This window comes from Pseudomonas sp. 2FE (genome assembly GCF_005503735.1).
Taxonomy (GTDB): Bacteria; Pseudomonadota; Gammaproteobacteria; order Pseudomonadales; family Pseudomonadaceae; genus Aquipseudomonas.
The window spans coordinates 168,413-283,755 of sequence record NZ_SCMO01000002.1 but is presented as its reverse complement, the minus strand read 5'-3'; the positions used below and the strand labels follow the sequence as shown (position 1 = coordinate 283,755).

Here is a 115,343-nt window from a genome sequence, read left to right as displayed (position 1 = left end):
GGCGCTGGGCGGTTTTCTGGTCCTGCACCTTGCCGAGCATGCGCTCGATGATGTCGCCGGCCTGTTGCAGGTTGATGCTCAGCTCGATGATCTCCGCCCAGCGGCGCCGATCATGCTCGCCCAGCACCTCGCCGGGCACCTGCGCGAGGTACAGTTTGACCGCGCTGTAGAGCGCATCGACATCCTCGTCCAGGCGCCGCAGCTCCTTGCTCAGCGCCGCTTGCTGGCCGCGCAGCACTTGCAGCAGGTTGCCCAACATGGTGTCGATCAGGTCGCCAATGCGCAGGGTCTCGCGTACCGCATTGGCCAGCGCCAGGCTTGGCGTGTCCAGCGCCGTCGGGTCGAGGTGGCGCGGCTTGGCCACGCCGTTGTCCAGCGCCTGCTCGGGCAACAGCCAGTTGCAGAAGCGCGCCATGTGCCCGACGCTGGGCAACAGCAGCAGGCAGCGCAGGCTGTTGTAGAGCAGGTGAAAGCCGATCACCAGGCCCTGCGGACTCAGCTTCAGGCTGGCCAGCCAATGCACCAGCGGGTCGAGCACGGGGATGATCAGCAGCAGGCCGATCGCCTTGTAGAGCAGGCTGCCGAGGGCGACCCGGCGGCCCGCCGGGGTCTGCATGCTGGTGCTGAGAAAGGCCAGGATGCCGCTGCCGATATTGGCGCCGATCACCAGGCCGATGGCCACCGGCAAACTGATCAACCCGGCGCCGGCCAGCGTCGCGGTGAGCAGCACCGCCGCCAGGCTGGAATAGGAAATCAGCGCGAACAGCGCGCCGACCAGCGCATCCAGCAGCAGGTCGCCGGTCAGCGAGGCGAACAGCACCTTGATGCCCTTGGCCTCGGTGATGGGCGTGGCGGCACTGACTATCAACTCCAGCGCCAGAATGATCAGCCCGAGCCCGATCGCTACCCGCCCCAACTGGCCGGCGCGGGTTTGTTTGCGCGACAGGAAGAAGATCACCCCGAGGAAAATCAGCAGCGGCGACAGCCACGACAGGTCGAAGGTCAGCACCCGCGCCATCAAGGCCGTGCCGACATCGGCACCGAGCATGATCGCCAGCGCCGGGGTCAGTGCCATCAAACCCTGGGCGACGAACGAGGTGACCAGCAAGGCCGTGGCGTTGCTGCTCTGCACCAGCGCGGTGACGCCGATGCCGGCGGCAAAGGCCAGCGGCCGCTGGTTCATGTTGTGGCTGAGCACCTTGCGCAGGTGCGAACCGTACACCCGCAGGATGCCGGTGCGGACGATATGGGTGCCCCAGATCAGTAAGGCGACGGCAGACAGCAGGTTGAGCAGGGTCAGCATCGGTGCGGCCTCCCTGGCAGCCTTCGGCATTGACGTAGGCGGCGCTCTGGCTCGGCAGCGATGGGTCGGGCGGGCGCCGCGTATAAGTAATGGACTGGCGAGAATGGGTACTTGTTCGGCTATTTCTCGCAGGCCTGTCTTTAGCTTTAGTTGGCGATTGCCACCGGCGCCAGAGATTGTAACGAATGAATTTGCGCTGGTGCCCTTGCCTGCCTCTTGGAATACTGTCGCAATTTGCGCGCCCCTCGCACTCATGAACCTCTAAGCAGAACCCGATGACCAAAGAGCAGTTGCAGAAACTCGAAGCCGACCTCTGGCGCGCCGCCGATAACCTGCGCGCCAACTCCGACCTCAAGGCCAGTGAATACTCCACCCCGGTGCTGGGGCTGATCTTCCTCAAGTTCGCCGACAACAAGTTCAAACAACACGAGAAGGCCATCCACCGCGACTTTCTTGCCTTCAAGGACACCCGCCTGGAGAAGTCGCTGGCGGATATCGCCATCGAAAAATGCGGCTTCTACTTGCCCGACCACGCCCGTTACGACTACCTGCTCAACCTGGAAGACAGCAAGGACATCGCCAAGGCAATCAAGGAGGCGATGAAGGCCATCGAGGAGTACAAACCCGAACTGCAGGGCGTACTGCCGCAGGACGAGTACTTCCGCCTAACCCGCTCGGCGCAGAACAAGGGCATCCCCAAGGAACTGCTGCGTACCTTCAACGACATTCCCCAGAATGCCACCGGCGATATTTTCGGCCAGATCTACGAATACTTTCTCGCCGAGTTCGCCCTTTCCGAAGGCCAGGGTGGCGGTGAGTTCTTCACCCCGCGCTCGGTGGTCAAGCTGATGGTGGAAATCATCGAACCCCACGGCGGCAAGGTCTACGACCCCGCCTGCGGCTCTGCGGGCATGTTCGTCCAGTCTGCGCAGTTCATCGAACAGCACCGTGCGGATGCCAATCACGCCAATGACGGCGATATCTACGTCTACGGCCAGGAAAAGACCCTGGAAACCGTCAAGCTGGCCAAGATGAACCTGGCGGTCAACGGCCTGCGTGGCACCATCATGCAGGCCAACAGTTATTACGAAGACCCACACAACAGCTTCGGCCAGTTCGACTACGTGATGGCCAATCCACCGTTCAACGTCGACGACGTATCCCTGGCCTCGGTGGAGAACGACCGCCGCTTCAACACCTACGGCATCCCGCGCAACAAATCCAAGGCGAAGAAGGGCGACGAGGGCAAGGAAACCGTGCCCAACGGCAACTACCTGTGGATCAACCTGTTCGCCACCTCGCTCAAGCCCAAGGGCCGCGCCGCGTTGGTAATGGCCAATTCGGCCTCCGACGCCCGCCATTCCGAGGCCGAGATTCGCCAGACGTTGATTGAGAACAACCTGATCTACGCCATGCTCAGCCTGCCGTCGAACCTGTTCTACACCGTCACCCTGCCGGCCACCTTGTGGTTCTTCGACAAGGCCAAGCAGGACCAGCGCATCCTGTTTATCGACGCGCGCAATATCTTCACTCAGCTCACCCGCTCTCTGCGCGAGCTGAATGACGAGCAAGTGCAGAACATCGCCATCATCAGCAAATTGCATCGCGGCCAGCGTGATGAGTTCGTCCACCTGATCGACCGTTACTTCGCCGCCGGCGTGGCGCGTCTGGTGGAAAACCAGCCGCATATCCAGCCGTTGTCCGAGCAGCTGCTGGATATGCTGCAAGAAGCCGAAGGCCGCGCGGCGGTGCAGGCCCTGCGCGAACAGTGGGTCGAGCTGAAACCGCTGCAGGATGCCTATGCCGCCTACCAGGCCAAGCACCTGCACGATGCCGAGGTGGATGCCAAGAACCAGGCCCAGCATGCCCTGCGCGAAACCTTCGACCCCTTCTTCGCCGCCCTGCATGCCAACCTCAAGCGCCTGGATAAGGCCGTGCGCCAGCATGAGAAACGCCTGGCCGACGCCGCCAAGGCCGAAGGTAAACGCGGCAGCACCGACCGAGAAACCAAGGCGCTGAAAACCGCCCTGGAAAAGCTGCATGGCGAAGTGAAAGGCGCGCAAAGCTACTTCCAGCACATCCACTGGCTGCAGGAGCGCTTCCCCACCGCCCAGTACGAGGACGTCACCGGCCTGTGCAAGCTGGCCACACCGGAAGAGGTGAAGGAGCAGGACTACTCGCTCAACCCCGGCCGCTATGTCGGCGTGGTGATCGAGGAAGACGGCAAGACCGAAGAAGAATTTATCGACGGCCTGCTGGCCATGAACGACGAGCTGACCCGCCTGAACGGCGAAGCCCGCGAGCTGGAGGCGGTGATCGCCCACAACATCCGCCAACTGACTGGCGAGGTCTGAGCGGTGCTGCCAGTCTTAGGTCGTAGCCACAAGGAGCGTTACTTATGAAAAAGGATTTGATCGTCAAACTGCATGCCGCCTTCGAAGACATCGTCCAGCGCCATGCGGAAACCGCCACCGAGTTCTGGCTGGCCCGCGAGCTACAAACAGTGCTCGGTTATGCCCGCTGGGAAAACTTCGCCAAGATCGTCGACAAGGCCAAGGCCTCCTGCACAGCGGCGGGCAACCTGGTCGACGACCATTTTCGTGATGTCACGAAAATGGTCAGCCTCGGTTCCGGCTCACAGCGCGCCGTCGACGATATCGCCCTGACCCGCTACGCCTGCTACCTGATCGCGCAGAACGGCGACCCGAGCAAGGAGCCCATCGCCTTTGCCCAGACCTACTTCGCCCTGCAAACCCGCAAGCAGGAGCTGATCGAACAGCGCCTGGCGGAAAGCGAACGCCTGGCCGCGCGCAAGAAGCTCACCGCCTCGGAAAAGCAGCTGTCCAGCGTGATCTACGAACGCTTGGGCGAGGAACAGAGCTTCGCCCGAATCCGCAGCCGGGGCGACCAGGCGCTGTTCGGCGGCGTCAGCACCCAGCAGATGAAGGAGCGCCTCGGCGTGCCGCAGAGCCGGCCGCTGGCCGACTTTCTGCCGACCATCACCATCAAGGCCAAGGACTTCGCCAACGAAATCACCAACTTCAATATCCGCAAGGACGATCTCGACAGCGAGCGGGCCATCACCAACGAGCATGTAAAGAACAACGCCGATGTCCGCGCCCTGCTCAGCGAGCGCGGCATAGTGCCCGAGCAGCTACCGCCCGCCGAAGACCTGAAAAAGATCGAGCGCCGACATACGGCCGAGGCCAAGAAACTACCGAAAACGGTGGAGCGGTTGGATGATGAGTCAAAGCATGAATAGTCAACCCGTCTCGAAAATAAAAGATTATGGATCTAGGCGTTAATGATGCAGAGCTACGAGCAGCAATTTAAATCGTTGGCAGACATCGGCTCCATTAATAGGGGGAAGTCTAAGCATCGTCCAAGGAATGATCCGACACTATATGACGGCGATTACCCATTCATCCAAACTGGTGATGTAAAAGCAGCGCATTTTTACTTGTCGAGCTTTAGTCAGACATACAATGAAAGGGGGCTCGCGCAGAGCAAGCTGTGGCAGCCGGGAACTCTTTGCATAACAATTGCGGCAAATATTGCAGACACTGCAATATTGAAAATCCCTGCATGCTTTCCTGATAGCATCATTGGATTCCTGCCAAAAAAAGATGTTGCGGATGTACGCTTTATAAAGTATTGCCTGGACACCTACAAGCTACAGATGCAAAGTATTTCTCAGGGCACAACCCAAGACAACTTGAGCCAAGAAAAATTACTGGGCATAAAGTTTAAAATCCCTTCATTTCAAGATCAGCAGAAAATCGCGGCAATTCTCTCAACCTATGACGATCTGATCGAAAACAATCGTCGCCGTATCGAACTGCTGGAGAAAATGGCCGAAGAGCTTTACCGCGAATGGTTTGTACGCTTCCGCTTTCCGGGGTATCAGCAGGCGGAGTTTTATAAAGGTGTGCCGGTAGGTTGGGTGCAGAAAAAGCTACCCGAAATTGCAGCAATAACTTACGGATTTCCTTTCGAAGGGGCGCGCTTTAATTCGGATGGAATTGGTCGTCCAATTATCCGAATTAGAAACATTAAAGACTCAGATACCCTGGACTTTACCGACCAAGTCGCAGACAGCAAATTCCTTGTTCATCACGGTGATTTGCTAATCGGTATGGATGGTGAGTTCCATATGAATCATTGGAGTGGAGAAGAGGCGTATCTTGTTCAGCGGGTGTGTAGAGTAAAGCCAAAACAAGCTCTGATCGATGCTTATCTCTCGCACGCACTGCGAGCACCAGTGAAACATTTTGAGTCCACGATTATGGGCGCCACCGTTGGGCACCTTGGGGCGAAGCATTTGAATTCGATAGACATTCTTATTCCTCCGGATTCTTTATCGACTGGACTGGAAATGCTTAATAGCATCAAGGCACAAGTCCTGAATCTGTCGATATCAGCTAGAAGATTGAGTCAATCCCGTGCTGCTTTATTAGGGCGTTTGATCTCCGGCAAACTCCCCGTCGACCAACTGGATATCCAGTTTCCCCCCAGCATGCGCGAGGCCGCCGCGGCCCGACAGGAAGTAGCCCATGCCTAATCTGTTTTCCGAGGATGATATCGAGCGCACCCTGCTGGGCCGGCTGCACGAGCAGTATGGCTATCAGCTGCTCAACTGCATGACCGCGCAGCCCGGCGATTTGCAGGACGGCTCCGGCCGCCACGACAAGCGCGACGTGATCCTCGGCGACAGATTGCAAGCCGCCGCTCAGCGGCTAAACCCACAGATACCGCAAGCGGAGCTGGAGCAGGCCCTGGCGCAGTTCGCCGAACGTCGCCAGGCCATGACCCTGGTGGCCGCCAACCGTGAGCTGGATGGCCTGCTGCGCGATGGCATCGCGGTGCGTTACCAGCGTGACAATGGCCAGTGGGAGCAGGAACAGCTGCGCCTGATCGACTTCAGTAATCCGGCCAACAACGAATTTCTCGCCTTGACCCAGCTGTGGATCAAGGGCGTGAACGACAAGTACCAGCGCCCGGATGTACTGCTCTATGTGAACGGCATTCCGCTGGTGTTTATCGAGCTGAAAAACTCCAATGTGCCGGTGCGCAATGCCTACGACGACAACCTGGTGCGTTACCGCCAGACCATCCCGCAGCTGTTCCTGACCAACGCCTTCTGCGTACTGAGCAACGCCCTGGAAACCCGCGTCGGCAGCCTGACCGCCGAATGGGAGCACTTCTTCAGTTGGCTGCGGGTGGACGACGAGAAGGAAAAGCTCGACCGCGCGCGGATCAAGGCGCAGGGCACCAGCATCGAGCGGGTGATCGACGGCCTGTTCGCCCCCGAGCGGCTGCTGGACTATGTGGAAAACTACCTGCTGTTCCACAAGCAGACGCAGAAGATCATCGCCCAGAACCATCAGTTTATCGGCGTCAATCGCGCCTTCGAACGTTTCAAACAGCGCAAGGACAAGCGCGGCAAGCTCGGCGTGTTTTGGCACACCCAGGGCTCGGGCAAGAGTTTTTCGATGATCTTCTATGCGCGGAAGATCCTGCGCAAACTGCCTGGGCATTTCACCTTTCTGGTGGTCACCGATCGTGACGACCTCGATGGGCAGATCTACCGCAACTTCCTCAATACCGACACGGTGCAGAAGCACGAGGCCGCGCAGCCGAAGAACAGTGAGGAGCTGCGTGCCTTCCTCGGCCAGAGCAAGCGCCTGGTGTTCACCCTGATCCAGAAATTTCGCTACGACAAAGGTAAGGCCTACCCGCTGCTGTCGGCGCGCGACGACATCGTGGTGATAGTCGACGAGGCGCATCGCACCCAGTACAAGAGCCTGGCGGAAAACATGCGCGCCGGCCTGCCCAACGCCAACTTCGTCGCCTTTACCGGCACGCCGCTGCTGGGCCGTGAGCGCAAGACCAACCAGTGGTTCGGCGATTACGTTTCCGAATACAACTTTCAGCAGTCGATGGACGATGGCGCCACCGTGCCGCTGTTCTACCAGAAGCGCGTGCCCGAGGTGCTGATCCAGAACGATGACCTCAGCGAGGAGTTCTATCAGATCCTCGAAGAGGAAAACCTCGACGAGGCGCAGCAGGAAAAGCTCGAACGCCAGTTCGCCCAGGAAGTGCAGGTGATCAAGCGCGACGACCGCCTGGAAACCATTGCCCGCGACATCGTCTACCACTTCCCCCGACGCGGCTATCTGGGCAAGGGCATCATCATCGCGGTGGACAAGTTCACCGCGGTGAAGATGTACGACAAGGTCCAGCGGCTATGGAAGGAAGAGCTGAAAGCCCTGCGCGGGCGGATCAAGGACACGCCCAACGAGGTGGAGAAGGCCAGGCTGAAGAATATTGTCGCCTATATGCACGAGGTGCAGATGGCGGTGGTGGTCAGTGAGGAAGCCGGCGAGGACGAGAAGTTCAAGCTGCAAGGCCTGGAAATCGCCCGCCACCGCCAGCGCATGAATGCGCTGGACGAGCACGGTCATGATGTCGAATACAACTTCAAGGACTCCGAGCACCCGCTGCAACTGGTGTTCGTCTGCGCCATGTGGCTGACCGGCTTCGATGCGCCGACCGTTTCCAGCCTCTATCTCGATAAACCGATGAAGGGCCACACCCTGATGCAGACCATCGCCCGCGCCAACCGGGTGACCTCGCACCAGATCAACGGCACGAATAAGACCAACGGCGAAATCGTCGATTACTACAACGTCTTCCGCAATATGAAGCAGGCCCTGAAGGATTACGCCCAGGGCGAAGAAGGTACGGACGAGCCGCCGGTGCAAGACAAGAGCGTATTGCGCGGGCTGTTGGACGATGCCATTGCCGAAGGCCTGGGTTACTGCCGCGAACGCGGCATTGCCCTGGAAGAGGTTCTGGGGCGTGAGGAGATTTTCAAGAACCTTAGCCGCTTCAACGAGTTCGCCGACGTCCTCCTTGGCAACGAGGAATGGCGTAAGACCTTCAACGTTTACCAGAACACCATTGCCGCCCTGTATGAGGCGTGCAAACCGGAAATCCTCGGCAACCGTCTGGTGCACGTGGTGGCGGCTTTCGACTACCTACGCGGGGTGATCGACAGCCTGGTTGAGCAGGTGGATATCGACCGGGTGACCCGGCGCATCGACGAACTGCTGGATGAAAGCGTGGTGGTGGATAACGCCGAAACCTTCCATCAGCAGGAGCCGCAGGGTGCCTATCAGATTGTGCGCAAGGGACGCACCTGGGACTTGAGCAAGATCGACTTCGACAAACTGCGCGAAGAGTTCAAGCAGACTGCCTACAAGAACATCGAGATCGCCGACCTGCGTGGCTTTCTGGAGCAAAAGGTGGCGCAGATGCTGGCCGTGAATAAAACCCGTAGCGACTTCGCCCAGCGCCTGCAGGAAATCATCGATCGCTATAACTCTGGTGGTTCGGCGACGGAGGACTACCACGAAGAACTACTGCGTTATCTCGAAGCGCTGAGCGCCGAAGATGACCGGCATATCCGCGAGGGCTTGAGCGAAGACGAGCTGGAGCTGTTCGACTTACTGAAAAAAGACAGCATGACCCAGGAGGAAACCCAGAAGGTGAAGCTGGCGGCTAAGTCGCTGTTGCAGCGCTTGCTGGACGGCCAGCCCAAGGTCTTGGTGCAGGACTGGTTCAAGGATGGCCAGACCAAGCGCAGTGTTCGCTCAGCCGTTGAGCAAGTGCTGGATAGCAACCTGCCGGATAGCTATGACCGGGTGTTGTTCAAGGAGAAGTGCGACAACGTCTTCGAACTGGTGCTGGATTACGCCAGTCAGGGAAGGAAGTGGGCGGCTTAAGCTTTTGTGGATAGCTCAAGTTTGCAGGGCATGACGAGCACGGGTAGACCGTATTTCGCCGAGTGCCGATAAAACCAACCCGCCCTGTTGTCGCCGTGTTGGCTGCTACCCCCGCCTGCTACCCTAGGCGCCACCCATTCCACCGGCCGTTGCCCATGCTCACGCTCTACCACGCCCCCGATCTGGAAACCCTCGGCGAGTTGGCCACGACCTTGCTGGCCCAGCCGCAGCGCGAGCCGTTTGCGCCGGCCCTGGTGGTGGTGCCGAGCCAGGGCATGGGCCGCTGGCTGACCCTGGAGCTGGCGCGCAAGCAGGGCATCGCCATGCAGCTGGACGTCCAGTTGCCGGCGAAATTCGTCTGGGAAGTGTCGCGCCTGGTGCTCGGCCAGTTGCCGGAACAGTCGGCGTTCTCGCCGACCACCCTGGGCTGGCGCCTGTACGACTGGCTCTGCGCGCCGAGCAACCTCGAGCGAGCGCCCCGGCTGGCGCAGTACCTCGCAGGTGGCGATGAGCGCCGGCGGCTGTCGCTGGCGGCGCGCATTGCCGACGTATTCGACCAATACCTGCTGTATCGCGACGACTGGCTGGCCGCCTGGGAGCGTAATGAGCGGGTCGATCTGGGCCCCGACGAAGACTGGCAAGCGCTGCTCTGGCGTGAGCTGACCGCCGATGGCCACCCGCACCGGGCGCGGCTGTTGGAGGATCTGCTACGGCGCCTGCACGATGATAAACCCATCGCCGGCCTGCCCGAACGCCTGCTGGTATTCGGCATCAGCAGCCTGCCGCCGCACCATATGCGCGTGCTCGAAGGCCTGGCGCGGCATATAGAGATAGTCGTGTGCGCGCTTAACCCGTGCCGCGAAGCCTGGGGGGATATCCGTGATATCCGCGAGTTGGCCCAGCAGCCCTCAAGCGTAGCGGGCGCTCAAGAGTTGAGTCCCGATGATTGGTATCTGGATGTCGGCCACCCGTTACTGGCCAGCCTCGGCAAACAGGGCCGCGACTTCTTCGACGCGTTGTTCGCCCTGACCGCCACCGAGGGCAGCCAGGAGCTCGGCCTCTATTCGGAAGACGCCGATTTGCATGACAGCTCGGTGTTGCGCGCCCTGCAAAACGACATTCTGCGCCTGCGTACCCGTAAGCCCGAGGAACGCCTGGCGTTGCGCGCGGACGACCGTTCGCTGGAGGTGCATATCGCCCACTCGCCGCTGCGCGAAGTGGAAATCCTCCATGACCAGCTGCTCGCGCGCTTCGCGGCCGAGCCGGGCCTGACGCCCGATCAGGTGGTGGTGCTGACCCCGGATATCGAACGCTACGCGCCCTATATCGAGGCGGTGTTCGCCTCGAAGACAGGCGCTCCGCGCATTCCCTTCAGCCTGGCCGACCGCAGCCTGCGTGCGGAAGTGCCGCTGATCGAAGCCTTCCTCAGCCTGCTGGCCCTGGAGCAGAGCCGTTTCACCGCCGAGGAAATTCTGACCTGGCTGGAACAGCCGGCGATTGCCGCCCGTGCCGGCATCGAAAATGAAGACCTGCCCTTGCTGCGCGACTGGCTGCGCGAAGCCGGCGTGCGCTGGGGCCGGGATGCCAACCATCGCCAGCAGCTCGGCTTGCCGGCGGATGCCGCCTTTACCTGGCGCCAGGGCCTGGATCGCCTGCTGCTCGGCTTTGCCGCGCCGCCGCAATTGGCGGGCAGCGCGGCGCCGCTGCTCGGTGACAGCTGGCCGCTGGATGCCCTGGAAGGTGGCCGCGCGCAACTGCTCGGGCGCCTGGCCGGCTTCGTCCAGCGCCTATCTAGTCTTGCTGAAGATCTGCAGCGCCCGCGACCGCTGGCGTCCTGGGCCGACACGCTGCAAGGGCTGATCGACGGACTGTTCGATGAGCGCGAAGCCGGCGACACGCTGCTCCTGCTCAGCCAGGCCTGCGCGGCGCTGCGCGATCAGGCGACGGCCGCCGGTATCGAACGGCCGCTGGAGCTGGCGCTGGTGCGGCAGCAACTCAGCGCGGCGCTGGAGCAAGGCAGCGGCGCCTCGGGCTTTCTCACCGGCGCGGTGACCTTCTGCACCATGGTGCCGATGCGTAGCCTGCCGTTCCGCCTGGTCTGCCTGCTCGGCCTGGATGACGGCGCCCTGCCGCGGCGCACGCCGGCCGCCGGCTTCGACCTGATCAGCCAGCGGCCGCGGCGTGGCGACCGTGCCCGGCGGCTGGACGACCGTTATCTGCTGCTGGAGATCCTGCTCTCGGCCCGCGCCGCGCTCTACCTCAGCTACGTGGGCCGCGACCCACGCAATAACGCCGAGCGGCCGCCCTCGGTGCTGGTCAGCGAGCTGCTGGAATGCGTCGACCTGACTGCGGTGGTGGCCGACGGCAAGGCCAGCGCTCGGCTGACCCTCGCGCACCCGCTGCAGCCCTTCGCCCCCGGTAACTTCGAGTCCGGCGCCCATAGCGGTTTCGCCGCCCCCTGGTTCCGCGCCGCCCAGCGCCTGGCCGCGCCGCCGCAACTCAGCCCGGCGCCCTTCGCCAGCCGGCTACCCGAGCCGGATGCGGCCTGGCTGAGCATAGAGCCGTCGCAGCTGTTGCAGTGCTTCCGCCACCCGGCGCGCTTCCTGCTGGAGCAGCGTTTGGGCTTGCGCCTGGCGGACCGCGAAGAGGCCCTGGCCAGCGATGAACCCTTCGCGCTGGAAGGCCCGGCCTGGCGCGGCCTGCGCCAACTGGCGCTGGATGCGGTCGAGCGTGACTGGTCAGAGAGCCAGGAGCGTAACGTCGCCCGCGCCGCCGGCTGGCTACCCACCGGCGAGCTCGGCCATGCCCTGTGGGGCAAGCTGCGCGGCCCGGTGCGCGCCTTCGCCCCGCGGCTGTTCGAGGCGCGCCCGGAGGAACAGCCGCAGCCCTTGCTGGTGGATATCCAGCTGGCGGGCGTGCATATCCACGGCTGGCTGGAGGGCGTGACCGCCAGCGGCCTGTTCGACTGGCGCCTGAATGCGCCGAGTGCCTGGGATCTGCCGGCGTTCTGGCTGCGTCACCTGTTGCTCAACCTCAGCGCCACAGCCGGCATCGCCCGCGAAAGCCTGCTGATTTCACCGTCGAAAGACTGGCAGCTCGGCCCCCAGGCCAACCCGGCCGAACTGCTGGAACCCTGGCTGCAAGCCTACCGCGAAGCGCTGTGCGAGCCCTTGCCGGTGCTGTTGAAAAGCAGCTACGCCTTTGCCGAAGGCTTGCTCAAGCCGGGCAAGAAACAACCCCTCGATGCGGCCCGCAGCAAGGCTCAGCTGGCTTGGGAGGGCGCGGATTTCAGCCCGCTCCCTGGCGAGTCCCAGGACCCCTGGTACGCCCTGGCTTTCCGTGACCGCGAGGTGCTGGGCGAACGCTTCGAGCAACTGGCCGAGGCGCTGTTCGTGCCGGCCCTGCAAGCCCTGGCGGCGGATGAAGGGGATGACGAATGAGCCTCGACCTGCAAACCTCCTCCTTCGCCGGCCGCTCACTGATCGAGGCCAGCGCCGGTACCGGCAAGACCTGGACGCTGACTGCGTTGTACGCGCGCTTGTTGCTGGAGCGGCAGCTGAGCGTCGGGCAGATCCTGGTGGTCACCTACACCACCGCCGCCACCGCCGAGTTGCGCGAGCGTATCCGTGCGCGGCTGGCGGAGCTGCTGGCGGTCTACGAAGGCACGCCGAGCCAGGACGACTTCCTCACCCGCCTGCACGCCCAGTACCCCGGCGACGCTGCCCGCCGGCGTTTGCTGCTGGCGGTGCACGGCTTCGATGAAGCGGCGATTTTCACCATTCACGGTTTCTGCCAGCGCGCCTTGCAGGATGCGGCTTTCGAGGCCGGCGGCGACTTCGACAGCGAGCTGTGCAACGATGATCGCGAAGTGCTCGACGCGCTGTTGACCGATGCCTGGCGCCACCAGTTGGCCGAAGCCGACCCGGCCTGGGCGCGCTTTCTGGCGCAGAAGAAAATCACCCCCGGCGTGCTGCGCCAGCGCTTGCGCCAGCACCTGGGTAAGCCTTACCTGCGGATCGAACCGAGGGATGCCGTCGGTGCTGTCGGCAGTGGCGATGAACTGGCCGGCGCCAGCCAGGCCTGGTCCCACGCGGCCGGGCTCTGGCAAGGCCGGGGCTACAACTGGATCGAGCAATTGCAGGAGCACGGCGGCCTCAGCCAGAGCACCCACAAGCTGGCTAAATTGCCGCTCTGGTCGAGCGAGCTGGACAGCTATTTCGCCGACCCCGCCGCGCTGTTCGAGGTGCCGACCGGGCTGGAAAAGCTCGCCAGCAGCGCCCTGCACAAAGCCACCAAGAAAGGCTTCGAGGCGCCCGGCAGTGCGATCGCCGAGGCCTTCGAAGCCCTGCTCGAGGCCCTGGCGGCCGCCGTGCCGGCCGGTGAGAAACGCCTGATCGCCTTGCAGGTGCGCCTGCTCGACCAGCTCAACCAGGAGCTGCCAGCACGCAAGGCGGCGCAGCGCATGCTCGCCTTCGACGACCTGCTCAACCGCCTGAATGAAGCATTGCACGGCCCGGCCGGCGACGCTCTGGCGCTGGCCCTGCGCAGCCGCTACCCGCTGGCGCTGATCGACGAATTCCAGGACACCGACCCGGTGCAGTACGAGATTTTCGACAGCATCTACCCAGTAAATTCGGGCGTAGCGAGCGACGTGCTGGCAAGGACAAATTCGCCGGGAGCGAATTTGGACAGCTCTGCTGGCCCGCAGGGTGAAGGTCAGGACGACCTTCACAAGGCTTCGAGCGAAGACCGAGACAGTACAAGTAGTACCGCGAGGTCTGAGCGAGAAACTGACGCAGGCAGCGCTTCGCGCAGTAGCCCGAGCCTGTGTTTCGTCGGCGACCCGAAGCAGGCCATCTATGCCTTTCGCGGTGCCGACCTGGCGACTTACCTCAAGGCCCGCGAGGCCGCCGAACGCTGCTACGACCTGCCCTTCAACTACCGCTCCACGCCGGAGCTGATCGCCGCCCTCAACCTGTTGTTCGCGCGCCCGCAGCCCTTTGCCGAAGAGGGGCTGAACTATCCGCCGGTCAGCGCCGGGGTCAAACCACGGGCGCAATTGGTGCTGCCGCCGCTCTCTACCCAAGAGCAGGACGCGCCACTGGCGTTGGTCTGGCTGGGTGACGAGGAGCTGAACAAGGGCCGCGCCGACAGCCTAGTGGCCGTCGACAGCGCCCAGCGCATCGCCGGCCTGCTGGCCGCCAGCGCCCAGGGTCAGGCCTACTTCCAGGACGGCGAGCAACGCACGCCGTTGAAAGGCGGCGACATCGCCGTGCTGGTGGCCAACCACCGACAGGCCGCGGAGATTGCCGCCGAACTGGTGGCCCGCGGCGTACCCAGCGTGCGCCGTGGCAACCAGAGCGTCTGGCACAGCGAGGAAGCCGCCGAGCTGTCCGCCGTGCTCGCCGCCTATGCCGAACCGGGTCGTGAAGGCGTGTTGCGCTATGCCTTGTCGACCCGCCTGCTGGGCCGTGACGCCCTGCAACTGGCGCGCTGCCAGGACGATGAGCGCGCCTGGGATCGCGAGCGCGAGGACGCCGAGCTCTATCACCAGCTTTGGCAGCAACAGGGTTTCATGCGCGCCTTCCGCGCCTGGCTGGATCAGGAACGGGTCGCCGAACGCCTGCTGGCTGCGGCGGACGGCGAGCGGCGCCTGACCAATCTGCTGCACCTGGCCGAGTTGCTCCAGGCCGAGAGCCAGCGGCGACCGGGCCTGGAGCCGCTGCTGGCGTGGCTGAACGCGCAGCGCGGCAGCGAAGGCGCCGGTGAAGACGCCCTGCTGCGGTTGGAAAGCGATGCCGAACGGGTGCAGATAGTCACCATCCACACCAGCAAGGGGCTCGAGTATCCCCTGGTGTTCTGCCCCTACCTGTGGAACGGCAAGCTGCTCGGCAAGCACAAGGACAGCGCCAGCTGCCACGACGAGCACGGCCAGCCGCTGCTCGACCTGGGCAGCGCCAACCTGGACGAACACCTGCAGCGCGCCCGGCGGGAAGTCTTCGCCGAGCAGCTGCGCCTCGCCTATGTGGCCCTGACCCGCGCCCGTGACCGCCTGTGGCTGCACTGGGGGCCAGTGGCCGTACCGGCTCCGGTGAAAAAGACCGGGCTGCTACCGGAAGAAGGCCTGCACAGCAGCGCCCTCGCCTGGCTGCTGCATGGCCGCGATCTCGGCGGTGCGGACGCCCTGACCGAGCTGGCCGCGCACCTCAGCGAGCGCAGCGGCGCCAGCCTGCGGGATGAGCTGGATCAGCTGGTTGCGACCAGCGCCGGCACCTTCGCCCGCCTGCCGTTGTTGCTCAGCGAGGCCAGCGCCGCAGGTGAGCAGCGGGCGCAGCCGCCGGCCCGGCTGGCGCATTTCGAGCGCAGTCTGCACAGCGCCTGGCGCATCGGCAGCTTCTCCGGCCTGGCCGCCGGCCTGCACATGGAGGCGCCGGATCGCGATGGCCTGGTGATGCCGGATGCCAGCGAACCGGGGGCCGGCTTCTTCGGCTTTCCCCGTGGTGCCCGTGCCGGTACCTGTCTGCACGCCGTGCTGGAGGACTGGGTACGGGGCAAGGGCGAGCTGCCGCAACTGGTGGAACACGCGCTGAAGGCCCACGGCCTCTCCACCGACTGGACCGAGCTGGCTGCCACGCACCTGCAGCGGGTGCTCGACAGCGATCTGGATGGCCAGGGCCTGACCCTGGCCGCCCTCGCCCCGGCCCGGCGCCTGCCGGAACTGGGCTTTACCTTCCCGGTCGCCAACCTGGATGTGCAGCGCCTGCGGGCGATCCTGGCGGACCCGCTGCATGGCCTAGCCGCCCCCATGCGGGAAGCGGCGGCGCGGCTGGAGTTCGACGGCCTCAAGGGCTTCCTCAAGGGCTTTATCGACCTGACTTTCGAGCACCGGGGGCGCTGGTATATCGCCGACTACAAATCCAACTGGCTCGGCCCGGACGCCAGCTATTACGGCGGCGAGCGGTTGATCCAGGCCCTGGCCGCCGAGCATTACTACCTGCAATACCTGATCTATCTGGTGGCGCTGCGGCGCTTCCTCCGCCAGCGCTTGGCGGACTTCAACGACGACCAGCTGGGCGGCGCCTATTACCTGTTCCTGCGCGGCATGCCGAGCGCCGGGGTGTATTTCTCGCGTCCGGCCGACTCGCTGCTGGATGCGCTGGATCGGCTGTTCGAGGAGGGTGTTTGATGTTCGCTGCCGCATGGCTGAAATCCGTAGGGCGGCCTCGCCGCGCAGCGGCAGCCCGCCAGATTGATGGCGTACTGCCTGCGGCGAGTACGCCCTACAGACGATGCCGGGAGTTCTGCCGATGAGCCTGTCCGCCCTGCCCCTCGGCCCGTTGGAGCGGGCCTTCGTCGACAGCCTGCAGCGCCTCGATCCCCAGGCCGGCGAAGCCGTGCTGGCGGCAGCTGCGCTGACCTGCGGCGCGCTGGGCGAGGGCGATGTCTGCCTGCCATTGCGCCGTTGGGCCGGGCAGTGGGCCTGGCCGGATGCGGGTGGCGGGCTGCTCCTGCCGGCCTTGGCCGACTGGCGCGGGCAGCTGGCGGCTTGCTCCCTGGTCGGCCTGCCCGGCGCCTTCGCACCGCTGATTCTGGATGGCGAACGCCTCTACCTGGCCCGCTATCACGCCTACGAGACCCAGTTGGCGGAGCAACTGCTCGCCCGTGGGGGCGCCAGCCCGGAGATCGACGAGACGCTATTGGCCGAGGGCCTGACCCGGTTGTTTGCCCGTAATAGCGCCCAGGTCGGGCCGGATTGGCAGCGCCTCGCCGCCGCCCAGGCGGTACGCCGCAACCTGGCGGTGATCTCCGGCGGCCCCGGCACCGGCAAGACCAGCACAGTGGTGCGCCTGCTCGCGGCGCTGCTCGAACAGCCGGGCGGTTCACGCTTGGCCATCGGCCTCGCCGCCCCCACCGGTAAAGCCGCCGCGCGCATGGCCGAGGCGATCCGCACTGCCAAGGCCGAGCTGCCGGTCAGTGACGCGATCAAGGCGGCGCTACCGGAAGAGGCGCGCACCCTGCACCGTCTGCTCGGTAGCCGCGGCGACAGCCCGCGGGTGCGGCATAACGCCGCCAGCCCGTTGCCGCTGGATGTGTTGGTGGTGGACGAAGCCTCGATGGTCGACCTGGCACTGATGGCCAAGCTGGTCGACGCCCTGCCCGCGAATGCGCGACTGATCCTGCTCGGCGACAAGGACCAGCTGTCCGCCGTCGAAGCCGGCGCGGTCTTCGCCGAGCTGTGCGAGGGCAGCGGTTTCGCTGCGCACACCGCAGCCGCCTTGCAACGCCTGACCGGGCAGTCGGTGGCGGTGCAGACCCCACGCTCCAGGCTCGGCGATGCCGTGGTGTTGCTGACCCACAGCCACCGCTTTGCCGGTGACAGCGGCATTGGCGAACTGGCGCGGCGCATCAACGGCGGCGATGCGGCCGGAACCTTGAATCTGCTCAAGGAGGGCCGCGCGGATCTGGCCTGGCAATCCCAGCCGGCCCCGGCCGCCCTGCTCGACCGCCTCGAGCAGGGGTATGCGCCCTATCTGGCGGCCGCCCGCACGGGCGATCCGACGGAAAGCTTCCAGGCCTTTAATGCCTTTCGCGCGCTGACCGCCCAGCGCGAAGGGCCCTGGGGCGTGGCGGGTATCAACGAGGCGCTGGAGGCGCGGATCAAACGTCGGTTCGGCCTGCCCAGCCGCGAGCGCTGGTATCCTGGCCGGGCGGTGATGGTGCGCCAGAACGATTACGCCCTCGGCCTGTTCAACGGTGACATTGGTATCTGCCTGGCCCGCGAACACGGCCTGCGGGTCTATTTCGAGAGCGCCGGCGAGGCCGAGCACAGCTTCCGGCCCTTCTCGCCCGCGCGCCTTCCCAGCCACGACAGTGCCTTCGCCATGACCGTGCACAAGAGCCAGGGCTCGGAATTTTCCGAGGTGCTGTTGGCCCTGCCGGAAACCCCGAGTCCACTGCTGACCCGCTCGCTGCTCTACACCGGCATCACCCGGGCCAAGCACAGGGTTGAACTCTGGGCCTTGCCGGCGCGTCTCGCCGAAGCCGTCAGCACCCGCGCCGAGCGCGCGGCGGGCTTGGCCGAGCGCTTGGCGCTGAGCCCGGCGCTAGCTGCGTCGCGCAGTGCTTCGGCCGCGGCGGTTGCGCCGGGGAGCGATCAGCTCAGTTTGTTCTGACCCCAACAGCTAGGTGCAGCGCAATCCGGGCCTTTGCGGCAGCGACGTGAGCAAAACAATGGGGCCACCAGGGCCCCATCGTTGTTCCAGCAGGTTCGGCTTACTCGCCCGGAATATCCTTGCGCAGCTTCACCGGCTCGCTTTGCTGTTGCTTCTTCGCCCGTGCTTCGCGCATGCGGATATTGATGGCTTCGACCGCCAGCGAGAAGGCCATGGCGAAGTACACGTAGCCTTTGGGTACATGGGAATCGAAGGCTTCGGCGATCAGCACGGTACCGACCATGATCAGGAACGACAGCGCGAGCATCTTCAGCGAGGGGTGCTTGTCGATAAAGGCGCTGATGGTGCCGGCGGCCATCATCATCACCAGCACTGCGACGACTATCGCGGCGACCATCACCGGCACGTTGGAGACCATGCCGACCGCGGTGATCACCGAGTCCAGCGAGAAGACGATGTCGATGATGGCGATCTGGATGATGGTGCCGAGAAAGCCGCCGGCCATGCCTTTGGGCTCATCGAGGGTTTCGTCCTCGCCTTCCAGGCCTTGGTAGATCTCGCTGCTGCTCTTCCACAGCAGAAACAGGCCGCCGAAGAACAGAATCAGATCGCGTCCGGAAAAGCCCTGTTCCAGTACCGTGAACAGGTCGGTGGTCAGGCGCATGACCCAGGTGATCGACAGCAACAGCAGGATCCGCGTGACCATCGCCAGCGCCAGACCGAAGAAGCGGGTCTTCGGCTGCATGGCCTTCGGCATGCGGCCGACCAGGATCGCGATCATGATGATGTTGTCGATGCCGAGGACGATCTCCAGGGCCGTCAGGGTGAAAAATGCGACCCAGATTTCCGGGCTGGTCAGCCATTCCATGTAAAACCTTCCTCTTGCGGTGGCGCAGTCAATTTAGTCAGTGGCTGCCGAACAGCGGGAAGATCCCCATCAGCAGCGCGGCGAACAGGATACACAGACAAACCAGCACTGCCCATTTCAGGGTGAAACGTTGGTGCTCGCCAAACTCGATGCCGGCCAGGCCAACCAGCAGGTAAGTCGAGGGTACCAGCGGGCTGAGCAGATGTACCGGTTGGCCGACGATCGAGGCGCGGGCCATTTCCACCGGGCTGATGCCGTAATGGCTGGCGGCCTCGGCGAGCACCGGCAGGACGCCGTAGTAGAAGGCGTCGTTGGACATGAAGAAGGTGAACGGCATGCTCGCCACGGCGGTGATCAGCGCCAGATACGGGCCCATGGCGTCTGGGATCACCGCCAGCAGGCTCTTCGACATGGCGTCGACCATGCCGGTGCCAGAGAGGATGCCGGTGAAGATCCCCGCGGCGAAGATCAGCCCGACCACCGCCAGGACGTTGCCGGCATGGGCGGCGACGCGCTCCTTCTGCTGCTGCAGGCAGGGGTAGTTGACGATCATGGCGATGCCGAAGGCGAGCATAAACAGCACCGGCAGCGGCAGCAGGCCGCTAATCAGCGCCAGCATCAGGGCGGCGGTGAGCGCGCCGTTGAACCAGATCAGCCGTGGGCGGCGCGCGTCCGGGTATTGCGACACGCTGATGGCGCCGTGCTCGATCTGATCGCCGGGCAGATGCAGTTCGCCGAGGCGCGCGCGCTCGCGTTTGCCATAGAGGTAGGCGATCAGCAGGATCGCCACGACGCCGGCGAGCATGGCCGGAATCATCGGCACGAAGATGGCCGACGGGTCGACGTGCAGGGCGCTGGCGGCGCGCGCGGTCGGGCCGCCCCAGGGCGTCATGTTCATCACCCCGCCGGCGAGGATGATCAGCCCGGCCATGATCCGCGGGCTCATGCCCAGGCGGCTGTAGAGCGGCAGCATGGCGGCCACGCAGATCATGTAGGTGGTCGCGCCGTCACCGTCCAGGGACACCACCAGCGCCAGCACCGCGGTGCCGACCGAGACCTTCAGCGGGTCGCCCTTGACCAGCCGGAGAATCTTGCGCACCGCCGGGTCGAACAGCCCGGAGTCAATCATCAGGGCGAAATAGAGGATGGCGAACATCAGCATCACGCCGGTCGGCGCGAGCTTGCTGATGCCCTCCAGCATCATCGGGCCGATCCCGGCGGCGAAGCCTCCGACCAGGGCGAAAACGATAGGAATGATGATCAGGGCGATCAACGCCGAGAGGCGCTTGCTCATGATCAGGTACATAAAGGTGACGACCATGGCGAAGCCGAGGAAGGTCAGCATGGGATTACTCCAGGCGAGTGGGTGACGTACGGGTCAACGGGCGCGGCAGCACGGCAGCGGTCGGGACGGGCGGCCTGGAGGATCGGAAAGGCGGGTGCAGCGCAGCAGGACAGAGCAGGAACTCGACATGACAAACCACCGATTGTTTTTTTTCTGGGGGCCCGCGGCTGGTAGCGGGAGGCTGGATGCTAAGCGGCGAAGCTTTCAGCAGGCTTTCGTTGGCGCAGGGGTGCGCCGGGAGAAAGAGCTTCCGACGGGCGGCTTTCAGCCGCTTACGCTTTTTATTGGATCCCCGCATTGCGAGGATGAGGGGTGGGGTTGTGTAGGGTGGAAAAACCGCAAAGCGGTTTTCCACCATAGGGGAGTCCAGGGTGCCTAGTGGGTGGATAAAAAGAGCGTTATCCACCCTACGTTTATTGATCCTCCGAGGCGGGAATCCAGTGAGCGACGCCTCCGCTACTTAGAGGGGCGATCAGCTCTTCAGCAAGCCGCCATCGACCGGGATCAGCGCTCCGGTCACATAGCCTGCCAGCGGGCTGGCGAGGAAGGCCGCGATAGCGCCGAATTCCTCGGCCGTGCCATAGCGCCCCAGTGGGATCGCCGCCTGCTCCTGGGCCACCAGGGTGGCCACCGGCGTTGCGGTTTTCTGCGCCGCGCTATGGATCAGGCTCTCGGTGCGCTCGGTCCAGAACATGCCGGGCATCAAGGTGTTCACGGTGACGCCGTCGGTTGCCACCTCGGCCGCGAGCGTCTTGCCCCAGTTGGCCAGTGCCGCGCGCAGGGCGCTGGATAGCACCAGGCCGGGGATGGGCTCGGTTACGCTGGTCGAGGAGATCATCAGGATGCGGCCAAAACGACGTTGGCGCATGGCCGGTAGAAACGCGCTGGTCAGCGTCATGGCGCAGAGCAGCAGGGCGTCGAGTTGCTCGTGCCAGAGGCGCGGGTTGAGGTCAGCCGCATCCGCGGGGGGCGGGCCGGCATTGTTGGCGACCAGAATATCGGGGTCGCCGATGGCCGCCCGCACCTGCTGGATCGCCGTATCGAGGGCGGCGACGTCGTTCAGGTCGGCCACTATGGCTTGGGCATCGCCACCGGCCTGCCGGATGCGCGCGACCGCCAGTTCCAGCTTGGCCGGGTTGCGCGCCAGCAGACAGACCCGCACCCCCTCCTTCGCTAAGGCCAGCGCCACGCCGAAGCCGAGTCCGGAGCTGCCGCCGCAGACCAGGGCGGTACGCTTTTCGAGAGCAAGCTTCATGGGGTCTCCATTGCCAGGGGTTGCCAGCAGAGTAGGTGTTTGCAGACAGCCTGTGGCCATCTGCAAACACCTGGGCTCAGGCGCTCAGTACCCGGCACGCCTGCGCCGGGAAGGTGACCGACACCGGGTTGCCGATGGCCAGGCCGATGCCCTGGCAGGGCGTGCTCAGCGCGGTCAGGGAGACCCCGGAACACTCGATGGTGGTTTCGATGGTCGCGCCGATGTCGCGCACGAAGGTCACGGTCCCCTGCAGACGGTTGTCGGCACTGGCCTGCGGCAGCGACAGTTGCAGGTCTTCCGGGCGCACCAGCATCTTGATGTTGGCGCCGGCCTGGATGCTCGCGCAGATCGGCACCTGGATCGCCGCGCCGCCTGGCAGGCCGACCCGGCCATTGCCCAGCGCGGTCGCCGGGAAGATATTGCCGGTGCCGATGAAGTCGGCGACGAAGGCGTTGGCGGGGTTGCGGTAGATCTCGATCGGCGTGCCGACCTGCTGCACCCGATGCTCGCCGAGCACCACCACTATATCGGCCATGGTCATGGCTTCACGCTGGTCGTGGGTGACCATGATGGTGGTGATATTCAGGCGCTGTTGCAGTTGGCGGATCTCCACCTGCATGGATTCGCGCAGCTTGGCATCGAGTGCCGACAAGGGTTCGTCCAACAGCAGCAGCTTGGGGTGCGCGGCGATCGCCCGGGCAATCGCCACCCGCTGGCGTTGCCCGCCAGACAGCTTGGCGACCGGGCGGTCGACCATCTGCTGCAACTGGATCAGTTGCAGCAACTCGGTGACCCGCGCCTGCTGATCCGCCTTGCTCACCCCGCGCAGGCGCAGCGGATAGGCGATGTTTTCCCCGACTGTCATGTGCGGGAACAGCGCCAGCGATTGGAACACCATGCCGAAGTTGCGCTGGTGCGCCGGGGTGTGGCCGATGTCTTGGCCATCCAGGCGGATTTCACCGCCGCTGAGGCTTTCCAGGCCGGCGATCATGCGCAACAGCGTGGTCTTGCCGCAACCCGAGGGGCCGAGGAAGCACACCAGTTTGCCCTCGGGCAGGTGCAGGTTGACGCCCTTCACGGCGCAGGCCGAGCCGTAGTGCTTCTCGACGTTTTGCAGAATTAGTCCAGTCATGCTTCACCTCAAAATTAGAACGACACGCCACCTTCACCAACCAGCTTCTCCAGCGCCCAGATCAGGGCGAAGTCGATCAGCACGATCAGCACGGCGAACGAGAAAACGGTCGGATCGAGGGAAGACACGGTGCGGCTGTACATCCAGATCGGCACGGTCATCACGTCGATGGTGTAAAGGAAATAGGTCACGGTGAACTCGTTGAACGAGACGATGAAGGCCAGCAGCATCCCCGCCAGGATGCCCGAGCGCATCAGCGGCACAACCACGTCGACTATGGCCCGCAGCGGCGCTGCGCCAAGCATTTGCGCGGCCTCCTCGACTTCGCTGCCGATCGACAGCATCGCCGCGGTGCAGTTCTTCACCACGAAAGGCAGGGCGAGGATGACGTGGGCAATCACCAGTCGCGAGGTGTTCATCTGAAACGGCAGGCTTTCGAACACCAGCAGCAGCGCGAGGCCCAGCACCACCATCGGGAACACCAACGGCAGCGCCATCAATTGCATCGCCACGGCCTTGCCGCGGAACTCGCAGCGCACCAGCGCATAGGCCGCCGGCACCGCGATCAGGGTGGCCAGGACCATCGTCAGGCAGGACACCAGCAGGCTGGTGGTCAGCGCCTGGCCGAGGCTGAGCACGTCGCTCGAGTCCGGCGAGACGAAGGTGTTCCAGGCCGCCCTGTACCACTGCAGGCTGTAGCTGCTGGGGGGGAAGTCGAGGTTCGAGGCGCCACTGAACGACATCACTATCATGCTCAGGATCGGCAGCACGGCCAGCAGCAGGATGAACCCGGACAGGCCCATGGCGAAACGGCCGCTGTCACCCGGCAAGGTGGGGGTGCTACGGAATAGACGACTCATTGCGAAGCCTCCAGGATGCGGCGGCGACGGCCGGTCACGAATTCGGAGAGGGTCATGATCGCCAGCGTGGTCACGATCAGCACGATCCCGGCGGCGGAGGCGGCGGGCCAGTTCATCAGCGGGGCGATCTGGTCATGCACCATCACCGCCAGCATCGGCACCCGCCGACCGCCGAGCAGCAAGGGCACCACGAAGCTACTGGCGTTGTAGGCGAAGACCAGCGTGGCGCCGGTGATGATGCCCGGCAGGCTCATCGGCAACACCACCTGGCGGAACACCTGGAGGCGGCTGGCACCCAGGGTGGCGGCGGCTTCCTCGTAGCTGCGCGAAACGCCGCGCATGGCGCTGGCGATAGGCAGTACCGCCAACGGAAAGGCGGTCTGCACCAGGCCCATCAGTACGCCGGTCTGGTTGTAGAGCAGCATCACCGGCCGATCGATCAGGCCCAGGCCCATCAGCGCCTGGTTGAGCATCCCGCCCGGGCCGAGGATCACCAGCCAGCCGTAGCTTTGCAGCAGCAGGTTGACCAGCAACGGCAACAGCACCGCGGCGAGGAACACCCGGCGCAACAGCGGCGACTGCAAGCGCGACATGCTGTAGCCGACCGGGATCGCCAGCAGCACCGCGATCAGCGCGCTGACGAGGGCCAACCGCAAGGTCAGCAGCAGCGATTTCAGGTAGTAGGGTTCGGCCAGCTGCGCGTAGCTGGCGAGACTGAAGCCAGTCCATTCGGCCCCTTTGACGCCGACACTCATGCGCAGTACCAGCAGGCTGGCAGCAATCAGTACGACGAGAAACAGCATCGACGGCGAGAGGAACAGCCAGGCCCGCGCCGTCGGGGAAATCGCCTTGGCCGGGCGCAGGGGCACCGCGCCGACCGGGCGGGTCAGAGTTGAGTGTTGCATTTCGGTGATCTCATCAGAACAGAAGATTGCCGCGCAGCGCGCAGGCGGTCAGGGGCCGTCTGCGCGCTGTGATTGCTTACATCAGGAAGAGAAGATTTCCGTATAGCGGCGAATCCACTGGTCGTGAACGGTGGCGAGGAAGGCGTTGTCGTGCATGATCGCCTTCTCTGCGATCTGCTCCGGCGTGAGGATGTACGGGCTCTTGCGCGCCTCTGCCGAGATGATCGCCTTGGCGTTGACCGGACCGTTGAAGATGTCCTCGGCCATCTTGCCCTGCACCAGCGGGTCGAGCGAATGGTCGATGAAGGCATAGGCCAGCTCGGTATCACCCGGGCGGTACTTGGGCATCACCGAGAGCATCAGGTCGGTGTAAAAGCCTTCCTGCATGCCGAAGGTGGCGCCCATGCCGTAGGCGGGATCGCGGATCTGTTTGGGGAAGAAGGCCGGTGCATAGAGGCCGCCCATGTCCAGCGAACCGGTGCGGAACAGCTCGGCGATCTGGTTGGGGTTTTCCCCCAGGGTCACCACGCGATCCTTGAGCTCTGCGAGCTTCTTGAAGCCCGGCTCGATGTTGTGCTCGTCACCACCGGCCAGCTTGGCGGCGATGATGATCAGGTCCATGGCCTCGGTCCAGTTCGGTGGCGGCAGGAAAATGTTCGGCGCCATGTCCTTGTCCCACAGGGCGGCGTAGCTGGTGGGCGCCTCTTTCACGGTGCGGGTGCTGTAGATCAGGCTGTTGCACCAGAGCAGGTAGCCGATGCCATGGCCGTTGGCGCCGGTTTGGTACTGGGCCGGCACGTCTTTGAGGTTGGGGATGCGGTTGAGGTCGGGCTTTTCCAGCAGGCCGGCGCTGGCCAGGCCTTCTGCGCCCACCCCGGCGAGGGTGATGATGTCGTACTGCGGGCGGTCGCCGCCGGCCTTGAGCTTGGCGACCATCTCCGAGGTGCTGCCGGTACGATCGGCGATCACCTTGGCGCCGGTCTTGGCTTCGAAGGTGGCGGCGATATTGCGCAGCGCGGCCAGACCGGTGTCGTCGGACCAGGTGAGCAGACGCAGGGTCTTGCCATGAAACTTCATGTCGCTGCCGCTGGCCCGGATAAAGGGCATGGACAGGGCGGCGGCGGCCACCGAGGCGACGCCCACCGTTTTAATGAACTTTCTTCTGTTCAGATCATACTCGCCCATCTCTGACTCCTTTTATTCTTGTAAGTCTTTGGGTGGTCGCACCTTTGCCTCAGGCTGAATGCGCACCCGGCACTCGATCGTTCAACTAGCGCTAGCAGCCCAACACGGCAAGGCGCGGCATAGTCGACGCGGTCATCCTGCGGCGCGTCCGACAGCGCAACAATCGAAAGTTTGTCATCGGAGCCATGTCTGGAACGCATGGCTGGAAGGCAGGCATGCCTGAGCCGCCAAAAGGCGGCCCAGTCTGCTGAAACGCGGGCGCGGCTTAGCGGCACTCCATTGCCGCAGACCCGACGAAGGGTGAGGCGCCCCGTAATAGCCTGTTTCTCGGGCCGATACGGGTGGCGTCCGTAGGGTGCGCCACGCGCACCAAATGTCCTCTGCAACTGGTGCGCACAGCGCACCCTACGAGCCCAGATCGTCGAATCAATATTTCTGCGTCAGCACACTAGAGCGCCCGGATCACGTGCTTGATTTCCTGGAAGGCGCTCAGCCCCCACGGCCCCAGCTCACGGCCGATGCTGCTCTGCTTGTAGCCGCCCCAGGCGGCCTGCGGGAAGATCACCTGCGGTGCGTTGATCCACACCAGCCCGGCCTGCATGGCATTGGCGACCCGCTCGGCAGCGGCGGGATCGCGGCTGACCACGCTGGCCACCAGGCCGAATTCGCTGTCGTTGGCCAGCTCGATGGCCTCGGCCTCACTGGCGAAGCTGCGCACGCACAGTACCGGGCCGAAAATCTCCTCGCGCCACAGCGCACTGTCTGCGGGCACGTCGGTGAATACGGTGGGCCGCAAAAAATAGCCGCGGGGCAGCTCAGCGGGACGCTCACCGCCGCAGACCAGCCGCGCGCCGGCGTGCAGGCCACGCTCGATATGCCCGAGTACCCGTTGGTACTGCGCCTGGTTGACCAGCGTGCCCATCTCGACGCCGGGTTCGAACGGGTCGCCGACCCGAATGGCTTCGGCCCGCGCCTTGAGCCGCGCGAGAAACGCCTCGGCCAGCTCGTCCGCCACCAGCACCCGGCTGGTCGCCGAACACATCTGCCCGGCGTTGAAGAAACCGCCACCGCAGGCCAGCTCGACCGCCAGCTCCAGATCGGCATCGGCGAGCACCAGCAACGACGATTTGCCGCCCAGTTCCAGGCTCACACCCTTGACCGTCTCGGCGGCGCGCTGCATGACCTGCACGCCCACCGCGTTGCTGCCGGTGAACGACAGCTTGGCCACCCGCGGGTGGGCCGCCAGCGGCGCACCGACCGCCAGCCCGGTACCGCAGACGAGGTTGAATACCCCCGCCGGCAGCCCGCTCTGGGCGATGATCTCGGCCAGCTCCAGCTCGGGCAGCGGCGTGACTTCGGAGGGCTTCAAGACCACGCTGCAACCGGCCGCCAGTGCGGGCGCCAGCTTCCAGGCGGTGGTGACCATGGGGAAGTTCCACGGCACGATCAGGCCGACCACGCCGCACGGCTCACGGCGCAGGCGCGCCGCGAAGTCCTCGCTCGGCAGCGCCACGGGGCCGTCCTGTTGCGCGTCCAGGGCCTCGGCCAGGCCGGCGTAATACTCGAAGGTGGCGATCACGTCGTCGACATCGATCGCCGCCTCGCTCAACGGCTTGCCGTTGTTGCTCGATTGCAGCTGGATCAGCCGCTCACGCCGTTCACTCACGCCGCTGGCGATCTTGCGCAGGCAGGCCGCCCGCGCCGCGCCGCTGCTGCGCGCCCAAGCCGGGAAGGCCGCGCTGGCGGCACGCACCGCCTGCTCGACGGTGTCGGCGTCACCGGCGCCAACGCTCGCCAGCGGTTCCTCGGTGGCCGGGTTGATCAGCGTCAGGCGCTCGCCACCGGCCAGCCATTGGCCGTCGATATAAACGCCCGCGCGCGGCTCGTTCAGATCTACTGGGTTCAGAGTCGGTGGAGTGTTCAGCATTGCGCCATCCCGTTCATCCAGGTGTGTTGATCGATCTCGATCAGGGTCGGTAGTTGACTGTCGCGGGCCTGGCGCAGCGCCGTGCGCAAGGCCTCGACCCCCTCGACCTGCTCCGCCGCGCAACCCAGCGCCCTGGCCACGCCGATGAAGTCAGGGGTGTAGATATCCACGCCCACCGGCTCAATGGCGCGGTTGACCATGTACTTCTTGATCTCCTCATAGCCCTGGTTATTCCACAGCAGGACGATGATCGGCGTACGCGCCTCCACCGCGCTGGCCAGTTCCGCCAGGGTGAATTGCAGGCCGCCATCGCCGATCAGGCACACCACCGGGCGCCGCGCCGACGCCTCGCGGTTGTCGCCCAGCAAGGCGCCAATCGCCGCCGGCAAGGCGTAACCCAGGGTTCCGTAACCCGTCGAGGAGTTGAACCAGCGCCGCGGCTGCTCCAGGTTGAGGGTCAGGTTGCCGGTGTAGACCGGCTGGGTCGAATCGCCGACCAGCACGGCGTCGGGCAGCACCTCCAGCACGGTCTGCAGGAAGCAGGTCTGCCCGCGCGTCGCTTCATCCCAGGTGGCTTCAAGAGTTTCGCGCAACGCGGCGGCGCGGGCGCTGCCCCAGCCGGTTAGACGCGGCGCCAGCGCCTGTGGCGTGAGGGCGGCGAGCAAGGCTTCCAGCGCCGCACCGGCGTCGGAAACCAGCGCCACGCGCGGCGGGTAGTTGCGCACCGTCTGGTCCGGGTCGATGTCGATGCGCAGCAGCGCGCCGGGGATCTCGAAGCCGCCGGCGAAGGTCACGTCATAGTCGGTCTCGCCCAGCTCGGTGCCGACCGCCAGTACCACGTCGGCCTCGCAGACCAGTTCGCGGGTCGCCAGGGTCGACTGGGTCGAGCCGATCAACAGCGGGTGGCGCGAAGGCAGCATGCCCTTGGCATTGATGGTCAGCGCCACCGGCGCCTGCAGCAGCTCGGCCAGTCGGGTCAGCGCCGGCGCCGCGTCGATGGCGCCGCCGCCGGCCAGGATCAGCGGGCGCTTGGCTGCGGCCAGCAGGCTGGTCATTTGCGCGATGGCGGCAGGGCCGGCGCCGGCTTTCGCCACGCTGACAGGCTGGCTGGCGAGCAGTGCGTCGGCCTCCTCCACCAGCACGTCGAGCGGAATCTCGATATGCACCGGGCGCGGTCGGCCGGCCTGGAACACGGCAAAGGCGCGGGCCAGCACGGCCGGTAGTTCGGCCGCCGACATCAGGGTGTGCGAGAAGGCGCAGAAGCCGGCGACCAGATTGCTTTGCGACGGCAGCTCGTGCAGCTTGCCGCGCCCACCGCCCAATTGGCTGCGCGCCTGCACGCTGGAGATCACCAGCATCGGGATCGAGTCGGCATAGGCCTGGGCCATGGCCGTGGCGATATTGGTCATGCCGGGGCCGGTGATGATGAAACACACCCCAGGTTTGCCGCTGGTACGCGCGTAACCATCGGCCATGAAGCCGGCACCCTGTTCGTGGCGCGGGGTGACATGCTCGATGCTCGAGCGGGCGAGGCCGCGATACAGCTCGACGGTGTGGACGCCTGGTATGCCGAAGACCTGCTCGACCCCATAGCGCTCGAGTAACTGCACCAATACTTCGCCACATGTTGCCATTGCATAGCTCCTGTTCTGATCCTGAGGTAGTGCGGCATCCCCGCGTATCTGCAGGCTGGTATCAACGTCCAGGGGGCTATTGGCAGGCGCGGGATGAAGCGCAGAGGAGGCGCAATTGGAACTGCCGGCGGGCCGCTGTGACAACGCAAAATTTGTCATACTAGGTATGTTTCCACCTCATGCCTGAGCACCGATGAAACGGCTTCCCCCTCTGCCAGCTCTGCATACCTTCCTGATCACTGCCCAGTGTTGCAACTTCACGCGGGCGGCCGATCTGCTGCACATCACCCAGGGCGCCGTGAGCCGGCAGATTGCGGGGTTGGAGAGTCATCTGGGTTATCCGCTGTTCCAGCGCCAGGCGCGCGGGCTGAGCCTGACGACCCAAGGGCGCGAGCTGTTCCCACGCATCCAGCAGGTGTTCGCCCTGATCGACGAGGCGGTCGAGCAGGTGGGGGCGAAACGCGAGGCGCTGCAACTCAAGGCCCCCACCTGCATGATGCGCTGGCTGCTGCCGCGCCTGTTGCAGTGGCAGGCAGAGCGGCCGGATGTGCCGGTCGAGTTGACCACTACCGTGCAGCATGAGGTCGATTTTCGCCGCGAGGAGTTCGATGCCGCCGTGGTCTATGGCGCGGGTCCCGGCAGCTCGGTGGTGGCCCACCACCTGTTCGATGAACAGCTCACGCCGGTCTGCTCGCAGCAACTGATGGCCGGCCCGGTACCGCTCAAGAGCTTGGCCGATCTGGAGCGGCACATGCTGTTGCACCCGACCCGTGATCAACGCGACTGGGAAACCTGGCTGAAGGTCGCCGGCGCCAAGGTCAACAACATCGGTAAAGGGCAGCATTTCGACACGCTGGACCTGGCCATGTCGGTCGCCTCGCAGGGAACCGGCGTCGCCATTGGCGATTGGGCGTTGATCGGCGAGGACCTCAGCGCTGGGCGGCTGGTCACCCCCTTCGAGCTCAAGGTCCGCACCGGCGCCGCCTATTACCTGGTCTACCCAGAGCGCCCCGACCCCTCGCCGCAGTTGCGTGAGCTGGTCGATTGGCTGCTCGGGCAGGCCGCCGAGCGCACGGATCCGCTAGCCACTTGAACCCCGCACGCTGCTGAGCGCCGGGGTTATCCCGCGCTGCCCAGCAAGCGCAGAACCAGGAGCAGGCTGCCGGCCGCCAGCAGCGTCTGCAGGGTGATGATGCCGGCCATCAGATGGCTGTCACCGCCGAGCTGGCGCGTCAGCACGTAGGCGGTGGGCGCGGTGGGCAGGGCGAAGAACAGCACCAGCACGCCGCTTTCCATGGGCGGCAGGCCGACTATGCGGGCTGCCGCGAAGGCCAGCAGCGGCATCGCCAACAACCGTAGCGCGCAGTTCCAGGCTAGCGTTTGGACTTCGCCCGTCAGCTCCTGCGGGCGCAGCGCGGCACCGACGCAGAGTAGACCGAGCGGCAGGCTGGCGGCGGCGAGCAGGCCGAGCAGGCGATCCGTGCCGCCGGGCAGGCCGAGGCCGCCGAGGTTGGCCAGCGCGCCCGCGATGCAGGCGAAGATCAGCGGGTTCTGCAGCACCGGCAGTAGCAGCGCGCGCAGGCTGACCCCGCGCTCGGCGCTCAGCGCCCAGACCGACAGCACATTCACCGTCGGCACCATCAGCGCCAGCAGCAAGGCGGCGAGGGTCAGCCCCTGTTTGCCGAACAGGCTGCCGATTGCCGCCAGGCCGAGGTAGGTGTTGAAGCGCAGGATGCCTTGAGTGAGGGCGCCGAAGCGCCCGGCCGACCAGCCGCACAGGCGTTTGCCGAGCAACAGCGCGAGCCAGGCCAGACCCAGGCCGAGCATGACGGCCAGGGCCAGGCGCGGCAGCGCCGGGTTATTCAGCGGCGCCGTGGCCAGGCTGCTGAACAGCAGGGCGGGAAACAGGATGAAGTAGTTGAGGCGTTCGGCCGCGGGCCAGAAGGCCTCGCCGGGGAAGTCCCAGCGGCGTAGGGCGTAACCGCCGACTATCAAGGCAAACAACGGCCACAAGGCCAGCAACAGATCGAGCACGGACACCCCCGGTGGCAGGCGCTCATCTTGGTGAGCTGAGGGCGGCGACGCAAGGTCGATATGAGTAGTAGTTTCACGCGTGTAGTAGGCTAAAGCGCTCTAGTGCGGAGGTGAGTCATGGGAGACCTGCATAGCGGCGGCTGCCACTGCGGCGCCTTGCGTTACCGGTTCCGTGGGCCGCTGAAAGATATCGCCCACTGCCATTGCTCGATCTGCCGGCGCACCACCGGCGGCATAGTCACCACCTGGATCACGGTGCCGCTGCCGGCCTTCGAGTGGACCGCCGGCACGCCCGCCGAATACGCCTCTTCGGCGACCTGCACGCGCAGCTTCTGTCCACACTGCGGCGCCCACCTGACGCTGTTCACCACACTGAGCGCGCAGACCCTGGATATCACCATCGCCACCCTCGACCACCCGGAACAGGCGCCGGCGGATCGGCACATCTGGGTGAAAAGCCGCCTGCCTTGGTTATCGCTGGACCCACAGTTGCCGGAGGAAGAGGAGGAACAGATGCCGTAGGGCCTAGGCTGGGTAGCGCCGTTCTTTGGCGAAACCCAGCCTACGGCAACACCAGCCCGCCCGAGGCCTTGTGCAGTGCGCGCAGGTGTTCGCTGAGTTGTTTCAGGTTGGCTTCGCCGGCCTCCAGTTCGGCCAGGCGTGTGGGCTCCAAGAGGGCGCGGATTTCTTGATCGAGGTCATCGCTCAGTTGCCGTAGCTGCTGCTGGCGACTGCTGCTTTCCTGCTCGAGGTGCCGCCATTCGGCGGCTTGCGGCAGACCGTAACCACCCTCCAGCAGCTCTGCCGGGCGGCTGAGGAAGCCGCTGCTGGCGAGGATCTTTTCCAGGGTGCCGCCGGCCTTGTCGACGCTGCCATCGCGCCGTTCGCGGCCGCTCAGGTAGCGGCGCTTCAGTTCATCCTGGGCCAGCAGCAACTGGCGCCGCTGGGCCGCCTGCTCCAGTAATAACAAGGCGGCGCTAGTGCGCAGGTCGGCCTGGGCAAACCAGGGCCGGCGTTCGCTGGCGGCCAGGGCCAGCCAGTCGTCGACCTTCTCCTCGGGGATGGGCAGGCGCTCCTTGAGTACCACGAACATGGCCTGATAACGGTCGCGGAAGGAGTCGAAGCGATAGCCCAGGCGCAACGCTTCCTTGGGGTCGTCCAGTACGCTGCGGTTGGCCAGGCCGCGGCCTTCCAGCAGGTCCAGCAAGCCGTTGGGCAGGATGCTGTCGAGGCTATTCAGCTCTGCCCGCGCGCTGCCACTGCGCAGCAGCTTGAGGGTTTCCACGGCGCAGTTGTTCGAGAGGAAATAGTAGTTGCCGTCGTAACTCCAGTGTTGCTCGGCGGCGTGTTCGACCAGTGCCTCCAGTTCTTGCCGCGAGAGTTTCAGCGGCACCGAGGCGAGGCCGCGCAGCTCGACTTTGGTGTACTCCTCGATGACCTGGCCGAGTGGCAGGACGAACAGCCGCGAAGGATAGGCGCCGGTCAGACCGTCCCAACTGGACAGTTGCAGGTCGCCGACGAAGGCGCGGTAGGACAATACCAGGTGCCGATCCAGATCCAGCCGACAGTCCGGCCCACGCGGGCGGCCCGGCGCGCAGATGACCAGGCGCAACATGCTGTGGCCCCAGCGGCTGGCCCACTGGTCATTGGCTTCGGCCAGCAGGTAGTCGACTGCGTAGACGCGCTCCGGGTCGAGCGTGCCGAGCGGCTGGCGGGCGAAATCACGGCCGGCGTTCAGGTAGGCATAGGCGGGGGCGCAGGGCGGTGGTGCGCTCGGTGTCCAGCCGAAGTGCGCGCGCAGATAGCGATACAGCGCCGGCCGCCGACAGGCGTAGGCGGGGTCGAGGAGGAAGTACTCCATATTCACCGCGACGAACTCGCGCGGGTTGCTCAGCTCGTAACTGTCCGGGCTGCGCGCGACTTGGCGATTGCTCTGCTCGCGCGCGCCGCGGTGGCCAACGTATTGCGCCCAGCCGGCCAGATCGAGCAGGCGCGGATCATCGCTGAGGGTGAAGCGGCGTTCCGTCTGGCCGCGACAGTTATCCGCCAGGCCGATTTTGCCGAGGCTGGAGGCTCGCTGCTGGCAGCGTCGTAACAGGGCTTTTTCGGCCGGCGGCCACAGCCGTGCGCGGTCATAGAGGTGAGTCAGTTCATGCAGCACGGTGGCCAGCAGTTCACGCCGCAGGGTGCCGTGGGGGCGCTTGGTTTTTTTGCTGGCGGCGGAGCCATCGACCAAGGCTGGTAGCAGCTTGGCGTTCAGCACCAGGGCGTCAGGGCGGATGGCGCGGCCATAGGCGTTGGCCGGCAAGTCGCTACTCCAACTGACTTCGACGCGCCGATCCAGTTGCTCGATTACGCGTGGCGGCAAGGCGCGGTGGGCCTCATCGAGCAGGGCCTGGCTGGCGTGTCGTGCGCTGTCGCTGAGCCCGGCGCCGTGCAGTACCAGGCGCAGGTCAGCCTGGGCGCTGGTGCCGCCCAGCAGTAACGCCGCAGCCAGCAGCCAGGCGCCGACCGGCCTCACAGCGCGAGAATGGCTTCGGCCAAGGCTTGATCGCTGGCGTCGCGGGCTTCGGGTACACGGGCGCGCAGGGTGTCGAAGGCCGCTTGCAGTTGCGCGCCGCGGATGGCGCCTTGGCTGGCGACAAAGCTGGCGGCATCGTCGCGGGCTTCGAGGACTAGTTTCGAGTCGCGGATCGAGGTGGTGGTGTCCGAGCTGAAGTCGAGGGTGCGCTCGACAGCGCGAATGATGACGTTGCTGGTCGCGACCAAGGTCTGCGCCTGGGCGGTCCCGGTGGCGATAAGCAGGGCGAGGGCTGCGATAGTCAGCGAGCTACGCATGGGGATCTCCGGTTTAGCAAAGGGCTCGTGGTGATTGGACGTGTATGGCCTGCGCCAGTTCCAGCGCTGCGCCGTACCCAGCAGCGCCAAGACCGTCGCCGGGCCGCCGTAAGCCGTGCTCTAACCGAGAGGGTTGGCGGAGTTGCCGGCCTGTACCCCGCTCGCCAGTAAGGGCGACCAAGGCCAGCAAGCGGTGACGCATGAGCATAGGCATCCGTGCTTATGGCCAAGAGGTCGTCAGGTTAGAGCGTGAGGATCGCCTGGGCCAGTTGCAGGTCGCTGCTGGCGCGCAGTTGCGGTGCCTGTTGACGGATATGCTGCAACGCGGCCTCCAGCTGGGGGCCACGGATTTCGCCGGAGCTGGCGACGAAGCTGGCGGCGTCATCCCGGGCGGCGCGGACAATCTTGTCGTCATTGAATGAAGAGGAGACGTCGGAGGTGGCATCCGAGGTGGCCTTCAGTGCGCCGACCACGGCGTCGGTGGTGGCCACAAAACTGGTGGCCGAGGCGCTGGTGGCAACGGCCAGTAGGGCAGCGGCGCTAAGTAGGCGCAGACGGGACATGGCGAAATTCCTCTGGGTAAGCGAAAGACGAGGCCACTCGGGCCTCGTCGGTATCGCTTAGCCTAGCCCAGCCTGCACCGCGCGCGCCAGACAGGCTCAACGCCAGAAGGGCTTGTCCAGCTCGGCCAGCCGTTCGCAGCGACTAATCCCGGCATCGGCCAGCAAGCGCTCATCCAGTTGGGCGAGTTGCCGGCGCGTGCGGGCGCGCTGGGCCCAGAGGCCGAGGCGGGCGAGCAGTCGCAGCGGCCAGGCGCTGCGGGATTTGGCTGAGCTGAGGGGGAGAGCTGCGTGGCTCAGTGTGCGTTCCATGGCACTGTCCTTCCCGCATCGTCGCGGGGTTGGGGTATGGGGAACCATAGTCCCGCTTGCCGAGCCATCCCGGCAGTCACAGTGCTGGAGAATTGTGTCGGGGCAGTTTCAGTTTTTGTTTAACTGTACTGGTCGCTAGTGGCTTGAGCTGTGCTGCCAGCCAATAAATGCTTGGACCCATAACGACAAAACCCGCCAGCAGTGATCTGCGGCGGGTTTGTTGGTGCTGTTCGGGTGGCTGACGCTGTGTAGCTAGCCCAGCCAGGTGCGGCTTAACGCCAGAACGGCTTGTTCAGCTCGGCGTAGCGTTGTGCTTCGCTGATCCCGGCATCGGCCAGCAGGCGCGAATCCAGGCGGGCCAACTGGTGGCGGCTGACGATCCGGCGCTGCCACAGCAGCAGGTTGGAGAGCGCGCGCAGCGGCAGAGCGGCTTGAGCTTGGGACGAGGTGTTAGCGAAGAACAGGTCGGAACTGAGGGTGCGTTCCATGGTGTACATCCTTCCGCTTGTGGCGGGATTGGTTATTTAACTGGTGGCTATGATCCTCCTGTAACACCTGGGCCTGTAGTCACAGTTGTTCTAAATTGTGCTGGTCGGCGTGCACTTTTTTGGTGACTGTTTTGTTACTTATCGAAGCAACTGTACTGGTTTGCACCAAATCATGGCATTTTTGTCCGGCTAGCTCTGACTTTTTAGCCGGATTTGTAACCGATGGGAACGCAGGACCAGTACAGTTTTGCAAAGTTGAAAGGTGTTTTACCTGTAGAGGCATGAGGGAAGCAGACTTTTTGCTGTCCAGCCTGCTCTGTACGGGTCGGACCGCCAGCATCAGGCCGCGCTGAAGTAGTGGTTCAGCGCGGCGCGGTAAGCCGGATGCACACAGTTGTCGATAAGCACACGGCTGCGTTCTTCTCTACCAAGGTCGAACAAATGGCTCTATTTCGAGCCTTTGGCCGGCGGAAATAAAAAACCCCGGCACTGGGCCGGGGTCTTGTGACGCAGGCAGAGCGGCCTTAGTCGACCGCTTTGACCATGTCTTCGATGACTTTCTTGGCGTCGCCGAAGACCATCATGGTCTTGTCCAGGTAGAACAGTTCGTTGTCCAGACCGGCATAGCCGCTGGCCATCGAGCGCTTGTTGACGATGACGGTCTTGGCTTTATAGGCCTCGAGAATCGGCATGCCGGCAATCGGCGAGTTGGGGTCGGTCTTCGCCGCCGGGTTGACCACGTCGTTGGCGCCGAGCACCAGCACCACGTCGGTCTGGCCGAAGTCGGAGTTGATGTCCTCCATCTCGAACACCTGCTCGTAAGGCACTTCGGCCTCGGCCAGCAGGACGTTCATGTGCCCCGGCATCCGCCCGGCGACCGGGTGGATCGCAAACTTCACGGTGACGCCGCGGTGCGTCAGCTTCTCCGCCAGTTCCATCAGCGAATGCTGGGCACGGGCCACCGCCAGGCCGTAGCCCGGCACTATGATCACGGTGTCGGCGTTGGTCAGCAGGAACGCGGCATCGTCGGACGAGCCAGACTTCACCGGCCGGGCTTCCTGGGCGCCCGCCGGGCCGGCGGCTACCGCGCCGCCGAAACCGCCGAGGAGGACGTTGAAGAACGAGCGGTTCATCGCCTTACACATGATGTACGAGAGGATCGCACCCGAGGAGCCGACCAAGGACCCGGCGATGATCAGCATCGAGTTGTTCAGCGAGAAGCCGATCCCCGCTGCGGCCCAGCCCGAGTAGGAGTTGAGCATCGACACCACCACCGGCATGTCGGCGCCGCCGATCGGGATGATGATCAGCACGCCCATCACGAAGGCCAGCGCCAGCATCAGGGCGAAGGCGCCGAGGTTGCCGGTGAAGGTGAACACCAGGCCGAGGCCGAGGGTGCTCAGGCCCAGCAGCAGGTTCAGCTTGTGCTGGCCGGCGAACTGTACCGGTGCGCCCTGGAACAGGCGGAACTTGTACTTGCCCGACAGCTTGCCGAAGGCGATCACCGAACCGGAGAAGGTGATGGCACCGATGGCCGCACCGAGGAACAGTTCCAGGCGGTTACCGGCCGGAATCGCGTCACCCAGTTGCTTGACGATACCCAGGGATTGCGGCTCGACCACGGCGGCGATGGCGATGAACACCGCGGCCAGACCGATCATGCTGTGCATGAAGGCCACCAGCTCGGGCATCTTGGTCATTTCGACGCGCTTGGCCATGATCGCACCGGCAGTGCCGCCGACCAGCAGGCCAACGAGCACATAACCGATGCCTTGGCTGGCAATGTCCGCGCCGAGCTTGAACACCAGGCCGACGGTGGTAATGGCGGCCAGCGCCATCCCGAGCATGCCGAACAGGTTGCCGCGCCGCGACGAGGTCGGGTGGGACAGGCCCTTGAGCGCCTGGATAAAGCAGATCGAGGCGATCAGGTACAGGGTAGTTACCAGATTCATGCTCATTACTTGTCCCCCTCCGCTTTCGCCTTGGGCGCTTTCTTCTTGAACATTTCCAGCATCCGGCGGGTCACCAGGAAGCCACCGAAGACGTTGACCGCGGCCAGCGCCACGGCCAGGGTGCCCATGGTCTTGCCCAGCGGGGTGACGGTCAGCGCCGCGGCCAGCATGGCGCCGACTATGACGATCGCGGAAATCGCGTTGGTCACCGCCATCAGCGGGGTGTGCAGTGCGGGGGTAACGTTCCAGACCACGTGGTAGCCGACATAAATGGCCAGCACGAAGATGATCAGGTTGTAGATACCGGGGGAGATCAACTCTTCCATCGTCCTAGCCCTTCTTATGCGTTCTTACGGATGACTTGGCCGCCTGTGCACATCAGGCACGCGGCGACTATGTCGTCTTCGAGGTTGAGGTGGAACTTGCCTTCGCCGTCGACCACCAGCTTGAGGAAGTCCAGCAGGTTACGCGCGTACAGCGCCGAAGCGTCTGCGGCGACCATGGAGGCCAGGTTGGTGTGACCGACCAGGGTCACGCCATGCTGGATCACTACCTGATCGGCGACCGTCAGCGGGCAGTTGCCGCCTTGGGCGGCCGCCAGGTCGATGACCACCGAGCCCGGCTTCATCTGCGCCACCGTTTCCGCGCTGAGCAGCACCGGTGCCTTGCGGCCCGGAATCAGTGCGGTGGTGATGACGATGTCGGCCTGCTTGGCACGCTCGTGCACGGCAACCGCCTGACGCTGCATCCACGAAGCCGGCATCGGCCGGGCATAGCCGCCCACGCCTTCGGCGCACTCACGTTCTTCGTCGGTTTCATACGGCACATCGACGAACTTGGCGCCGAGGGACTCGATCTGCTCCCTTACCGCCGGACGTACGTCCGAGGCCTCGATCACCGCGCCCATGCGCTTAGCCGTGGCGATGGCCTGCAGGCCAGCCACACCGGCGCCAAGAATCAGCACGCGGGCGGCCTTCACGGTGCCGGCGGCGGTCATCAGCATCGGCATGAAGCGCGGATAGTGGTGAGCGGCGAGCAACACGGCCTTGTAGCCGGCGATGTTGGCTTGCGAGGACAACACGTCGAGGCTCTGCGCCCGGGAAGTCCGCGGCGCGGCTTCGAGGGCGAAAGCGGTCACGCCGCGCTCCGCCATCTGGGCGATGTTCTCGTTGTTGAACGGGTTGAGCATGCCGACCAGCACGGCGCCGGGCTTGAGCTGAGCCAGCTCGGCGGCGTTTGGCGCAACCACCTTGAGTACCAGATCGGCACCCAGGGCCGCGGCGGCATCACCAATGGTCGCGCCAACGGCGGCATAGGCACTGTCCGGAACACTGGCATTGATGCCGGCGCCGCTTTGGACGGTGACCCGATGGCCCTGGCCGATCAGCTTTTTGAGGGTCTCGGGAGTTGCGGCAACCCGCGTCTCGCCGGTAAAGGTCTCGAGAGGAACACCAATGTGCACTTCAAATCTCCTGCGTGATCGTTTTTAAAAAAACCAGAGCACTTTTAAAAAACCAGAGCACTGCGGATGGCGCACTGGGGTGGCGGATCATCACAAACCCGCACGGATTGCCATGCAATTGGCGGGGCGCGGCATTTTGCAGGTGAACCGTGAGGCCTTCAAGAAGTTCTGAAGGCTGACCTACAGATAACTACAAGTCATTGGGTGACCGATAGTTTCTATCAGGGTGCGACAAGTAGCGTGACTGCGGGCTTACAGCCTAATTTCGAGGCCATTTGCCAGGAAATGACATCCCTGACGTGAATAACCGTCCATCAGGTCAAGGCTAAACCCGCAGAGACCTGGCGGCATCCTGCGTTATCAGGCTAAGTGCCTGTTAATTAATGTTTTTAATGACCCCTATTAGGATTGGTTGGGGAAGCGGGCTGTAGCTAAGTGTATTTCTGACTACGGGGTCAAGAATGGCAGCCAAAAATCGGCTCATCGGTCTCTCAGACCAGTAGCCCCAGGCTCTTGGCACGCATGAGCGCTTGCGTGCGGCGCTTCACGCCGAGCTTGCTGTTGATCTTTTTCGTATGGGTTTTCACCGTATTCACCGAAATAAACAGGTAAGTGCCGATTTCCTGGTTGGAAAAACCGTCCGCGAGGAGCTGCAGCACCGTCCGTTCGCGTTGGCTGAGCAGGGCGTTGTGCTCCGCTGCCGAGTCGTTGCCGGGGGCGCCGGTTTTTAGTGGGGTTGCGTTGACAATGCCGGCCTTAGGGTCGGGCCAATCCTGCAACATGCCGTGCAGGCCGAGGCTCTCCGCCTGCTGCCGCGCGCTGTGCTCCAGGCTCGCTGCATCGGCGCGGCCGAGGCTGCGCCTGGCTTGCGCCAGCGCTAGCTGAACCTCGCAGGCCAGAGGTTTGAATTGCAGCGTGTCGCACAGTTCGAGCAGCGCCTGCAACAGGCCCTCGGCCTGCTCCGGATGCCCGGCGGCGTGCAGGGCGCGGGCCTGCAGCAAGCGATTGCGCAGCGGCAGGGTAGGGTAGTCGAGCGGTGCCATCCACGCCGGTTCAGTGCTGAAGTGGTGCTGAATGCCTTCGGCGATCGGGGTGATGCGCTCCCAGCGCCCCTGGCGGCCGAGCACGCGCATGCTTTGCAGCAGCTGCACGCCGCGATAGCACAGGCGCCAGACCTGGCCGCACTGCATCTGTCGCTCGGCCTCGCGCAGGTACAGGAAGGCCTGGTCGAACTGACCTTGGCGCGAACTCAGCTCGGCCAGCCCGAGATAACCGTGCAGCACGAAGGGGTCGGCGCATTCCTGCGCCTGCGCCACGCCGACCTGCAAGGATTGCTCGGCTGGCCTGTGCTCACCGTGCAGCAGATGCAGTTCGGCTTGCAGCAGATGCAGCCGGCCGAGCAGCAGGCTGTCGACCGCTTTACGCGAACCGATCAGGGCGAAGCTTTGCTCGATCAGGCTCTGTGCCCGCGGCAGTTCGCCACGCATCAGCAGCAGGCGAATCCGGTCGAGGTTGATCAGCGCTTCGAACAGCAGGCTGCCCCGGCGTCGCGCCAGCTCCAGGGCCGAGCGCAGGTAACCCGGTGCCGCTTGTGGATCGCGGGTGGCCATGGCCACCCGGGCCAAGGTCGAATAGCACAGCAGCTTGGGCATCCAGTCGGCTTCCGGCAGGTGCTCCAGGGCCTGCTGACAATGGTGCCTGGCGTCATCGGCACCGTGGTTACCGCGCAAGGCGGCCAAGGCGCCGCTCAGTGCCTGCCAGTTGGCGGTCAGCCGCCGCCCGCGCTGCGCACTCGGCTGTGGCTGGAAGCGCGCGAGCTGGTCGATGCAGGCTTCGGCCTGATCCAGGCGCCAGCTCAGCAGCAGGGCCCAGGCGTTCAGCGTCAGCAGACGCGGCGTGCTCTCCAACAGCACCGCCGGCAGTCGCTCACGCCAGGCGAGCAGGTGGGCCAGGTGCTGCTCACCGGTCAGCCATTCCTGGCCGAGGCGTTCCAGGTAGTTGGCGGCGACTTCCGGCTGGCCGGCGCAGAGCGCCTGCTCGATGGCGTCCTCGACCTGCCCGGCGGCGATGAACATGCGGCAAGCGCGCAGGTGCAGCTGGGTCGCGGCGGTAGCGCTGATGCGGTTGCGCAGGACGCGGGCGACCACCGGCAGCACGCGATACCAGACGCCGTCCTCATCCAGCGGCATGAAGAACGCCTGACGCTGCAGCAGCCGTTGAAACAGCTGAGCGCCGTCGCTTTCTTCCCAGAGGTGCTGGCAGAGCTCGGCGGAAATTTTCGGCAAGTGCACCAGGGCGAGCAGGCAGCGGGTTTCTTCCGCATCGAGGCGGTTGAGCAACTCGTGGTCGAGGTACTCCTTCAGCCAGCAGTGGTTGATGTTCTGCCCGCAGGCCTTGGCCGGGTCGCTCTGCTGCATGGCTTTGCCCGACAGTTGCAGGCGCGTGCCGGCGCACCAGCCTTCGGTTTCCTGCCACAGTTCGGCACGCATGGCCTGGCCGCTTTGCGGGGCGAGCAGGTCGATCAACTCGTCCTGTTCGCTGCGGCTGAAGGCCAGTTGCTGGGCTGCCAGCTCCAGCAACTCGCCGGCTAGCAGTAGGCGTGGGAGGTTCCACTCCGGCCTTTGCCGGGCACTGACCAGCAGATAAAGGTTAGGCAGCGAGCGGGCCAGCAACTGATCGACGCAGGCGTCCAGCTCGGGGGATGGATTGCTCGGGTAGTCGTCCAAGACCAGCCACAGGGGCTGATTCTGCCCGCTGAGCCATTGCAGCAGCGCGCTCGTCGCGGCGCTAGCCGGGAGGCGGCTGTTGAGGGCGGTGGCGATCTGGCCGAGCAACTGCTCGGCACTCAGCGGCTGGCCGGCCAGGCTCAGCCAGATGACCCTGCTCTGCGCGGGCAGCTGGCGCAGGTATTCACTGAGCAGCACGCTCTTGCCGAAACCCGCGGGGGCGACCAGCAGGCGCAGGCGTTCTTCCTCGGCGTGCAGCAGTTCGAGCAGACGCGGGCGGGGCAGGTGCGAGGGCGGCAGGCGCGGCAGATTGGCAAGCGGCGCACCGGACAGAGCTAGACCAGAGCATTGGCGCGGCATGGGCGGCTCTCGCGAATTGTAGTTATGGATGAACCGGAGAATTCTAGCCTAGCGCCATCACCCTTAAGGGGGAAGCAGGATGATTGAGGTTGATACAGCGCCATAAAGCTATGCGTAGCGCAGATGCGACAACGCCCCGCAAGCGGGGCGTTGTGCGTGCTGGAACGCGGCGCCAGGCCGCGTTGTGGCGGGGTTAGCGCACGCCGGCGTTACGCAGCGCGGCCGGAGTGTAGTCGGCGCCGGTGGCCTTGAAGCCGAACTCGGTACCGTGCTTCTCCTCGTTGCGCATGCCCAGGGCGATGTAGCGCCCGGAGATGATGTCGTACAGCGCCTCCAGGGTGTAGACGGGGACCTGCCGCTGGTAGTGCTGCTCGGCATGGCCCTCGCCGACCCGCCAGAGCTGGCCGCGGCCGTCGTAGTGGTCGGCCAGGGCGACCTGCCAGCTATCCTCGTCGACGAACAGGTGGCGCTTGGCATAGATATGCCGTTCGCCCGGCTTGACCGTGGCCTCCACTTCCCAGACCCGGTGCAGCTCGTAACGGGTCAAGTCCTGGTTGATATGCCCGGGCTTGAGCACGTCGGCGTATTTCAGGCTGGGCGAATCGAGCTTGTAGCTGTTGTAGGGGATGTACATCTCCTTCTTGCCCACCAGTTTCCAGTCATAGCGATCCGGCGCGCCGGAAAACATGTCGAAGTTGTCGGTGGTGCGCAGGCCATCGGCGGCGGTGCCGGGGCCGTCATAGGCGACCTGCGGGGCACGCCGCACGCGGCGCTGGCCGGCGTTGTAGATCCAGGCCAGGCGCGGTTCCTTGACCTGGTCGATGGTCTCGTGGACCAGCAGCACGTTACCCGCCAGGCGCGAGGGTGCGGTCACCTTCTGCTTGAAGTAGAGCAGGACGTTGCTCGCCTTGGCCTGGTCCAGCTCGATCATGTCGGTCGGGAAGGCCACCTCGTCCTCGAAGTGCACCGTGCTGAAGGAGCCGTTGGTCTGCGGCGTGGCCTGGACGATCAGGCGCCGGGCGTTGCCGCCGCGGTAGCGAGTGATATGGTTCCACAGCACCTGGACGCCATCCTTGGGAATCGGGAAGGCGTAGTAGCGGCTGTCGGCGAAGTTGGACAGGCCGTTGCCGTTGTCCACCGGTTGGGTGCTCACCGCACTCTTCTTCGCCGCCGCGTAGATCGCCTGGGGGGCGGCCGCGGTGCGGTGGCTCGGGTAGACCGGGATCTTGTAGGTGGCGGCATAGCGCTTGAACATCGCCAGCTGGCCGGGCGACAGCTTGTCCTTGTACTGCTCGGCGTTGGCCGCGGTGATGGTGAACAGCGGCTGCTCGCTGGCGAAGGGGTCGGCGAGGAAACCGTTGGTCACCGCCGCTGCGTCGGTCGGCAGGCCGCCGGTCCACGCGGGGATGCTGCCGTCGGCGTTGCCGGCTTTCTCCGCGCCCAGCGGAGTCAGGGTGGTGCCGAGCTTGGCGGCCTCCTCGGGGGAGACCGCGGCCATCACGCTGCCGGCCAGGAGGGACAGGGCCATGGCGGCGCCAAATTGCATGAATCGTTTTGTGCTCATCGTTCGAGTCCTTATGCGGGCCGCGCTTAGAAGTTCACGCCGAAGCTGAGGGCGACGAAGTCGCGGTCGGTGATGACGCTGTAATCGCCACCGAAGAAGTCGGTGTAACTCAGGCTGGCGGTGTAGGTGTTCTGGTAGTCGGCATTCAGGCCGAGGCTGATGGCTTTGGAGCCTTCGATGAAGTTTGGCCCATAGCCGTCGACGTCGTGCGACCAGGCGACGCTCGGCGTCAGGTTGACCCCGGCGATGGCGTTGGGGTAATCGAGGCTGGCGCGTGCGCGGTAGCCCCAGGAGCCGCTGGTGAAGAAGCCCTTGTCATTGCATTCCTGCGGGTTGGCGGCGTTGAAGGCGCGGCAGGTCGGTTGCGAAGACAATTGTCCCGAACCGAAGATCGGGTCGCGGCCGAAGCGCAGCTCGCCGACATCGTCGCTGATGCCGTTGATGTGGTTGTAACCCACCTCGCCCACCAGGGTCAGGCGGCTGGCGCCCAGCACCCGATCGATAAACTGCACCGCGGTGACCTGCGCCTGGGTGACCCCGCGGCGGTCGTAGCCGTGGATATCGCTGCCGGCGGTGTTCTGCGCCTGGCCGGACTGGAACACCGGCGAGAGCGACAGGCCGAGAGCGGCGAAGGACAGGTCGGTGGAGTTGATCTGCAGCGGCATGTTCGGCCGGTAGCTGACCTCGCCGGACAGCGCCGTGCCGCCGACGTTGGTCTGGAAGCTCAGGCCGTAGAGGCGGATGTCCTCGGGGTACTCGATAAAGTAGCGGGCGTTCCGCGCGCCGGGGATAAAGGCCGCGCTGGGGGTGGTGGTGCGGATGGTGCTGAACACCGGGCCGCGGCTGTGGTAGTTCATCGCGTAGGCGCCGAACTCGGTGTCGTTCAGCTCCGGCACGAACCAGCGCAGGGCCAGGCCGTACTGGCCGCTGTCTTTCGCATCGCGGTCGCCGGCGCGCGGGATATAGACGTTTTCGCCAGGGGCGAAGCTGTTGTTCGACTCGCCGGGCGGTAGGTCCGGGCCGAACACCACCAGGCGATCCGCGCAGCCATCGGCGACCACATCGGAGGTGGAGAAGAAGGTGCCGCAGTTATCCACCACGGTCTGGTCCCACTCCAGTTGATAGAAGGCCTCCATGCTTACAGCGTCGGTCAGGCTCTGGGACAGGTAGAGCATATTGACCGGGATCAGGCCTTCCTTGATCTCCGCGCCGGGGCGGCGGAAGGCGGCCACGTCGATCGGGTTGATCGAGTTGATGCTGTTGCCGATAAAGGTGCTCTCGCCCCAGCTGACCACCTGCTTGCCGACCCGCACGCTGCCCGGCAGTTCGCCGAGGTTGTAGTTGTGATAGAGGAAGGCATCGAGCAGCTGCGCACCGGAGGACTGCGCGCCCTCCTTACGGTTGTGGTCGTCGATGTCGTAGAACAGCCGGTGCTCGTCCTTCAGCTCGAAGTCGTACCAGTACTTGCCGCGGATAAACACCCCGGTGTCGCCGTACTTCAGTTCCAGGTCGTGGATGCCCTTGAAGATCTTCGAGAAGGTCTCGCCCTTCTTGAAGTTCAGGCGGCCGTCGTCGGAGGTCCGCGAGGAGGCCTTGCCGCCGCTGGCTACGGAGATGAAATCCGGGTCGGCGCCGCGGGTCGACCAGCTGGCCCCCACCGATAGTTGTGAATCGAACTGTGCCTCGAGCTCCCCGATGTTGAAATTAATGGCGTGGGCCTGGGCGCTGCAACCCAGGGCAACGGCGGCGGCCAGCAGGTGCGGCCGGAAGATTCCGCGCATTGTTCTTGTTGTCATGCGGCTCTCCTGAGGAGGAATAAGTGAGCCGCCATCCTAATCAGCCGAAAGTCTGGCCATAACTGCCTAAAGGGGCGATTTCATCTATCACCCAGGTGGGTGATGGCCGCGCACAACTGCGCCCTGCGCGCGGCTTTTTAGCGGCCTATACCGCAGGGTTTCGCGCGGGCGCGGGCATTTGTTTCGCGGCTGATACCTAGGGTTACAACGGGTGTGTCGTGGGCGCGGGCCGCCCAGGTGATCCCCTCGATACTCAGCGGAACTCGGGTTGGCAGGCGTAGGGCGTACTCGCGAAGCAGTACGCCATCACGCGGCGGACTGTTCGCTTCGCTCCTGAGTCCGCCCTACGGGATTACCATGGCCGCGAAAGATTGCCTCAACCCCGTCCGGCCTCGGAGCGGTACTGCCGCGCCTCTTCCACCAGCCAGTCCCGGAAGGCGCGCAGGGCCGCCGACTCGACTTTGCGCTCGGGGATGATCAGGTAGTAGGCCTTGTCGCTCAGGCAGGCGTGGTCCAGTGCCACCACCAGCCGCCCTTCGGCCAACTCGCGCTGGATCAGGAAGGGTGGAATCAGCGCGATGCCCATCTCGTGCATCGCCGCCTGGGCCAGCATGGAGAACAGCTCGTAGCGCGGCCCGGTCATGTCGCGTGGCACGTTCAGGCCGAGCGAGCCGAACCACTGGCGCCAGGCATAGGGGCGAGTGCTCTGTTGCAGCAGCGGCAGGCCGGCGATGGCCTCGACGGTCAACTGGCTGCCGGCCGGGATCAGCTGCGGGCTGCACACCGGCAGCGAGTTTTCCGGCATGAGAAAGTGCGACTCGGTACCCGACCAATCGGCATCGCCGAAATACACCGCGGCATCGAACTCGGTGTCGGCGAACAGAAAGGGCCGGGTGCGGTTGGTCAGGTTGACCGTGACCTCCGGGTGCAGCGCCTGGAAGTGCTTGAGTCGCGGCAGCAGCCACTGGGTGCCGAAGGTCGGCACTATGGCCAGCTCCAGGCTGCCGGCGCCATGCTGGCCCATCACCGAGAGGGTGTCGCGCTCCACCGCATCCAACTGCGCGGCCACTCGCCGGCTATAGGAGAGCCCCGCCTCGGTCAGCTTGACCCCGCGCCGCGAACGCCGGAATAACGCGATGCCGAGGAATTCTTCGAGGCCGGCGATTTGCCGACAAATGGCGCTTTGCGTCAGCGAGAGTTCTTCGGCCGCCTTGGTAAAGCTCTGGTGGCGGGCGGCGGCCTCGAAGCTGACCAGGGCGGCGGTGCTGGGGATTTTACGACGCATGGGCTTCTCTTATGCGTTAGATGCACACGAAAGCCGGTTTGCATGGCTTTCTAATTCATTACGGAGTGATAAATTAGCACAACACTGTGCAAAATCCTCGTTTGCCCGATTCGGCCTAGGCTGACTAGGATTGACCTATTCGCCAGCCCAGCGCTGGGCATCAACAACCGCAACGAACGATTGAGGAATCCGCATATGGCCGGTAAAGCACGCTTCAACTGGGAAGACCCACTGTTGCTGGATCAGCAACTGACCGCCGAGGAACGCATGGTGCGCGATAGAGCCCAGCAATTCGCCCAGGACAAGTTGGCCCCGCGCGTGCTGGAAGCCTTCCGCCATGAGCAGACCGACCCGGCGATCTTCCGCGAGATGGGCGAAATCGGCCTGCTCGGCGCGACCATTCCGGAAGCCTACGGCGGCAGCGGCCTCAACTACGTCAGCTACGGCCTGATCGCCCGCGAAGTGGAGCGGGTCGATTCCGGCTACCGCTCGATGATGAGCGTGCAGTCCTCCCTGGTGATGGTGCCGATCAACGAATTCGGCTCCGAGGCGACCAAGCAGAAGTACCTGCCCAAGTTGGCCAGCGGCGAATGGATCGGCTGCTTCGGCCTGACCGAGCCGGATCACGGCTCCGACCCGGGCTCGATGATCACCCGGGCGAAGAAAGTCGACGGCGGCTACCGCCTCAGCGGCGCCAAGATGTGGATCACCAACAGCCCGATCGCCGATGTCTTCGTGGTCTGGGCCAAGGACGATGCCGGCGAGATTCGTGGCTTCGTCTTGGAAAAAGGCTGGGCCGGGCTCAGCGCCCCGGTGATTCACGGCAAGGTCGGTTTGCGCGCCTCGATCACCGGCGAGATCGTCATGGACAACGTGTTCGTCCCGGAAGAGAACGCCTTCCCCGACGTGCGCGGCCTGAAAGGTCCGTTCACCTGCCTCAACTCCGCGCGTTACGGCATCTCCTGGGGCGCACTGGGTGCCGCCGAGTTCTGCTGGCACACCGCCCGTCAGTACACTCTCGATCGCAAGCAGTTCGGTCGCCCACTGGCGGCCAATCAGCTGATCCAGAAGAAGCTGGCGGACATGCAGACCGAAATCACCCTGGCCCTGCAGGGTTGCCTGCGCCTCGGCCGGATGAAGGACGAAGGCACCGCGGCGGTGGAAATCACCTCGATCATGAAGCGCAACTCCTGCGGCAAATCGCTGGACATCGCCCGCATGGCCCGTGACATGCTCGGCGGTAACGGCATCTCCGACGAGTTCGGCGTCGCCCGTCACCTGGTCAACCTGGAAGTGGTGAATACCTACGAAGGGACCCACGACGTGCATGCGCTGATCCTCGGCCGTGCCCAGACCGGCATTCAGGCGTTCTACTAAGTCGATTGGGAATGGCTGCGTGGGTCTCCTACGCGGTCGACCCAAGCTCGTAGGGTGCGCCATGCGCACCGCTGCGCTATTTCCGGTGCGCATGGCGCACCCTACGGAGAATCCATGTCCGGCGCCCTGTCCCACCTCCGCGTACTCGACCTTTCCCGCGTCCTCGCCGGCCCCTGGGCCGGTCAGATCCTCGCCGACCTCGGCGCCGAGGTGATCAAGATCGAGCGCCCCGGCAATGGCGACGACACCCGCGCCTGGGGCCCGCCCTTCCTCAAGGATGCCAACGGCGAGAACACCAGCGAGGCGGCCTACTACCTCTCGGCCAACCGCAACAAACAGTCGGTCACCCTCGACTTCACCCAGCCGGAAGGCCAGCGCATCGTCCGCGAGCTGGCGGCCAAGTCGGACATCCTGCTGGAGAACTTCAAGGTCGGCGGCCTGGCCGCCTATGGCCTCGACTACGCCTCGCTGAAAGCCATCAACCCGCGGCTGATCTATTGCTCGATCACCGGCTTCGGCCAGTACGGGCCCTATGCCAAACGCGCCGGTTACGACTTCATGATCCAGGGTCTCGGCGGCCTGATGAGCCTGACCGGTCGCCCGGACGGTGAAGCGGGCGGCGGCCCGGTCAAGGTCGGCGTGGCGCTGACCGATATTCTCACCGGCCTCTATTCGACCGTCGCCGTGCTCGCCGCGCTGGCGCACCGTGAGCAAGGCGGCAGCGGCCAGCATATCGACATGGCCCTGCTCGACGTGCAGGTCGCCTGCCTGGCCAACCAGGCGATGAACTACCTGACCACCGGCACGCCGCCGCGGCGCCTCGGCAACGCGCACCCGAACATAGTGCCGTACCAGGACTTCCCCACGGCGGATGGCGACTTCATTCTCACCGTGGGTAACGACGGCCAATTCCGCAAATTCTGCGAAGTCGCCGAGCACCCGGAATGGGCGGACGATCCGCGTTTCGCCACCAACAAGCTGCGGGTGGCGAATCGTGCGGTGCTGATTCCGCTGATCCGGCAGGCCACGGTGTTCAAGACCACCGGCGAATGGGTGACGGCGCTGGAGCAGGCGGGTGTGCCGTGCGGGCCGATCAATGACCTGGCGCAGATGTTCGCCGACCCGCAAGTACAGGCGCGCGGTCTGCGCGTCGAGCTGCCCCACGCGTTGGGCGGCACGGTGCCGCAGGTGGCCAGCCCGATCCGCCTTTCGGAGACCCCGGTGCAATACCGCAACGCGCCGCCGCTCTTGGGCGAGCATACCGTCGAGGTGTTGCAGAAGGTCTTGGGGCTCGACGCCGGGCAGATCGAAGCCTTGCGTCAGGCGGGCGTGGTTTAACCCGGCGGCAACAAAAAGGGCCTAGGTTTTCACCTAAGCCCTTGTCGTAGTTGGTGCACCAGGCGGGATTCGAACCCACGACCCCTGCCTTCGGAGGGCAGTACTCTATCCAGCTGAGCTACTGGTGCGATGCGGGCGCCATGATACGCATCTCGGTGGCAGGCGTCCATGCCAGGGAGACTTGTTCGTGATATTGAACGAAAGTACTAGGCTAGCCAGTCAATGATCAGAAAAGCGTCACTTATAATGAGGTTTCGTTAATTTTTTCGAACAGGCTATTGCCCTTTGCCCGGCGCGACCCTAGGATTCGTTTGAGATTTCAAACGCCTTCGACGCGAACAGGGGCTTACCGTACTCGGCGGCCTGCGCCTTGTTCCAATTGCCGCCGTCAGGGCTCAGTCGGTACGACGTGTCATCCATTATTTCTGACTGCAGCTGTCTAAGCTGGGTCGAGTCACAACCATTCTGCCCGGTGCCTGTGTGTCGGGGTAAAGGAGACGGCCATGCAACTCAAAGACGCTCAACTGTTCCGCCAGCAAGCCTATATCGACGGCGCCTGGGTAGACGCGGACAACGGCCAGACCATCAAGGTCAACAACCCGGCCACTAACGAGATCATCGGCAGCGTGCCGAAAATGGGCGCCGCCGAAACCCGGCGTGCCATCGAAGCCGCTGACAAGGCCCTGCCGGCCTGGCGCGCGCTGACCGCCAAGGACCGCGCCAACAAGCTGCGCCGCTGGTTCGAACTGTTGATCGAAAACCAGGACGACCTCGGCCGCCTGATGACCCAGGAACAGGGCAAGCCGCTGGCCGAAGCCAAGGGCGAGATCGTCTACGCCGCCTCTTTCATCGAGTGGTTTGCCGAAGAAGCCAAGCGCGTCTATGGCGACGTGATTCCCGGCCACCAGCCGGACAAGCGTCTGCTGGTGCTCAAGCAACCGATCGGCGTAACTGCGGCGATCACCCCGTGGAACTTCCCGGCGGCGATGATCACCCGCAAAGCCGGCCCGGCCTTGGCCGCCGGCTGCACCATGGTGATCAAGCCGGCCAGCCAGACGCCGTTCTCGGCCCTGGCGCTGGTCGAACTGGCGCACCGTGCCGGTATCCCGAAAGGCGTGCTCAGCGTGGTCACAGGCTCGGCTGGCGACATCGGCGGCGAGCTGACCAGCAACCCGATAGTGCGCAAGCTGTCCTTCACCGGCTCGACCGAGATCGGTCGCCAGCTGATGGCCGAATGCGCCAAGGACATCAAGAAAATCTCGCTGGAACTGGGCGGCAACGCGCCGTTCATCGTGTTCGACGATGCCGATCTGGATGCGGCGGTGGACGGTGCCCTCGCCTCCAAGTACCGCAACGCCGGCCAGACCTGCGTGTGCGCCAACCGTCTGTACATTCAGGACGGTGTCTACGACGCCTTCGCCGAGAAGCTGAAAGCCGCGGTGGCCAAGCTGAAGATCGGCAACGGTCTGGACGACGGCATCACCACCGGTCCGCTGATCGACGAGAAGGCCGTGGCCAAGGTCCAGGAACATATCGCCGACGCCGTGAGCAAGGGCGCCACGGTGGTCGCCGGCGGCAACAGCCTGGGCGGCAACTTCTTCGAGCCGACCATCCTGGTCAACGTGCCGAACAACGCCGCGGTCGCCAAGGAAGAGACCTTCGGCCCGCTGGCGCCGCTGTTCCGCTTCAAGGACGAGGCCGAGGTGATCGCCATGTCCAACGACACCGAATTCGGCCTGGCGTCCTACTTCTATGCCCGCGACCTGGGCCGGGTGTTCCGCGTCGCCGAGGCGCTGGAGTACGGCATAGTCGGCATCAACACCGGGATCATCTCCACCGAGGTGGCGCCGTTCGGCGGCATCAAGGCCTCGGGCCTGGGCCGTGAGGGCTCCAAGTACGGGATCGAAGACTACCTGGAAATCAAATACCTCTGCCTCGGCATCTAGTAGCTACTGCGCATCGGTGATGCTGCGTTGGCGGGCTCGGGAAAAATGCTCATTGGCTACAGCCAACTCCGCTTTTTCCTGAACCCACCGCCTAGCCTGACCTTCGCTCGCTACGCTACTAGTGGCCTGTACGGTTGGTTCGTTAACTTAAATTCGGATGCCGGGAGTCGCGAGGCAAGGCGCAAAGACGAGTCGTAGCACGGCTACGGCGAGGAATTGCAACGCTGGATCGCGGCTTCAGGCGCCGAAGTTAACTAATGGAACTAGCCACACAGGCCACTAGACCGCTGGTAAAAAGCAACAAAGAACCCCTGAGCAGCCGGCAGGGCCGTGGCAGTCGATCATCGTATGCTGCCCGCGCCTTTCCCCGGCTGCGTTACTCCTTGAACTGCGCCGACCGATGAGCGGCGAATGAGGACTCTATGAACAAAACTAACGAATCCCTGATGCTGCGCCGCCAGGCCGCCGTTCCGCGCGGTGTCGGCCAGATCCACCCGATCTTCGCCGAGTCGGCGAAGAACGCCAGCGTGATCGACGTCGAAGGGCGTGAATTCATCGACTTCGCCGGCGGCATCGCGGTGCTCAACACCGGTCACCTGCATCCGAAGGTCGTTGCCGCCGTGCAGCAGCAACTGACCAAGCTGACCCACACCTGCTTCCAGGTACTGGCCTACGAGCCCTACGTGGAGGTCTGCGAGAAGATCAACGCCAAGGTCCCGGGCGATTTCGCCAAGAAGACCCTGCTGGTCACCACCGGCTCGGAAGCGGTGGAAAACGCCGTGAAGATCGCCCGTGCCGCCACCGGTCGCGCCGGCATTATCGCCTTCACCGGCGGCTACCACGGCCGCACCATGATGACCCTCGGCCTGACCGGCAAGGTCGTTCCCTACTCGGCCGGCATGGGCCTGATGCCCGGCGGTATCTTCCGTGCCCAGTACCCCTGCGAACTGCATGGCGTCAGCACCGATGACGCAATCGCCAGTATCGAGCGGATCTTCAAGAACGACGCCGAGCCGAAAGACATCGCCGCGATCATCATCGAGCCGGTGCAGGGCGAAGGTGGTTTCTACGTCGCGCCGAAAGATTTCATGCAGCGCCTACGCGCCCTCTGCGACCAGCACGGCATCCTGCTGATCGCCGACGAAGTACAGACCGGCGCCGGCCGTACCGGCACCTTCTTCGCCATGGAGCAGATGGGCGTGACTGCCGATCTGACCACCTTCGCCAAATCCATCGCCGGCGGCTTCCCGTTGGCCGGTGTGTGCGGCAAGGCGGAATATATGGACGCCATCGCGCCGGGCGGTCTGGGCGGCACCTATGCCGGCAACCCGCTGGCGTGCGTGGCCGCGTTGGCGGTGATGGAAGTGTTCGAGGAAGAACAGCTGCTGGATCGCTGCAAAGCGGTCGGCGAGCGTCTGGTGACTGGTCTCAAAGCCATTCAGGCCAAGCACAAGAGCATCGGTGACGTGCGCGCCCTCGGCGCCATGATCGCCGTCGAGCTGTTCGAAGACGGCGACCACCACAAGCCGGCGGCCGCACTGGTCAATGCCGTGGTGGCCAAGGCCCGCGACAAGGGGCTGATCCTGCTGTCCTGCGGTACTTACGGCAACGTCCTGCGCGTGCTGGTGCCGATCACCGCGCAAGACGCTCTGCTGGACAAAGGCTTGGCGATCATCGCCGAGTGCTTCAACGAACTCGCCTAGGGCTCACCAGCCAGGCAGTCCTGAGACCCGCTTCGGCGGGTCTTTTTTTGTCTGTAGGCCAGGCGCAACCGCGCAGCAAAGATGCTGCCGGAAGGTGCGGGCGGGACTGCCAAACAGGACGATTGCGTCTATAGATAGAAGATTGCGCCGTGCGCGCCAGCGGCAGCCTATTGGGCCTGTAAACGCACTAGGCTTGTAACAGGGGCGCGCCGTTATCCTCTATAGCGCATATCCCCTGAAGGAGTTAGCCGTGCACGCCATGCTACCTCTGCTCGATCGGCTGAGCTTCCCCGCATTGCGCCGCGGGCCGCTGCAAGCCTTGCAGGTCAATCTGACCTACCGCTGCAACCAGCGTTGCCTGCACTGCCACGTCAACGCCGGGCCGACCCGCACCGAGAGCATGAGCGACGAAACCCTGGCGATACTGCATCGGGTGATCGACGCCCATCCGGTGCACACCCTCGACCTGACCGGTGGGGCGCCGGAGCTGCATCCGCGCTTTCGCGAGCTGGTCAGCCACGCCCGGCGCGAAGGTTTGCGGGTGATCGATCGCTGCAACCTGACCATCCTCGGTGAGCCGGGCCAGGAGGATCTGGGCGCGTTCCTCGCCGCGCAGGGTGTCGAGATCACCGCCTCGCTGCCCTGCTACTCGCGGGAGAACGTCGACCGCCAGCGTGGCAAAGGGGTGTTCGACGTCAGCATTCAGGGGCTGCACCAGCTCAATGCGCTGGGCTACGGGCAAGCCGGCAGCGGGCTGGTCCTCAATCTGGTCTATAACCCGCAAGGCCCCAGCTTGCCGCCGCCGCAGGCGCAGCTGGAGGCCGACTACAAGCAGCATCTCGATGATGAGTTCGGCATCCGCTTCGATCATTTGCTGTGCATCACCAACCAGCCGATTGCCCGCTTCGGCAGCACCCTGGTCAGCAAGGGCCAGTTCGCCGCCTACATGCAGCTGCTGCGCGACAGCTACCGGGCGGAAAACCTCGACGGGCTGATGTGCCGTTCGCTGGTCAGCGTCGACTGGCAGGGCTACCTCTACGACTGCGATTTCAATCAGATGCTCGACCTGCCCCTGGAGCAGCCGGATCGACTGATCGCCCGTGCGCGTACCCATCTGCGCGATCTGCTGGCGCTTGAGCTGGACGGCAACCCGATCGTCGGCCGCGACCATTGCTTCGCCTGCACCGCCGGCCAAGGTTCCAGTTGCAGTGGGGCGCTAAGCGGATGAATGCACGCAAGCTGGCGCTGCTCAGCCTGATCCTGCTGCTGGTGGGCGGCTTCTTTGCCTTCGACCTCGACCGCTACGTGGGCCTGGAATACCTCAAGACTCAGCAGGCGACGCTACTCGCCCAGGTGGCGGCGCACCCTGGGCAAGCGGCGTTGCTGTACTTTCTGGCCTATGTGGCGGTGACTGCGCTGTCGTTGCCCGGCGCGGCGCTGATGACCCTGCTCGGCGGCGCGCTGTTTGGCCTGTGGCAAGGCGTGCTGTTGGTGTCCTTCGCCTCGACCCTGGGCGCGGCCTTGGCCATGCTCAGCAGCCGCTTCTTGCTGCGCGACTGGGTACAGCGGCGCTTTGCCCGGCAACTGGCCGGGGTTGAGCAGGGGATGCAGAGCGAGGGCGCCTTCTACCTGTTCGCCCTGCGCCTGGTGCCGTTGTTTCCGTTCTTCATGATCAACCTGTTGATGGGCCTGACCCGCCTGCCGCTGCTGACCTATTGGTGGGTCAGCCAGCTCGGCATGTTGCCGGGCACCCTGGTCTATGTGAACGCCGGGCGCGAGCTCGGGCAGCTGGAGTCGTTGGCCGGGATTCTTTCGCCTGGCCTGCTCGGCGCCTTCGTCCTGCTCGGCCTGTTCCCGCTGCTGGCGCGCCGGCTGCTCGGCTGGCTCCAGGCGCGGCGGGCGTACGCCGGCTGGGTCAAGCCGAAGACCTTTCAGCGCAACCTGCTGGTGATAGGTGCCGGTGCCGGCGGGTTGGTCAGCGCCTATATCGCCGCGGCGCTGAAGGCCAAGGTCAGCCTGATCGAGAAGCAGCAGATGGGCGGCGACTGCCTGAACACCGGTTGCGTGCCGTCGAAGGCGCTGCTGCGTTCGGCCAAGCTCGCGGCCGAGCTGAAAAAGGCCGCGGCCTTGGGGTTTACCCAGGTCAGCGCCGAGGTGGATTTCCCGGCAGTGATGCAGCGCATCCAGCGGGTGATCGCCACCATCGAGCCGCACGACTCGCCGCAGCGTTATCGCGGGCTGGGCGTCGAGGTGCTTGCCGGCGAGGCGACCATCCGCTCGCCGTGGACGGTGGAGGTCAACGGCCAGCTCCTGAGCAGCCGCACCATCATCATCGCCACCGGCGGCCGGCCGTTGTGGCCGGATATTCCCGGCTTGGCCGACATGCCGGCGTTCACCTCGGACAGCATCTGGAGCCTGCGTGAGCAGCCCCGGCGCCTGCTGGTGCTCGGTGGCGGGCCGATTGGCTGTGAACTGGCGCAGGCCTTCCAGCGCCTCGGCAGCCAGGTGATTCAGGTGGAACTGGATACGCGCCTGCTACCGCGCGAGGACGAAGATGCCAGCGCGCTGGTGCTGGCCAGCCTGCGCGGTGAAGGGGTCGATGTGCGCCTGCGGCACAAGGCCGAACGTTTCGAGCGGGTGGAGGGCGAACGGCGGTTGCTCGCCCGTCAGCTGGAGAGCGGTGAAGAGATCGTGATTGCCTTCGACTGTCTGTTGCTGGCCCTCGGCCGGGTGGCCAACGTCAAGGGTTACGGGGTCGAAGCGTTGGGTCTGGTGGTGCGGCCGAACGGTACCCTGGAGACCGATGAGTACCTGGCCACCCGCTTGCCGAATATCTACGCGGTGGGCGATGTCACCGGGCCTTACCAGTTCACCCATGTCTGCGCCCATCAAGCCTGGTACGCCACGGTGAATGCGCTATTTGGAAGTTTTAAACGCTTCAAGGTCGATTACCGGGTGATTCCCCATTGCACCTTCACCGACCCGGAAGTGGCGCGGGTCGGCCTCTCGGAAGTCGAGGCCCAGGCGCAGGGAGTTGCCTATGAGGTCACGCGTTTCGATCTCGCGGAGCTGGACCGGGCGATTGCCGACGAAGTGGCGCACGGCTTTGTGAAGGTGCTCAGCGAGCCGGGCCAGGACCGCATCCTCGGCGTCAGCATAGTCGGGGCACAGGCCGGTGAACTGCTCGCCGAGTATGTGCTGGCGATGAAGCACGGCCTCGGCTTGAACAAGATTCTCGGCACCCTCCACAGTTACCCGACCCTGGCCGAAGCCAACCAATACGCCGCCGGCGAGTGGAAGCGCGGCCATGCGCCGCAAGGCGTGCTGCGCTGGGTCGAACGCTTTCATCGGTGGCGCCGCGGTTGAGCCGCAGCCTGCTGTTTGGCCTGTTGCTGGCGGCCCTCTCGGCACCGGCCGATAATCGCCTGACGCCCTGGCGCGAAGGCCCGCCGGGCGCTCAGTGGTCGGCGCCCTGGCGCGAGGCGAATATTCCCAAACTGAAGGCGCCCGCGCGCAGCCTGGTCGAGCAGGACGGTCGCACGGTGCTGAATATCGAGGCCGATGCGGCGGCCGGGGGCCTGCTGCACCCCCTCGACTTGGCGGGCGACCAGCCCTGGCGGCTGTCCTGGCAGTGGCGCACGGAGCGGCGGCTGGAAAGCGCCCGCTTCGCCACCCGCGCCGGCGACGACTATGCGGCGCGGGTCTACGTGCTGCTGGATTACCCGCTGGCCAGCCTGGCCTTTCTCGCCCGGCAGAAACTGCGTCTGGCCCGCACCTTCTACGACCCCCAGCTACCGGCGGCGACCCTCAGCTACGTCTGGGACAACCGCGTCGCGCCCGGCACGCGTGCCCGCAGTGCCTACAGCGAGCAGGTGGAGATGCTCGTCCTGCGCGGCCCGGAGGCACCGCTTGGGCAGTGGCTGGCGGAAAGCCGCGACCTGCGCGCCGACGCCATCGCCGCCTTCGGCACGGCGCCGCGGCGGATCCTCGGCGTAGTCTTCGCCGCCGACAGCGACAACACCGGGGAACGCGCCGAGAGCCGGTTCGCCGAACCCCGTCTGCAGGCTGGGGAAGCGCCGCAGGAATCGGCGCCTCCCTAGTAGCCTGTGTGGCTAGTTCAGTTAGTCAATTTCGGCGCCTGAAGCCATCAGCGTTTCACGAATGTGCGCGGCCCGCTGTTGCGCATTCTGGCTCGCGGGGCTTGCAGGAGAGTGGGACATGCTTACATCCTCTAATTAGCCTGAGGCTACTGTGCCGTGCTGCCGTGCTGCCGTGCTGCCGTGCGCGCGGCCCGGCGGCGAACGCCAACCTGTTGACCGGATGCGCCAATCTGCATGACTGCCGAACCCACCACCCTCGCCAGTTGGACCCGCGCCCCGAGCCAATACCGCGAAGGCCTGGCGCGCGGATGAAGCCCTTCGACGTGCTGCTGGTCGGCGCCGGCCACGCGCACCTCGGCGTCCTCCGCCGCTGGGCCGGTGGTGCACGGCCGCCGGGGCGGCTTGGCCTGCTCAGTGCCGGGCCTGCAGCCTGGTACTCGGGGATGTTGCCGGGGCTGCTGGCGGGGCGGTATCGCGCGCAGGATTGCCAGATCGAGCTGGCGCCGCTGTGTCGCGCCGCCGGGGTCGAGTTGTTGATTGGCGAGGTGCGGGCGCTGGCGGCGCGGCAGCGGCAGTTGACGCTGACCGATGGCCGCCAACTGAGCGCGGCCTGGCTCGCGCTAAATGTCGGTGGCCAGGTGGTCGGCCCGCCACAGCGGGGCCGCGCGCTGCAGCTGCTGGCGGTCAAACCCTTTGCCGGCTTTGTCGCCGGCTGGCAAGCCTGGCAGGCCGCACCACAACGGCTGGCGATCCTCGGCGGCGGCGCGGCCGGGGTCGAGCTGGCGTTGGCCCTGGCCGGGCAGGTGCCGGAGCTGGCGCTGTTCAGCGCCGGGCCGCTACTCGCCGAGCATGCGCCGGGTTTGCGCCTGCGTGCCCTCGGCCATCTGCGCCTGCGTAAGGTGCAGGTGCACGAGCATTGTCCGATCAGCGCTATCGATGAGGACTGCTTGTTGAGCGGCGGCGAGCCGGTTTGGCACGGCTCGCGGTTGCTGCTGGCGACTGGCAGCACGGCCCTGCCCTGGTTGGCACAGAGCGGGCTGGCCTGCGATCCGGCGGGCTTCGTGCAAATCGGCGCGAGTTTGCAGAGCCAGTCCCACCCGCAGATCTTCGCCGTGGGTGACTGCGCCAGCTTGGCTGGCGCGCACAAGAGCGGGGTCTACGCGGTACGCCAGGGCCCGGTGCTGGCGGCGAATCTACTGGCCGTTTTACGCACTGCGCCGCTGCGCCACTACCGTCCGCAACGCCAGAGCCTGGCCCTGCTCGCCACCGGCGACGGCGGGGCGCTGCTGAGTTGGCGCGAGTGGAGCGCCGGTGGGCGTTTATGCGGCTGCTGGAAGGATTACCTCGACCGCGGCTTTATCCAGCGCCATCGCCTGCCGGGTTAGGTCATCCGGCCTCAGTGTCGGCAGGGGTCGCTCGCTCCGGGTCAGCGCGGCGCATTTAATGGTGCTGCGCGGCTTGGCGCAGGCGTTGGAGGTCGAGGATTTCGATCTCGCCATAGGTCAAGCGCAGGATGCCCTGGGCTTGCAGTTCCTTGAGGATCTGGTTGGTGGTCTGCCGCGAGATCGCCAGCATCAGCGCCAGTTGTTCCTGGGCCAGCTGGATCACCCGCCGCGGCCCTCCCTCGCCGTAATTCTCCGCGATCATCAGCAGGCGCCGGGCCAGGCGCGGCGCGGCGGGTAGCAGGCTGATCTGTTCCAGGGCGATAAAGGCCAGGCGCAACTTCTGGCTCATCAGCAGGGCGAAGTCGCGCCAGTGTTGCGGTTCGCGTTCGAGCAGGCTGAGCAGCGCCGTTTGCGGTACCTGCAGCAGGGTCGCCGGGCCTTCGGCAAAGGCGTCATGGGTGCGCGGTTGAGCGTCGAACAGGGAAATCTCGCCGAACCAGTAAGGCGGCTCGACCAGGGTCAGCAAGGCTTCCTTACCGCTCGCGCTGACCGCGCCAATGCGGATCGCACCTTCCACCACCGCATACAGGCCACAGGGTTGGTCGCCGCGGCTGAACAAGCGCTGCCCGGCCTCCAGGCGGCGCACCTGGGCGCTACTCAGCAGCGTCTCCCGCAGACCGGCGGGCAGGGCGTTGAACCACTGGCCGCTGAGCAGGCGTTGGCGATATCGCAGGGCATCATTCATGGTTTTTCCAAGGCTTTGTCGGCTAGCTGACAGAGCTACAGCTTAGCTACGCGGCATTATCCGCTCAGCCCAACTGGAGGAATAGCAGCATGAAAACCCTGGTCGATCACCTTGGCCAATACGCGGCCTATCATCGCGACCGCCGGAATATTTTCAGCCACTTCATCGGCGTGCCGCTGATCGCCTTTGCCGTCACCGCCCTGCTGTCTCGTCCCGGGCTGTCTGCGCTGGGCCTGTGGTGGTCGCCGGCAACGCTCGCCGCGCTGGCGGCGGCGGGGTTTTACCTGCGTCTGGATCGGCGTTTTGGTCTGCTGATGACGGCGCTGCTCGGGCTCAGTCTGTGGGGTGGCCAGGTGTTGGCCGTGCAATCGACGCTGGTCTGGCTGAGTGGCGGTCTGGGTCTGTTCGTGGTCGGCTGGATCATCCAGTTCATCGGCCATTACTACGAGGGCCGTAAGCCCGCTTTTGTCGATGATGTGATGGGGCTGATGGTCGGCCCGCTGTTTGTGGTCGCCGAGCTGGCGTTTCTACTCGGCCTGCGTGACGAGGTTCGTCAGGCCGTGGAAGAGCGCGCCGGGCCCACCTGCATCCGCGCCAAGAAAGCCCCCGTCTGAGCCCACGCCAACAAAAAAGCCGGCGCGGGGCCGGCTTGTTGCTGCCTGACTTTTTGTTGCGGGGCCGGCTTAGTTCAAGCTCATCAACTGCTCGGTCAGGGTGCGCGTGTGGCGATCCACGGTGGTCGGTGCGAAGGGCCGGCCAGAAGCGCTGGCCAGCGCCGAGCTCTGGCTGTTCATGTCGTTGAGGGCGACTTTCAGGTAGCTCCAGCGGGTTTTGATTTTGCCGATCGCCGGATTGTCTTGGTCATTCAATGCGACCAGTCGAGTATCGATGTCAGGCACTAGCACCCGCTCATCCTGGCCGAGGTACTGCTCACTGTTCTCGCGGGCGAGTTCGAAGCTGCCGATGTAGGAGCGGAACAGGTACTGCACGGACAGGTATTCGACCTTGACCGGCAGTTCGTCCTGCGCGCTGTTGCTGGCCAGGCCATGGGTGGTCAGCAGGAAGTCGCGCAGCGCCTTGCTCAGCTCTTTCTGGTAGGACCATGGCACATCCTCCTCATTGGGGCCGAAGGAAACACCGCGGCGAATCTGGGTAACAAGTTCCTGGTGGGTTTTGCGTAACTCCTCACTCACCGGCTGGCTGCTCTGCAGCGCCGCCGCCAATGCGGCGAGGTCGTTGTCCACGCGCTGGGCATAACTGGCCTGGAAGCCTTCGCCGCGATACAGCAGCAAACTGCTGGTGGCACGGCAGGAATAGACCTGCATCTGTTCCTGGGGCGTCAGGGGGGTGGCGAAGGCTGCTGGGGTGAAGCCTGCCAATAGCCCGATGGTCAGGGCAAACAGCAGGCGGAACAACGAGTTACGAGGCATACCGAGGTGCTCCTTATTGTTGTTGTAAGCAGTCGGGCCGGGGGGCAAGCGCAAGCCTAACTGCAGTACAAGCCTACCCTGCCTGCGGCCGACGAGAATAGTCCGAAAGGTTGATTTGCGCAGTGAATGACCGGCGGTCAGGGGGTTGGCTTGGCGTTAAGGGCTTCTGTCGCGATGCGTGGGGCGACGACTTCTTGCAGGTGCATGGCTTGGCGCCAGCTCTGCAGCTCGCCGCTGTCTTTGAGTTGCTGGTAGGCGCCCTCCAGGCGTTGGCGCAGCAGTTCGTTGCGCATGGAATGGCGCGAGAAGATCAGCCCCAGCGGTAGGCTGTGCAGGGTCAGCGCGGGCAAGGCCGGGCGCTGGCTTTGTCGCAGGGCGTCTTCGACCGGCATCTGGTAGTCGAGGAGGTAATCGGCGCGCCGCTTGTCGAGCAGTTCGAGGGCCGCCAGGTGGCTATTGGCGGTCTGCAGCCTTAGCCCCAGATTCCGATCCTCGAGGAGCTGGCGCGCCTCCGGAGCCCAGTAGGTGAAGCCGTGGATCAGCAGCAGGCGTTTGCCGACGAGGTCCTGAGGCAGCCGCGGGGGCGGCCGGCCGGCGGGGTAGTAGAGGTTGAGATTGAGCGAGCCGATCACCTCGCCGCCGTTCAGGGTGTGTTCGCGCAGCAGGGGGTTGCCCAGGGCGCCGAGCGTGACCTCGGTCGAGCCATCCAGCAGGTTTTTGTACAGGCGCGCCGGCGGATAGGGGGTCAGCTCCACCGGCAGCCCGGCCAGTTCGAACAGGCGTTCGGCAAAGTCGATCATCGAGCCGGCGGGCCGCTCGAGGGCATCCCGATAGGAATAAGGCGGAAATTCCAGGAAGCCGACCCGTACCGGAGCGGCGGCCTGATCGTCTGCCTGGCCTTGCGCCATGAGCAGCGGCAGGACCAGCAGGACCAGCAGGGAGCGGCGAAAAAAGCTCATGTCAGTGAACTTCCTTGCTCAAGGAGGACTGCCCCGGCCGTGGCGAGGGCGGGCGGCGCTCTGCAGCGCCTCGAGCTGAGCATAGTTGGTCGTGGCCGGCGTTCAAGGCCGGCCAGGTTCTCAGAGACCGGCCAGCGGCTGCCAGACCTTGGGTTTGAAGTACAGGGTTTCACCGCGAACCAGGCCGGTCAGGCTGTCATGATCCTTGACCACTTCCGCTTCGATCGGCTCATCTTGCCCAACGACCTTGAGGGTCACCCGGGTGATCGCACCCAGCGGGCGGATATCGCGGACTTCGGCGGGCTGATGGCCTGCCTCGGCGCTGCGCGACAGCGAGACCTCATGGGGGCGGAACAGCACATGATGGTCGTCGCCCATATGCAGGCGGTTGGAGTCGCCGAGGAAGTGATAGACGAAATCGCTGGCCGGGTTCTCGTAGACCTCGCCCGGCGAGCCGATTTGCTCTATCGAGCCCTTGTTCATCACCACGATGCGGTCGGCGACTTCCATCGCCTCTTCCTGGTCATGGGTCACGAACACCGAGGTCAGGTTGATGTCTTCATGCAGGCGCGCCAGCCAGCGGCGCAGCTCCTTGCGCACCTTGGCATCCAGCGCACCGAAGGGTTCGTCGAGCAGCAGCACCTTGGGCTCCACCGCCAGGGCACGGGCCAGGGCGATACGCTGGCGTTGGCCGCCGGAGAGCTGCTCCGGGTAGCGGTCGGCGAGCCAGTCGAGCTGGACCATGTTCAGCAGTTCGTGGACCTTTTCGGCGATCTGCGTTTCGCTCGGGCGCTCATGCTTGGCCTTCATGCGCAGGCCGAAGGCGACGTTGTCGAACACGGTCATGTGGCGGAACAGTGCGTAGTGCTGGAACACGAAGCCGACGTTGCGATCGCGCACGTCGTGCCCGGACACGTCCTCGCCGTGAAAGACGATATTGCCCTGGTCGGGGGTTTCCAGGCCGGCGATGATCCGCAGCAGCGTGGTCTTGCCGCAGCCGGACGGGCCGAGCAGGGCGACCAGTTCGCCACTGTGGATATCCAGGTTGATCTGGTTCAAGGCCTGGAAGGCATTGAAGCGTTTGCTGACGTTACGGACTTCGATGGACATGAATTACTCCTCCGCGTCGCTGTGGCGTAGGCGGGCTAGACGGGCTTCGCTCCACTGCTTGAGCAGCAGGATAAACAGCGCCAGGATCAACAGCAGGCTGGCGACGCTGAAGGCAGCGACGTGGTTGTATTCGTTGTAGAGGATCTCGACGTGCAGCGGCAGCGTGTTGGTGACGCCGCGGATGTGTCCGGAGACCACCGACACGGCGCCGAACTCACCCATGGCACGGGCGGTACAGAGCACTACGCCGTAGATCAGGCCCCATTTGATGTTCGGCACTGTCACATGCCAGAACATCTGCCAGCCATTGGCGCCGAGCAGGCGCGCGGCTTCTTCTTCCTGGGTGCCTTGTTCCTGCATCAGCGGGATCAGCTCGCGGGCCACGAACGGCACGGTGACGAAGATGGTTGCGAGGACGATGCCCGGTACGGCGAAGACGATCTGGATGTCATGATCCTGCAGCCAGGCGCCGAAGTAGCCCTGAGCGCCGAATAGCAGTACATAGATCAGGCCGGCGATCACTGGCGATACCGAAAACGGTAAGTCGATCAGGGTCACCAGTAGGCTTTTGCCGCGGAACTCGTACTTGCTCACGCACCAGGCGGCACTGACCCCAAACAGCACGTTGAGCGGTAGCGAGATGGCCACGGCGATCAGCGTCAGCTTGAGCGCGGACAGCGCGTCGGGCTCGAAGATCGCCGTGAAGAAGGGCCCCAGGCCCATCTTCAAGCCTTCCGAGACCACCACGAACAGCGGCAGCAGCAGAAACAGGCCGAACACCAGCCGGGCTAAGGTGATCAGCACTCGGCGGGCGATGGCATTGCCGCGTCGGGCGGCGTTGGCTGCGGAGGCGGCAGTTAGCGTTGCAGTAGACATGTCGCGCTCCTTTTATGGGGTTTCGATGCGGCGCTGCAGCAAGTTGATCAGCAGCAGCAAAATGAAGGACACCACCAGCATCAGCACGCCGATGGAGGTGGCGCCGGTGTAATCGTACTGGTCGAGTTTGACCATGATCAGCAGCGGCAGAATCTCGGTTTTCATCGGCATGTTGCCAGCGATGAAGATCACCGAGCCGTACTCACCGACCCCACGGGCAAAGGCCAGCGCGAAGCCGGTCAGCCAGGCTGGCAGCAAAGCCGGGACGAGGACATGACGGAACACCTGCAAGGGCTTGGCGCCGAGGCAGGCGGCGGCCTCTTCGACTTCCCGCGGGATATCGGCCAGCACCGGCTGCACCGTACGCACCACGAATGGCAGGGTGACGAAGGTCAGCGCCAGGGTGATGCCCAGGGGGGTGAAGGCGATTTTGAAACCGAGGTCGGTGGCGAACTGGCCGACCAGGCCGGCCGGGGCATACAGCGCGGTCAGCGCGATACCGGCCACGGCGGTCGGCAGGGCGAATGGCAGGTCGATCATCGCGTCGATGATTTTGCGCCCGCGGAACTCATAGCGCACCAGCACCCAGGCCAGCAGGGTGCCGATGATGCCGTTGAGGATGGCGGCGGCCAGCGCCGTACCGAAGCTGAGCTTCAGGGCGGCGAGTACCCGCGGTGCGGAAATGATGGCCCAGAATTGATCCCAGCTGAGCTGGCTGGTTTTCAAGAACAGGGCGGCTAGCGGAATCAGCACAATCAGACTGAGGTACACCAGGGTGTAACCCAGCGTCAGCCCGAAGCCGGGTATGACCGGGGAGATACGGCGTGACATAGAAGTCCTTGTTGTGACGGTTGCAGCCCGATGCCAATCCGCGGCTACTGATGTTTCTGGGGCCCTGAGCCAAACCCGCATTCCCGCCTGCGCAGGGCTGAAGGGGTGTTCAGTGCTTTCTACAGCACAGAGCCCGGCTCTTATGCGCAAGAGCCGGGGCTTTGGTATCTGGCGCTTACTGCACTTGGTAGATCTGGTCGAAGATGCCGCCGTCGTTAAAGAACTTCGGCTGCGCGACTTTCCAGCCACCGAAGTCCTTGTCGATAGTGACCAGCTTCAGCGTCGGGAATTGCTTGGCGAACTCTGCGGCCACCTTCTCATCCCGTGGGCGGTAGAAGTTCTTCGCGGCGATGCGCTGGGCTTCCGGGCTGTACAGGTGCTTGAGGTAGGCCTCGGCGATTTCGCGGGTGCCCTTCTTGTCGACGTTCTTGTCGACCACGGCAACCGGCGGCTCGGCCAGGATCGACAGCGATGGCGCAACGATTTCGAAGTTCTCGCCACCCTGCTCCTTAAGCGCCAGGAAGGCTTCGTTTTCCCAGGCCAGCAGCACGTCGCCAAGGTTGTTGTTGACGAAGGTGATGGTCGAGCCACGAGCGCCGGTGTCGAGTACCGGGACGTTTTTGTAGAGCTTCTGTACGTAGTCCTGGGCCTTGGCTTCGCTGCCGTATTGCTGCAGGCCATAGGCCCAGGCGGCGAGGAAGTTCCAGCGTGCGCCGCCGGAGGTTTTCGGGTTCGGGGTGATCACTTCGACGCCAGCCTTGGCCAGGTCATCCCAATCCTTGATGCCTTTCGGGTTGCCCTTGCGCACCAGGAACACGATGGTCGAGGTGTACGGGGTGCTGGCGTTCGGCAGACGCGCTTGCCAATCGGCCGGAATCAGTTTGCCGAGCTTGTTCAACTCGTCGATATCACCGGCCAGCGCCAGGGTCACGACGTCGGCACGCAGGCCGTCGATCACCGCCCGCGCCTGTTTGCCCGAGCCACCGTGGGACTGTTGCACTTTGACGGCTTCGTGGCCCTGGGCTTGCCAGTATTGGTTGAATTCGGCGTTGTACTCTTGGTACAGCTCACGTGTCGGGTCATAGGACACGTTGAGGATTTCGCTGGCCGCGACGGTTGGTCCGGCGATCAGGGCGCTGGCCAGTGCAGCCAGGGCAAAACGGCGAATGGACATGGGGTAACTCCTAAAGATTCGAATTCTTTCGAATGTGGGCGTTCGAGTGTTGGCGCTGAGTTTCTTATGGGGTTGCGATCCGCATTCGCGGGCTACAACGGCAATACCGGTGGCTGTTCATGGGCGTGCTGCTCGTTATGTTCGCGTTCATTTCCATGCCCTCCGGTAGTCCAGTCGAGCCTGCCCTGGTTGGTTCAAATCAAGCTTGCTTGCCGGCGGGCGGCTGCAGGCGGAATTTTTCCTTACGTTCGATCTGCACGACCTGGCCGTTATGTACGGTGATCTCTACCGCGCCAAACCGCAGGCCCTGCAGGGCACTTTGGACCTCGCGCAGGATGCCGGCTTCGTCCTGGCCTTCAATGCTTCGAAGGGATGCGCTCATCAATCTGCTCCTTGGGAAAGCGCCCCTGACGAGTCGGGGTCAGTGGGCGTGGAGCGGATACTAGGGCGAGGCGTTATATTCTTAAAAATACTGTTTAATAATTTTAATATAACTATATTGATGGTTCTGCTTGTACGGCGTTTAGCTCGCAGCTGTCCAACGCCGTGCGCCGCGAAGAGTCGCAGTAGCGAAGTGTCGGCCGTCGGCCTGAATGGCTGGCGCAGGGCTGCTGGTGCGCCCGCTAAGTCGCTACGGCGGTCTGGGGTAGCGCGACTTATGAACTGGCTGGGGAGGTTTGGCTGCTGTGCGAAAGGGGCCAGTTTTGGATTTTATGGAATAAATAAATAATTTCTTATTCCTTAACGAGTGTATGGGGCGTCCCTATACTGGCCGCCGAAACAGCCACTTTGCAGGAGGCATACCCCATGCGCAGCGAGTCGATCCGCTATCTGATTGTGCCGGGCTGGCAAGGCTCGGCCGACGAGCATTGGCAAAGTTACTGGCAGCGCAGCCTGCCCAACAGCCAGCGGGTGGAGCAGGCCGATTGGCTCGCGCCGCAACGGGCGGAGTGGGTCGCCGAGTTGCAGCGCAGCATCGCGGCCGATAGCACGCCGGTAATCCTGATCGCCCACAGCCTGGGCTGCGTGACGGTCGCCCACTGGGCGGCCAGCGCCCCGCCGGAGTTGTTGCGCCGCGTTCGCGGGGCGCTGCTGGTGGCGCCGGCGGATGTCGAGCGGCCGGGTTGCCCAGCGGCGTTGCAAGGGTTTGCGCCGATTCCGCGTGAGCCGCTGCCGTTTCCCAGTCAGTTGGTCGGTTCCGATAACGACTCGGCGGCGAGCGCCGCCCGAGCCATCGAATTGGCGCGCCACTGGGGCGCCGAAGCAGCGATTTTGAGCGGTGCCGGGCATATCAATGTGAAGTCTGGACATCAACGTTGGGAGCAGGGTTTCGCTTACCTGTTTCGCCTGCAGAGCCAGGTCGAACAACAAGCCAGGCGCCGTGCTTGAAGAGGCTGTTGGGCTTCTGGAAAAACGCCAAACCCGTAGGAAAAGCTGCGGCCTTTATTCGCCTGAATTCACCCCTGCAGGAGCGCCGCCCGTCGCGTCCTGCTGCGATCACTTGTTTACACGCCTAAGTCGCTGAGTGGTCAGGTCGGCTTAGGTGGGAGTCCGCCATGAGCCGAACTGAACACCTGGGTCTGCCGCTGCTGACCTTCCCGGAGGCGGATAAGAGTCCGCTGAGCATCCGCGCTAAAGCGCTGGTGTTTGTCGATGCGCGCTCGCGGCGATTGCGCGAAGAAGTTGCGCAGCTCGCCCCCAGCCATTTGCCGGTACTGATCCACGGTGAGATGGGTACCGGCAAGGAATTGCTGGCCCGGCATATCCACCGCGAGAGCGATCGCCCAGGGCTGTTCGTCGCGCTGAGTTGCAGCACCCTCAGCCCGACCTACGCGCAAGCCGAATTGTTCGGTTACGCCGCCGGCGCACATCGCGGTTCGGCCAGCAGCCGCGCCGGCTGGTTCGGTTCGGCGAATGGCGGCACCTTGTATCTGGACGAGATCGGCGACTTGCCGCTGGCGTTGCAGAGCAAGTTGCTGGCGGCGCTGGAGACCCGTGAGGTGACCCGCGTCGGGGCCCCGCAACCGAGCCCGGTGGACGTGCGTTTAGTCGCGGCGACCAGCATCGACCTGGCCCAGGCCGTGGCCGCCGGCAAGTTCCATGAGCGTCTTTACCTCTACCTGAATGAGGGTCGTCTGCTGCTGCCGCCGTTGCGCGAGCGGATCGGCGACATCCTGCCCTTGGTGGAGTACTTCCTCGGCATCTACAGCCAGCGTTTGGGTTTGCCGGTACCGCTGATCAGCCGCGCGGCGCAGCAGGTGCTGGAGTGGCACAGCTGGCCGGGCAACACCCGCGAGCTGGAGAACGTCATGCACTTCGCCCTGCTGGTCAGCAGTGGCGCGGAGATCCTTCCCGAGCACCTCAATCTGGTCGGTGCGCTAGAGCCGTTGACGGTGATCGAGCAGCAACTGGAACGCCTGCTCAAGCAGCCTGGGGAGGCCGCGTTGGCGCAGTTGGGCGTGCTGTTGCAGCGCGTCAGTCAGCGCCTGCAATAGGCCTATAGCTTGCGCCACACGCTGGCCAGCCACGGCTGTTGCGCGCGCGGCAAACCCGCCGGCCGGTAATAGTGTTCGAGTTCGTGGAAGCCCGCTGCCGTCAGGTAGCGGCGCCAGCTCGGCAGGTCGTGGTAAGCGCCATAACGCTCAGCATTCCAGCCTTCCCGATTGTCCCCGCGTGGGTTGGAGCTGAACAGCACGCCGCCAGGCTTTAGCGTGGCATGCAGTTGCCGCAACACCCGTGGCAACTCCTGGCTCGGCACATGAAACAGCGCGGCATTGGCGAACACGCCATCGAAGCGCTCCGCCGGTAGCTCGAGCCTGAGGAAGTCCTGCTGCCAGACCTCGCAGCCGCTGTCGGCCCGCGCCATCTCGGCGAAGCGCGGACAGCCATCCAGCCCGACAGCCAGGTGGCCCAAGCCCGTGAAGACCTTGAGATCGCGCCCCGGCCCACAGCCAAAATCGAGGAGGGTAAAGGGCGGCTCGGCCTCGATATGGCGCAACAACGCGGCGATGTTCTGGCTCACATCGTGATCGCGGGTACCGGCGCGGAAGTCCTCGGCGCACTGGTTGTAGTGCTCGAGGGTGAGGGCGGCGATGTGGGCGAGGTCGTCGGCAGAGAGTTTCATGGGGATGCGCGGTGAGCGTGCAGGGTTTCAGCGAATTGAGCTCGCTATCCTAGCCGGTTGCAACTCCTCGTGTTGCAGCTACGTGGTGACGCTGAATAACGCTGGGCGTTGTTCGACCTGACATCTTAGGCGCTCGGCCGGCTGTGGGTGGCCGAACAGGTAGCCTTGGCCAAGGTCGCAGCCCAGGTGCTGAAGAAACTCCGCCTGGGCCGGCTGCTCGATGCCTTCGGCCAGCACCTTCAGCCCCAGGCTTTGGCCCAGGGTAATCACGGCGCGGGCAATCGCCACGTCATCCTGATCGGCGGGTAAGCCGCGAACAAAACTCTGATCCAGCTTGAGCTTGTGCACCGGCATGCGTTTGAGTCGCGCCAGTGAGGAATAGCCGGTGCCGAAATCGTCGATGGCCAGGCGCACGCCCAGTGCGCACAAGCGCTGCATCAGCGCCAACGCGGTATCCGGGTTATCCATCACCGCGCTTTCGGTAATTTCCAGCTCCAGGCAGCCTGGATCCAGGCCTGTTTCCGCCAGTACCCGCATTACCTGCGTATCCAGTTCGCCGCGGCTGAACAGGCGGCTGGAGACGTTCACCGCGACAAACTCCAGGTTCAGCCCCTGTTGCTGCCACAGACGCATCTGCCGACAGGCTTGCTGCAGCACCCAGGCGTCGATGGCACCGATCAAGCCGCTTTCCTCGGCAATCGGGATGAACTCGCCCGGTGGCACCAGGCCGCGTTGCGGATGCTGCCAACGCACCAGTGACTCGACCCCCAGCAACTGGCCGCCGTCCAGGGCATAGATCGGCTGGTAATACACCCGCAGTTGTTGCTGCTCCAAGGCCTGATGCAGCAGGGCGCCGAGTTCGACGCGCTGCTGGGCAAGGGTGGTCAGCTCCTGGCTGTAGAAGGCGTAGGTTTCGCGCCCGTTGTTCTTCGCCTTGAACAGGGCCGAGTCGGCATTGCGCAGCACCTGCTCGACGTTCTGCGCATCGCCGGGGAACAGGCTGAGGCCGAGGCTGGCGCCGATAAACAGCTCCTGGCCCTCGAGCTTGAACGGCTGGCGCAGCGCAGCCAGCAGGCGTTCGGCGATGGCGGCGGCCTGTTCGGGCTGGTGGCAGCCCTCGCACAGCAGGCCGAACTCATCGCCGCCCAGGCGTGCCAGGGTCATGCCCTCGTGCAACTGCGCCTGCAGGCGCTCGCCGACCTGCTTCAACAGCTGGTCGCCGGCGCTGTGGCCGAGGCTTTCGTTGATGTGCTTGAAGTGATCGAGGTCGATCAGCAGCACCGCACCACCCGGTTTATCGCGCCGCCCGTGCCCCAGCGCCTGCTCGACGCGCTCGGTGAATAGCAGGCGGTTGGGCAGGTCGCTCAGCGGATCATGATGGGCCAGGTAATCCAACTCATACTGCGAGCGTTTGAGCGCGCTGAGGTCGGAAAACACCGCGACATAGTGGCTGATGCGGCCTTGTTCATCGTGAATGACCCGGATGCACTGCCACTGTGGGTAAACCTCGCCATTCTTGCGCCGGTTCCACACCTCGCCGCTCCAGCTGCCGTGCTGGTGCAGGCTCTGCCACAGTTGTTGATAGAAGCTCGGGTCATGCCGCCCGGATTTCAGCAGTTTCGGCGTAGCGCCGAGGATCTCGCTTTGCTGATAGCCGGTGATGCGGGAAAACGCCGGATTGATATGGCTGATGCGCGTCTGCGCATCGGTCACCAGCACCCCTTCCTGGGTGGCCTCGAACACCGCCGCCGCCTGGCGCAGGCGCTCCATGTTCATTTGCAGGTCGCGCATGGCCCGCCCTTGCTGGCGTTCATGGTTGCGCAGCACCTGGTGCAGGAGCAGTCCGGTGAGCAGGACAAAGCCCAGGCCCTTGGCCAGTTGCAGGCGTTCTAGTTGCGCCATGTGCAGGCCCAGTTCGGTTAACAGGTAGTCGCTGCAGAACACCCAGAGACCGGCGCTGAACAGGTAGATCAAGCTGAGGTGCAGGGCGCTACGGTAACTAGTCATCCAGGAGGGCGCCTCGAGTCGAGCACGGGCAGCATGGATAGAGGGGTGAGGAGCATATTTTGATCTAAAAGACCGACTGGTTTTCTGACAAGGCTCAGGGATAATGCCCTCAGATTTGTCTGACAAGCTATGAGTTCATTACCTCCGAGGCAAGGTTTTCTATGTGGTACAACGGTTTTCTCGACCTGTCGGCCTGGCAAGTGCTGGCGGTCACCCTGCTGATGACGCATGTGACCATCGTCGCGGTCACCGTCTACCTCCACCGCTACTCGGCGCACCGCGCGCTGGAGCTGCACCCGGCCCTCAAGCACTTCTTCCGCTTCTGGCTATGGCTGACCACCGGCCAGAACACCCGTGAGTGGACGGCGATCCACCGCAAACACCACGCCAAATGCGAGACCGTCGATGACCCACACAGCCCGGTGATCAAAGGGCTGTCCACCGTCCTGCGCACCGGCGCCGAACTGTATCGCGCGGAAGCGCAAAACCCCGAGACCCTGCGCATCTACGGCAAGAACTGCCCGGAAGACTGGATCGAGCGTAACCTTTATTCGCGCTTCCCGATGGGCGGCATCGTGCTGATGGCCATCACCGACCTGGCCTTGTTCGGCGTGATTGGCATCACCGTGTGGGCCGTGCAGATGCTGTGGATTCCGGTGTGGGCCGCCGGGGTGATCAATGGCCTTGGCCACGCGGTCGGCTATCGCAACTTCGAATGCCGCGACGCCGCCACCAACCTGTTGCCCTGGGGCATCCTGATCGGCGGCGAAGAGCTGCACAACAACCACCACACCTACCCGAATTCGGCCAAGTTGTCGGTGAAGACGTGGGAGTTCGACCTCGGTTGGGCCTGGATCCAAGTGTTCAGCTTCCTGCGTCTGGCCAAGGTGCAGCGGGTCGCGCCGATTGCCCACCGGGTGGCCGGCAAGCGCAACCTGGACATGGATACCGCCATGGCGATCCTCAACAACCGCTTCCAGATCATGGCGCAGTACCGCAAGTTGGTGATCGGGCCGCTGGTCAAGCAAGAGCTGGCCAAGGCCGACGCCTCGGTCCGCCACCAGTTCCACCGCGCCAAGCGGCTGCTGTCGCGTGAGACCAGCCTGCTGGAGGACCAGCACCACGCGTGCATCCAGGTCATGCTGGAGCAGAGCCAAGCGCTCAAGGTGATTTACGAGAAGCGCCTGGCGCTGCAGCAGATCTGGGTGAAAACCAGTGCCAACGGCCACGACATGCTCGAAGCGATGAAGGTCTGGGTCCACGAGGCCGAGGCCAGTGGCATCCAATCGCTGCGCGATTTCGCCGAACAGCTGAAAACCTACTCGCTGCGTCCGGCAGCCCTGGCTTAAGAGCCGGTTCACTATCTGCTGCGGGCTACGCGCGCCATGCTGCGTTGCGCCTTGTGACCCACATGGATGTGGGGAATGCCGTTACCCGTAGGGAACGGGTGCGGCCCTGACCTGCGCTCGCGACGATCTTGAACAGGCTCTAAGCGTCGCCTGTTAGGCCCAAGCCCGCCGTTCGGCGGGCTTTTTGTTGCGCGCGGGCCGGGCGCAGTATGCTGCAGAGGTCACCCATGTATTCACCCGGGAGGGATTCTGGTGGACGAGCAGACCCCTCTACCGTCGGAGCTCGAGGCGCTGACCCTGGCTTTGCTACACAGCCGTGGGGAAGTCGAGCGCTTGCGTGAGCGCGAGCAGTTGTTCAGTTCCCTGCTCGACAGCGTCAACGCGGTGCTCTGGGCCTTCGACTGGCAAACGCAGCGCATCATCTACGTCAGCCCGGCTTACGAACGGATCTTCGGCCGCTCCGCCGGGCTGCTGTTGGCCGATTATGGCGAGTGGCTCAATAGCATCTACCCGGACGACGTCGAGTATGCCGCGGCGAGCTTGACCGAGGTGCTGGTCAAGGGCGCGGTCGAGGCCCGTGAATACCGCATCCTGCGCGCCGACGGGCAGCTGCGCTGGCTCAGCGACAAATGCTTTATCAGCCGCCAATGCGCCGCCGGCAAGCCGCTGATCGTGGTCGGCATCGCCGAAGACATCACCGCGCAGAAGCAGCTGGAGGGCGAGCTGCAACGCCTGGCGAGCACCGACGTGCTGACCCAGAGCAGCAACCGCCGGCATTTCTTCGAATGCGCTCAGCAGGAGTTCGGACAAGCGCGCAGCACCGGTACGCCACTGGCCTTCCTGCTGCTGGATGTGGATGACTTCAAGTCGATCAACGATAGCCATGGTCATCAGATGGGCGACGTGGTGCTGCAGCGCATCGCCCAATGCGGCGCCGGGGCACTGCGCCGCGGCGATCTGTTCGGGCGCATCGGCGGCGAGGAATTCGCCGCGCTGTTTCCCCACTGTGCGCCAGAGTTGGCCGAGCAAATCGCCGAACGCCTGCAGCGGGAAATCCAGCGGCTGACGTTCAGCTGTGGTGAGCAAGTCTTCGGCGTCACCGCCAGCCAGGGACTGACCAGCCTGCGGAGCAATGACGCCACCCTCGATGCGTTGTTCGCCCGTGCCGATGCCGCCATGTACCAGGCCAAGCGCCAGGGCAAGAACCAGATCGTCTCGGCCTGAACCGGCGCTGGGGGCTGTTGCTCTTTATCTGCAGTCGCAGCGCCAGCCGCCCCGCCCCCATGCCTGGCGCCGCTGTCGAGCGCCAGGCATGGGTGATACCTCAGCGCCGTTGCGGTGCGGGTTGTTGCTGGGTGATGCAGTGGATATTGCCGCCGCCGAGGAGGATTTCCCGGCCTGGCACCAGCACCACTTCATGGGCCGGGAACAGGCGTTGGAGGATGGCGCGGGCCTCGGCATCTTTCGGGTCGTCGAAGCTCGGCGCGATGATGCCGCCGTTGACGATCAGGAAGTTGACGTAGGAGCCGGCCAGGCGGATCGATGGGTCACGCTCCTGAGTGCCGGCGACCAGATCGACGCCGGCGCATTCCGCATCCGTGGCGTAGAGCGGCCCGGGGATCGGCATCTTGTGCACGATCAGGCCGCGGCCCTTGGCATCTTTCGCGCTCTCCAGCACGCGCATGGCCGCTTGGCAGCGCGGGTAGTTGGGGTTCTGCACATCGTCGGTCCAGGCCAGCAGCACCTCGCCCGGGCGCACGTAGCAACAGAAGTTGTCGACGTGGCCGTCGGTCTCATCGTTGAACAGGCCATCCGGCAGCCAGATCACCGTCTCCACCGCCAGGTGCTCGCGCAAGAGCGCTTCGATCTCTTCGCGACCGAGGTGCGGGTTGCGGTTGCGATTGAGCAGGCATTCTTCGGTGGTGATCAGCGTGCCTTCGCCATCCACGTGGATGGAGCCGCCTTCCAGTACGAAGCCTTCGGTGCGATAGCGCCGGCTGCGTTCGATCTCGAGGATCTTGCTGGCCACCTGATCGTCGCGCAGCCACGGCGCATACAGGCCGCCGTCGAAGCCGCCCCAGGCGTTGAAGGTCCAGTCCACACCGCGCACTTCGCCGCGATCGTCGGTCACGAAGGTCGGCCCGGTGTCGCGCACCCAGGCGTCGTCGGTAGTGATTTCGACGAGGCGGATAGTGGCCTCATCGAGCCGTGCGCGGGCGTTTTCGTATTGCCCGGCGCTGACGCACACGGTCACCGGCTCGAAGCGCGCGATGGCCGTGGCCACCGCGCTGAACGCGGCTTGCGCCGGCTTGCCGCCGAGGCGCCAGTTGTCCGGGCGCTCCGGCCAGACCATCCAGGTCTGGCTATGCGCTTCCCATTCGGCCGGCATGCGGAAGCCATCGGTGCGTGGGGTGGTGGTCAGGGTGGTCATGGGGTTTACCTGTGCGTAGTGATCTGGCGGACTGCCGCTGTGCGGCGAGTCCGCCCTCCGGTCGTCGGGCAGTCGTTGGTCGTCGGCTAGTCGTAGGGCGTACTCGCCGGAGGCAGTACGCCGCTAAACGCCGGCGCTTATTCGGACTGCAGTTCGCCGTCCAGGGTCTTGATCGGGCCGTAGAGGTTCGGCCGGCGGTCGCGGAACACGCCCCAGGCGCTGCGGGTGTGTTCCAGCGCGTCCAGGTCGAAGCTGTGCACCAGCACGCCTTCCTCGGTCTGGTTGAGTTCTTCGACCTTCTCGCCGAACTGGTTGGCGATAAAGGACGAGCCGTAGAAGTTGATGTGGTAGTCGCCCTGGTCTTCGCGGCCGATGCGGTTGCTGGCGATCAGCGGCATCAGGTTGGCCCCGGCGTGGCCCTGTTGCACGCGCTGCCAGTGCTCGCGCGAGGTGATGCTCGGGTCATGCGGCTCGCTGCCGATGGCGGTCGGGTAGAACAGCAACTCGGCGCCGAGCAGCGCCATGCTGCGCGCGCTTTCCGGGAACCACTGGTCCCAGCAGATGGCCACGCCGATCTTGGCGTAACGGGTCTGCCAGACCTTGAAGCCGGTGTCGCCCGGGTTGAAGTAGTACTTCTCGTGGTAGCCGGGGCCGTCCGGGATATGGCTCTTGCGGTAGATGCCGAGGTTGCGGCCGTCGGCGTCGATGATCGCGATGCTGTTGTAGCGTGCGCGCCCGGCATGCTCGAAGAAGCTGATCGGCAGCACCACGGAAAGCTCCTTGGCGAGCGTCTGGAAATGCGCGATGGCGGCGTTGGTTTCCGTCGGGGTGGCCAACTGCAGGTAGTCCGGATTCGGCTTCTGGCAGAAGTAGGGGGTCTCGAACAGTTCCTGGATCAGGATGATCTGCGCGCCTTGGGCGGCGGCTTGGCGCACCAGCTTCTCGGCGTTGGCGATATTCGCCGTGCGATCCCAGGAGCAGGCCATCTGCGTGGCGGCGACGGTGACGATACGGGACATGGAACACCTCGTAAGAGTTGGATCATCTGCAGGGGTCATCAGACGTTAGCAGACAGCTGTGGCGATGCCGTGTCGGCAGACGAAGGCCTGCCGTGCGGTTGCTGACTTTATAGTCGATAAAAATCTGCTTTAGAAGCTTATTTTTTCTATCGAGAGATCTTTCACGATAAAAATACCGATAAATATCTGTTTTTAGCGGATTGGTCGGGTGCAATAAGCCCAGCGCCATGCATTGGCGCAATGTGCTCGTTGGCCTTATTGCACGCTGCGGATGGTCTAGGTCTGCGGGTCGCGCTTGGGCAGGTAAGGCGGCAGGTAGAGACCAAGATACACATCGAAGACGCGCATGCCTTCCTCGGCCAGGCGCGGCGTGATCTGCCCGTGCAGTTGCACCGAGCGTGCATACACCCGATCGCTAAGCTCCAGAGCCAGGGCGAACACGTCGATTTCTGCTGGCAACAGTGGCAGCGGAAAGTGGCGGTCGAACAACGCGTGCATCAGCTGGCCGAGTTCGATGTCGTGCTGGCGGTCGGCCTGGGTGACTTCACTCAGGCCGTGCTGCGCGAGGATCAGTTGGCGGGCGGCGGCGTCGGCGGCATAGATCGCCAGCATGCGTTGCTCGACCAGCCGCGAGAGATCGCGCCAGTCGCGCAGGGCGCCGTGCTCGATCGGCTGTTGCAGGCAGGCGCGGAAGGCCGCATGCACATCGGCGGTGAGGGCTTCGAGGATGGCCGGCACGCTGGCGAAGAAGTGATAGACCGAGGAGGGCGGCATCTCCGCGCGCTCGGCCACGCTGTAGATCGACAGCCCGGCGACCCCCTCTTCGGCCAGCAAGGCGCGGGCGGCGGCGAGTATTCCGGCGATCCGTGCCTGGCTGCTGGCGCGTGGTTTGCGGGCGGTAGCGGGGCGCTGCATGGGGCTCTCCTCGGCATGGGAGGCGCTATTGGACGTTACCCCGCGCCGTTCGGCAAGTCAGCTGCCGTCGCGAAAGCGCACCCAGACCTCGTCGCGTACCGGGCCGAGCTTCTCCGGCAGGGTTTCCAGGGCGAACAGGCGGCGCTTAGTGTCGCGGTCCGGATAGAGACCGGGCTGCTCGCGCAGCGCCGGCTCGAGGAACTGCTTGGCGTCGGCATTGCCGCTCGGGTAGAGGGTTTGCGCGGTGGTCAGCGCCGCCACTTTGGGCTGCATCAGGTAATCGATAAAGCGGTGGGCGAGGTCGGCACGCTTGGCCGAGCGGGGAATCACCAGGTTGTCGATAAACACCACCGAGCCTTCCTGCGGTATCACGAAGCGCACCGGCTGGCCGGTATCGGCGGCGGCCAGGGCATCGCCGGCCCAGGCCACGGCCACGCACAGCCGACCTTGCTGCAAGTCGTCGAGATAGCGTGCGCTGTCGACGTATTTGAGCTGCGGGCGCAGCTCATTGAGCACCTCGCCGGCCCGTTTGATCTGCCTCGGCGGGCTGTGGGCGAGGCTGTGTCCCTGGTAGTTCAGCAGCACGGAGAGGACTTCGTCCTGGGCATCCAAGACGCCGATCCCGCAGCTGGCCAGGCGCTTGCTCTGCTCGGGGTCGAACAACAGGCTCCAGCTATCGGGGAGCGGGCCACCGAAGGCCTGTTCCGCCAGTTGGGTATTCACCGCCAGGCCGACGGCGCCCCACAGGTAGGGAATCGCATAGCGGTTCTGCGGATCGACCGCCGCGAGCTTGCTCAGCAGTTGTTTATCCAGGTGCTGGCGATTGGGCAGTTTGGCCATCTCCAGCGGCTGCAGGCGCCCGGCTTTGATCAGGGCCGGCAGATCGCTGTGGGTGGGCACCGCGATGTCGATCGCCTCGCCGCTGGCGAGGGCTTTCTGCAATTCTTCGGCGGTGTCGAAGGTGTGGTACTCGACGCGGATGCCGGTCTCCTTTTCGAAGTCCGTGAGCACCTGCGGCGCTATGTAGTCGTCCCAGTTGTAGACGCGGATCAGCTCCTCGGCATTGGCCGGCAGCGGGGTGGCCAGTAGAGGAGTCAAAGCGAGCAGCAGCGGAGCGAGAAAGCGGGGCATGACGACCTTCCTTAAGTGTCGGTTCACAGCATGTGCAGCACCAGCATTAGGTGCCGCGGATGAGTTCCATCTATCCAAGCTGAACGGCGCCGAGCGGGCCTGGGGGCTTGTTCTGCTGGCTGAGGTTGCGCCCCTGGCTGGTATGAGCGCGCAGCACTAGGCCGCGGGGCGGAGCCACGGGCGTGGCGAATGATTCGCTGGCGGTTGGCCGATAAAACGACGCCGGCTCAGGGCCGGCGTCGGGTCGTGCTTACACGGTGTGCAGATACCAGTTGTACTCGAGGTCGGAGATCGAGTATTCGAACTCGGCCAGCTCGCTTTCCTTGCAGGCGACGAACACATCGATGTATTTCGGGTCGATATAGCGCCCCATGATTTCGTTGTCGTCCAGCTCGCGCAGGGCATCGCGCAGGTTATTCGGCAGGCTGGCCTCGGTTTGTTCGTAGGCGTTGCCTTCGACCGGCGCACCGGGTTCGACCTGGTTGGTCAAACCGTGGTGGATGCCCGCCAGCACCGAAGCCATCACCAGGTAGGGGTTGGCGTCGGCGCCGGCAACCCGGTGTTCGATACGCACGGCATCGGCCGAATCGTTCGGCACGCGCAGTGCTACGGTGCGGTTGTCCACGCCCCAAGTCGGCGAAGTCGGCACGAAGAACTTCTCGCCGAAACGCCGGTAGGAGTTGACGTTCGGGCAGAGGAAGGCCATCGACGCCGGCATGGTTTCGATGATGCCGCCGATGGCATGACGCAGCGCGTCGTTCTCTACCGGCTCTTCGCTCTTGAAGATGTTGTTGCCATCCTTGTCGAGAATCGAGATGTGCACATGCAGCCCGTTGCCAGCCTGGTTCGGGTAAGGCTTGGCCATGAAGGTGGTATCCATTTCATGGTCGTAGGCGATGTTCTTCACCAGACGCTTGAGCAGCAGCGCGTAATCGCAGGCCTTCATCGGGTCGGCGACGTGGTGCAGGTTGATCTCGAACTGCGCCGGGGCGCTTTCCTTGACCACGGCATCGGCCGGGATGCCCTGCTCTTTGGCCCCTTCGAGGATGTCCTGCAGGCATTCGGCATATTCATCCAGGTCGTCGATCATATAAACCTGGGTGGATTGCGGGCGCTTGCCCGAGAGCGGCGACAGCGGTGGTTGCGGGCGGCCGTTCACGTTGGCCTGGTCGATCAGGTAGAACTCCAGCTCGAACGCGGCGCAGATGGTCAGGCCCAGGGCATCGAACTTGTTCACGACCTGTTGCAGCACGGCGCGTGGGTCGGCAAAGAAGGCTTCGCCTTCCATCTCGTGCATGGTCATCAGCAGCTGAGCGGTCGGACGCTTCTGCCAGGGCTCGTTGCACAGGGTGTTGGGGATGGGGTAACAAACCCGATCGGAATCACCAATATCCAGGCCGAGACCGGTGCTCTCTACCGTGGAGCCATTGATGTCGAGTGCAAACAGGGAGGCGGGCAGATTGATGCCGCGCTGATAGACCTTGTGCAGGCTGGCGCGCTCGATGCGCTTGCCGCGCACCACTCCGTTCATATCTGCAATCAGGAGGTCGATGAACTGAATCTCGGGATGTTTCTTAAGAAAATCATTCGCTTCATTAAGCTGAACGGCACACTGAGGAACCGACATGATGCAACACCTTTATTGTTAAAAATATCAATCATTCGACTGATGGGGTGTGAGTCAATCTTAAAGCCCTCACCCTGTCAATAGTGCCACATTTCGCCCTGAAAAGGGGCGTGATGGCCGTTTTTAGGGCGCTGCAGGGCATTGCCAACCCTCGCTCGGCCTTGGCTGGCGCGGTGCCCAGCGAGCCGTGTTAAATTTTTTACATGGCTATTGTGTAAAAAAATGAACAAGGCTAAGCTCGGTTTAAACCCATAACAGCAATAAAACGGGTATCTCATGTCGCGCCTGCCGTTAATCGGCGTTATCGCCTGCTTCAAGCAGATTGGCCTCCATCCCCACCATATAGCGGGCGACAAATACGTTCGTGCGGTGGCCGTCGGCGCCGGTGGCTTGCCGCTGATCATTCCGTCACTGGCTGAGCTGATCGACCAACCGACCTTATTGGAGAGTCTAGACGGCTTGCTGTTTACCGGCTCGCCGTCGAATGTCGAACCTCACCACTACAGTGGCCCGGCCAGTGCGCCAGGTACTCATCACGACCCCGAGCGTGACCGCACCACCTTGCCGCTGATTCGTGCGGCAGTGGCCGCCGGTGTTCCGCTGCTCGGTATCTGCCGCGGCTTCCAAGAAATGAATGTGGCCTTCGGTGGCAGCCTGTATCAGAAGGTGGATGAGGTCGGCCCCTTTATGGACCACCGCGAGCCGGAGAATGAGCCGCTGGAAGTCCAATACGCACCCCGCCATCCGCTGCACGTGCAGCCGGGCGGTGTACTCGCCGGCCTCGGCTTGCCGGACGAGATTCACGTCAATTCGATTCATGGCCAGGGCGTTGAACGTCTGGCGCCGGGCCTGCGTGTTGAGGCTTTGGCTCCTGACGGGCTGATCGAGTCCATCTCGGTCGAGGGAGCTAAGAGCTTTGCCCTTGGGGTGCAGTGGCACCCGGAGTGGCAAGTACGCTCGAATCCCGAATACCTCGCCATCTTCCAGGCATTTGGAGATGCCTGTCGCAAGCGGGCGAGTCAACGCTGAGCTTAACTATGCCGTTAGGCTCTCAATCCCCCCTGAGGTCTTTATGAGTCCCAAACTCGACCAACTCACTAGTTGGCTGAAAGAGCGCAAGATCACTGAAGTTGAATGCTTTATCAGTGATCTTAGTGGAATCTCCCGTGGCAAGATCGCGCCGACCAATAAGTTCATCGACGAGAAGGGCATGCGCTTACCTGAAAGCGTACTGCTGCAGACGGTCACCGGTGACTACGTGGAAGACGACATTTATTACGACCTGCTCGACCCGGCCGATATCGATATGGTCTGTCGTCCGGACGAGAATGCCGTGTTCCTCGTGCCCTGGGCCATCGAGCCCACCGCCCAGGTGATCCATGACACCTACGACAAGCTGGGCAACCCCATCGAGTTGTCGCCGCGTAACATCCTCAAGAAAGTGCTGAAGCTCTACGCCGATAAGGGCTGGCAGCCGATCGTGGCGCCGGAGATGGAGTTCTACCTGACCAAGCGCAGTGATGACCCGGACTACCCGTTGCAACCGCCGATCGGTCGTTCCGGCCGCCCGGAAACCGGCCGGCAGTCGTTCTCCATCGATGCTGCGAACGAATTCGACCCGCTGTTCGAAGACGTCTACGACTGGTGCGAAGCCCAGGAGTTGGATCTCGATACGCTGATTCACGAAGACGGCACCGCGCAGATGGAGATCAACTTCCGTCACGGCGAAGCCCTGCACCTGGCTGACCAGATCATCATCTTCAAACGCACCATGCGTGAAGCGGCGCTGAAACATAACGTCGCCGCCACCTTTATGGCCAAGCCCATGACCGGCGAGCCAGGCAGCGCGATGCACCTGCACCAGAGCGTCGTCGACACGAAGACCGGCAAGAACATCTTCTCCAACGACGATGGTTCGATGAGCGAGCTGTTCCTCCACCACATCGGTGGCCTACAGAAGTTCATCCCCGAGCTGTTGCCGCTGTTCGCCCCGAACGTCAACTCGTTCCGCCGCTTCCTGCCGGATACCTCGGCACCGGTGAACGTCGAGTGGGGCGAAGAGAACCGTACCGTCGGCCTGCGCGTGCCGGATGCCAGCCCGCAAAACCGCCGGGTGGAAAACCGCCTGCCGGGCGCCGACGCCAACCCCTATATCGCCATCGCCGCCAGCTTGTTGTGCGGCTACATCGGGATGGTCGAGCAGCTGGCGCCGAGCGCCCAGGTCAAGGGTCGCGGCTATGAGCGGCGCAACCTGCGTCTGCCGCTGACCATCGAGGACGCCCTGGAGCGCATGGAAAACTGCAAGACGCTGGAAGATTACCTCGGCAGCAAGTTCATCAGCGGCTATGTCGCGGTGAAGCGGGCCGAGCACGAGAACTTCAAGCGAGTGATCAGCTCCTGGGAACGTGAGTTCCTGCTGTTCGCGGTGTAATCAAACGGGAGTCGGTGAGGAGCGAATTCATTCCCCCTCACTGACGCCCCAGGGCGAATGAGTTCGCTCCTACGCAGAATGTCAGGTTCGGCTCCGCCGAACCTGTTTGAACGAGGTATAAATATGAACAGCCCAGTGACTAACCCGCAGACACTCGAGTGGCAAACACTGAGCAATGATCACCACCTGGCGCCCTTCAGCGACTACAAACAGCTGAAGGAGAAGGGTCCGCGGATCATTACCAAGGCCGAAGGCGTCTACATCTGGGACAGCGAGGGCAACAAGATCCTCGACGGCATGGCCGGGCTCTGGTGCGTGGCGCTGGGTTATGGCCGCGAGGAACTGGTGCAGGCCGCCAGCCAGCAGATGCGCGAACTGCCCTTCTACAACACCTTCTTCATGACCGCGCACCCGCCGGTGCTGGAACTCGCCAAGGCGCTTGCCGAGATCGCGCCGGCCGGCATGAACCATGTGTTCTTCACCGGCTCCGGCTCGGAAGGCAACGACACCATGCTGCGCATGGTGCGCCATTACTGGGCGATCAAGGGCCAGCCGCAGAAGAAGGTCATCATCAGCCGCGTCAACGGCTACCACGGCTCCACCGTGGCCGGTGCCAGCCTCGGCGGCATGAAGTACATGCACGAGCAGGGCGACCTGCCGATTCCGGGCATCGTGCACATCCCGCAACCCTACTGGTTCGGCGAAGGCGGCGACATGACGCCGGACGAGTTCGGCATCTGGGCCGCCGAGCAGTTGGAAAAGAAGATTCTCGAAGTCGGCGAAGAGAACGTCGCGGCCTTTATCGCCGAGCCGATCCAGGGCGCCGGCGGCGTGATCATTCCGCCAGACACCTACTGGCCGAAGATCCGCGAGATCCTCGCCAAGTACGACATCCTGTTCGTCGCCGACGAAGTGATCTGTGGTTTCGGCCGCACCGGCGAATGGTTCGGCAGCGACTACTACGGCAACGCCCCGGACCTGATGACCATCGCCAAGGGCCTGACCTCCGGCTACATCCCCATGGGCGGGCTGATCGTCAGCGACAAGGTCGTGGCGGTACTCAACGAGGGCGGCGATTTCAACCACGGCTTCACCTACTCCGGGCACCCGGTGGCGGCGGCGGTGGCGCTGGAAAACATCCGCATCCTGCGCGAAGAGCAGATTCTCGAGCGCGTGCGCGAAGAAACGGCACCCTATTTGCAAAAGCGTCTGCGTGAGCTGGCGGATCATCCGCTGGTGGGTGAAGTGCGCGGCGTCGGCCTGCTCGGCGCGATCGAGCTGGTGAAGAACAAGCAGACCCGCGAGCGTTTCGAGGGCCAGGGCGTCGGCATGATCTGTCGCGGTCACTGCTTCGACAACGGCCTGATCATGCGCGCGGTCGGCGACACCATGATCATTGCGCCGCCGCTGGTGATCAGCAAAGCCGAAATCGACGAGCTGGTGGCCAAGGCGCGCAAGTGCCTGGATCTCACCGCCAGTGCAGTGCTGGGTTGAGCCGTAGAGCGGGTCTATAAAGTATTAGCCAGTTCGCTTGGCAGTTGTACACCCGCGCTAGACCTTGCCAGACTGCACTTGTGCGTTGGCCAGGCTCACCGAAGGGTGATAGCCAAGGGTAGTTTGTGGTTTCGAACTTCCCAGGGCAGACGTCACCGTTCGGATACTTAAACAACAACAGGAGCTGTACGCATGAAAACATTCGGCAAGTCCTTTCTCGCGTTGTCCTTAGTGGGAGTCATGGCCGGCGCGGTTCAGGCCGATGACAAAGTGCTGCACGTTTACAACTGGTCGGACTACATCGCCGCGGATACCGTCGAGAAGTTCACTAAAGAAACCGGCATCAAGGTGGTCTACGACGTCTTCGACAGCAACGAAACCCTGGAAGCCAAACTGCTGGCTGGCAAGTCCGGGTATGACATCGTCGTGCCGTCGAACAACTTCCTCGCCAAGCAGATCAAAGCCAAGGTCTATCAGCCGCTGGACAAGTCCAAGCTGCCGAACTGGAAGAATCTCGACAGCAACCTGCTGAAGACCGTGGAAGTCAGCGATCCGGGCAACCAGTACGCGTTCCCCTACATGTGGGGCTCGATCGGCATCGGTTACAACCCGGACAAGGTCAAGGCCGTGCTGGGTGATAACGCGCCGGTGAATTCCTGGGATCTGCTGTTCAAGCCGGAGAACATCGAGAAACTGAAATCCTGCGGCGTCAGCTTCCTCGATTCGCCGACCGAGATCCTACCGGCTGCGCTGCATTACCTGGGCTACAAGACCGACAGCCAGGATCCGAAAGAGCTGAAGGCGGCCGAAGCACTGTTCCTCAAGATTCGTCCGTCTGTTACCTACTTCCACTCGTCCAAATACATTTCCGATCTGGCTAACGGCAATATCTGCGTGGCGGTCGGTTACTCGGGCGACATCTACCAGGCCAAGTCGCGCGCCGAGGAAGCCAAAGCCGGTGTGAATGTCCTGTACAACATCCCGACTCAAGGTGCCGGTACCTTCTTTGACATGGTGGCGATCCCTGCGGATGCCGCCAACGTCGAGGGTGCCCATGCCTTCATGAACTTCCTGCTGAAGCCGGAAATCATGGCCGAGATCACCAACGAGGTGCAGTTCCCCAACGGCAACGCCGCCGCCACGCCGCTGGTGGATGAGGCGATCCGCAACGACCCGGGTATCTACCCGAGCGCGGAGACGATGAAGAAGCTCTACGCCTTCTCGGATCTGCCGGCCAATGTGCAACGCTTGATGACCCGCAGCTGGACCAAGATCAAGTCCGGCAAATAAGCCCATGACACCCTCCGGCGGGTGCTCCCGCTGGAGGCCTGTCAGGAGCGTGTTGGATGAAGCGCTTAAACCACCACGCCGTACCCCTAGTTGAAGTACTAGCCCCAAGCAGTTGGCGTTTGCGGTTTGCTGCGCCCTGGATATGAGGTTCTGCCAGCTTGGCTGAGCAGAGGCGTAAAACTGGCCGCGATCAACGGCCATACCGACTAACAAGAATGAGGACCGATATGTGCGAATGCCCCTCCGCAAAACCCTGATCAGCACGCTGGCCCTGTTGAGCCTGAGCGCGGTTGCCCAGGCCGAGTCGACCCTACATGTCTATAACTGGTCCGACTACATCGGCGAGACCACCCTGGCAGACTACCAGAAAGAAACTGGAATCAAGGTGGTGTACGACGTTTTCGACTCCAACGAAACCCTCGAAGGCAAGCTCCTCGCCGGGCGTTCCGGCTACGACCTCGTGGTGCCGTCCAACCACTTCCTCGGTCGGCAGATCAAGACCGGCGCCTTCCAGAAGCTCGATCGCAGCAAGCTGCCGAACTGGAGCAACCTCGACCCGGCGCTGCTCAAGCAGCTCGAGCTCAACGATCCCGGCAACCTCTACGCCGTCCCCTACCTGTGGGGCACCAACGGCATCGGCTTCAACGAAGAGAAGGTCAAGGCCGTGCTCGGCGTCGACCAGATCGATTCCTGGGCCACCCTATTCGAACCCGAGAACATCAAGAAGCTCAGCCAGTGTGGCGTCTCCTTCCTCGACTCGGCCGACGAGATGGTTCCGCTGATGCTCAACTACCTGGGCCTCAGTCCGAACAGCGAGAACCCGGAAGACTACCAGAAGGCCGAGGCCAAGCTGTTGGCCGTGCGCCCCTACGTGACCTACTTCCACTCGTCCAAGTACATCTCTGACCTGGCCAACGGCGAGATCTGTGTGGCGGTCGGTTTCTCCGGTGACATCTTCCAGGCCGCCGCTCGCGCCGAAGAGGCCGGCAAGGGTGTGAAAATTGAATACGTGATCCCGCAAGAAGGCGGCAACCTCTGGTTCGACATGATGGCCATTCCGGCCGATGCCGCTAACCCCGAGCAGGCGTATGCGTTCATCAATTATGTGTTGCGCCCGGACGTGATCACCAAGGTCAGTGACTACGTTGGCTATGCCAACCCGAACACCCAGTCGCTGGAATTGATGGACGAGTCCGTCCGTACTAATCCGGCCGTGTACCCCTCCAAAGAGGTGCTGGCCAAGCTGTTCGTTTCGGCGGAATTGCCGCCGAAAGTGCAGCGCTTGATGACCCGTAGCTGGACCAAGGTCAAGTCGGGTAAGTAAGTGAAAAAGGCCAGACCGCAGGGGCCTGGCCCTCTAAATAAGTTGGGAGTTTTGTAATGGCAGTTGCCTCCGGCGCCTACAAGAAAGCCCTCGAGGGCAACCAGCAACCTAAAGAGGTGCTGGTTAAAATCGACCGGGTGACCAAGAAGTTCGACGAGACGATAGCGGTGGACGATGTGTCCCTGACTATCAACAAGGGCGAGATTTTCGCCCTGCTCGGCGGCTCGGGTTCGGGTAAATCCACCTTGCTGCGGATGCTGGCAGGTTTCGAACGTCCAACCGAGGGCCGGATCTTCCTCGATGGCCAGGACATCACCGATATGCCGCCCTACGAGCGGCCGATCAACATGATGTTCCAGTCCTACGCCCTGTTCCCGCACATGACCGTGGCGCAAAATATCGCCTTCGGCCTGAAGCAGGACAAGATGTCTGCCGCCGACATCGATGCGCGAGTGGCCGAGATGCTCAAGCTGGTGCAGATGAGCCAGTACGCCAAGCGCAAGCCGCATCAGCTCTCCGGTGGTCAGCGTCAGCGGGTGGCCCTGGCCCGTTCGCTGGCCAAGAGCCCGAAACTGCTGCTGCTCGACGAGCCGATGGGCGCGCTGGACAAGAAGCTGCGCTCGCAGATGCAGCTGGAACTGGTGGAAATCATCGAGCGGGTCGGCGTGACCTGCGTGATGGTGACCCACGACCAGGAAGAGGCCATGACCATGGCCGAGCGCATCGCCATCATGCACCTCGGCTGGATCGCGCAGATCGGAAGCCCGATCGACATCTATGAAACGCCGACCAGCCGCATGGTCTGCGAATTCATCGGCAACGTGAACCTGTTCGACGGCCAGGTGGTGGAGGACGCCGAGGGCCACGCGGTGATCGACAGCCCGGCGCTGGAGCGCAACATCTACGTCGGCCACGGCGTCAGCACCTCGGTGCAGGACAAGAACATCACCTACGCCATTCGCCCGGAAAAGCTGCTGGTCACCACCGAGCAACCGACCGGCGAGTACAACTGGTCACGCGGCAAGGTGCAGGACATCGCCTACCTGGGCGGCCACTCGGTGTTCCACGTCGAGCTGCCGAGCGGCAAGGTCGTCCAGTCCTTCGCGGCCAACGCCGAACGCCGCGGCACTCGGCCGACTTGGGGCGACGAAGTGTTCGTCTGGTGGGAAGACGATAGCGGGGTAGCATTGCGCTCATGAACACTCGAAAACTAAAGCGGCTCCTGCCCAGGGGCCGGCACTTCGTCATCGGCGTGCCGTTCATTTGGCTGTTCCTGTTCTTCATGCTGCCGTTCTTCATCGTCCTGAAGATCAGCTTCGCCGAAGCCGACGTCGCCATTCCGCCCTATACCGAGATCTACAGCTTCGTTGAGCAGAAGTTGCAGGTGCTCCTCAACCTCGGCAACTACCTGCTGCTCGGCGAGGACGAGTTGTATCTCGCGGCCTATCTGGGCTCGCTGAAAATCGCCTTCTTCAGCACCTTGCTCTGCCTGCTGCTCGGCTTCCCGATGGCCTACGGCATCGCTCGCGCCAGCAAGGAAATGCAGACGGTACTGCTGCTCTTGATCATGATGCCGACCTGGACGGCGATCCTGATCCGCGTGTATGCCTGGATGGGCATCCTCAGCAACAACGGTTTGCTGAATGCCTTCCTGCTCTGGCTAGGGGTGATCAACGAACCGCTGCAGATCCTCAACACCAACCTCGCGGTCTACATAGGCGTGGTGTACTCCTATCTGCCGTTTATGGTGCTGCCGCTCTACGCGAACCTGGTCAAACACGACCTGTCGCTGCTGGAAGCCGCCGCCGACCTCGGTTCGAGCAACTTCAACAGCTTCTGGAAGATCACCGTGCCGCTGTCGAAGAACGGCATCATCGCCGGCTGCATGCTGGTGTTTATCCCGGTGGTCGGCGAGTTCGTGATTCCGGAACTGCTCGGCGGGCCGGAGACCTTGATGATCGGTAAGGTGCTCTGGCAAGAGTTCTTCAATAACCGTGACTGGCCGGTGGCCTCGGCTCTGGCGGTGGTGATGCTGGCGATCCTGATAGTGCCAATCATCCTGTTCAACCGTAGTCAGGCGAAGGAAATGGAGGGTCGGGCATGAACAACTTTCTAAGGCTCGTGTCCGTCGCGTTGCGGTTCAACCCTAGCCAAGCCAAAGAGCTGGAGGGCAAAGCATGAAGCGCTTCAGTTTCTCGAATCTGATGCTCTGGGTAGGGCTGCTGTTCATCTACCTGCCGATGCTGATCCTGGTGATCTACTCGTTCAACGCCTCCAAGCTGGTGACGGTCTGGGGCGGCTGGTCGGTGAAGTGGTATGTCGGCCTGCTCGACAACAGCCAACTGATGAACTCGGTGCTGCGCTCGCTGGAAATCGCCTGCTACACGGCGATTGCCGCAGTCGCGCTGGGCACCCTGGCGGCCTTCGTGCTGACCCGGGTCACCCGCTTCAAGGGCCGCACGCTGTTCGGTGGCCTGGTCACCGCGCCGCTGGTGATGCCGGAAGTGATCACCGGTCTGTCCTTGCTACTGTTGTTCGTGGCCATGGCGCAGTTGATCGGCTGGCCGGCTGAGCGTGGCATCCTCACCATCTGGATCGCCCACACCACCTTCTGCGCCGCCTATGTGGCGGTGGTGGTGTCGGCGCGCTTGCGTGAGCTGGATCTGTCGATCGAGGAAGCGGCGATGGACCTCGGCGCCAAGCCGTGGAAGGTGTTCTTGCTGATCACCATCCCGATGATCGCACCCTCGCTGGCGGCGGGCGGCATGATGTCCTTCGCCCTGTCGTTGGATGACTTGGTGCTGGCCAGCTTCGTCTCCGGGCCGGGCTCCACCACCTTGCCGATGGAAGTGTTCTCCGCCGTGCGTCTGGGGGTGAAACCAGAGATCAACGCCGTGGCCAGCTTGATTTTGCTGGTGGTGTCGATGATCACCTTCCTGATCTGGTACTTCGGCCGTCAGGCCGAAGCGCGCCGCAAGCGCCACCTCCAGCAAGCCATGGATGAAACCACCGGGGCGGCCTTGCTGAAGGGGCCGGACAGCCGTCGCGATCCGTCGCAACAGCAAATCGCCGCCTAAGCGGTCTGGCAGTTAGCACAACAAAGGGTCACTTCGGTGGCCCTTTTTTATCGCTTGGTTGAGCGTGCCGGCCCGGCACTTGCGCCAAACCGCCGCCCGCCAGGTCGGCTGACCCGGGCTGGGAGTTGACTATGCAATGGCATGGGCTGCTACGCCTGGCTGCACCCAGCCGGAGCAGGCAATGGCGTCCGACTTGAGCGGCGAGAGCCGCCCCTTTGTCATCGGCCAAGAGCTGGCGATTCAGTGCCCCCGCAAGGCGTCACCGTTAGCGCCCAGCGCTATAGCTGGGTGGAAAGTGTCAAGCCTAACGGCCGCGAGCCCTATGCCTACCTGCGCCCCATTCTCGAACGCCTGCCGTTGGCTACCTCCACCGCCGCCGAAGCCCTGCCGCCTTGGAACTGCTCCGCCGCGCTTTAAACCAAGCGCCTTGCCGTGGATAGGCTGGGGTTTATGGGGCGGATACGAGATCCAAGTGCGAAGCGGCGATTGCAACCAGCAACTTTTCCGCGGGTTGCTGCTGGACGAGCTCAAGCTGCTGCCTACACTGGCTAAGGAGTGCACAGCGGCGTCCTGGCGGCGAAAGACCTCTGCGGTTCGTTCCACACCTAAAACTCAAGCCCGCGCGAGGGTACCAGCTTTGCACCAACTACCATGCCAGCCGGAAGGGAAACCAGCATGCACCTACCGCCCGAGGAAGAAAACAGCCAGCAAGAATCGCCGTCTGCCGCGGCTGACCTGAAAGAAACGCTCCAAGCACCGAAAAACATGACCAGCTCGGAAACCGGCACAGGAACTCCGTTTCCGCTCCGATGGCTGGCCGTCGGCTTGCTGCTCACGGTCCTGGTATTGCTCGCCATGCTGGGGTTCGCGTTCGATTCGCTGCGCAATGTCACAGCGGTGCAACTGCGCGATTTGCGCCTCCAGGAACTGAGCGGACGCATCGTCCACCTGGACGAGGTGCTAACCATGTCCGCCCGCATGGCGGCAACTACAGGCGATTTGCAGTGGGAGCGGCGCTACCGCCAGTTCGAGCCCCAACTGGATGCCGTCATCAAGGAAACGCTGCAGCTCACGACCCAGTCCAAGAGCGCCGAGGCGACCCAACAGACGGACGCAGCCAATCTCAAGTTAGTCGACATGGAGAATCAGGCCTTCGCGCTGGTCCGGGCCGGGCAGCCCGGCCAAGCGCAGCCGATTTTGTTTGGCAAAGCCTATGAGGCGCAGAAAAAAATCTATGCCGAGGGGATAGTCCGGTTCGTGCAGCATATTCAGGAAGACCTCGCCGCGAGCCAGCACGACAAGCGCAACCAGGTGGTTTTTTCCGTCACCGCGGCAATGCTCTCCATCGTCTTTTTATTCGTGACCTGGTTATTGGTCTGGAGCAAGTTGCACCGCTGGCGCGCGGACCAAGCGGCCAACTTCGCCGCGCTCGCAAAGGCGGAAGGGGCGCTGCAGATTGCCCACGACAATTTGGAGAAGCGCGTAAAAGAGCGCACCGAACAACTGGAGCTAGTGCACAAGCAGTTGCTCGAGGCTTCGCGCAAGGCGGGCATGGCGGAAGTGGTCACCGGGGTGCTGCATAACGTCGGCAACGTGCTCAACAGCGTCAACGTCTCCGCCACGCTGGTGGCGGAAAGTATCAGCAAGTCCAAGGTTTCGGGTTTGGCCAAGGCCGTCGCCTTATTGCAAGAACACGAACTCGACCTAGGGACTTACCTCAGTAGCGATCCCCGCGGCAAGCTTCTGCCGGCCTATCTGAGCCAACTCTCCGAACACCTGCAGGTCGATCAGGAGGCGAGCGTCAAGGAACTGAATTTCCTGCGCCAGAATATCGACCACATCAAGGAGGTCGTGGCGATGCAACAAACCTTCGCCACCGCGTCCGGCGTCGAGGAACGCGTCGATGTCCGGGAGTTGCTGGAAGACAGCCTGCGCATGAATCTGAGCTCTTTGAGCCGTCACGGCGTGGAGGTCATCCGCGAAATCGACGAGGTGCCCCCGATCATGCTCGACAAGCACAAGGTCCTGCAGATCCTGGTGAACTTGGTGAGCAACGCCAGACACGCCTGCGACGACTCCGGGCGCACCGACAAGCGTTTGAGGTTGCGCCTGACCAGCGGTGATGGCCGAGTCAGGCTTTCGGTCACCGACAACGGCGCCGGGATTCCAGCGGAGAACCTGACGCGGATCTTCAATCATGGTTTCACCACCCGCAAGGGCGGACACGGCTTCGGTCTGCACAGCGGCGCACTGGCGGCCAAGGAACTGGGCGGATCGCTGCTGGCGCAGAGTGACGGCATTGGCCTTGGTGCGACCTTCACCCTCGAACTGCCGCTTACCCCCCTGGAGGTTCTCGCATGAACTGGCCGTCCAACACCGGCAACCGCCGCATCCTGGTGATCGACGACACCCCAGCAATTCACCAGGATTTCCAGAAGATTCTCGGCTCGGGTCTCGACCGCGCAGCCGCACTGGCCTCATCCGAGGCGGCCCTGTTCGGCGATGCCCCGACAGTGCGGCAAACCTTCGAGTTCGATTCCGCCTATCAGGGGCAGGAAGGCCTGGCCATGGTCATGTCCGCGCAGGCGGAGAACAGACCCTATGCCATGGCGTTCATCGACATGCGCATGCCGCCCGGATGGGATGGTCTCGAGACCATCGAGCGCCTCTGGCAGGTCGATCCGCGGCTGCAGGTCGCCCTCTGCACCGCCCATTCCGATTATTCCTGGGAGGAGATGACGGAGCGCCTAGACCTGGGTGACCGGCTGCTCATCCTGAAGAAGCCGTTCGACGCTATCGAGATCCGCCAAATGGCCAGCGCGCTGACCGTGAAGTGGCAGATGACGCAAGACGCGGCGTTGAAAATGAGCTGCCTGGAGCAAGCGGTCGAGGACCGGACCAAGGAGCTGTCCGACGCCAACATAATCGTCCAGAACAGTCCGACTATCCTCTATCGTCTGCGCGGCGAGCCGTCGTTCCCGCTGATGTACATCTCGCACAACATCACTAAATTCGGCCACGACGCTACCCAACTGGTGGCATCACCGAACTGGGCGAAAGAGCTGATCAATCCCGACGACCAGGCCAAGGTCGACGCGGCGATGGCGCGCGTATTGGAGAAGGACGCCCAAGGCGCCTCGATCGAGTTTCGCCTGCGCACCGGCGATGGCTCTTACCGCTGGGTCGAGAATCGCTACATCCCGGTTCGCAATAAAGAGGGCCGGCTGATCGAGGTCGAAGGAATCATCCTCGACATCACCGAGCGCAAGGTGGCGGAGGAGAAAATCGCCCTGCTCGCCCGCACCGACGGACTCACCGGCTTGGCGAACCGAGCGACCTTCATCGAACGCCTGCGCCAAGCCTTCGCGGCAAGCACACGCGGGGCTACCTCGTTCGCGATCTTTTACCTGGATCTCGACCACTTCAAGGACGTCAACGATACGCTGGGGCACCCAGTGGGCGACCTGCTCCTCCAGGAAGTGTCCGAACGCATCAAGAACTGCACGCGCGAGAGCGATGTGATCGCCCGCTTGGGCGGCGATGAGTTCGCGGTACTGCAACTGGACATGGGCGAGCCGGCGAACGCGGGAGCGCTGGCGGCAAAAATCCAAACCACGCTGGCTCTACCCTATTCGCTCGACGGCAACGAGGTGCGCATCTCGGTCAGCATCGGCATCTGCCCCTATGTTCCTGGTAGCACGGGAGCGGACGCCATGCTGGCGCAGGCCGATATGGCGCTCTACCGCTCCAAGGACGAGGGGCGCAACCAGTACCACTTCCATTCTGAGGATCTCGACCAGGAGGTGCTCGATCGGGTAACGCTGGCCAACGATTTGAGAAGAGCGATCGATCAGCACGAGTTGGAGCTGTATTACCTGCCCGAGGTCGAGCTGTCTTCCGGAAAAATCTTAGGCATGGAGGCGCTCATTCGCTGGAACCATCCCGTACACGGCCTTCTCACGGCAGGTTCTTTCATCCCGGTCGCGGAAAAAACCGGCATCATCGTGACGCTTGGACATTGGGTGCTCGATCAAGCGTGCCGGCAAATGCGCCTCTGGCGTGACGATGGGATGGCCCCACCGGTGATCGCAGTCAATCTCTCACTCGCTCAGATCAAAAGCGGTCACGAACTCGTCCGTGATGTCGCCGAGACCATCGCGAAGTGGGGGCTGGTCCCGTCCGACCTGGAGTTTGACGTGACCGAGGCCACACTGGCCCAGACGAAATGGACACGCAACGATGTGCTGCCACAGCTGCGTGAGCTCGGAGTGAAGATCGCCATCGACGATTTCGGCACCGAATACTCGTCGTTCGATTATCTCAAGACCTTTCGCGTGAACCACCTCAAGATCGCCCAGTCCTTCATCAATGCGGCCACCGAGGACCCCGATAGCGCAACGACGATCCGCGCCATCATCAACTTCGCCCGCGAGCTCGGCATTGGGATCATCGCCGAAGGCGTGGAAACCCAGGAGCAGCGAGCCCTCCTGATCTCGACGGGTTCCACAACGCAGGCACAAGGCTTCTATTTCAGCGAAGCGGTGGACAACACTCGCGCCAGCGAGCTCCTGCGGCTGGGCAGCATTGCCCCGAATGCGCGGAGTAACGCTGTGACCTTGCCCCGCGGCATGCCGCAGGATCCTCCGGAGGTTCTCGCATGAACTGGCCGCCCAACACCGGCAACCGCCGCATCCTGGTGATCGACGACACCCCAGCGATTCACCAGGACTTCCAGAAGATTCTCGGTGCGGATCTCGACGGCGACGCCGCCCTGGCCTCGTCCGAGGCGGCCCTGTTCGGCGATGCCCCGACGGTGTGCCAGGCCTTCGAGCTCGATTCCGCCTACCAGGGGCAGGAAGGCCTGGCCATGGTCAGGTCCGCGCAGGCGGAGAACAGACCCTATGCCCTGGCGTTCGTCGACATGCGCATGCCGCCCGGATGGGACGGTGTCGAGACCATCGAGCGCCTCTGGCAGGTCGATCCGCAGCTGCAGATCGCCTTCTGCAGCGCCTATTCTGATTATTCCTGGGAGGCGATGTCGGAGCGCCTCGAGCTGGGTGACCGGCTGCTCATCCTGAAGAAGCCGTTCGACAACATCGAGATCCGCCAAATGGCCAACGCGCTGACCGTGAAATGGCAGATGGCGCAAGACGCGGCGTTGAAAATGAGCAACCTGGAGCAAACCGTTGAGGACAGAGCGCTTGAACTGCTGAAAATCTCCCATTTGCTCCAGTACGACGTTCTCACCGAGTTACCCAATGGCACCCTGCTTCAGGATCGGCTGACTCAGGCGATAGCCATCGCCTGCCGTCAGCGCAAACAGCTAGCGGTGATATTCCTCGGGCTGGATCGTTTCAAACGCATCAACAATGCCCTGGGGCATCCGATCGGCGATGCATTGCTCAAATCGGTTGCAGGATGTCTGGTGGCGACTGTGCGCAAATCGGACTCCGTTTTCCGCCACGGCGCGGATAAATTCGTGCTGCTGCTGGCGGATGTGACGCACTCGCAACAAAGCGTCGGCATTGCGCAAAAGCTGCTCGCCGCACTCAGGATGCCGCAATGCATCGCGGGGCACGATCTCAGCATCACCGCGAGTCTGGGGATCAGCATCTATCCGGATGACGGCGAGGATGCGGAGACCTTGATCAAGAAAGCGGAAGCCGCGATGCAGCATGCCAAAGAAAATGGGCGCGATGATTTCCGCTTTTTCATCCCGGACATGAACCTGCGCGCCCGCGAGCAGCAATCAATCGAAGAGGGACTGCGCCATGCCCTGGAGCGGCACGAGTTTGTCCTGCATTACCAGCCGAAGCTGAATCTTGAGAGCGGGGCGATTACCGGCGCCGAGGCGCTCATCCGCTGGCAGCACCCGGATCGGGGATTTGTCTCCCCGGCGCAGTTCATACCCATTGCCGAGGACAGTGGCCTGATCGTGCCGATCAGCCAATGGGTGCTGCGCGAAGCGTGCCGGCAGGCCCGGGCTTGGCGGGATGCCGATCTGCCGCCGCTGTCCATGGCGGTCAACATCTCCGCCCTGGAGTTCCGGAGCAAGGATTTCCTCGAAGGCATTCGCGCCGTGTTGCTCGAGACTCGGCTGGAGCCGCGCTACCTCGAACTCGAAATCACCGAAGGCGTCCTCATGCAGGATATCGAGTCCACCGGCTCCGTGCTCCGCGCACTCAAGGACATGGGGGTGCGGCTTGCCATCGATGACTTTGGCACCGGTTATTCCAGCCTGAGCTATCTCAGGCGGTTTCCGGTCGATGTACTGAAAATCGACCAGTCGTTCGTGCGTGACATCAGCACGGATGCTAACGACGCCGCCATCGTCAGCGCCATCATCGGCATGGGCACAAGCCTCAAGCTGCAGGTCATTGCCGAGGGCGTGGAAACCCAGGAACAGCTCGCCTTCCTTCAGGCCCATCGGTGTGAGGAAGGCCAAGGCTATTACTTTAGTCGGCCGGTTGCCGCCGATGCGTTCGCCACGCTACTGGCCGGCGGCATGGCTGAGCGTGTGCAGACGTCCATGAGCCAAATATGCCTCTGATTCCCGCCGATACGAAGCGCCATCCACGTGGTCGTGCGCGGGGCGGAGGCTAGGGCTAGAGAGGTGGGCGGCACCCTGAGGGCCCATAGCGATGAGCCAGGCAAGTGCGGTTTTTGCGGTTGATTGATAGCAAGGAAGAATCCAGATGCCTACCCGCGAACTGACGCTTACCCTCGACGAGCCGATCAAACCGATTTCCACACTGCTGACACAAGATCCGGCGCGGGCCGAGATTGGTCGCCAGTTGTTTCACGACGTGCGCCTCTCCGCCAATAACACGGTGTCTTGCGTCAGCTGTCACGATCTCGAGAAAACGGGTTATGCGCGTTCAAGCAATACGGCTGCGTCGCCTGCTATCCGGGGCTGACTGACCCGCTCTTGTTATGACCCGCCGACCTGTTTCAAGGAGCCGGCGTCGACCCGCTCGCCAGACGAGCCCGCATTCGGAGATACCCGCGTATGACAAGCGCTGTTCTGGAACGGCTATCGAAGTTACTCGGCGAATGGCACATCCTCATCTACCTGGTGCTGGGTTTCTCCTGCGCCATCGCTGGGGTGTTGTGGTACACCTCCAGCCTGCAGGAAGAACTCGTCCAAAGCTCCACGCGAAAAAACGCACAACTGTATTCGCTGGCGTTGGCGGATTTCCGCACCCTGTACACCTCGGAGGTGGTGGAGGTGGCGAGGAGTAGCGGGCTGGAAGTCACCCACGACTACAAGGGCAAGCCGCACGCCATACCGTTGCCGGCGACCTTGAGCATGCTACTGGGCAAGCGCCTGGGCGAGCACATCTCCGGCGCCCAGACGCGCCTCTACAGCCCCTACCCGTTCCCGTGGCGGGCCGCCGGAGGCGGGTTGCGCGACAACTTCGACCAGGCGGCCTGGGTGGAGCTGAACCGGCAACCCGACCGGGCCTATTCCAGCATCGACAGTAGCGACGGACGGCTGACGCTGCGTTATGCCACCGCCGACCGCATGCGCCAGGCCTGCGTCAGTTGTCACAACAGCCACCCAGCCAGCCCCAAGCGCGACTGGAAGGTGGGCGACGTGCGCGGGGTGCTGGAAGTCGACCTGCCGCTCGACAACGCCATCGCCCAGGTTCGGGACAACATGCGCGGCACCTTCTGGCTGTTGTCGAGCCTGGCATTGCTGGGCACGATCAGCATCGGCTGGGTCATCGCCAGCCTCAAGCGGCTGTCGCATGAGCTGCAGGTCCGGGTCGACGAGCGCACCCGCGAACTGCGGGAGACGCAAAGCAAATTGGTGGCCACGGCTCGTCAGGCAGGCATGGCCGAAATAGCCACCAACGTGCTGCATAACATCGGCAATGTGCTCAATAGCGTCAACGTCTCGGCCGATCTGGTGGCGGACAGCATCAGCAAGTCCAAGGTTTCGGGTTTGGCCAAGGCCGTCGCCCTGGTGCAAGAACACGAACTCGACCTAGGGGCTTACCTCAGTAGCGATCCCCGCGGCCGGCTTCTGCCGGCCTATCTGGGCCAACTCTCCGAACACCTGCAGGCCGACCAGGAGGCGAGCGTCAAGGAACTGAATTTCCTGCGCCAGAATATCGACCACATCAAGGAGGTAGTGGCGATGCAACAAACCTTCGCCACCGCGTCCGGCGTCGAGGAACGCGTCGATGTCCGGGAATTGCTGGAAGACAGCCTGCGCATGAATCTGAGCTCTTTGAGCCGTCACGGCGTGGAGGTCATCCGCGAAATCGGCGAGGTGCCCCCGATCATGCTCGACAAGCACAAGGTCCTGCAGATCCTGGTGAACTTGGTGAGCAACGCCAGGCACGCCTGCGACGACTCTGGGCGCACCGACAAGCGCTTGACGTTGCGCCTGACCAGCGGTGATGGCCGAGTCAGGCTTACGGTCACCGACAACGGCGCCGGGATTCCAGCGGAGAACCTGACGCGGATCTTCAATCACGGTTTCACCACCCGCAAGGGCGGACACGGCTTCGGCCTACACAGCGGCGCACTGGCAGCCAAGGAACTGGGCGGATCGCTGCTGGCGCAGAGTGACGGCATTGGCCTTGGTGCGACCTTCACCCTCGAACTGCCGCTTACCCCCCTGGAGGTTCTCGCATGAACTGGCCGCCCACTACCGGCAACCGACGCATCCTGGTGATCGACGACACCCCCAGCGACTCACCAGGATTTCCAGAAGATTCGAGGAAGCCCCAGGCTTTTACTTTAGTCGGGCGGTTGCCGCCGAGTTGCGCTGGGCTACAAGCCTTTGTAGGAGCGAACTCTGCTCGCGAAAGCCTGCCACTCAAAAGCTTCGCTCGCGATGCTCGCTCTTACAAGTTTTGCGCTTTTCAAAGGAAGTTTCTGCAACCGCTGACTAAGACAGAGCGGTTTTTACGGTTGATTGATAGCAAGGAAGAATCCAGATGCCTACCCGCGAACTGACGCTTACCCTCGCCATCCTGCTCGGGCTGCCATGCCAGATAAGCGCAGCCCCCCTCGACGAGCCGATCAAACCGATTTCCACACTGCTGACACAAGATCCGGCGCGGGCCGAGATTGGTCGCCAGTTGTTTCACGATGTGCGCCTCTCCGCCAATAACACGGTGTCTTGCGTGAGCTGCCACGATCTAGGCAAAGGCGGCGCCGACAGTCGAGACCATTCGGTCGGGTTCAGCGGCAAACTGACCGGGGTCAACGCGCCGACCATACTCAATGCCGCGCTCAATTTTAAGCAGTTCTGGAACGGTCGCGCGGACTCACTGGAGGCGCAGATCGACGCCGTAATCCAGAACCCCGTCGAGATGGGCTCGGAGTGGGAGGACGTCGTTGCCAAAGTGTCGCGGGACGCCACATACAAGACGGCCTTTGCGAGTGCATACCCCGATGGGGTCACGCAGGCGAATATCCAGAACGCGATCGCGACTTTCGAGCGCACGCTGATCACACCAAATTCTCGCTTCGACCAGTATCTTGGCGGCGACTCGAACGCCATCTCCGACGCCGAGAAAGCAGGTTATGCGAGGTTCAAGCAGTACGGCTGCGTCGCCTGCCACCAGGGCGTGAACGTCGGCGGCAACATGTTCCAGAAGTTTGGCGTCATGGGCGACTACTTCGAGACGCGCGGCAACCCAACCGAGGCCGATTTGGGGCGCTACCTGGTCACCCAGGAGGAAAACGACAAACACGTCTTCAAGGTGCCGAGCCTGCGCAACGTCGCACTCACCGCGCCCTACTTCCACGACGCTACGGCCAAGACGCTCGAGGACGCTGTCGATGTCATGTTCAAGTATCAGCTCGGTCGTGTTGCATCGAAGGAAGACAAGGTATCGATCATCACATTTCTCAACACCTTAACTGGCGAGCTTGAGGGGAAACCGCAATGAAAATGCCCAGACAACTACGCTGGCTCCCCATGACCGTGCTGAGCCTGGTATTCGCCTCGCTCCTGGTGTTCCTGTACATCAAGACGCAGGCCTACGACGCGTCAAATTACTTCGAGAACGTCGCGCTGCTACGGCAGATCAAGCAACTGGATGCGCAGTGGGAGCTGGACGCGCTGAAGTCAAAAATCGGCCTTAACATGAGCTACGACCCGCTGGTGAACCCGCTGAGCGATCTGAACAAGCTGCGCGAGCAAGTGGGCGAGGTCGGAACCAGTCAGGCCCGCGATGACGCCAGTGTCCGGGTCGCTAGCCTCGCGGCGTATCAAAAGGCCATCCAGGAAAAAACCAGGTTGATCGAGCACTTCAAGTCGCATAACGCGGTGCTGCGCAACTCTCTGGCTTTTCTTCCCACTGCGGCAGATGACATCCAGAAGTTAGTAAGCCAGGCCAAGGGTGGCGATCAGAGCGAGTTAAAACGAGTCTCGGCGCAGGTGAACAACGTGCTGCTGGCCAGCCTGGTGTACAACCAGGCAGCGTCCGACGACCAGGCGACTGAGATCGCGGTCGAGCTGGATCGTCTGGCTGCGAGCACGGGGCAGCTACCGACCGATCTCGCCGACGGGGTGGGCATCTTTAGTGCGCATGTCCGCACAGTCTTGCGCGAGCAGACAGTGGTTAACGGGCTCCTGAACAGTATCGCCGCAGTGCCGGTGGCAGCGCGTATCGACGACCTCAACGACATCCTGAGTCGAGAACAGCTACAGGCTGCTGCGCAGGCTCAGCAATATCGCCAGTACCTGCTGATCTTCTCGGCAGTGTTGGCCGGCTTGCTCTTGTCCGTGGCCAGCCGCCTGATCCGCAGCTACGCCGTGATTAACCGCGTGAACAAGGAGCTCCAGGGAGCCAACGAAGGGTTGGAACAGCGAGTGCAAGAGCGCACCCGCGAACTGCAAGAGGCGCAAAGTAAATTGGTGACCACGGCTCGTCAGGCGGGCATGGCCGAAATAGCCACCAACGTGCTGCATAACGTCGGCAATGTCCTCAATAGCGTGAACATCTCGGCTGATGTGGTCAGCCGCAAGGTGCGCGCCTCCAAAGCCCAGGGGCTCGCCAAGGCGGTCCAACTAATAAACGAACACGCCGCGGACCTGGGCGATTTTATGACCCGTGACGAGAAGGGCAAACTGCTGCCGGGCTACCTGAACCAGCTGGTAGAGGCATTGGCGGCCGAACAACAGAGCATCGGCGAAGAGCTTGGGCAGCTGACCAAGAGTGTTGACCACATCAAGGAGATCGTCGCCAACCAGCAGTCTTATGCGGGCACGGCCAGCATCGTCGAACCGTTGCAAATAAGCGATTTGCTCGAGGAAGCCCTGCGTCTGCATACCGGGGAGCTCACGCGCCATCGGGTCACTGTGGTGAAGGAGTTTGCCGAAGTGCCTGTGCTTTTGCTGGATAAGCATAGGCTGTTGCTGATCCTGATCAATCTGATCAGTAATGCCAAGCAGGCGATGGCTCACCTGGTCGACCGGTCCCGCAGGATGACACTCTGTGTGGATGTCGTGGACAAGAGCAACATACGGATCTGTGTGAAGGACGAGGGCGAAGGCATTGCGCCGGAGAACCTGACCCGCATCTTTGCCCATGGCTTCACGACCCGCAAAGATGGCCACGGCTTCGGCCTGCACAGTTGCGCGTTGGCGGCGATGGAGATAGGAGGCACATTGACGGCCCACAGCGATGGGCCGGGCAAAGGCGCAGCCTTTACGCTCGAATTACCCTGTAAAGCACTGGAGGGCAGCCTCTGAGCATGCTGCACCTCCTGCCTAGGTCGATAGGCGCTGGGTGGGCTGGCCGGCGCTGTGCCAGCCAGCAAAACCGTCAATCAGGTAGCGTGTGTCGAGCCCCATGGCATACAGCGTGGCGGCAATCCCCTGGCTGATCTCGTGCCCCTTGGCGCAATACAGAATCACCGGCCTATCCCGTGGGATCCGATCCTTCCAGCTGAACAGCGCCTCCGGGTCGAGCCACTGCGCCCCGGGAATTTCCGCCGCGTCGGCGAGCCGCACACTAGCGCGGCGCACATCCAGCAGGGTGAATTGCCGGCCTGCGGTTTGCCATTCCGCCAGTTCGCACATCGAGATACGGCCCATCGCACACCTCTCAGTTCTGCACCAGATGCACCATCAACCCAACCAGGGCGCAGGCGAACAGCACCTGGATCACGCCGCGCTTGAAGCGAAACAAGGCAATCGCAGCCGCCAGCGCGATCAGCGCCGAGGGCCAATCGAAGCTGCCGCCGAAGCCTTGCGGCCAGAGCACGTGATAACCGAAGAACAGCGCCAGGTTGAGGATCACGCCGACCACGGCGGCGGTAATAGCGGTCAGTGGCGCGGTGAATTTCAGTTCGTTGTGGGTCGACTCCACCAGCGGGCCACCGGCCAGGATGAACAGGAACGACGGCAGGAAGGTGAACCAGGTGACCAGGCTGGCTGCAACCGCGCCAGCGAGGAACGCCTGGTCGGCGCCAAACACCTGCTGCACATAGGCGCCGATGAAGCCGACGAAGGCCACCACCATGATCAGCGGCCCCGGCGTGGTTTCACCGAGGGCCAGGCCATCGATCATCTGCGTCGGCGTCAGCCAGCCGTAGTGGCCGACCGCGCCCTGGTAGACATAGGGCAGCACCGCATAGGCGCCACCAAAAGTCAGCAGGGCCGCCTTGGTGAAGAACCAGCTCATCTGCGTCAAGGTGCCTCCCCAGCCGAACAGCGCGGTCAGCAGGCCCATCGGCAAAATCCACAGGGCGGTGCCGATCACTAGCAGTAGCGCCAGTCGTGGCCAACGGAAGCGCGCATGTTCGGGCGTCGGTGTGTCGTCATCGATCAGCGCCGGGCCGAAAGACTGCTTCGCCGCGCCATGGCCGCCGCCGACACTGAATTTCCCCGGTGCCAGACGCCCCCCCAGATACCCGATCAAGGCTGCGCCCAGCACTATCAGCGGGAAGGGTGCGTTGAGCGCAAAGATGGCGACGAAGGAGGCCGCGGCAATCGCCCGCAGCCAGTTGTTCTTCAATGCCCGCGAACCAATCCGATGGGCTGCCTGCACCACGATGGCGGTCACCGCGGGTTTGATGCCGTAGAACAACCCGGCCACCACCGGCATCTCGCCGAAGGCGATGTAGATCCACGACAGGGCAATCAGGATGAACAGGGACGGCAGCACGAAGAGTACGCCGGCAAGCACGCCGCCCCAGGTGCGATGCAGCAGCCAACCGATATAGGTGGCCAGTTGCTGGGCTTCCGGCCCCGGCAACAACATGCAGTAGTTGAGGGCATGGAGAAAGCGCCGCTCCGAGATCCAGCGACGGCGTTCCACCAGCTCCTGGTGCATGAGCGAGATCTGCCCGGCTGGGCCGCCGAAACTGATGAAGCCCAGCTTCAGCCAGAACCAGAATGCCTGAAGCAGGCTGACGGGCTCGGCGCGTGGGCGATCCGGTTCCACTGACGGCATGGTGGTTTCACTCATCGGGATTCTCTTCTTTCACGAACGCCGCCAGCAGCCCATCGAAGATGGCGCTCGCGGCAGTCAGCAGGTGGTCGTCATGGCTGATGGTGTCGCGCAGCCCAGCCAGTACCCGCTCGATGCCGGCGGCTTCCACCGGCTGGAGACCGCCGACATCCAGGTAATGCACCAGAGCCGCGATGCGGCCGAGGCCAGGGGCATTCAGGGCAAAGCTCGCCTGCAGGGTTTCGAAGGTCACGCGGCTGCCGACATGGCTGAAAGTCGCGCCATCGAAATCGAAACCCAGCGCCTCGGCGGGGCAATCTTGGGGCGTGTCCAGCCAGAGGATGCGCGCTTGCGGATCGACGAAGCGCTGGATCAGCCAGGCACTGGCGAGGCGGTCGACCCATGGGCGCTTGCGGGTGGCCCAGACACGCCCTCGATAGTCGCTGCGACTCAGCACGGCTATCGGCAGGTCTCGGCTGCTCGGCTCATCCGCCGACAAGGCACGGCCGACCGCTGTTTCGAGTTCCAGCAGTGCGGCATCGAGCTGCCGCCTGGCTTCGCCCGGAAAGAAATCGATGCTCGCCAACTGGGCGAAGGCTTTACGCAGTTTGCGGATCTGCTTGGTGGAGGCCAGTGCGTTCTCGGCGTTCAGTTGCCCACGGCACTCCTCGATCTCGCCACGCAGCCTGGCGTAATCCTCGCGCCGGTCGAACAGTTCGATGAAGCGTTCACCGTCAGGGTCATGGATCGGCAGTAGATAGGCCGTGCCATTGATCGAGAGGATGTCGCGCTCGACGGCAACCAATGCCTCGCGGCACGCCTCGCTGTCCGGCAGCAGGTAGGCGCCATCGCGCAGCACGGCGGCACCACTGGCTTTCAACGCCCGCCAGGCGCGCATGCGGGCGGTGGCGTTCGCAGTCGGTAAGCCGATGATCAGGGTCAGCCAATTTTTCATATAGAGATCACAACATAAATAGTAGCTGTCTCTACATTACTCCTGGATGGCGCTATAAAAAAGCCTCGCAAGGGGCTTTTTTATGCGGCGAGCCGGCCTACTGGGCCGGCAGCAGTGTCAGCCTGCCTTGGGTAGTGGCCGCCACTTCCGACTCTTCGAAGTGCTGCGGCAGGTAGCCGCCCTGGATATAGGTTGGCGCCTGATCCGCATAGTGCCGATCGAAGCGCACGCCGCTCTGGCCGACCGGGTTGATGCCGAGGCTGTGGGCCGGGTCGGCGAAGTCGATCAGGCGGCGGGTCGACGGGCCGTAGACCACTTGCCAGGGCGCCGGGCCGACACGGGCAGAGAGGTTGTTCGGCGTCTCGTGACCGCCCGGGGCGGCAAAGGGGCCGACGTTGAACAGCTTATCCAGCGGCTTTTGCTGACCGAGCGGATGGCCGTGGCTGAGGCTATGGGCCTTGCCCCAGTCCCAGCCGGCGGGATCGTCGCCGAGGGTTTGCTTGAGGTGGGCGAGGCTGGCCTGCCAGGCCGCTTTGACGGTATCGGCGCGGCTTTCGGGTGTCGGCGTGTTGCGGTTGTCCCACCAGGGCGAGTCGGCGTCAGCCGCCAGCCGTGGCAAGGCGAGGTCGAGCACGCGGGTCGACAGCAGGTTGTCGAAGAAGGCATCGCCAAGTTCGTCGTGCAGGGCGCTATCGGCCAGTTGGAACAACAGCTGGTTGAACAACGTGGCGCTGCTCGAATCGAGCGGGTGGTCGCCTGGCCAGGTCGCCAGCTGTTCGAGCAGCGCGCGCTCTTCCGGCGCCGTCACCACTTCGCGCAGCGCCGGCAGCAACGGCGCGAGCAGACGCGGGCCGTAGCCGGTGGCGGTGTCGAGCTGCAGCGCCTGGCTGTTGTCCAGGTTCCACTTCACCGAGTCGTCGGCCAGCTGTCGGTCGAGGCGCTGGCCGCGGTCCGGCAGGTTGTAGTAACCGGGAATCTCGATGGCCGTCGGCGAAACTGGCTGGAAGTTGGCGGAGACGATATAGCCGCGGGCCGGGTTCTCTTCCTGGGGGTTGTCGCCGAACGGATAGAAGCCGTGCTTATCCGCCTCGGCGGTGCTGCCGTCGAGGATGAAGTTCGGGTTCACCCCGGCCGGGCGTTTTGGCAACTGCGCGGCCGCCCACCAGCCGATATCGCCCTTGGCGTTGGCCCAGACCAGGTTGAGGCCGGGGGCCTGGATTTTCGCCGCGGCGCTGCGCATCTTCGCCAGGCTGTCGGCGCGGTTGAGCCGGTAGAAACCGTCGAGCAGCGGGTTCTCGGTTTCGAGAAAGGCCCACCACATGGCGATCGGGGTGTTGCCGCCGCTGACGCCGAGGGCGTCGTTGATGATCGGGCCGTGGGGCGACTGACGCAGGCTCAGCTTGACCGGGGCCTCGCCCTTGACGCGGATTTCCTGCTCGCTGGTTTTCAGCTCGACCCACTGACCGTTGAACCAGACCTGATTGGCGTTGGTCGGGTTGAGCTTCTCGGCGATCAGGTCGAGGTCATCGTTCTGGAACATGGTCAGGCTCCAGCCGAAATCCAGGTTATGGCCGAGCGAGGCGAAGGGATTGAGCGCCTGGTGGTGTCCGTACAGCTCGAAGCCCGGCGCCGACAGTTGCGCCTCGTACCACACCGCCGGCACGGCGAAGCGGATATGCGGGTCGCCGGCCAGCAATGGCTTGCCACTTTCGGTGCGGCTGCCGGCGATGGCCCAGGCGTTGCTGCCCTCGAACTGCGGCAGGCCGGCTTCGACCAGCGCCTGCTGGCTGATCCGGGCGATGGCGTTGAGATCTTGCCAGTCGCCGGCGGCCAGGCTGGCCTGACCGACCACGCCTCGTGGGTGCCAGTCGAGGTCGAACAGCTTCAGGTAGTCGGCGCCCAGCTCATCGCGCACATAGGTCAGGACCGGCTCGGTGCGCAAGGCCGCGGCAAAGCTGTAGGCCATATAGCCGGCGACGCTGACGGTATCTGCCGCGGTGAAGGGCCGCGGCTCGATCCCCAGCAGGTCGAACTCGATAGGTTTGGCGTGGCTGGCCTGGTATTGGTTGATGCCGTCCAGATAGGCCGCCAGCGCCTGCCAGGATGGTGACTGCTGGTCGAGCTTGGCCACGTACTCGTCGGCATGCTCGCGGATGCGCAGGGTGCGGAACAGGCGGTCGGTGTCGAGCAGCTTGGCGCCGAGCACTTCCGCCAGCTCGCCACGCGCCAGGCGGCGGAGCATCTCCATCTGGAACAGGCGGTCCTGAGCCTGCACATAGCCCAGCGCGCGGTACATATCCGTTTCGTTCTGGGCCTTGATATGCGGCACACCGCGCTCGTCGTAACGCACACTCACCGCCGCCTGCAGATGCGCGATCTGCACTTGGCCGTCGCGGACCGGCTGTTTGCTCTGGACATACCAGGTCGCGCCGGCAGCTACGGCGGCAACCACCATCGCGAGGGCAGTCAGGGTGCGCTTCATCGAGTTCTCCTTGTTCTTATCGGGCGCGGGCAGGCGCGGCAATCGCAGAGCGCCCTGCATTCTGCGCCGCTTATCGTACGAGGCGCTGGCCAGGCGATCCGCGAAGTGGCCCGCGCCTGTGGCTTTGCCGAGCTGTCGCCCTTCTCTTGTGGGGCAACAGCTGCATGGATGCAGGCGGCAGGGCGGCGCGGGATGCCAATGCAGAGGGAGTGAAGCAAAGAACAAGGCGTAGGCCGGGTAGAGCCGTTTTTTGGCGAAACCCAGCCAACAGACCGTGATAGGTAAGTGAATTAATCAGGCGGGCCACTAGATTTATGGCGCTTTACTGGCGGTTTCCGGCCACGGGCAGTAACAGCCGACGGCCAGGGTATGGGTGGCGTTGACCGGCCGGCCCTGCGCCAGCGCTTCGAGAATCGGCTCGATAAAGCTGTTGCTGGAGCTGCAGGTCGCGCCTTCGCTGTAGGGGCCGAAGTAGGCCAGGCGCCCGTCTTTATCCCAGATGCCGACGGCGGGGCTAGCGGGCAGTTGCTCGGCGCCGGGCAAGTGGCTCAGCGGCTGCAACGCCCTCAGGCTGTCCGGCAATTGCCCATGGCTGCCGGGTTTCTGCACGGCATAGAAGGCCACGCCTTGCGGCGCGAAGTGTTCGAGGAGTTCCGCCAGGTGCTGCTGGTTGCCGACATTGCACGGGCAGGCGGGGTCCCAGAAGTGCACCACGCGGACCGGCCCCGGCCCCGCCAACTCGTCCGGCAGGCGCAGGTCATCGCCGGCGAACAGCGCGGTCTGTTCGCTGAAGGGGCGGATATAGCGCGCTTCGAACCAGCGGAAGGCGACGAACATGGCGCCCAGCCAAACCACGGCGAGCAGGCCGGCGAGCAGAGTTTTACGGCGAGGCGGGCGCATAACAGGTCTCGACTAGGGGCGCGTAGCTTGCCATGTCGCGCCCGGCAGCTGAATATCGGCAGCCGCCGCCGGGCGGACAAATCCTCGAGGGATGTCCGCCGCTTATCTTAAGAAGTCCGTGGAAAGTCTTATGCCAGAGCGTTTTCAGCCCGATACCCTGCGTCTGCGTCTGCGTCTGCGCCTGCGACCCTTGGCCGCAGCGGCGGCCGAGCTGCCGGAGGTACAGGCCTATCGGCGCTTCTACGGTCTCGACCTGGCTCAGCGCTATCCGCGCGTGCACAGCCGTCTCGGCTGCTTTCAGGCGGCGGGCTACGAGATAGTCGCCCAGCTCTGGTTGCCCAAACAGCCGGTTGCGACCTTGCTGCTGCAGCATGGCTACTACGACCATATGGGGTTGTATCGGCACGTGATCGACTGGGCGCTGGGCCTGGGCTTCGCCGTGCTTGCCTGTGATCTACCCGGGCATGGCCTGTCCAGCGGGGCGCGCGCCAGTATCGGCGACTTCGCCGACTATCAGGCGGTGCTCCAGGGCCTGTTCGTCGAAGCCGCCGCGCTCGAGTTGCCGCAGCCCTGGCACCTGTGCGGGCAGAGTACCGGCGGGGCGATTCTGATCGACTTCTTGCTGAACGATGGCCTGTTGCACGCTGGCGGGCGTCCCGAACTGGGCGAGACCATCCTGCTCGCGCCGCTGGTGCGGCCCCGCGCCTGGGGCTGGTCGAAGTTCAGCTATCGCCTGCTCAAACCCTTCGTCAGGGGGATTGAGCGGCGCTTCAACGCCAACTCCAACGACGCCGACTTTCTCGCGTTCGTCCAGCGCGACCCCTTGCAGCCGCTGAGTCTGCCGACCGCTTGGGTGGGTGCGCTGGCGCGCTGGGTGCCCTACATCGAGGCGGCGCCACGGAGTGCGCGGAGTCCGTTGATCGTGCAGGGCGCTGCCGACCTGACGGTGGACTGGCGCCATAACCTGGCGGTGCTGCGGGACAAATTCGCCAGCCCGACGGTGCTGATGCTGCCAGAGGCGCGCCATCATCTGGCGAATGAGTCCGCCGCGTTGCGGGCGCGCTACTTCGATTTTCTCACCGAGCGTTTGAGCTAAACCGCGAGCCCGGCCATTCAGATACCTGGCTGCGCCGGCGCCAGGTTGGCGCTGCTCTGGCCGACCGCCAAACCGGCGCGCATCGCCGCCAGAGCGGCTTGGTAGTAGGCCTTGCCGGCGGCGGACTCGGCGAAGGTGGCGAATTCTTCGAGTTCCGGGTCGGACAGGTCGCGGTAGACATAGAGCAACGTGTTGTCCAGATCGGCGCCGATCTGCTCCATCAAGCGCTGCCGCTGGCTGTTCAGCAAGCCTTGGGCCTGATCGGCGCCGAGCAGTCCGGGCATCATCTGGCTGAGACTGTCCGCGGCGACTCCGGCCAGCGCCAGGCTGACTTCGGCGCCGGCCTCTTTCGCCGGCAAGGCTTGGGCCAGGTGGCGGATCAGCAGGCGGCGGGTGGCGCTGGCTTCGGTTCTCGGCAGGCCGTTGGCGTGTCGGGCGAGTTGCTCGCGGTGGGTCGCGTTGACCTCGGCCGCGGTGATCTTGCGGCCCAGCGGCGATTGGAAAAACGCCAGCGCCGGGGCTGGGTCGGGCAGATTCTGCCGCAGCCCGGCCTGGGCGCGTTGATCCATGGCCTGGGGTGCGAAGCGCTGATTGCTGTTGTTGACCAGCGCCTGATAGACCGCTGGCGGCAAGCTGTTGCGGTAACGCTGCTGGGCGGCGCCGAGGGCATCACTGAAATGCGCGCGTTGCTGCGGCCAACCGGCCACCTGATAGAGCTGGGCGTGGTCGTCGGCCAGGGTTGGCAGACTGCAGAGCAACAACACAAAAGCAAAAAGGGCGCGCATAAGGACTCCTGTCGAGCAGGCGGCTATTTTCAGCGGCTTGACCCAGGCTTGTCGAGGCGCGTGAGCCGCGCTGGTAGAATCCTGGGCATGCCTACTACTACCGAACACTCACTGCTGTTAGCTATCGTCGACGACCTGGCCGAATCGGGCTGGTCGCAGCAGAACCACTTGGTTGCGCAAGATCTGACCCGCGAACTGGCGGCGGAGTGCCGTAAACGTGCGGCGCAAGGCGGCTTAAGCCCGGCCAGCATCGGCCGTGGTGCGACTCAGGTGGTGCGCGAGGGGGTTCGGGGCGACCAGATCCAGTGGCTGGAAAGGGGCCAGTCGGCGGCCTCCGATCGCTACTTGGAGCTGATGGAAGGCTTGCGCCAGGCGCTGAATCAAGGGCTCTACCTGGGGCTGGAGGATTACGAAAGCCACTTCGCCCTGTATCCGCCGGGGGCCTTCTACCAGAAGCATCTGGATCGCTTTCGCGACGATGATCGGCGGGCGGTCTCGGTCCTGCTCTACCTCAATCAGGACTGGCTGCCGGAGCACGGCGGCGCCTTGCGCCTGTATCTCAAGGGCGAGCCTGAGGCTGGCGAGGACCAGCAGGGCGAGCGGCTGCATGACATTGCCCCGCTGGGCGGCAGCCTGGTGGTGTTCATGTCGGCCGAGGTACCCCACGAGGTGCTGCCGGCGACGCGCGAACGCTTGTCACTGGCCGGTTGGTTCCGTCGCCGCGGCGCTAGGCCGTTGTAGGTTGGAGAGGGAGGACAGGATGCAGAAGATCTTGGTCAGCCGCTGTCTGCTCGGGCAGCGGGTGCGTTATGACGGCGGCGCCCACGGCCCGTTTGCGCTGCTGGCGCTTTGGCAGGCGCAAGGTCGCGTGGTGGCACTCTGTCCGGAAGTCGCCGGTGGTCTGCCGACGCCGCGGCCGCCGGCGGAGATTCCCGGCGGTCAGGGTGCCCAGGTGCTCGACGGCCAGCGCGCGGTACTGACGATTGAGGGCGAGGATGTCAGCGCGGCGTTTCTCGCCGGCGCGCAGCAGGCCCTGGAGCTGGTGCAGGCACAGGGCATTCGTCTGGCTGTGCTCAAGGCGCGCAGCCCGTCGTGCGGCAATAGTGAGAACTACGATGGCAGCTTTTCCGGTACGCGGGTCGTGGGCGAGGGCGTCACCGCCGCATTGCTCCGGCGCGCCGGGGTGCAGGTCTTTAGCGAGGAGGAGCTGCCGGCGGCGGCAGCGGCCTTGCTGGCCCTGGAAGCTGAAGCTGGCGCCTGAGCGAGGTGCCAGGCAAGCCTTCGGTGGAAAACCGCGTCGCGGAGTTTCCACCCTACGCAGACTTTCGCCTTGCGTAGGGTGGATGACGCTCTTCTCATCCACCAATTCAGGATGCCCACAAAAACCCATCGGAGCGCACACAAAAAAGGGAGGCCGAAGCCTCCCTTTTCGTTGCCCGAGGGCGCTTAGAACAGCACGCGGCTACGGATGGTGCCGTTGACGTGTTGCAGCTTCTCCAGCGCCAGGTCGGAGTAGTCGGCGTCGACGTCGATCACCACGTAGCCGACCTTCTCGTTGGTCTGCAGGTACTGACCGGAGATGTTGATGCCGTTGTCGGCGAACACCTTGTTGATCTCGCTCATCACGCCCGGCACGTTCGCATGGATGTGCAGCAGGCGGTGCTTGCCGGGGTGGGCGGGGAGCGCCACTTCCGGGAAGTTGACCGAGGACACCGAGGTGCCGTTGTCGCTGTACTTGACCAGCTTCTCGGCGACTTCCAGACCGATGTTGGCTTGCGCCTCGGCCGTCGAGCCGCCGATGTGCGGGGTCAGGATCACGTTGTCCAGGCCGCGCAGCGGGCTCTCGAACTCCTCATCGTTGGAGCGCGGCTCGACCGGGAACACGTCGATGGCGGCGCCGATCAGGTGCTTGTCCTTGATCGCATCGGCCAAGGCGTCCAACTCGACCACAGTGCCACGGGCGGCGTTGATCAGGATGCCGCCCTTCTTCATCGCGCGGACTTCCGGCTCGCCGATCATCCACTGGGTGGACGGCAGTTCCGGTACGTGCAGCGAGACGATATCGGCCAGGCTGAGCAGATCGTGCAGCTTGCCGACCTGGGTGGCGTTACCCAGCGGCAGCTTGGTCACCGTGTCATAGAAGTACACCTGCATGCCCAACGCCTCGGCCAGCACCGAGAGCTGGGTGCCGATCGAGCCGTAGCCGACTATGCCGAGCTTCTTGCCGCGGATCTCGAAGGAATTGGCCGCGCTCTTGATCCAGCCGCCACGGTGGCAGGAGGCGTTCTTCTCCGGGATGCCGCGCAGCAGCAGGATGGCTTCGGCCAGCACCAGCTCGGCCACCGAGCGGGTGTTCGAGTAGGGGGCGTTGAATACCGCGATGCCGCGCTCGCGGGCGGCATTCAGGTCGACCTGGTTGGTGCCGATGCAGAAGCAACCGACCGCGACCAGCTTCTTCGCACAGTCGAAGATCTCTTCGGTCAGTTGAGTGCGCGAGCGAATGCCGATGAAATGGGCGTCGGCGATCTTTTCCTTGAGTTGCTCTTCGGGCAGCGAGCCGGTCAGGTACTCAATGTTGGTGTAGCCGGCAGCCTTGATGGTGTCCACGGCGGATTGATGGACGCCTTCCAGGAGAAGGAACTTGATCTTGCTCTTGTCGAGAGAGGTCTTGCTCATCTGAGTACCTGTTGTCCCGGTGAAAATGTCAGGGAAAGCGGACGGCGCGGGCCAGCCGAGCCGGCGTGGAGCCGCTGCCGCAAACCGAGCCGAGGGCACGATTCGCGGGGTGCGTATGCTAGCATGTTCTCCTTTTTCCTTGCTCGGTTGCGACCTGAAACGTTCTCAGGGCGACCATGAATATTGCGAGAGTTCCGTAGATGACCGACGTTGCCCTGATTGAACAGCTGAAGACCCTGGTTGAGCCTGGCAAGGTGCTGACCGACGCCGACTCCCTGGACACCTACGGCAAGGACTGGACCAAGCATTTCGCCCCGGCGCCGCTGGCCATTGTCTTCCCCAAGAGCATCGAGCAGGTGCAGGCCATCGTCCGTTGGGCCAACGAGCGGAAGGTCGCGCTGGTGCCTTCGGGCGGCCGTACCGGGCTGTCTGCCGCCGCCGTCGCCGCCCATGGCGAAGTGGTGGTGGCCTTCGACTACATGAACCAGATTCTGGCCTTCAGCGAATTCGACCGCACGGCTGTCTGCCAGCCGGGTGTGATCACCAAACAGCTGCAGATGTTCGCCGAAGAACAGGGCCTGTACTACCCGGTGGACTTCGCCTCGGCCGGTTCCAGTCAAATTGGCGGCAATATCGGCACCAATGCCGGCGGCATCAAGGTGATTCGCTACGGCATGACCCGCAATTGGGTGGCCGGGCTGAAAGTCGTCACCGGCAAGGGTGATCTGCTGGAACTGAACAAAGACCTGATCAAAAACGCCACCGGCTACGACCTGCGCCAGCTGTTCATCGGCGCCGAAGGCACCCTGGGTTTCGTGGTCGAAGCCACCATGCGCCTCGATCGCGCCCCGCAGAACCTCACCGCGATGGTGCTCGGCGCGGCCGATTTCGATTCGATCATGCCGGTGCTGCATGCCTTCCAGAACAAGCTGGACCTGACCGCCTTCGAGTTTTTCTCCGACAAGGCGCTGGCCAAGGTGCTGGCGCGTGGCGATGTGCCGGCGCCGTTCGAAACCGCTTGCCCCTTCTATGCACTGCTGGAATTCGAAGCCTGCACCGAGGAAGTCGCCAACGCGGCGTTGGCCACCTTCGAGCAGTGCGTCGAGCAGGGCTGGGTGCTCGATGGCGTGATGAGCCAGAGCGAACAGCAACTGCAGAACCTCTGGAAGCTGCGCGAGTTCATCTCCGAGACCATCTCGCACTGGACCCCGTACAAGAACGATATTTCGGTGACCGTGGCGAAAGTTCCGGCCTTCTTGCACGATATCGACGCTATAGTCGCTCAGCACTACCCGGACTTCGAGATCGTCTGGTTCGGCCATATCGGCGACGGCAACCTGCACCTGAACATCCTCAAGCCGGACAACCTGAGCAAGGACGAATTCTTCGCCAAGTGCGCCACGGTGAACAGGTGGGTGTTCGAGATAGTGCAGAAGTACAACGGCTCGATCTCCGCCGAACATGGCGTCGGCATGACCAAGCGCGATTACCTGAGCTACAGCCGGTCGGAAGCCGAGATTGCCTATATGAAGGCGATCAAGGCCGTCTTCGACCCCAATGGCATCATGAACCCCGGCAAGATCTTCGCCGTTTAGCCATCGTAGGGCGGCCTCGCCCCGCTCTAGCGGGGCAGCCCGCCGGACAACCCGATCGGCGGGCTGTCGCTGCGCGACGAGGCCGCCCTACGCATCACCCTCGAGGAGCGCCCATGAGCTACCAGCATCAGTACGTCGATGGCACCCGCATTCACTTCCCGCTGGGCAAGGTGGTCTGCATTGGCCGCAACTATGCCGAGCACGCCAAGGAGCTGGATAACCCGGTGCCGAGCGAGCCGCTGTTGTTCATCAAACCGGGCAGCTGCGTGGTGCCGCTGGAGGGTGGCTTCAGCATTCCCGAGGATCGCGGCGTGGTGCATTACGAGGCGGAAATCGCCGTGCTGATCGGCAAGCCCTTGTCGCGCACGCCGAACCAGGAAGAGGTGCTGGACGCCATTTCCGGCTTCGCCCCGGCGCTCGACCTGACCCTGCGTGACGTGCAAGCCAGGCTCAAGGAGAAGGGCTATCCCTGGGAAGTCGCCAAGGCCTTCGACGGCGCCTGCGTGCTCGCGCCCTTCGTGCCGGGCAGCGCAATCGAAGACCTGACCGACATCGGCATTCGCCTGAGCATCAACGGCGAAGTGCGCCAGGACGGTAACAGTCGCGACATGCTCAACCCGATCCTGCCGATGATCCAACACATCTGCGGCCACTTCAGTCTGCAACCGGGCGACGTGCTGCTGACCGGCACGCCGGCCGGCGTCGGCCCGCTGAGCCAGGACGATGAGCTGGTGCTGGAGTTGGTCGGCCATTCGCGCTTCGACAGCCGGGTGCTCTGACCCTGGGGTGCGGCGCTGACCGCGCCGGTAAAGGAACCTTAACCGATAAAGGTTAGTCTGAGCCCTTATCGTTCAGCCGAGTCGTCGTCGATGCCTGCCTTGCTCTCCCGCTTTCTCCGTCCGCACTGGCTGGCCCTGACCGCCGCGCTGTTCGCCGGCGCCACGCTGATCGACTACCTGCACTGGGACGCCCGCGCCTACTTCTGGCTCAAGGAGCAGCACCTGTCCAAGGGTGAGCGCGACGCCAGCGTCTGGCTACCGGGTTACAACGCGGTGCTCCAGGCCAAGCTGCTGGAAGGGCTGGAAGACGACGAAACCTCGGGCCTGACCTACAACCCGCTCAGCGGCACCCTGTTCACCGTCACCGGCAAGCATCCGCTGCTGGTCGAGCTGTCGCGCCAGGGCGAGGTGCTGCGGCGCATCGAGCTGCTCGGCTTCTCCAACCCCGAGGGCGTTGAGGTGTTGGGCGATGGCCGCCTGGCAATCATCGACGAGCGCACGCGGCAGCTGACGGCCTTCGCCCTGTCCGATGTCGCCGAGAGCATCGATGCGCGCGACCTGGAGTCCTTCGATCTGGGCTTTGCCGATGCCGGCAACAAGGGTTTCGAAGGCATCGCCTGGGATGAGCGCCACCAGCGCCTGCTGCTGGCCAAGGAGCGCAGCCCGCTGGGCCTGTTCAGCCTGCCGTTTCCCGGCGAGGAGGGCGCCGCCGGGGTGATGCAGTCGATGCCGGCCGGGCATCTATTCGTCCGCGATCTGTCTTCGCTGACCGTTGACCCGCGCACCGGCCACACCCTGGTACTGTCCGACGAGTCGCGGCTGTTGCTGGAGCTGGACGAGCAGGGCGAACCGCTCAGCTTTATCAGCCTGATCGGCGGGCTGAATGGCCTGGAACACGGCATCCAGCAGGCCGAGGGCGTGGCCATGGACGAAGCGGGCGATATCTACGTGGTCGGCGAGCCCAATCTCTTCTATGTGTTCCGCAAGGACCCCACCTAACTAGGGCGTTAAGCTTCAATTCGGTGTGGCTATGTTATTTCTAGCGGATCTTGCCCTAGTGAGCTCAACCGAATGCATCGCCTGCTAACCCTGAAGCGCCTGCTGGGCGTCCTGTTGCTGGGCATGTTGTTGCTGTTGGCGGTGGTGGCCCAGGAGTTTCGCCTGTTCGAGCGGGCCTGGTTCCAAGTACAGGAATGGCGCCATGGCAGCGAGTGGCGGGCGGTCTCGATCTGGCTGCCGGATTATCGGGTGGTCATCGAAGCGCAGCCGATTGCCGGGCTCGACGATGATGTCTCGGCACTGACCTACGACCCGGACCGCAAGACGCTGTTCACCGTCACCAACCAAAATTCGCAGCTCATCGAGTTGTCGCTGGATGGGCGGATTCTGCGGCGCATTCCCCTGCTGGGGTTTGGCGATCCGGAGGCGATCGAGTACATCAGCCCGGGTCTCTATGTGATCACCGACGAGCGTTTACAGCGTCTGATCAAGGTGCGCCTGGGCGAAGGCTCGGCACCGATCGAGGCTGCCGACGCCCAGCAACTGACGCTGGGCATCGGCCTCAGCGGCAACAAAGGTTTCGAGGGGCTGGCCTACGATCCGGCCGGCAAGCGCCTGTTCGTCGCCAAGGAGCGCGACCCGGTGCGCATCTATGAGGTGCACGGCTTTCCCCATACCCATCCAGAGCGCCCCTTCGCCGTGCATGTGGTC

Annotated in this window: 90 protein-coding genes and 1 tRNA gene (2 of these 91 running past the window's edge); 45 read left to right on the top strand and 46 right to left on the bottom strand. The window is 63.8% G+C overall.

Annotation, left to right across the window (positions count from 1 at the left end; genetic code table 11):
* On the bottom strand, positions 1-1,303 hold the 5' portion of the coding sequence (locus FFS12_RS06370; RefSeq protein WP_137886063.1) for a Na/Pi cotransporter family protein. It extends 356 nt beyond the left edge of the window; only the first 1,303 of its 1,659 coding nucleotides appear in the window; its start codon is at positions 1,301-1,303; its stop codon lies off the left edge, out of view.
* Positions 1,304-1,578: 275 nt separating this feature from the next.
* Here FFS12_RS06370 and FFS12_RS06365 point away from each other — a divergent pair, with 275 nt between their 5' ends.
* The 7 genes from FFS12_RS06365 (at position 1,579) to recD (ending at position 18,263) form a co-directional block, all read left to right on the top strand.
* Entirely contained in the window at positions 1,579-3,657 is a 2,079-nt protein-coding gene (locus tag FFS12_RS06365; RefSeq protein WP_137886062.1) for a class I SAM-dependent DNA methyltransferase, read from the top strand.
* A 44-nt stretch (positions 3,658-3,701) separates the two neighbouring features.
* On the top strand, positions 3,702-4,565 hold the full coding sequence (gene dinD / locus FFS12_RS06360; protein ID WP_137886061.1) for a DNA damage-inducible protein D: 864 nt from the start codon (positions 3,702-3,704) through the stop codon (positions 4,563-4,565).
* 42 nt (positions 4,566-4,607) lie between these two features.
* Positions 4,608-5,864 carry a restriction endonuclease subunit S gene (locus tag FFS12_RS06355; protein ID WP_218568963.1) on the top strand — a complete coding sequence of 419 codons (1,257 nt, stop codon included), beginning with the start codon at positions 4,608-4,610 and terminating at the stop codon, positions 5,862-5,864.
* Positions 5,857-9,090, top strand: a complete 3,234-nt coding sequence (locus tag FFS12_RS06350) for a type I restriction endonuclease subunit R (RefSeq protein ID WP_137886060.1) — start codon at positions 5,857-5,859, stop codon at positions 9,088-9,090. Before FFS12_RS06355 ends, FFS12_RS06350 begins: the two co-directional genes overlap by 8 nt.
* Before the next feature lie 155 nt (positions 9,091-9,245).
* Positions 9,246-12,530 (top strand): exodeoxyribonuclease V subunit gamma, encoded by a 3,285-nt coding sequence (recC, locus tag FFS12_RS06345; protein WP_137886059.1) that lies wholly within the window; start codon positions 9,246-9,248, stop codon positions 12,528-12,530.
* Complete coding sequence (locus FFS12_RS06340) at positions 12,527-16,276, top strand: UvrD-helicase domain-containing protein (RefSeq protein WP_256657285.1); 3,750 nt, start codon at positions 12,527-12,529, stop codon at positions 16,274-16,276. The genes recC and FFS12_RS06340 overlap by 4 nt, the downstream gene beginning before the upstream one ends.
* 121 nt (positions 16,277-16,397) lie before the next feature.
* Positions 16,398-18,263: an exodeoxyribonuclease V subunit alpha gene (gene recD, locus FFS12_RS06335; RefSeq protein WP_137886058.1), complete on the top strand. Its 1,866-nt coding sequence runs from the start codon at positions 16,398-16,400 to the stop codon at positions 18,261-18,263.
* A gap of 100 nt (positions 18,264-18,363) precedes the next feature.
* Here the strand turns inward: recD and FFS12_RS06330 are convergent, their stop codons facing one another.
* The 9 genes from FFS12_RS06330 to FFS12_RS06290 all read right to left on the bottom strand — a co-directional run bounded on the left by FFS12_RS06330 (position 18,364) and on the right by FFS12_RS06290 (position 29,374).
* Entirely contained in the window at positions 18,364-19,131 is a 768-nt protein-coding gene (locus tag FFS12_RS06330; RefSeq protein WP_137886057.1) for a TerC family protein, read from the bottom strand.
* A gap of 37 nt (positions 19,132-19,168) precedes the next feature.
* Positions 19,169-20,476 carry a CitMHS family transporter gene (locus tag FFS12_RS06325; RefSeq protein WP_137886056.1) on the bottom strand — a complete coding sequence of 436 codons (1,308 nt, stop codon included), beginning with the start codon at positions 20,474-20,476 and terminating at the stop codon, positions 19,169-19,171.
* Positions 20,477-20,948: 472 nt separating this feature from the next.
* A complete protein-coding gene (locus tag FFS12_RS06320; protein WP_137886055.1) occupies positions 20,949-21,731 on the bottom strand; it encodes an SDR family oxidoreductase in 783 nt (260 codons plus the stop codon).
* A gap of 76 nt (positions 21,732-21,807) precedes the next feature.
* Complete coding sequence (locus tag FFS12_RS06315) at positions 21,808-22,863, bottom strand: ABC transporter ATP-binding protein (protein WP_137886054.1); 1,056 nt, start codon at positions 22,861-22,863, stop codon at positions 21,808-21,810.
* Positions 22,864-22,877: 14 nt separating this feature from the next.
* Positions 22,878-23,723, bottom strand: a complete 846-nt coding sequence (locus FFS12_RS06310; RefSeq protein ID WP_137886053.1) for an ABC transporter permease — start codon at positions 23,721-23,723, stop codon at positions 22,878-22,880.
* Positions 23,720-24,628 carry an ABC transporter permease gene (locus FFS12_RS06305; protein WP_137886052.1) on the bottom strand — a complete coding sequence of 303 codons (909 nt, stop codon included), beginning with the start codon at positions 24,626-24,628 and terminating at the stop codon, positions 23,720-23,722. Before FFS12_RS06305 ends, FFS12_RS06310 begins: the two co-directional genes overlap by 4 nt.
* An 81-nt stretch (positions 24,629-24,709) precedes the next feature.
* Entirely contained in the window at positions 24,710-25,813 is a 1,104-nt protein-coding gene (locus FFS12_RS06300) for an ABC transporter substrate-binding protein (protein ID WP_137886051.1), read from the bottom strand.
* 448 nt (positions 25,814-26,261) lie between these two features.
* Positions 26,262-27,740 (bottom strand): aldehyde dehydrogenase family protein, encoded by a 1,479-nt coding sequence (locus tag FFS12_RS06295; protein ID WP_137886050.1) that lies wholly within the window; start codon positions 27,738-27,740, stop codon positions 26,262-26,264.
* A complete protein-coding gene (locus FFS12_RS06290) occupies positions 27,734-29,374 on the bottom strand; it encodes a 5-guanidino-2-oxopentanoate decarboxylase (RefSeq protein ID WP_137886049.1) in 1,641 nt (546 codons plus the stop codon). Before FFS12_RS06290 ends, FFS12_RS06295 begins: the two co-directional genes overlap by 7 nt.
* Positions 29,375-29,567: 193 nt before the next feature.
* Here FFS12_RS06290 and FFS12_RS06285 point away from each other — a divergent pair, with 193 nt between their 5' ends.
* On the top strand, positions 29,568-30,467 hold the full coding sequence (locus tag FFS12_RS06285; protein WP_137886048.1) for a LysR substrate-binding domain-containing protein: 900 nt from the start codon (positions 29,568-29,570) through the stop codon (positions 30,465-30,467).
* A gap of 26 nt (positions 30,468-30,493) precedes the next feature.
* Here the strand turns inward: FFS12_RS06285 and FFS12_RS06280 are convergent, their stop codons facing one another.
* A complete protein-coding gene (locus FFS12_RS06280; protein ID WP_256657304.1) occupies positions 30,494-31,426 on the bottom strand; it encodes an AEC family transporter in 933 nt (310 codons plus the stop codon).
* A gap of 99 nt (positions 31,427-31,525) precedes the next feature.
* On the opposite strand from FFS12_RS06280, the gene FFS12_RS06275 reads away from it, so the two are divergent.
* Positions 31,526-31,930, top strand: a complete 405-nt coding sequence (locus tag FFS12_RS06275) for a GFA family protein (RefSeq protein ID WP_137886046.1) — start codon at positions 31,526-31,528, stop codon at positions 31,928-31,930.
* A 40-nt stretch (positions 31,931-31,970) separates the two neighbouring features.
* Here FFS12_RS06275 and FFS12_RS06270 read toward each other — a convergent pair whose 3' ends face one another.
* The 12 genes from FFS12_RS06270 to FFS12_RS06215 form a co-directional block, all read right to left on the bottom strand.
* A complete protein-coding gene (locus tag FFS12_RS06270; protein WP_137886045.1) occupies positions 31,971-33,929 on the bottom strand; it encodes a DUF4105 domain-containing protein in 1,959 nt (652 codons plus the stop codon).
* Positions 33,926-34,246 carry a DUF2388 domain-containing protein gene (locus FFS12_RS06265; protein ID WP_137886044.1) on the bottom strand — a complete coding sequence of 107 codons (321 nt, stop codon included), beginning with the start codon at positions 34,244-34,246 and terminating at the stop codon, positions 33,926-33,928. The genes FFS12_RS06270 and FFS12_RS06265 overlap by 4 nt, the downstream gene beginning before the upstream one ends.
* A 242-nt stretch (positions 34,247-34,488) precedes the next feature.
* Positions 34,489-34,809: a DUF2388 domain-containing protein gene (locus FFS12_RS06260; RefSeq protein ID WP_137886043.1), complete on the bottom strand. Its 321-nt coding sequence runs from the start codon at positions 34,807-34,809 to the stop codon at positions 34,489-34,491.
* A 96-nt stretch (positions 34,810-34,905) separates the two neighbouring features.
* Entirely contained in the window at positions 34,906-35,118 is a 213-nt protein-coding gene (locus FFS12_RS06255) for a DUF1127 domain-containing protein (protein ID WP_137886042.1), read from the bottom strand.
* Between the two features lie 272 nt (positions 35,119-35,390).
* On the bottom strand, positions 35,391-35,606 hold the full coding sequence (locus FFS12_RS06250) for a DUF1127 domain-containing protein (RefSeq protein WP_137817659.1): 216 nt from the start codon (positions 35,604-35,606) through the stop codon (positions 35,391-35,393).
* 524 nt (positions 35,607-36,130) lie between these two features.
* Positions 36,131-37,564 (bottom strand): NAD(P)(+) transhydrogenase (Re/Si-specific) subunit beta, encoded by a 1,434-nt coding sequence (locus FFS12_RS06245; protein ID WP_137886041.1) that lies wholly within the window; start codon positions 37,562-37,564, stop codon positions 36,131-36,133.
* The gene (locus FFS12_RS06240) at positions 37,564-37,884 is read right to left on the bottom strand and encodes an NAD(P) transhydrogenase subunit alpha (protein WP_108099125.1); all 321 of its coding nucleotides are present in this window, start codon (positions 37,882-37,884) and stop codon (positions 37,564-37,566) included. The genes FFS12_RS06245 and FFS12_RS06240 overlap by 1 nt, the downstream gene beginning before the upstream one ends.
* A 14-nt stretch (positions 37,885-37,898) precedes the next feature.
* Complete coding sequence (locus FFS12_RS06235) at positions 37,899-39,020, bottom strand: Re/Si-specific NAD(P)(+) transhydrogenase subunit alpha (RefSeq protein ID WP_137886040.1); 1,122 nt, start codon at positions 39,018-39,020, stop codon at positions 37,899-37,901.
* A 491-nt stretch (positions 39,021-39,511) separates the two neighbouring features.
* Positions 39,512-42,106: a LuxR C-terminal-related transcriptional regulator gene (locus tag FFS12_RS06230; RefSeq protein ID WP_137886039.1), complete on the bottom strand. Its 2,595-nt coding sequence runs from the start codon at positions 42,104-42,106 to the stop codon at positions 39,512-39,514.
* A 193-nt stretch (positions 42,107-42,299) separates the two neighbouring features.
* Entirely contained in the window at positions 42,300-43,652 is a 1,353-nt protein-coding gene (locus FFS12_RS06225) for a DUF1329 domain-containing protein (RefSeq protein ID WP_137886233.1), read from the bottom strand.
* A 44-nt stretch (positions 43,653-43,696) separates the two neighbouring features.
* Complete coding sequence (locus FFS12_RS06220) at positions 43,697-45,466, bottom strand: DUF1302 domain-containing protein (RefSeq protein WP_137886038.1); 1,770 nt, start codon at positions 45,464-45,466, stop codon at positions 43,697-43,699.
* Between the two features lie 376 nt (positions 45,467-45,842).
* Complete coding sequence (locus FFS12_RS06215; RefSeq protein WP_137886037.1) at positions 45,843-46,751, bottom strand: LysR family transcriptional regulator; 909 nt, start codon at positions 46,749-46,751, stop codon at positions 45,843-45,845.
* 195 nt (positions 46,752-46,946) lie between these two features.
* Between FFS12_RS06215 and FFS12_RS06210 the strand changes: the two genes are divergently transcribed.
* Entirely contained in the window at positions 46,947-48,128 is a 1,182-nt protein-coding gene (locus tag FFS12_RS06210; protein ID WP_137886036.1) for an acyl-CoA dehydrogenase, read from the top strand.
* Between the two features lie 114 nt (positions 48,129-48,242).
* Positions 48,243-49,466 carry a CaiB/BaiF CoA-transferase family protein gene (locus FFS12_RS06205; RefSeq protein ID WP_137886035.1) on the top strand — a complete coding sequence of 408 codons (1,224 nt, stop codon included), beginning with the start codon at positions 48,243-48,245 and terminating at the stop codon, positions 49,464-49,466.
* Positions 49,467-49,517: 51 nt separating this feature from the next.
* On the opposite strand, the gene FFS12_RS06200 is transcribed toward FFS12_RS06205, so the two are convergent.
* Positions 49,518-49,594: transfer RNA gene (locus tag FFS12_RS06200), tRNA-Arg, on the bottom strand.
* A gap of 375 nt (positions 49,595-49,969) precedes the next feature.
* Here FFS12_RS06200 and gabD point away from each other — a divergent pair.
* From gabD to FFS12_RS06170, 6 genes are all read left to right on the top strand, one after another.
* Positions 49,970-51,412: an NADP-dependent succinate-semialdehyde dehydrogenase gene (gabD, locus tag FFS12_RS06195; RefSeq protein WP_137886034.1), complete on the top strand. Its 1,443-nt coding sequence runs from the start codon at positions 49,970-49,972 to the stop codon at positions 51,410-51,412.
* A 422-nt stretch (positions 51,413-51,834) separates the two neighbouring features.
* A complete protein-coding gene (gabT, locus tag FFS12_RS06190) occupies positions 51,835-53,115 on the top strand; it encodes a 4-aminobutyrate--2-oxoglutarate transaminase (RefSeq protein WP_137886033.1) in 1,281 nt (426 codons plus the stop codon).
* Positions 53,116-53,374: 259 nt separating this feature from the next.
* On the top strand, positions 53,375-54,343 hold the full coding sequence (arsS, locus tag FFS12_RS06185) for an arsenosugar biosynthesis radical SAM (seleno)protein ArsS (protein ID WP_256657303.1): 969 nt from the start codon (positions 53,375-53,377) through the stop codon (positions 54,341-54,343).
* Positions 54,340-56,481: an FAD-dependent oxidoreductase gene (locus tag FFS12_RS06180; RefSeq protein WP_137886031.1), complete on the top strand. Its 2,142-nt coding sequence runs from the start codon at positions 54,340-54,342 to the stop codon at positions 56,479-56,481. Before arsS ends, FFS12_RS06180 begins: the two co-directional genes overlap by 4 nt.
* Positions 56,478-57,215: a DUF3047 domain-containing protein gene (locus tag FFS12_RS06175; RefSeq protein WP_171011828.1), complete on the top strand. Its 738-nt coding sequence runs from the start codon at positions 56,478-56,480 to the stop codon at positions 57,213-57,215. The genes FFS12_RS06180 and FFS12_RS06175 overlap by 4 nt, the downstream gene beginning before the upstream one ends.
* 308 nt (positions 57,216-57,523) lie before the next feature.
* Positions 57,524-58,600 (top strand): FAD-dependent oxidoreductase, encoded by a 1,077-nt coding sequence (locus tag FFS12_RS06170; RefSeq protein ID WP_137886029.1) that lies wholly within the window; start codon positions 57,524-57,526, stop codon positions 58,598-58,600.
* A gap of 55 nt (positions 58,601-58,655) precedes the next feature.
* Here FFS12_RS06170 and FFS12_RS06165 read toward each other — a convergent pair whose 3' ends face one another.
* Positions 58,656-59,345: a Crp/Fnr family transcriptional regulator gene (locus FFS12_RS06165; protein WP_137886028.1), complete on the bottom strand. Its 690-nt coding sequence runs from the start codon at positions 59,343-59,345 to the stop codon at positions 58,656-58,658.
* An 89-nt stretch (positions 59,346-59,434) separates the two neighbouring features.
* On the opposite strand from FFS12_RS06165, the gene FFS12_RS06160 reads away from it, so the two are divergent.
* Complete coding sequence (locus FFS12_RS06160) at positions 59,435-59,959, top strand: DUF962 domain-containing protein (protein WP_137886027.1); 525 nt, start codon at positions 59,435-59,437, stop codon at positions 59,957-59,959.
* A 69-nt stretch (positions 59,960-60,028) separates the two neighbouring features.
* On the opposite strand, the gene FFS12_RS06155 is transcribed toward FFS12_RS06160, so the two are convergent.
* From FFS12_RS06155 to oscA, 7 genes are all read right to left on the bottom strand, one after another.
* Complete coding sequence (locus tag FFS12_RS06155; RefSeq protein ID WP_137886026.1) at positions 60,029-60,775, bottom strand: hypothetical protein; 747 nt, start codon at positions 60,773-60,775, stop codon at positions 60,029-60,031.
* Between the two features lie 137 nt (positions 60,776-60,912).
* Complete coding sequence (locus FFS12_RS06150; protein WP_137886025.1) at positions 60,913-61,734, bottom strand: ABC transporter substrate-binding protein; 822 nt, start codon at positions 61,732-61,734, stop codon at positions 60,913-60,915.
* A 120-nt stretch (positions 61,735-61,854) separates the two neighbouring features.
* On the bottom strand, positions 61,855-62,844 hold the full coding sequence (locus tag FFS12_RS06145; protein ID WP_137886024.1) for a sulfate/molybdate ABC transporter ATP-binding protein: 990 nt from the start codon (positions 62,842-62,844) through the stop codon (positions 61,855-61,857).
* Between the two features lie 3 nt (positions 62,845-62,847).
* Entirely contained in the window at positions 62,848-63,720 is an 873-nt protein-coding gene (cysW, locus tag FFS12_RS06140) for a sulfate ABC transporter permease subunit CysW (protein ID WP_137886023.1), read from the bottom strand.
* A gap of 12 nt (positions 63,721-63,732) precedes the next feature.
* Entirely contained in the window at positions 63,733-64,551 is an 819-nt protein-coding gene (gene cysT / locus FFS12_RS06135; protein ID WP_137886022.1) for a sulfate ABC transporter permease subunit CysT, read from the bottom strand.
* A gap of 175 nt (positions 64,552-64,726) precedes the next feature.
* Entirely contained in the window at positions 64,727-65,725 is a 999-nt protein-coding gene (locus FFS12_RS06130; RefSeq protein ID WP_137886021.1) for a sulfate ABC transporter substrate-binding protein, read from the bottom strand.
* A 199-nt stretch (positions 65,726-65,924) separates the two neighbouring features.
* Positions 65,925-66,107: a sulfur starvation response protein OscA gene (gene oscA / locus FFS12_RS06125; RefSeq protein WP_137886020.1), complete on the bottom strand. Its 183-nt coding sequence runs from the start codon at positions 66,105-66,107 to the stop codon at positions 65,925-65,927.
* A gap of 425 nt (positions 66,108-66,532) precedes the next feature.
* On the opposite strand from oscA, the gene FFS12_RS06120 reads away from it, so the two are divergent.
* Together FFS12_RS06120 and FFS12_RS06115 are read left to right on the top strand one after the other, a co-directional pair.
* Entirely contained in the window at positions 66,533-67,114 is a 582-nt protein-coding gene (locus FFS12_RS06120) for an alpha/beta hydrolase (RefSeq protein WP_137886019.1), read from the top strand.
* 167 nt (positions 67,115-67,281) lie between these two features.
* Positions 67,282-68,220, top strand: coding sequence for a sigma 54-interacting transcriptional regulator (locus FFS12_RS06115; RefSeq protein ID WP_137886018.1), 939 nt, complete (start codon positions 67,282-67,284; stop codon positions 68,218-68,220).
* A 2-nt stretch (positions 68,221-68,222) separates the two neighbouring features.
* Here the strand turns inward: FFS12_RS06115 and FFS12_RS06110 are convergent, their stop codons facing one another.
* On the bottom strand, positions 68,223-68,849 hold the full coding sequence (locus tag FFS12_RS06110) for a bifunctional 2-polyprenyl-6-hydroxyphenol methylase/3-demethylubiquinol 3-O-methyltransferase UbiG (RefSeq protein WP_137886017.1): 627 nt from the start codon (positions 68,847-68,849) through the stop codon (positions 68,223-68,225).
* Between the two features lie 78 nt (positions 68,850-68,927).
* The gene (gene dibA, locus FFS12_RS06105; RefSeq protein WP_137886016.1) at positions 68,928-70,856 is read right to left on the bottom strand and encodes a phosphodiesterase DibA; all 1,929 of its coding nucleotides are present in this window, start codon (positions 70,854-70,856) and stop codon (positions 68,928-68,930) included.
* A 161-nt stretch (positions 70,857-71,017) separates the two neighbouring features.
* Between dibA and desA the strand changes: the two genes are divergently transcribed.
* Both desA and FFS12_RS06095 read left to right on the top strand, forming a co-directional pair.
* Positions 71,018-72,205, top strand: coding sequence for a delta-9 fatty acid desaturase DesA (gene desA, locus FFS12_RS06100; protein WP_137886015.1), 1,188 nt, complete (start codon positions 71,018-71,020; stop codon positions 72,203-72,205).
* Positions 72,206-72,457: 252 nt separating this feature from the next.
* Positions 72,458-73,429 carry a sensor domain-containing diguanylate cyclase gene (locus tag FFS12_RS06095; RefSeq protein WP_137886014.1) on the top strand — a complete coding sequence of 324 codons (972 nt, stop codon included), beginning with the start codon at positions 72,458-72,460 and terminating at the stop codon, positions 73,427-73,429.
* A 100-nt stretch (positions 73,430-73,529) separates the two neighbouring features.
* On the opposite strand, the gene aguA is transcribed toward FFS12_RS06095, so the two are convergent.
* The 5 genes from aguA to FFS12_RS06070 form a co-directional block, all read right to left on the bottom strand.
* Positions 73,530-74,636 carry an agmatine deiminase gene (aguA, locus tag FFS12_RS06090; protein ID WP_137886013.1) on the bottom strand — a complete coding sequence of 369 codons (1,107 nt, stop codon included), beginning with the start codon at positions 74,634-74,636 and terminating at the stop codon, positions 73,530-73,532.
* 137 nt (positions 74,637-74,773) lie between these two features.
* Entirely contained in the window at positions 74,774-75,655 is an 882-nt protein-coding gene (gene aguB, locus FFS12_RS06085; protein ID WP_137886012.1) for an N-carbamoylputrescine amidase, read from the bottom strand.
* Between the two features lie 276 nt (positions 75,656-75,931).
* Positions 75,932-76,570, bottom strand: coding sequence for a TetR/AcrR family transcriptional regulator (locus FFS12_RS06080; protein WP_137886011.1), 639 nt, complete (start codon positions 76,568-76,570; stop codon positions 75,932-75,934).
* 57 nt (positions 76,571-76,627) lie between these two features.
* Positions 76,628-77,701, bottom strand: coding sequence for an extracellular solute-binding protein (locus FFS12_RS06075; RefSeq protein WP_137886010.1), 1,074 nt, complete (start codon positions 77,699-77,701; stop codon positions 76,628-76,630).
* Between the two features lie 250 nt (positions 77,702-77,951).
* Complete coding sequence (locus FFS12_RS06070) at positions 77,952-79,328, bottom strand: glutamine synthetase family protein (RefSeq protein ID WP_137886009.1); 1,377 nt, start codon at positions 79,326-79,328, stop codon at positions 77,952-77,954.
* A gap of 276 nt (positions 79,329-79,604) precedes the next feature.
* On the opposite strand from FFS12_RS06070, the gene FFS12_RS06065 reads away from it, so the two are divergent.
* The 16 genes from FFS12_RS06065 to FFS12_RS05990 all read left to right on the top strand — a co-directional run bounded on the left by FFS12_RS06065 (position 79,605) and on the right by FFS12_RS05990 (position 100,663).
* Positions 79,605-80,357 carry a gamma-glutamyl-gamma-aminobutyrate hydrolase family protein gene (locus FFS12_RS06065; RefSeq protein ID WP_137886008.1) on the top strand — a complete coding sequence of 251 codons (753 nt, stop codon included), beginning with the start codon at positions 79,605-79,607 and terminating at the stop codon, positions 80,355-80,357.
* Positions 80,358-80,400: 43 nt separating this feature from the next.
* Entirely contained in the window at positions 80,401-81,759 is a 1,359-nt protein-coding gene (locus tag FFS12_RS06060; RefSeq protein WP_137886007.1) for a glutamine synthetase family protein, read from the top strand.
* A 123-nt stretch (positions 81,760-81,882) separates the two neighbouring features.
* Positions 81,883-83,253 carry an aspartate aminotransferase family protein gene (locus tag FFS12_RS06055; protein WP_137886006.1) on the top strand — a complete coding sequence of 457 codons (1,371 nt, stop codon included), beginning with the start codon at positions 81,883-81,885 and terminating at the stop codon, positions 83,251-83,253.
* Between the two features lie 192 nt (positions 83,254-83,445).
* Positions 83,446-84,543 (top strand): polyamine ABC transporter substrate-binding protein, encoded by a 1,098-nt coding sequence (locus FFS12_RS06050; RefSeq protein ID WP_137886005.1) that lies wholly within the window; start codon positions 83,446-83,448, stop codon positions 84,541-84,543.
* A 235-nt stretch (positions 84,544-84,778) separates the two neighbouring features.
* On the top strand, positions 84,779-85,867 hold the full coding sequence (locus tag FFS12_RS06045) for a polyamine ABC transporter substrate-binding protein (RefSeq protein ID WP_137886232.1): 1,089 nt from the start codon (positions 84,779-84,781) through the stop codon (positions 85,865-85,867).
* 56 nt (positions 85,868-85,923) lie between these two features.
* The gene (gene potA / locus FFS12_RS06040; protein WP_137886004.1) at positions 85,924-87,066 is read left to right on the top strand and encodes a polyamine ABC transporter ATP-binding protein; all 1,143 of its coding nucleotides are present in this window, start codon (positions 85,924-85,926) and stop codon (positions 87,064-87,066) included.
* A gap of 23 nt (positions 87,067-87,089) precedes the next feature.
* Entirely contained in the window at positions 87,090-87,971 is an 882-nt protein-coding gene (locus FFS12_RS06035) for an ABC transporter permease subunit (RefSeq protein WP_171011837.1), read from the top strand.
* 73 nt (positions 87,972-88,044) lie between these two features.
* A complete protein-coding gene (locus FFS12_RS06030) occupies positions 88,045-88,944 on the top strand; it encodes an ABC transporter permease subunit (protein ID WP_137886002.1) in 900 nt (299 codons plus the stop codon).
* Positions 88,945-89,187: 243 nt separating this feature from the next.
* Positions 89,188-89,361, top strand: a complete 174-nt coding sequence (locus tag FFS12_RS19870; RefSeq protein WP_171011827.1) for a transposase domain-containing protein — start codon at positions 89,188-89,190, stop codon at positions 89,359-89,361.
* 258 nt (positions 89,362-89,619) lie between these two features.
* The gene (locus FFS12_RS06020; protein WP_171011826.1) at positions 89,620-91,305 is read left to right on the top strand and encodes a sensor histidine kinase; all 1,686 of its coding nucleotides are present in this window, start codon (positions 89,620-89,622) and stop codon (positions 91,303-91,305) included.
* Complete coding sequence (locus tag FFS12_RS06015; RefSeq protein ID WP_137885999.1) at positions 91,302-93,605, top strand: bifunctional diguanylate cyclase/phosphodiesterase; 2,304 nt, start codon at positions 91,302-91,304, stop codon at positions 93,603-93,605. Before FFS12_RS06020 ends, FFS12_RS06015 begins: the two co-directional genes overlap by 4 nt.
* Entirely contained in the window at positions 93,602-95,494 is a 1,893-nt protein-coding gene (locus FFS12_RS06010; RefSeq protein ID WP_137885998.1) for an EAL domain-containing protein, read from the top strand. Before FFS12_RS06015 ends, FFS12_RS06010 begins: the two co-directional genes overlap by 4 nt.
* Positions 95,495-95,639: 145 nt before the next feature.
* Complete coding sequence (locus FFS12_RS06005) at positions 95,640-95,861, top strand: cytochrome c peroxidase (protein ID WP_137885997.1); 222 nt, start codon at positions 95,640-95,642, stop codon at positions 95,859-95,861.
* A 92-nt stretch (positions 95,862-95,953) separates the two neighbouring features.
* A complete protein-coding gene (locus tag FFS12_RS06000) occupies positions 95,954-97,591 on the top strand; it encodes an ATP-binding protein (RefSeq protein ID WP_218568962.1) in 1,638 nt (545 codons plus the stop codon).
* 304 nt (positions 97,592-97,895) lie between these two features.
* Complete coding sequence (locus FFS12_RS05995) at positions 97,896-98,855, top strand: cytochrome-c peroxidase (protein ID WP_137885996.1); 960 nt, start codon at positions 97,896-97,898, stop codon at positions 98,853-98,855.
* Entirely contained in the window at positions 98,852-100,663 is a 1,812-nt protein-coding gene (locus tag FFS12_RS05990) for a DAHL domain-containing protein (RefSeq protein ID WP_137885995.1), read from the top strand. The genes FFS12_RS05995 and FFS12_RS05990 overlap by 4 nt, the downstream gene beginning before the upstream one ends.
* Before the next feature lie 18 nt (positions 100,664-100,681).
* Here the strand turns inward: FFS12_RS05990 and FFS12_RS05985 are convergent, their stop codons facing one another.
* The 5 genes from FFS12_RS05985 to FFS12_RS05960 form a co-directional block, all read right to left on the bottom strand.
* Positions 100,682-101,008 carry a rhodanese-like domain-containing protein gene (locus FFS12_RS05985; RefSeq protein ID WP_137885994.1) on the bottom strand — a complete coding sequence of 109 codons (327 nt, stop codon included), beginning with the start codon at positions 101,006-101,008 and terminating at the stop codon, positions 100,682-100,684.
* Positions 101,009-101,018: 10 nt separating this feature from the next.
* Positions 101,019-102,383, bottom strand: coding sequence for a chromate efflux transporter (chrA, locus tag FFS12_RS05980; protein WP_137885993.1), 1,365 nt, complete (start codon positions 102,381-102,383; stop codon positions 101,019-101,021).
* Positions 102,376-103,320: a chromate resistance protein ChrB domain-containing protein gene (locus tag FFS12_RS05975; RefSeq protein WP_137885992.1), complete on the bottom strand. Its 945-nt coding sequence runs from the start codon at positions 103,318-103,320 to the stop codon at positions 102,376-102,378. The genes chrA and FFS12_RS05975 overlap by 8 nt, the downstream gene beginning before the upstream one ends.
* A 97-nt stretch (positions 103,321-103,417) precedes the next feature.
* Complete coding sequence (locus FFS12_RS05970) at positions 103,418-105,802, bottom strand: penicillin acylase family protein (RefSeq protein ID WP_137885991.1); 2,385 nt, start codon at positions 105,800-105,802, stop codon at positions 103,418-103,420.
* 312 nt (positions 105,803-106,114) lie between these two features.
* Entirely contained in the window at positions 106,115-106,702 is a 588-nt protein-coding gene (locus tag FFS12_RS05960; RefSeq protein ID WP_137885989.1) for a DUF6436 domain-containing protein, read from the bottom strand.
* 130 nt (positions 106,703-106,832) lie between these two features.
* Between FFS12_RS05960 and FFS12_RS05955 the strand changes: the two genes are divergently transcribed.
* Positions 106,833-107,798, top strand: a complete 966-nt coding sequence (locus FFS12_RS05955) for an alpha/beta hydrolase (RefSeq protein ID WP_137885988.1) — start codon at positions 106,833-106,835, stop codon at positions 107,796-107,798.
* 17 nt (positions 107,799-107,815) lie between these two features.
* On the opposite strand, the gene FFS12_RS05950 is transcribed toward FFS12_RS05955, so the two are convergent.
* Positions 107,816-108,583 carry a DUF2059 domain-containing protein gene (locus FFS12_RS05950; protein ID WP_137885987.1) on the bottom strand — a complete coding sequence of 256 codons (768 nt, stop codon included), beginning with the start codon at positions 108,581-108,583 and terminating at the stop codon, positions 107,816-107,818.
* A 78-nt stretch (positions 108,584-108,661) separates the two neighbouring features.
* On the opposite strand from FFS12_RS05950, the gene FFS12_RS05945 reads away from it, so the two are divergent.
* Both FFS12_RS05945 and FFS12_RS05940 read left to right on the top strand, forming a co-directional pair.
* Positions 108,662-109,324 carry a 2OG-Fe(II) oxygenase gene (locus FFS12_RS05945; protein ID WP_372239453.1) on the top strand — a complete coding sequence of 221 codons (663 nt, stop codon included), beginning with the start codon at positions 108,662-108,664 and terminating at the stop codon, positions 109,322-109,324.
* A gap of 19 nt (positions 109,325-109,343) precedes the next feature.
* The gene (locus FFS12_RS05940) at positions 109,344-109,844 is read left to right on the top strand and encodes a DUF523 domain-containing protein (RefSeq protein ID WP_137885985.1); all 501 of its coding nucleotides are present in this window, start codon (positions 109,344-109,346) and stop codon (positions 109,842-109,844) included.
* 185 nt (positions 109,845-110,029) lie between these two features.
* Here the strand turns inward: FFS12_RS05940 and serA are convergent, their stop codons facing one another.
* Positions 110,030-111,259, bottom strand: coding sequence for a phosphoglycerate dehydrogenase (gene serA, locus FFS12_RS05935; RefSeq protein WP_137885984.1), 1,230 nt, complete (start codon positions 111,257-111,259; stop codon positions 110,030-110,032).
* A 200-nt stretch (positions 111,260-111,459) separates the two neighbouring features.
* Here serA and FFS12_RS05925 point away from each other — a divergent pair, with 200 nt between their 5' ends.
* From FFS12_RS05925 to FFS12_RS05910, 4 genes are all read left to right on the top strand, one after another.
* On the top strand, positions 111,460-112,854 hold the full coding sequence (locus FFS12_RS05925) for an FAD-binding oxidoreductase (RefSeq protein ID WP_137885983.1): 1,395 nt from the start codon (positions 111,460-111,462) through the stop codon (positions 112,852-112,854).
* A 113-nt stretch (positions 112,855-112,967) separates the two neighbouring features.
* Positions 112,968-113,633, top strand: a complete 666-nt coding sequence (locus FFS12_RS05920; protein ID WP_137885982.1) for a fumarylacetoacetate hydrolase family protein — start codon at positions 112,968-112,970, stop codon at positions 113,631-113,633.
* 90 nt (positions 113,634-113,723) lie between these two features.
* Positions 113,724-114,632, top strand: coding sequence for an SdiA-regulated domain-containing protein (locus FFS12_RS05915; protein ID WP_137885981.1), 909 nt, complete (start codon positions 113,724-113,726; stop codon positions 114,630-114,632).
* A 72-nt stretch (positions 114,633-114,704) separates the two neighbouring features.
* Positions 114,705-115,343, top strand: partial view of an SdiA-regulated domain-containing protein gene (locus FFS12_RS05910; RefSeq protein ID WP_137885980.1) — the 5' portion only. It continues 282 nt past the right edge of the window; only the first 639 of its 921 coding nucleotides appear in the window; it begins with the start codon at positions 114,705-114,707; its stop codon lies beyond the right edge, outside the window.

What these genes read in the sequence shown, in the direction of transcription:
- FFS12_RS06365 (WP_137886062.1), top strand. Translation starts at nt 1,579, where the DNA reads ATGACCAAAGAGCAGTTGCAGAAACTCGAAGCCGACCTCTGGCGCGCC.
- dinD (WP_137886061.1), top strand. Translation starts at nt 3,702, where the DNA reads ATGAAAAAGGATTTGATCGTCAAACTGCATGCCGCCTTCGAAGACATC.
- FFS12_RS06355 (WP_218568963.1), top strand. Translation starts at nt 4,608, where the DNA reads ATGATGCAGAGCTACGAGCAGCAATTTAAATCGTTGGCAGACATCGGC.
- FFS12_RS06350 (WP_137886060.1), top strand. Translation starts at nt 5,857, where the DNA reads ATGCCTAATCTGTTTTCCGAGGATGATATCGAGCGCACCCTGCTGGGC.
- recC (WP_137886059.1), top strand. Translation starts at nt 9,246, where the DNA reads ATGCTCACGCTCTACCACGCCCCCGATCTGGAAACCCTCGGCGAGTTG.
- FFS12_RS06340 (WP_256657285.1), top strand. Translation starts at nt 12,527, where the DNA reads ATGAGCCTCGACCTGCAAACCTCCTCCTTCGCCGGCCGCTCACTGATC.
- recD (WP_137886058.1), top strand. Translation starts at nt 16,398, where the DNA reads ATGAGCCTGTCCGCCCTGCCCCTCGGCCCGTTGGAGCGGGCCTTCGTC.
- FFS12_RS06330 (WP_137886057.1), bottom strand. Translation starts at nt 19,131, where the DNA reads ATGGAATGGCTGACCAGCCCGGAAATCTGGGTCGCATTTTTCACCCTG.
- FFS12_RS06325 (WP_137886056.1), bottom strand. Translation starts at nt 20,476, where the DNA reads ATGCTGACCTTCCTCGGCTTCGCCATGGTCGTCACCTTTATGTACCTG.
- FFS12_RS06320 (WP_137886055.1), bottom strand. Translation starts at nt 21,731, where the DNA reads ATGAAGCTTGCTCTCGAAAAGCGTACCGCCCTGGTCTGCGGCGGCAGC.
- FFS12_RS06315 (WP_137886054.1), bottom strand. Translation starts at nt 22,863, where the DNA reads ATGACTGGACTAATTCTGCAAAACGTCGAGAAGCACTACGGCTCGGCC.
- FFS12_RS06310 (WP_137886053.1), bottom strand. Translation starts at nt 23,723, where the DNA reads ATGAGTCGTCTATTCCGTAGCACCCCCACCTTGCCGGGTGACAGCGGC.
- FFS12_RS06305 (WP_137886052.1), bottom strand. Translation starts at nt 24,628, where the DNA reads ATGCAACACTCAACTCTGACCCGCCCGGTCGGCGCGGTGCCCCTGCGC.
- FFS12_RS06300 (WP_137886051.1), bottom strand. Translation starts at nt 25,813, where the DNA reads ATGGGCGAGTATGATCTGAACAGAAGAAAGTTCATTAAAACGGTGGGC.
- FFS12_RS06295 (WP_137886050.1), bottom strand. Translation starts at nt 27,740, where the DNA reads ATGCTGAACACTCCACCGACTCTGAACCCAGTAGATCTGAACGAGCCG.
- FFS12_RS06290 (WP_137886049.1), bottom strand. Translation starts at nt 29,374, where the DNA reads ATGGCAACATGTGGCGAAGTATTGGTGCAGTTACTCGAGCGCTATGGG.
- FFS12_RS06285 (WP_137886048.1), top strand. Translation starts at nt 29,568, where the DNA reads ATGAAACGGCTTCCCCCTCTGCCAGCTCTGCATACCTTCCTGATCACT.
- FFS12_RS06275 (WP_137886046.1), top strand. Translation starts at nt 31,526, where the DNA reads ATGGGAGACCTGCATAGCGGCGGCTGCCACTGCGGCGCCTTGCGTTAC.
- FFS12_RS06265 (WP_137886044.1), bottom strand. Translation starts at nt 34,246, where the DNA reads ATGCGTAGCTCGCTGACTATCGCAGCCCTCGCCCTGCTTATCGCCACC.
- FFS12_RS06260 (WP_137886043.1), bottom strand. Translation starts at nt 34,809, where the DNA reads ATGTCCCGTCTGCGCCTACTTAGCGCCGCTGCCCTACTGGCCGTTGCC.
- FFS12_RS06255 (WP_137886042.1), bottom strand. Translation starts at nt 35,118, where the DNA reads ATGGAACGCACACTGAGCCACGCAGCTCTCCCCCTCAGCTCAGCCAAA.
- FFS12_RS06250 (WP_137817659.1), bottom strand. Translation starts at nt 35,606, where the DNA reads ATGGAACGCACCCTCAGTTCCGACCTGTTCTTCGCTAACACCTCGTCC.
- FFS12_RS06245 (WP_137886041.1), bottom strand. Translation starts at nt 37,564, where the DNA reads ATGAGCATGAATCTGGTAACTACCCTGTACCTGATCGCCTCGATCTGC.
- FFS12_RS06240 (WP_108099125.1), bottom strand. Translation starts at nt 37,884, where the DNA reads ATGGAAGAGTTGATCTCCCCCGGTATCTACAACCTGATCATCTTCGTG.
- FFS12_RS06230 (WP_137886039.1), bottom strand. Translation starts at nt 42,106, where the DNA reads ATGCCGCGCCAATGCTCTGGTCTAGCTCTGTCCGGTGCGCCGCTTGCC.
- FFS12_RS06225 (WP_137886233.1), bottom strand. Translation starts at nt 43,652, where the DNA reads ATGCAATTTGGCGCCGCCATGGCCCTGTCCCTCCTGGCCGGCAGCGTG.
- FFS12_RS06220 (WP_137886038.1), bottom strand. Translation starts at nt 45,466, where the DNA reads ATGACAACAAGAACAATGCGCGGAATCTTCCGGCCGCACCTGCTGGCC.
- FFS12_RS06215 (WP_137886037.1), bottom strand. Translation starts at nt 46,751, where the DNA reads ATGCGTCGTAAAATCCCCAGCACCGCCGCCCTGGTCAGCTTCGAGGCC.
- FFS12_RS06210 (WP_137886036.1), top strand. Translation starts at nt 46,947, where the DNA reads ATGGCCGGTAAAGCACGCTTCAACTGGGAAGACCCACTGTTGCTGGAT.
- FFS12_RS06205 (WP_137886035.1), top strand. Translation starts at nt 48,243, where the DNA reads ATGTCCGGCGCCCTGTCCCACCTCCGCGTACTCGACCTTTCCCGCGTC.
- gabD (WP_137886034.1), top strand. Translation starts at nt 49,970, where the DNA reads ATGCAACTCAAAGACGCTCAACTGTTCCGCCAGCAAGCCTATATCGAC.
- gabT (WP_137886033.1), top strand. Translation starts at nt 51,835, where the DNA reads ATGAACAAAACTAACGAATCCCTGATGCTGCGCCGCCAGGCCGCCGTT.
- arsS (WP_256657303.1), top strand. Translation starts at nt 53,375, where the DNA reads ATGCTACCTCTGCTCGATCGGCTGAGCTTCCCCGCATTGCGCCGCGGG.
- FFS12_RS06180 (WP_137886031.1), top strand. Translation starts at nt 54,340, where the DNA reads ATGAATGCACGCAAGCTGGCGCTGCTCAGCCTGATCCTGCTGCTGGTG.
- FFS12_RS06170 (WP_137886029.1), top strand. Translation starts at nt 57,524, where the DNA reads ATGAAGCCCTTCGACGTGCTGCTGGTCGGCGCCGGCCACGCGCACCTC.
- FFS12_RS06165 (WP_137886028.1), bottom strand. Translation starts at nt 59,345, where the DNA reads ATGAATGATGCCCTGCGATATCGCCAACGCCTGCTCAGCGGCCAGTGG.
- FFS12_RS06160 (WP_137886027.1), top strand. Translation starts at nt 59,435, where the DNA reads ATGAAAACCCTGGTCGATCACCTTGGCCAATACGCGGCCTATCATCGC.
- FFS12_RS06155 (WP_137886026.1), bottom strand. Translation starts at nt 60,775, where the DNA reads ATGCCTCGTAACTCGTTGTTCCGCCTGCTGTTTGCCCTGACCATCGGG.
- FFS12_RS06150 (WP_137886025.1), bottom strand. Translation starts at nt 61,734, where the DNA reads ATGAGCTTTTTTCGCCGCTCCCTGCTGGTCCTGCTGGTCCTGCCGCTG.
- FFS12_RS06145 (WP_137886024.1), bottom strand. Translation starts at nt 62,844, where the DNA reads ATGTCCATCGAAGTCCGTAACGTCAGCAAACGCTTCAATGCCTTCCAG.
- cysW (WP_137886023.1), bottom strand. Translation starts at nt 63,720, where the DNA reads ATGTCTACTGCAACGCTAACTGCCGCCTCCGCAGCCAACGCCGCCCGA.
- cysT (WP_137886022.1), bottom strand. Translation starts at nt 64,551, where the DNA reads ATGTCACGCCGTATCTCCCCGGTCATACCCGGCTTCGGGCTGACGCTG.
- FFS12_RS06130 (WP_137886021.1), bottom strand. Translation starts at nt 65,725, where the DNA reads ATGTCCATTCGCCGTTTTGCCCTGGCTGCACTGGCCAGCGCCCTGATC.
- oscA (WP_137886020.1), bottom strand. Translation starts at nt 66,107, where the DNA reads ATGAGCGCATCCCTTCGAAGCATTGAAGGCCAGGACGAAGCCGGCATC.
- FFS12_RS06120 (WP_137886019.1), top strand. Translation starts at nt 66,533, where the DNA reads ATGCGCAGCGAGTCGATCCGCTATCTGATTGTGCCGGGCTGGCAAGGC.
- FFS12_RS06115 (WP_137886018.1), top strand. Translation starts at nt 67,282, where the DNA reads ATGAGCCGAACTGAACACCTGGGTCTGCCGCTGCTGACCTTCCCGGAG.
- FFS12_RS06110 (WP_137886017.1), bottom strand. Translation starts at nt 68,849, where the DNA reads ATGAAACTCTCTGCCGACGACCTCGCCCACATCGCCGCCCTCACCCTC.
- dibA (WP_137886016.1), bottom strand. Translation starts at nt 70,856, where the DNA reads ATGACTAGTTACCGTAGCGCCCTGCACCTCAGCTTGATCTACCTGTTC.
- desA (WP_137886015.1), top strand. Translation starts at nt 71,018, where the DNA reads ATGTGGTACAACGGTTTTCTCGACCTGTCGGCCTGGCAAGTGCTGGCG.
- aguA (WP_137886013.1), bottom strand. Translation starts at nt 74,636, where the DNA reads ATGACCACCCTGACCACCACCCCACGCACCGATGGCTTCCGCATGCCG.
- aguB (WP_137886012.1), bottom strand. Translation starts at nt 75,655, where the DNA reads ATGTCCCGTATCGTCACCGTCGCCGCCACGCAGATGGCCTGCTCCTGG.
- FFS12_RS06080 (WP_137886011.1), bottom strand. Translation starts at nt 76,570, where the DNA reads ATGCAGCGCCCCGCTACCGCCCGCAAACCACGCGCCAGCAGCCAGGCA.
- FFS12_RS06075 (WP_137886010.1), bottom strand. Translation starts at nt 77,701, where the DNA reads ATGCCCCGCTTTCTCGCTCCGCTGCTGCTCGCTTTGACTCCTCTACTG.
- FFS12_RS06070 (WP_137886009.1), bottom strand. Translation starts at nt 79,328, where the DNA reads ATGTCGGTTCCTCAGTGTGCCGTTCAGCTTAATGAAGCGAATGATTTT.
- FFS12_RS06065 (WP_137886008.1), top strand. Translation starts at nt 79,605, where the DNA reads ATGTCGCGCCTGCCGTTAATCGGCGTTATCGCCTGCTTCAAGCAGATT.
- FFS12_RS06060 (WP_137886007.1), top strand. Translation starts at nt 80,401, where the DNA reads ATGAGTCCCAAACTCGACCAACTCACTAGTTGGCTGAAAGAGCGCAAG.
- FFS12_RS06055 (WP_137886006.1), top strand. Translation starts at nt 81,883, where the DNA reads ATGAACAGCCCAGTGACTAACCCGCAGACACTCGAGTGGCAAACACTG.
- FFS12_RS06050 (WP_137886005.1), top strand. Translation starts at nt 83,446, where the DNA reads ATGAAAACATTCGGCAAGTCCTTTCTCGCGTTGTCCTTAGTGGGAGTC.
- FFS12_RS06045 (WP_137886232.1), top strand. Translation starts at nt 84,779, where the DNA reads ATGCCCCTCCGCAAAACCCTGATCAGCACGCTGGCCCTGTTGAGCCTG.
- potA (WP_137886004.1), top strand. Translation starts at nt 85,924, where the DNA reads ATGGCAGTTGCCTCCGGCGCCTACAAGAAAGCCCTCGAGGGCAACCAG.
- FFS12_RS06030 (WP_137886002.1), top strand. Translation starts at nt 88,045, where the DNA reads ATGAAGCGCTTCAGTTTCTCGAATCTGATGCTCTGGGTAGGGCTGCTG.
- FFS12_RS06020 (WP_171011826.1), top strand. Translation starts at nt 89,620, where the DNA reads ATGCACCTACCGCCCGAGGAAGAAAACAGCCAGCAAGAATCGCCGTCT.
- FFS12_RS06015 (WP_137885999.1), top strand. Translation starts at nt 91,302, where the DNA reads ATGAACTGGCCGTCCAACACCGGCAACCGCCGCATCCTGGTGATCGAC.
- FFS12_RS06010 (WP_137885998.1), top strand. Translation starts at nt 93,602, where the DNA reads ATGAACTGGCCGCCCAACACCGGCAACCGCCGCATCCTGGTGATCGAC.
- FFS12_RS06005 (WP_137885997.1), top strand. Translation starts at nt 95,640, where the DNA reads ATGCCTACCCGCGAACTGACGCTTACCCTCGACGAGCCGATCAAACCG.
- FFS12_RS06000 (WP_218568962.1), top strand. Translation starts at nt 95,954, where the DNA reads ATGACAAGCGCTGTTCTGGAACGGCTATCGAAGTTACTCGGCGAATGG.
- FFS12_RS05995 (WP_137885996.1), top strand. Translation starts at nt 97,896, where the DNA reads ATGCCTACCCGCGAACTGACGCTTACCCTCGCCATCCTGCTCGGGCTG.
- FFS12_RS05990 (WP_137885995.1), top strand. Translation starts at nt 98,852, where the DNA reads ATGAAAATGCCCAGACAACTACGCTGGCTCCCCATGACCGTGCTGAGC.
- FFS12_RS05985 (WP_137885994.1), bottom strand. Translation starts at nt 101,008, where the DNA reads ATGGGCCGTATCTCGATGTGCGAACTGGCGGAATGGCAAACCGCAGGC.
- chrA (WP_137885993.1), bottom strand. Translation starts at nt 102,383, where the DNA reads ATGAGTGAAACCACCATGCCGTCAGTGGAACCGGATCGCCCACGCGCC.
- FFS12_RS05975 (WP_137885992.1), bottom strand. Translation starts at nt 103,320, where the DNA reads ATGAAAAATTGGCTGACCCTGATCATCGGCTTACCGACTGCGAACGCC.
- FFS12_RS05970 (WP_137885991.1), bottom strand. Translation starts at nt 105,802, where the DNA reads ATGAAGCGCACCCTGACTGCCCTCGCGATGGTGGTTGCCGCCGTAGCT.
- FFS12_RS05960 (WP_137885989.1), bottom strand. Translation starts at nt 106,702, where the DNA reads ATGCGCCCGCCTCGCCGTAAAACTCTGCTCGCCGGCCTGCTCGCCGTG.
- FFS12_RS05955 (WP_137885988.1), top strand. Translation starts at nt 106,833, where the DNA reads ATGCCAGAGCGTTTTCAGCCCGATACCCTGCGTCTGCGTCTGCGTCTG.
- FFS12_RS05950 (WP_137885987.1), bottom strand. Translation starts at nt 108,583, where the DNA reads ATGCGCGCCCTTTTTGCTTTTGTGTTGTTGCTCTGCAGTCTGCCAACC.
- FFS12_RS05940 (WP_137885985.1), top strand. Translation starts at nt 109,344, where the DNA reads ATGCAGAAGATCTTGGTCAGCCGCTGTCTGCTCGGGCAGCGGGTGCGT.
- serA (WP_137885984.1), bottom strand. Translation starts at nt 111,259, where the DNA reads ATGAGCAAGACCTCTCTCGACAAGAGCAAGATCAAGTTCCTTCTCCTG.
- FFS12_RS05925 (WP_137885983.1), top strand. Translation starts at nt 111,460, where the DNA reads ATGACCGACGTTGCCCTGATTGAACAGCTGAAGACCCTGGTTGAGCCT.
- FFS12_RS05920 (WP_137885982.1), top strand. Translation starts at nt 112,968, where the DNA reads ATGAGCTACCAGCATCAGTACGTCGATGGCACCCGCATTCACTTCCCG.
- FFS12_RS05915 (WP_137885981.1), top strand. Translation starts at nt 113,724, where the DNA reads ATGCCTGCCTTGCTCTCCCGCTTTCTCCGTCCGCACTGGCTGGCCCTG.